General features: G+C 61.1%; 81 protein-coding genes. 31 read left to right on the plus strand and 50 right to left on the minus strand.

What is annotated here, in order from left to right; all coding sequences use genetic code 11:
- Positions 1 to 32: 32 nt before the first annotated feature.
- Both GG26_RS03715 and GG26_RS03720 read right to left on the minus strand, forming a co-directional pair.
- On the minus strand, positions 33 to 296 hold the full coding sequence (locus GG26_RS03715; RefSeq protein WP_414388940.1) for a hypothetical protein: 264 nt from the start codon (positions 294 to 296) through the stop codon (positions 33 to 35).
- A gap of 376 nt (positions 297 to 672) precedes the next feature.
- Positions 673 to 1,749: a vWA domain-containing protein gene (locus GG26_RS03720; RefSeq protein WP_414388942.1), complete on the minus strand. Its 1,077-nt coding sequence runs from the start codon at positions 1,747 to 1,749 to the stop codon at positions 673 to 675.
- A gap of 399 nt (positions 1,750 to 2,148) precedes the next feature.
- On the opposite strand from GG26_RS03720, the gene GG26_RS03725 reads away from it, so the two are divergent.
- Positions 2,149 to 2,850, plus strand: coding sequence for a hypothetical protein (locus GG26_RS03725; protein ID WP_011430909.1), 702 nt, complete (start codon positions 2,149 to 2,151; stop codon positions 2,848 to 2,850).
- Between the two features lie 67 nt (positions 2,851 to 2,917).
- Here GG26_RS03725 and tyrS read toward each other — a convergent pair whose 3' ends face one another.
- Positions 2,918 to 4,171: a tyrosine--tRNA ligase gene (gene tyrS, locus GG26_RS03730; protein WP_099812990.1), complete on the minus strand. Its 1,254-nt coding sequence runs from the start codon at positions 4,169 to 4,171 to the stop codon at positions 2,918 to 2,920.
- Positions 4,172 to 4,579: 408 nt separating this feature from the next.
- Positions 4,580 to 4,942 (minus strand): photosystem II complex extrinsic protein PsbU, encoded by a 363-nt coding sequence (psbU, locus tag GG26_RS03735; RefSeq protein WP_041438474.1) that lies wholly within the window; start codon positions 4,940 to 4,942, stop codon positions 4,580 to 4,582.
- 214 nt (positions 4,943 to 5,156) lie between these two features.
- Here psbU and gcvP point away from each other — a divergent pair, with 214 nt between their 5' ends.
- On the plus strand, positions 5,157 to 8,087 hold the full coding sequence (gcvP, locus tag GG26_RS03740) for an aminomethyl-transferring glycine dehydrogenase (RefSeq protein ID WP_414388945.1): 2,931 nt from the start codon (positions 5,157 to 5,159) through the stop codon (positions 8,085 to 8,087).
- Between the two features lie 8 nt (positions 8,088 to 8,095).
- On the opposite strand, the gene GG26_RS03745 is transcribed toward gcvP, so the two are convergent.
- From GG26_RS03745 to GG26_RS03765, 5 genes are all read right to left on the minus strand, one after another.
- A complete protein-coding gene (locus GG26_RS03745; RefSeq protein ID WP_099834815.1) occupies positions 8,096 to 8,878 on the minus strand; it encodes a hypothetical protein in 783 nt (260 codons plus the stop codon).
- A gap of 317 nt (positions 8,879 to 9,195) precedes the next feature.
- Positions 9,196 to 10,596 carry an Asp-tRNA(Asn)/Glu-tRNA(Gln) amidotransferase GatCAB subunit A gene (locus GG26_RS03750; RefSeq protein ID WP_011430914.1) on the minus strand — a complete coding sequence of 467 codons (1,401 nt, stop codon included), beginning with the start codon at positions 10,594 to 10,596 and terminating at the stop codon, positions 9,196 to 9,198.
- A complete protein-coding gene (locus tag GG26_RS03755; protein WP_011430915.1) occupies positions 10,593 to 10,781 on the minus strand; it encodes a DUF4089 domain-containing protein in 189 nt (62 codons plus the stop codon). Before GG26_RS03755 ends, GG26_RS03750 begins: the two co-directional genes overlap by 4 nt.
- A gap of 93 nt (positions 10,782 to 10,874) precedes the next feature.
- Positions 10,875 to 11,483, minus strand: a complete 609-nt coding sequence (locus GG26_RS03760) for a hemerythrin domain-containing protein (protein WP_011430916.1) — start codon at positions 11,481 to 11,483, stop codon at positions 10,875 to 10,877.
- Between the two features lie 146 nt (positions 11,484 to 11,629).
- Positions 11,630 to 12,502: a tRNA (5-methylaminomethyl-2-thiouridine)(34)-methyltransferase MnmD gene (locus GG26_RS03765; RefSeq protein WP_414388948.1), complete on the minus strand. Its 873-nt coding sequence runs from the start codon at positions 12,500 to 12,502 to the stop codon at positions 11,630 to 11,632.
- A 137-nt stretch (positions 12,503 to 12,639) separates the two neighbouring features.
- Here GG26_RS03765 and accD point away from each other — a divergent pair, with 137 nt between their 5' ends.
- The 3 genes from accD (at position 12,640) to GG26_RS03780 (ending at position 15,019) form a co-directional block, all read left to right on the plus strand.
- Positions 12,640 to 13,584 carry an acetyl-CoA carboxylase, carboxyltransferase subunit beta gene (accD, locus tag GG26_RS03770; protein WP_011430918.1) on the plus strand — a complete coding sequence of 315 codons (945 nt, stop codon included), beginning with the start codon at positions 12,640 to 12,642 and terminating at the stop codon, positions 13,582 to 13,584.
- 279 nt (positions 13,585 to 13,863) lie between these two features.
- A complete protein-coding gene (locus GG26_RS03775; protein ID WP_011430919.1) occupies positions 13,864 to 14,238 on the plus strand; it encodes an STAS domain-containing protein in 375 nt (124 codons plus the stop codon).
- Between the two features lie 82 nt (positions 14,239 to 14,320).
- Entirely contained in the window at positions 14,321 to 15,019 is a 699-nt protein-coding gene (locus GG26_RS03780; protein ID WP_099812983.1) for a class I SAM-dependent methyltransferase, read from the plus strand.
- Here the strand turns inward: GG26_RS03780 and GG26_RS03785 are convergent.
- On the minus strand, positions 15,016 to 17,208 hold the full coding sequence (locus tag GG26_RS03785) for an NAD-binding protein (protein WP_011430921.1): 2,193 nt from the start codon (positions 17,206 to 17,208) through the stop codon (positions 15,016 to 15,018). The genes GG26_RS03780 and GG26_RS03785 overlap by 4 nt on opposite strands.
- A gap of 401 nt (positions 17,209 to 17,609) precedes the next feature.
- Here GG26_RS03785 and GG26_RS03790 point away from each other — a divergent pair, with 401 nt between their 5' ends.
- From GG26_RS03790 to GG26_RS03800, 3 genes are all read left to right on the plus strand, one after another.
- Positions 17,610 to 18,662 carry a Fe(3+) ABC transporter substrate-binding protein gene (locus GG26_RS03790; RefSeq protein ID WP_369781426.1) on the plus strand — a complete coding sequence of 351 codons (1,053 nt, stop codon included), beginning with the start codon at positions 17,610 to 17,612 and terminating at the stop codon, positions 18,660 to 18,662.
- 173 nt (positions 18,663 to 18,835) lie between these two features.
- Positions 18,836 to 19,120 carry a hypothetical protein gene (locus tag GG26_RS03795; RefSeq protein WP_414388952.1) on the plus strand — a complete coding sequence of 95 codons (285 nt, stop codon included), beginning with the start codon at positions 18,836 to 18,838 and terminating at the stop codon, positions 19,118 to 19,120.
- 167 nt (positions 19,121 to 19,287) lie between these two features.
- Positions 19,288 to 21,009: an ABC transporter permease gene (locus GG26_RS03800; protein ID WP_414388954.1), complete on the plus strand. Its 1,722-nt coding sequence runs from the start codon at positions 19,288 to 19,290 to the stop codon at positions 21,007 to 21,009.
- Between the two features lie 115 nt (positions 21,010 to 21,124).
- Here GG26_RS03800 and GG26_RS03805 read toward each other — a convergent pair whose 3' ends face one another.
- From GG26_RS03805 to GG26_RS03840, 8 genes are all read right to left on the minus strand, one after another.
- On the minus strand, positions 21,125 to 22,069 hold the full coding sequence (locus GG26_RS03805) for a F0F1 ATP synthase subunit gamma (protein WP_011430926.1): 945 nt from the start codon (positions 22,067 to 22,069) through the stop codon (positions 21,125 to 21,127).
- A 45-nt stretch (positions 22,070 to 22,114) separates the two neighbouring features.
- Positions 22,115 to 23,635 carry a F0F1 ATP synthase subunit alpha gene (gene atpA, locus GG26_RS03810; RefSeq protein ID WP_011430927.1) on the minus strand — a complete coding sequence of 507 codons (1,521 nt, stop codon included), beginning with the start codon at positions 23,633 to 23,635 and terminating at the stop codon, positions 22,115 to 22,117.
- A gap of 59 nt (positions 23,636 to 23,694) precedes the next feature.
- Entirely contained in the window at positions 23,695 to 24,243 is a 549-nt protein-coding gene (gene atpH / locus GG26_RS03815) for an ATP synthase F1 subunit delta (RefSeq protein WP_011430928.1), read from the minus strand.
- 16 nt (positions 24,244 to 24,259) lie between these two features.
- Complete coding sequence (locus GG26_RS03820; RefSeq protein ID WP_049749774.1) at positions 24,260 to 24,820, minus strand: F0F1 ATP synthase subunit B; 561 nt, start codon at positions 24,818 to 24,820, stop codon at positions 24,260 to 24,262.
- Positions 24,821 to 24,855: 35 nt separating this feature from the next.
- Positions 24,856 to 25,329, minus strand: a complete 474-nt coding sequence (locus GG26_RS03825; protein ID WP_011430930.1) for a F0F1 ATP synthase subunit B' — start codon at positions 25,327 to 25,329, stop codon at positions 24,856 to 24,858.
- Positions 25,330 to 25,423: 94 nt separating this feature from the next.
- On the minus strand, positions 25,424 to 25,669 hold the full coding sequence (gene atpE, locus GG26_RS03830) for an ATP synthase F0 subunit C (RefSeq protein ID WP_011430931.1): 246 nt from the start codon (positions 25,667 to 25,669) through the stop codon (positions 25,424 to 25,426).
- 229 nt (positions 25,670 to 25,898) lie between these two features.
- On the minus strand, positions 25,899 to 26,645 hold the full coding sequence (gene atpB / locus GG26_RS03835; protein WP_011430933.1) for a F0F1 ATP synthase subunit A: 747 nt from the start codon (positions 26,643 to 26,645) through the stop codon (positions 25,899 to 25,901).
- Positions 26,646 to 26,650: 5 nt separating this feature from the next.
- Positions 26,651 to 27,202: an ATP synthase subunit I gene (locus GG26_RS03840; protein WP_414388958.1), complete on the minus strand. Its 552-nt coding sequence runs from the start codon at positions 27,200 to 27,202 to the stop codon at positions 26,651 to 26,653.
- 345 nt (positions 27,203 to 27,547) lie between these two features.
- On the opposite strand from GG26_RS03840, the gene GG26_RS03845 reads away from it, so the two are divergent.
- The gene (locus GG26_RS03845) at positions 27,548 to 28,135 is read left to right on the plus strand and encodes a DUF3177 family protein (RefSeq protein ID WP_414388960.1); all 588 of its coding nucleotides are present in this window, start codon (positions 27,548 to 27,550) and stop codon (positions 28,133 to 28,135) included.
- Positions 28,132 to 28,446, plus strand: a complete 315-nt coding sequence (locus GG26_RS03850; protein ID WP_011430936.1) for a hypothetical protein — start codon at positions 28,132 to 28,134, stop codon at positions 28,444 to 28,446. Before GG26_RS03845 ends, GG26_RS03850 begins: the two co-directional genes overlap by 4 nt.
- A gap of 13 nt (positions 28,447 to 28,459) precedes the next feature.
- Here GG26_RS03850 and gpmI read toward each other — a convergent pair whose 3' ends face one another.
- The 4 genes from gpmI to mnmE all read right to left on the minus strand — a co-directional run bounded on the left by gpmI (position 28,460) and on the right by mnmE (position 32,825).
- The gene (gene gpmI / locus GG26_RS03855; RefSeq protein WP_011430937.1) at positions 28,460 to 30,052 is read right to left on the minus strand and encodes a 2,3-bisphosphoglycerate-independent phosphoglycerate mutase; all 1,593 of its coding nucleotides are present in this window, start codon (positions 30,050 to 30,052) and stop codon (positions 28,460 to 28,462) included.
- 207 nt (positions 30,053 to 30,259) lie between these two features.
- Positions 30,260 to 30,784, minus strand: coding sequence for a tetratricopeptide repeat protein (locus tag GG26_RS03860; protein ID WP_011430938.1), 525 nt, complete (start codon positions 30,782 to 30,784; stop codon positions 30,260 to 30,262).
- 42 nt (positions 30,785 to 30,826) lie between these two features.
- Complete coding sequence (gene dps / locus GG26_RS03865) at positions 30,827 to 31,327, minus strand: DNA starvation/stationary phase protection protein Dps (protein WP_011430939.1); 501 nt, start codon at positions 31,325 to 31,327, stop codon at positions 30,827 to 30,829.
- Between the two features lie 118 nt (positions 31,328 to 31,445).
- Positions 31,446 to 32,825, minus strand: a complete 1,380-nt coding sequence (gene mnmE, locus GG26_RS03870) for a tRNA uridine-5-carboxymethylaminomethyl(34) synthesis GTPase MnmE (RefSeq protein WP_414388963.1) — start codon at positions 32,823 to 32,825, stop codon at positions 31,446 to 31,448.
- A 189-nt stretch (positions 32,826 to 33,014) separates the two neighbouring features.
- On the opposite strand from mnmE, the gene glgP reads away from it, so the two are divergent.
- The 4 genes from glgP (at position 33,015) to GG26_RS03890 (ending at position 38,167) form a co-directional block, all read left to right on the plus strand.
- Positions 33,015 to 35,615 (plus strand): alpha-glucan family phosphorylase, encoded by a 2,601-nt coding sequence (glgP, locus tag GG26_RS03875; RefSeq protein ID WP_414388965.1) that lies wholly within the window; start codon positions 33,015 to 33,017, stop codon positions 35,613 to 35,615.
- Between the two features lie 161 nt (positions 35,616 to 35,776).
- Positions 35,777 to 36,838, plus strand: coding sequence for a tetratricopeptide repeat protein (locus GG26_RS03880; RefSeq protein WP_011430942.1), 1,062 nt, complete (start codon positions 35,777 to 35,779; stop codon positions 36,836 to 36,838).
- Positions 36,839 to 36,955: 117 nt separating this feature from the next.
- Positions 36,956 to 37,480, plus strand: coding sequence for an acetolactate synthase small subunit (gene ilvN, locus GG26_RS03885; protein WP_011430944.1), 525 nt, complete (start codon positions 36,956 to 36,958; stop codon positions 37,478 to 37,480).
- Positions 37,481 to 37,525: 45 nt separating this feature from the next.
- Positions 37,526 to 38,167, plus strand: coding sequence for a hypothetical protein (locus GG26_RS03890; protein WP_414348416.1), 642 nt, complete (start codon positions 37,526 to 37,528; stop codon positions 38,165 to 38,167).
- Positions 38,168 to 38,355: 188 nt separating this feature from the next.
- Here GG26_RS03890 and GG26_RS03895 read toward each other — a convergent pair whose 3' ends face one another.
- Positions 38,356 to 39,102 carry a DUF3120 domain-containing protein gene (locus GG26_RS03895; protein ID WP_414388968.1) on the minus strand — a complete coding sequence of 249 codons (747 nt, stop codon included), beginning with the start codon at positions 39,100 to 39,102 and terminating at the stop codon, positions 38,356 to 38,358.
- 138 nt (positions 39,103 to 39,240) lie between these two features.
- On the opposite strand from GG26_RS03895, the gene GG26_RS03900 reads away from it, so the two are divergent.
- Positions 39,241 to 40,287, plus strand: a complete 1,047-nt coding sequence (locus tag GG26_RS03900) for a glucokinase (protein ID WP_011430947.1) — start codon at positions 39,241 to 39,243, stop codon at positions 40,285 to 40,287.
- Between the two features lie 85 nt (positions 40,288 to 40,372).
- On the opposite strand, the gene GG26_RS03905 is transcribed toward GG26_RS03900, so the two are convergent.
- Entirely contained in the window at positions 40,373 to 40,948 is a 576-nt protein-coding gene (locus tag GG26_RS03905; RefSeq protein WP_011430949.1) for an NUDIX hydrolase, read from the minus strand.
- A 104-nt stretch (positions 40,949 to 41,052) separates the two neighbouring features.
- Between GG26_RS03905 and trpE the strand changes: the two genes are divergently transcribed.
- The 4 genes from trpE (at position 41,053) to GG26_RS03925 (ending at position 45,122) form a co-directional block, all read left to right on the plus strand.
- Positions 41,053 to 42,549 (plus strand): anthranilate synthase component I, encoded by a 1,497-nt coding sequence (gene trpE, locus GG26_RS03910; protein WP_011430950.1) that lies wholly within the window; start codon positions 41,053 to 41,055, stop codon positions 42,547 to 42,549.
- Between the two features lie 6 nt (positions 42,550 to 42,555).
- Entirely contained in the window at positions 42,556 to 43,362 is an 807-nt protein-coding gene (locus GG26_RS03915) for a phytanoyl-CoA dioxygenase family protein (protein WP_414388971.1), read from the plus strand.
- An 83-nt stretch (positions 43,363 to 43,445) separates the two neighbouring features.
- Positions 43,446 to 44,510 (plus strand): chlorophyll synthase ChlG, encoded by a 1,065-nt coding sequence (gene chlG, locus GG26_RS03920; RefSeq protein WP_071813560.1) that lies wholly within the window; start codon positions 43,446 to 43,448, stop codon positions 44,508 to 44,510.
- Between the two features lie 156 nt (positions 44,511 to 44,666).
- The gene (locus GG26_RS03925) at positions 44,667 to 45,122 is read left to right on the plus strand and encodes a hypothetical protein (RefSeq protein WP_011430954.1); all 456 of its coding nucleotides are present in this window, start codon (positions 44,667 to 44,669) and stop codon (positions 45,120 to 45,122) included.
- Positions 45,123 to 45,144: 22 nt separating this feature from the next.
- On the opposite strand, the gene GG26_RS03930 is transcribed toward GG26_RS03925, so the two are convergent.
- The 3 genes from GG26_RS03930 to GG26_RS03940 form a co-directional block, all read right to left on the minus strand.
- Complete coding sequence (locus GG26_RS03930; protein ID WP_011430955.1) at positions 45,145 to 46,527, minus strand: MFS transporter; 1,383 nt, start codon at positions 46,525 to 46,527, stop codon at positions 45,145 to 45,147.
- An 83-nt stretch (positions 46,528 to 46,610) separates the two neighbouring features.
- Positions 46,611 to 48,023 (minus strand): aspartate ammonia-lyase, encoded by a 1,413-nt coding sequence (locus GG26_RS03935; RefSeq protein ID WP_041438484.1) that lies wholly within the window; start codon positions 48,021 to 48,023, stop codon positions 46,611 to 46,613.
- Between the two features lie 9 nt (positions 48,024 to 48,032).
- On the minus strand, positions 48,033 to 48,299 hold the full coding sequence (locus GG26_RS03940) for a hypothetical protein (RefSeq protein ID WP_011430957.1): 267 nt from the start codon (positions 48,297 to 48,299) through the stop codon (positions 48,033 to 48,035).
- Between the two features lie 296 nt (positions 48,300 to 48,595).
- On the opposite strand from GG26_RS03940, the gene infC reads away from it, so the two are divergent.
- The 3 genes from infC to GG26_RS03955 all read left to right on the plus strand — a co-directional run bounded on the left by infC (position 48,596) and on the right by GG26_RS03955 (position 51,651).
- Entirely contained in the window at positions 48,596 to 49,153 is a 558-nt protein-coding gene (infC, locus tag GG26_RS03945) for a translation initiation factor IF-3 (RefSeq protein ID WP_011430958.1), read from the plus strand.
- Between the two features lie 15 nt (positions 49,154 to 49,168).
- Positions 49,169 to 49,633: a thioredoxin-dependent thiol peroxidase gene (gene bcp, locus GG26_RS03950; protein WP_011430959.1), complete on the plus strand. Its 465-nt coding sequence runs from the start codon at positions 49,169 to 49,171 to the stop codon at positions 49,631 to 49,633.
- Positions 49,634 to 49,737: 104 nt separating this feature from the next.
- Positions 49,738 to 51,651, plus strand: a complete 1,914-nt coding sequence (locus GG26_RS03955; protein ID WP_414388975.1) for a serine/threonine-protein kinase — start codon at positions 49,738 to 49,740, stop codon at positions 51,649 to 51,651.
- A gap of 51 nt (positions 51,652 to 51,702) precedes the next feature.
- Here the strand turns inward: GG26_RS03955 and GG26_RS03960 are convergent, their stop codons facing one another.
- The 3 genes from GG26_RS03960 to GG26_RS03970 form a co-directional block, all read right to left on the minus strand.
- Positions 51,703 to 53,226, minus strand: a complete 1,524-nt coding sequence (locus GG26_RS03960; protein WP_414388977.1) for a YcjF family protein — start codon at positions 53,224 to 53,226, stop codon at positions 51,703 to 51,705.
- A gap of 272 nt (positions 53,227 to 53,498) precedes the next feature.
- On the minus strand, positions 53,499 to 53,675 hold the full coding sequence (locus GG26_RS03965) for a hypothetical protein (RefSeq protein WP_011430963.1): 177 nt from the start codon (positions 53,673 to 53,675) through the stop codon (positions 53,499 to 53,501).
- 54 nt (positions 53,676 to 53,729) lie between these two features.
- Positions 53,730 to 54,281: a fasciclin domain-containing protein gene (locus GG26_RS03970; protein ID WP_414388979.1), complete on the minus strand. Its 552-nt coding sequence runs from the start codon at positions 54,279 to 54,281 to the stop codon at positions 53,730 to 53,732.
- Positions 54,282 to 54,438: 157 nt separating this feature from the next.
- On the opposite strand from GG26_RS03970, the gene GG26_RS03975 reads away from it, so the two are divergent.
- Complete coding sequence (locus tag GG26_RS03975) at positions 54,439 to 56,202, plus strand: phospholipase D-like domain-containing protein (RefSeq protein ID WP_414346710.1); 1,764 nt, start codon at positions 54,439 to 54,441, stop codon at positions 56,200 to 56,202.
- 9 nt (positions 56,203 to 56,211) lie between these two features.
- Here the strand turns inward: GG26_RS03975 and GG26_RS03980 are convergent, their stop codons facing one another.
- Positions 56,212 to 57,195, minus strand: coding sequence for an acetyl-CoA carboxylase carboxyltransferase subunit alpha (locus GG26_RS03980; RefSeq protein WP_414389010.1), 984 nt, complete (start codon positions 57,193 to 57,195; stop codon positions 56,212 to 56,214).
- A gap of 147 nt (positions 57,196 to 57,342) precedes the next feature.
- On the opposite strand from GG26_RS03980, the gene GG26_RS03985 reads away from it, so the two are divergent.
- Entirely contained in the window at positions 57,343 to 57,879 is a 537-nt protein-coding gene (locus GG26_RS03985) for a hypothetical protein (RefSeq protein ID WP_414388981.1), read from the plus strand.
- On the opposite strand, the gene GG26_RS03990 is transcribed toward GG26_RS03985, so the two are convergent.
- From GG26_RS03990 to nrdJ, 13 genes are all read right to left on the minus strand, one after another.
- The gene (locus GG26_RS03990) at positions 57,855 to 58,337 is read right to left on the minus strand and encodes a hypothetical protein (protein ID WP_011434295.1); all 483 of its coding nucleotides are present in this window, start codon (positions 58,335 to 58,337) and stop codon (positions 57,855 to 57,857) included. The genes GG26_RS03985 and GG26_RS03990 overlap by 25 nt on opposite strands.
- Positions 58,338 to 58,340: 3 nt before the next feature.
- Positions 58,341 to 61,112, minus strand: coding sequence for a response regulator (locus GG26_RS03995; RefSeq protein ID WP_414388983.1), 2,772 nt, complete (start codon positions 61,110 to 61,112; stop codon positions 58,341 to 58,343).
- A gap of 1 nt (position 61,113) precedes the next feature.
- Positions 61,114 to 63,351: a methyl-accepting chemotaxis protein gene (locus tag GG26_RS04000; protein ID WP_414388985.1), complete on the minus strand. Its 2,238-nt coding sequence runs from the start codon at positions 63,349 to 63,351 to the stop codon at positions 61,114 to 61,116.
- Positions 63,352 to 63,399: 48 nt separating this feature from the next.
- Complete coding sequence (locus tag GG26_RS04005; RefSeq protein ID WP_240527341.1) at positions 63,400 to 63,849, minus strand: chemotaxis protein CheW; 450 nt, start codon at positions 63,847 to 63,849, stop codon at positions 63,400 to 63,402.
- Positions 63,850 to 64,055: 206 nt separating this feature from the next.
- Complete coding sequence (locus GG26_RS04010) at positions 64,056 to 64,430, minus strand: response regulator (RefSeq protein WP_011434291.1); 375 nt, start codon at positions 64,428 to 64,430, stop codon at positions 64,056 to 64,058.
- A gap of 47 nt (positions 64,431 to 64,477) precedes the next feature.
- Positions 64,478 to 65,722 (minus strand): response regulator, encoded by a 1,245-nt coding sequence (locus GG26_RS04015; RefSeq protein WP_414388988.1) that lies wholly within the window; start codon positions 65,720 to 65,722, stop codon positions 64,478 to 64,480.
- A gap of 385 nt (positions 65,723 to 66,107) precedes the next feature.
- The gene (locus GG26_RS04020; RefSeq protein WP_011430977.1) at positions 66,108 to 66,587 is read right to left on the minus strand and encodes a bis(5'-nucleosyl)-tetraphosphatase; all 480 of its coding nucleotides are present in this window, start codon (positions 66,585 to 66,587) and stop codon (positions 66,108 to 66,110) included.
- Between the two features lie 6 nt (positions 66,588 to 66,593).
- On the minus strand, positions 66,594 to 67,817 hold the full coding sequence (locus GG26_RS04025; RefSeq protein WP_414388990.1) for a hypothetical protein: 1,224 nt from the start codon (positions 67,815 to 67,817) through the stop codon (positions 66,594 to 66,596).
- A 43-nt stretch (positions 67,818 to 67,860) separates the two neighbouring features.
- Complete coding sequence (locus GG26_RS04030; RefSeq protein WP_240527340.1) at positions 67,861 to 68,052, minus strand: hypothetical protein; 192 nt, start codon at positions 68,050 to 68,052, stop codon at positions 67,861 to 67,863.
- Positions 68,053 to 68,114: 62 nt separating this feature from the next.
- A complete protein-coding gene (locus tag GG26_RS04035) occupies positions 68,115 to 70,124 on the minus strand; it encodes an argonaute PAZ domain-containing protein (RefSeq protein WP_414388992.1) in 2,010 nt (669 codons plus the stop codon).
- Positions 70,125 to 70,369: 245 nt separating this feature from the next.
- Positions 70,370 to 70,837, minus strand: coding sequence for a hypothetical protein (locus GG26_RS04040; RefSeq protein ID WP_414346720.1), 468 nt, complete (start codon positions 70,835 to 70,837; stop codon positions 70,370 to 70,372).
- A 47-nt stretch (positions 70,838 to 70,884) separates the two neighbouring features.
- Positions 70,885 to 71,985: a hypothetical protein gene (locus tag GG26_RS04045; RefSeq protein WP_414388994.1), complete on the minus strand. Its 1,101-nt coding sequence runs from the start codon at positions 71,983 to 71,985 to the stop codon at positions 70,885 to 70,887.
- 57 nt (positions 71,986 to 72,042) lie between these two features.
- Positions 72,043 to 75,462, minus strand: coding sequence for a ribonucleoside-triphosphate reductase, adenosylcobalamin-dependent (gene nrdJ / locus GG26_RS04050; protein WP_414388996.1), 3,420 nt, complete (start codon positions 75,460 to 75,462; stop codon positions 72,043 to 72,045).
- 380 nt (positions 75,463 to 75,842) lie between these two features.
- On the opposite strand from nrdJ, the gene GG26_RS04055 reads away from it, so the two are divergent.
- From GG26_RS04055 to GG26_RS04065, 3 genes are all read left to right on the plus strand, one after another.
- Positions 75,843 to 77,033: a site-2 protease family protein gene (locus GG26_RS04055; protein WP_011430984.1), complete on the plus strand. Its 1,191-nt coding sequence runs from the start codon at positions 75,843 to 75,845 to the stop codon at positions 77,031 to 77,033.
- A gap of 114 nt (positions 77,034 to 77,147) precedes the next feature.
- Positions 77,148 to 78,455, plus strand: coding sequence for a M16 family metallopeptidase (locus GG26_RS04060; protein WP_011430985.1), 1,308 nt, complete (start codon positions 77,148 to 77,150; stop codon positions 78,453 to 78,455).
- Complete coding sequence (locus tag GG26_RS04065) at positions 78,455 to 79,768, plus strand: M16 family metallopeptidase (protein ID WP_414388998.1); 1,314 nt, start codon at positions 78,455 to 78,457, stop codon at positions 79,766 to 79,768. Before GG26_RS04060 ends, GG26_RS04065 begins: the two co-directional genes overlap by 1 nt.
- 229 nt (positions 79,769 to 79,997) lie before the next feature.
- Here the strand turns inward: GG26_RS04065 and GG26_RS04070 are convergent, their stop codons facing one another.
- Positions 79,998 to 80,717 (minus strand): DUF554 domain-containing protein, encoded by a 720-nt coding sequence (locus GG26_RS04070; RefSeq protein ID WP_414389000.1) that lies wholly within the window; start codon positions 80,715 to 80,717, stop codon positions 79,998 to 80,000.
- Between the two features lie 174 nt (positions 80,718 to 80,891).
- On the opposite strand from GG26_RS04070, the gene GG26_RS04075 reads away from it, so the two are divergent.
- Both GG26_RS04075 and GG26_RS04080 read left to right on the plus strand, forming a co-directional pair.
- Positions 80,892 to 81,416, plus strand: coding sequence for a GNAT family N-acetyltransferase (locus tag GG26_RS04075; protein ID WP_099812932.1), 525 nt, complete (start codon positions 80,892 to 80,894; stop codon positions 81,414 to 81,416).
- A gap of 3 nt (positions 81,417 to 81,419) precedes the next feature.
- Positions 81,420 to 82,130: an esterase/lipase family protein gene (locus GG26_RS04080; protein ID WP_011430989.1), complete on the plus strand. Its 711-nt coding sequence runs from the start codon at positions 81,420 to 81,422 to the stop codon at positions 82,128 to 82,130.
- Positions 82,131 to 82,136: 6 nt separating this feature from the next.
- On the opposite strand, the gene psb29 is transcribed toward GG26_RS04080, so the two are convergent.
- Positions 82,137 to 82,856: a photosystem II biogenesis protein Psp29 gene (gene psb29 / locus GG26_RS04085; protein WP_011430990.1), complete on the minus strand. Its 720-nt coding sequence runs from the start codon at positions 82,854 to 82,856 to the stop codon at positions 82,137 to 82,139.
- A 152-nt stretch (positions 82,857 to 83,008) separates the two neighbouring features.
- Between psb29 and proB the strand changes: the two genes are divergently transcribed.
- Positions 83,009 to 84,124: a glutamate 5-kinase gene (gene proB / locus GG26_RS04090; RefSeq protein WP_414389003.1), complete on the plus strand. Its 1,116-nt coding sequence runs from the start codon at positions 83,009 to 83,011 to the stop codon at positions 84,122 to 84,124.
- 4 nt (positions 84,125 to 84,128) lie between these two features.
- On the opposite strand, the gene arsJ is transcribed toward proB, so the two are convergent.
- From arsJ to GG26_RS04110, 4 genes are all read right to left on the minus strand, one after another.
- Positions 84,129 to 85,415, minus strand: a complete 1,287-nt coding sequence (gene arsJ / locus GG26_RS04095) for an organoarsenical effux MFS transporter ArsJ (protein WP_011430992.1) — start codon at positions 85,413 to 85,415, stop codon at positions 84,129 to 84,131.
- Between the two features lie 37 nt (positions 85,416 to 85,452).
- On the minus strand, positions 85,453 to 86,463 hold the full coding sequence (locus GG26_RS04100; RefSeq protein ID WP_414389005.1) for an ArsJ-associated glyceraldehyde-3-phosphate dehydrogenase: 1,011 nt from the start codon (positions 86,461 to 86,463) through the stop codon (positions 85,453 to 85,455).
- Between the two features lie 245 nt (positions 86,464 to 86,708).
- On the minus strand, positions 86,709 to 87,587 hold the full coding sequence (gene murI, locus GG26_RS04105; protein ID WP_011430994.1) for a glutamate racemase: 879 nt from the start codon (positions 87,585 to 87,587) through the stop codon (positions 86,709 to 86,711).
- Between the two features lie 150 nt (positions 87,588 to 87,737).
- Positions 87,738 to 89,609 (minus strand): N-acetylmuramoyl-L-alanine amidase, encoded by a 1,872-nt coding sequence (locus GG26_RS04110; protein ID WP_011430995.1) that lies wholly within the window; start codon positions 89,607 to 89,609, stop codon positions 87,738 to 87,740.
- Positions 89,610 to 89,753: 144 nt separating this feature from the next.
- Between GG26_RS04110 and GG26_RS04115 the strand changes: the two genes are divergently transcribed.
- Complete coding sequence (locus GG26_RS04115) at positions 89,754 to 90,785, plus strand: hypothetical protein (RefSeq protein ID WP_414389008.1); 1,032 nt, start codon at positions 89,754 to 89,756, stop codon at positions 90,783 to 90,785.
- The last annotated feature ends 35 nt before the right edge of the window (positions 90,786 to 90,820 follow it).

Raw genomic sequence — 90,820 nt, forward strand, 5'->3', positions numbered from 1 at the left:
CCTTTCTCTCCTTCCTCTTGAATACCTGTACCCTATTTTAAATTAAAAGACTGTAAGTTGGAGAAAGGTACTCTATCCCGCTCCCGCAGCAAGATGCGATAAAGGGCTTCGCTCCAAGGGGAAACATCCACGGCTGCGCTGAAAACAAATCCCCGCAGGGGTGTAGGCTGGCCGGACTGACGCCCTTGGCCCAGGAGATTGGACTGAACCGATACCAATTTCCCCGGCGGTTGAATAATCGATCCGGAAAAGGGAATGGTGAACCGCAAGTTGCCCTCCAAGGCAGTGGTTGACAAGGCAGGCAACAAAATGTCCCCTCTTGAGCTTAGGTTGAACAACTCAACCTTATTGCCTCTTGAAAAGAGCGGCCCTCCCGAACAAAGGGCGGCTGTTGAGCCTGAAGGGCAAAGCTGAGCAAAGGGATCCACCACCAATCCCAAAATGGCAGAGGTAGAGCCAGAGCCGGGATCCCTTGGCGGCGACCCCACGGTCGAGGGGCTGCTGGAGGTACCACCACCACAACCTTTCAGGAAAACCGTTAGGGAACCTGTAAGCACTGCCGCCAGGACAAGCGCAGCCGGTTGCCAAAATCTTCTGGGTATACCGAGTCGTCGAAACATTTGCTTATCGCCTCGCTCTCGATTAGGGATGTTGTCAGCCTGCGGAATGACTCTAGCGGGATCCCACCGTGAGAACAGCGTCGCTGAATGGCGCCACAAAACGGCTGCCTTCTCTCTCAACTCTCAGCTCGCCACTGAGAAGATAAGAACCAGCAGATAGCGGAACATTGCTTTGCACCCTCACCTGCAGGCGGTGCTCCCCAATAGCAGCAGGGAATAAGTTGGCAAAGGGAGCTTCCAAAGCTTCGGCAAACCGCGCCGACACAAAAGTGCCTTCTGTGGCCGCCGCCAGCCGCTGGAGCTCCAAGAGGTTTAAGTCAACGCCCAGCCCGACCACATACACAGTTAGCTTCTGCCCCCGCTCTCGGGCCAGCGTTGTGAGCTCCCGAGTGGTCTGCTCAATGGAGCGGGTGCTCTCGTTATCGATGCCGTCGGTGAACACCACCAGGCGCCGGTTGAAGGGCTCATTGGGGCGAAAGTCGCTTAAGAAACGCGCGGCTTCCACCGTGGCATCATAAAGGGCGGTGTTCCCACCAGGATTTGCCCGCAGTACCCCCCGCCTCAGCAGTTGCTTGTCGCTGGTGAAGTCTTGCAGCAGTTGGGCCGTGCGCAAGGGCTGGCCGAGAGCGGTAGCGCCAAAACCAGCTCCTCGATTATCGAAGCGGAGCACCGCCCCCAGATCCAGGGGTGTGGCGCGAAATTGATCCAAAAGCCCAAAAACAGCCAAAAAGCGCCGGGACTGGGGATCCAAAACCAGCAGGCTGCCGGAGCCGTCCATGAGAATGGCCATCAGCAAAGGCTGACGGGCCAGCTCCGCTCGAGGATTCTCGATGCGAGTGGGGCTCAGGGTTACTGTGGCTGACTGCGGGATGCCCTGCAGATCGGTTACCCGGTTAACCTGTAGGCTGACCTGGGCAGGGGAAAGCTGGGTGACCGGCTGAGGCGGATCCCCGCTTTGCAAAAGGGCAATGTTGAACTCCATCTCCCCCTGGGTGCCGCTGAAATTGCGCGTCAGAGCCCCATTGAAAGTCAGGCGAGTTGGGGATCCCAAAGAAGCAGGGTCGATCCCCGTGCTACTGGAAGAGCCACAGCCGGCTATAGAGATCCCTAGCAGGATCAGGGCAATCACCCAGCTAGTTTCTCGGTTTTCTGGTCTGTTAAAAGGTCGAGAGAAAAGGCAAAATCGCGATGTAACGCTACCATAGGGAGAGCCGAAAGAGTATCGTAGAAAGAAACACTTGCAAGTAAAAAAAGATACTAAAAACTTGTCGATCCTCAGGCGATGGCTTTCAGAGGTGACAGTTTTTTTAAAATAAGCGTCCTTGTTTAACTTTGGCTTTAGAAGCATGGCCCGTGGGGTTGGGGAGCTTCAAGAGGCTTGCCGGCCAGCCTAGAAAAAGCTTGGCAGTCCAGTTTTGCCCCCATCTCCTCTCCCGAAGGCGGGCAGACGCCGCCTGAGGTGCATGGGAACCCGTCCACAGGTGTAAGCTCTAATAGGGATCCCTCTGGGTGAGGAGGACGGTCAAACATGGCGGCCAAGCAACTGAAGTTCTACTGGAGCCCTCAGTACCAGATCTTTAGCTGTGACGGGGCCAAGCTGGAGGGGCACGGCTCCATCCAAACCAATCCCTCGCATGACCTGGTTCACTTGTTCATTGCCGCCAACGGCAAGATGCCTTGGCAGCCGGTAGAAAGCCGCGAGCAAACCTGCTTTGCCGAGTACAACGCTGTGCTGCTGGAGCACCTTTTGGTCAACTGCTTCAACGCGGCAGCGCTGGGATCCATGGCCCCAGAGCAGATCGTTCCGGAGGCGCGAAAGTTTTTGCAGTGGTTTGTTTCCGAGCATTATGCGCCTTTTCCGGTTTCCGAAGAAGAAGCCTTTCGGCGCTTTGCCGAACACTTGGATATCGAGCGCATGGTGCGGCTATTCCCCTACTTCTACAGCCTGCGCGCCTGGGAGTGCTTCAGCCCCACTTACCGCAACGAGGTTTACGATTTGGAATTCACTTCCGAAGACGATCCGGTCAAAGAAGCCCCGGAATGGGCGGCGGATCCCAATATTTTGGAGACCCAAGAGCTGGTGCGGCAAAAGCTCGCCGAAGCTGTGGCGGAGGCAAGATCGATCCGGCCCCGGCCAGAGCCCGTGTTAGCTTCGCCGCTGTTTAACCCCTCAGCCAAGACCAAGCAGAAGAAAGCCGGGCTCGGCTTTAAGCCCATCCCCACCTGTTGAATAGTTGTGGAACCATCGAGCTCCCCTCATAGAGGGGTTGGGGGTGAGGGGAGAAAACCAAAGCTGACTAGTTTGTGCCGACCACCAAGCGGCAGAAGGCCTTCTTGCCCACCTGCAAAACCCGCCCGTCCAGCTCAGAGGCTTGGGCAAACTCCAGGTCGGGATCCTCCACCTTTTGCCCATCCAGCCGCACGGCGCCCCCTTGGATTTGCCGACGGGCCTCGGCAGCGCTCTTGCAGAGGCCGGATTCGCGCAGGATGTAGCTCAGTTTTACCGGGTAAGACAAGCACTGGATGGCAAAAGTGGGGATGGATCCCGTTTCAACGAGATTGCCTTGTAACACCAGCGCTTGGGCGGTGCGCTGCGCCTCTTCTGCGGCTTCAGAAGAGTGAAATTGGGCCACGAGGGTCTTGGCCAAGAGGATCTGGCGCTGGCGGGGATCCGCCGGCAGCTCCGAGGGGGGCACCGAGGTGAGCAGCTCAAAGTAGCGCTCCACCAGCTGATCCGGCACCTTCTCTAGCTTGGAGTACATGGTGAGGGGATCCTCGGTCAGGCCCACGTAGTTGTTTTTGGACTTGGACATTTTCTGGTAGCCATCTAAGCCCTCCAACAGGGGCACCGTCAGGCAAAATTGAGGGGTTTGGCCCTTCCACAGTTGCAGCTCCCGGCCAACCAGGAGGTTAAAGCGCTGGTCAGTCCCCCCTAGTTCCACGTCGGCTGCCAGGGCCACCGAATCATAGCCCTGCAGGAGGGGGTAGAGAAATTCGTGGAGATAAATTGGCGTCCCCGAGCGGTAGCGCTGGGCAAAGTCCTCTTTGGCCAACATCTGCCCCACCGTCATCTGAGCCTGCAGCTCGATTAGCTCGCTCAAGGTAAGGCGGGCCAGCCACTCGCTGTTGCGGCGCACCTCCAGCCGGCCAGGGGTGGCAAAGTCCAAAATCTTGGCAGCCTGCTCCAGATAGGTGCGGGCATTTTCCTCCACTTCTGCCGGCGTCAGACGGGGACGCGCCTCCGATTGGCCAGTGGGATCCCCGACCAGGGCTGTAAAATCCCCGATGAGGAGGATGGCCACATGGCCAGCATCCTGGAATTGGCGCAACTTGCGCAAGACCACTGCATGGCCCAGGTGCAGATCTGGCCGCGTGGGATCGATGCCCAGCTTCACCCGCAAGGGGCGATCGGTGGTGGCCAGGCGCTCCGCCAAGGCTGCCGCTCCCCCTGGGAAGACCTCGGCCACTCCCCGCTGCGTGATCTCGGCGATGCGGGGATCTCCCTGGGCTGACGAGACAGCAGTTGGAAATGTTCTCGAAGTTGGCTCCATCCACTTGGCTCGATGAGCACCATGGGCTATTTTAAGCCCATCAAAACCTTCGGGGTACTCTGGCGACGGGGGATAGAGACTGAGGAGGGCAGCTCCCCTTGGGTCTCACAACTAGCGGGGGAATTCCCAAGGCCATTGGGGAACTACTGGGCCCCCCTTTCATCCCCCCGTGTACGAGGGGACAGAGGGGGGTTCGGGAACGCTTGGGGAGATCTGGCGTAGTGACAAGTAGGTGAAGAAGTTAGTGGCCCGTCACTAATTACTAACCACTAGCCACTAGTTAGTAAGTGCTGTCGTGGAACCAAGAACAAGAATCCCCGCCCTTTAGGGATGGGGGGTATGTCGACGCAGGCTTCATAAAAGCTGCAGAGAAGCAGAAAGCTTTCTCCCCTGCAGACTCTGCCAGGATCAGCCGTAGTATCCCTGGTTGATCCGGTTTTCCAGTTGGTTGGCTCCCTCTTGGTACTCCCCAAACACGAAGTTCTCCGCGTTCGCCTTGATCAAGGCCTTCTGTTGCTCCGTCAATTCTGGGATCTGCAGCATGTCCTCCAGGCTGTTGTAGGGAGCATTTTTTACTAGGATGCGGGCCAGGGTGGGATAGAAGCCGGGCAACTGGCGGTAGTTGCGCAGGATGGTGTTGTTCACGTCGATGGGAGTGTCAAGATGTTTCACCGGCGGCAGCTCCGCCGCCACCGCCGGGATCCCCAAGGGGACCAAGCACAGACAGAGCAGCAACAGGATAGACACCAAGGCGGACAGGAGCCGACGCATAGCACCACCTCTCCAGACAGAGTTGAAAGCAGTCATGACAACGCTCAGGGGATAGGTCGCTAACATTCTCCGACCATTTAGTGTCTCATCCCCGCTCCCCCGAATCGAGACCCAGATTCAAATTTGGATCCCGACAGAAACAATTTTTAACAACTATGATCGGGGAATAGCCTTTTGGCGGCTGACCGACTTTCCATCGCTTTTGTTTTGCCCCATGTCCGACTCCACCATCCTCCATCCCCTCAGCCCCTCTGGACGGGAGACGCCTCAACCCCTCTCTGCCGTCGATGCCGAGCTGGAGCTGCTAGAGCAGCGAGAACTCTTCCTCTGGCGGCACATCGGGCCGGACGCCCAGCAAATCCGTCAGATGTTGCACGCCTTAGGGCTGAGCTCTCTACGGGAATTAGTGGATAAGGCGGTACCGGCGGCCATCCGCAGCAGCCGACCCCTGGGCCTGGGATCCCCCTGCAGCGAGCAACAAGTATTGGCGGAGCTGAGGGCGATGGCGGCCCAGAACCAGGTGTGGCGCTCCTTTTTGGGTATGGGCTATTCCAACTGCCTGACGCCGCCGGTGATTCAGCGCAACATTCTGGAGAACCCCGGCTGGTACACCCAGTACACCCCCTACCAGGCGGAGATCGCCCAGGGGCGGCTAGAGGCCCTGCTCAATTTCCAGACGATGGTGATCGATCTAACAGGCATGGAGATCGCCAATGCCTCCCTGCTGGACGAAGCCACTGCCGCCGCCGAAGCGATGAGCCTGGCCTACACCTTAGCGGGCAAGCAATCCCCAGTTTTTTGGGTGGATCGCGGCTGCCATCCCCAGACCATTGCCGTCGTGCAGACGCGGGCAGAGCCCTTGGGGATCCAGGTGCGTGTGGCCGATCCTTCGCAGTTGGAGCTGGAGAACGGCTTTGGATTGCTCTTGCAGTATCCCAACACCTATGGAGAGATCCGGGATTACCGCGAGCTGGTGGAGCGGGCCCACCAAAGGGGGATGGTGGTGGCCGTAGCTGCCGACTTGCTCAGCCTGACTCTCCTGCAGCCGCCGGGAGAATGGGGGGCGGACATCGTGGTGGGATCCACCCAGCGCTTTGGGGTGCCCCTGGGCTACGGCGGCCCCCATGCCGCCTACTTTGCCACTCGCGAGGCCCACAAACGGCTGCTGCCGGGGCGCCTGGTGGGGATCTCTCAGGATGCTCAGGGCAGGCCGGCCCTGCGCCTGGCTCTGCAAACCCGGGAGCAGCACATCCGCCGCGACAAGGCCACCAGCAACATCTGCACCGCCCAGGTGCTCTTGGCCGTGGTGGCCTCCATGTATGCCGTCTATCACGGCCCCCGAGGCCTGCGGCAAATCGCCGAACGCATCCACCGCCAGGCCCATCACCTAGCGGCCGCGATTCGCCAGCTGGGCTACAGGGTGGGGCCAGAGTATTTCTTCGACACGTTTTGGGTAAGGGCAGAGTCCCCCGCCCAGGTTGGGCAGATCCAAGAGCGGGCCGCCCAGCGGCGCATCAACCTGCGCCGGATCGACGAGATGACCCTGGGGATTAGCTTGGACGAGGCCACCACCGCTCAGGATCTGCGCGATCTCTGGCAGATCTTTGCCGGCTCTGAAGAGCCAGCCTGGGATGTCGAGGGCCTGGGTTTGGATGCCAACCAAAGCCTGCCCCCCCAGCTCTTGCGCACCACTCCCTACCTCACCCATCCGGTGTTCAACCGCCACCACTCGGAAACGGAGCTGCTGCGCTACATCCACCGCCTGCAGAGCCGGGATCTCTCCCTTGTCCACTCCATGATCCCCTTGGGCTCCTGCACCATGAAGCTGAACGCCACAGCCGAGATGCTGCCGATGACCTGGCCGGAGTTTGCCCAGCTCCATCCCTTTGTGCCCCTGGAGCAGGCGCGGGGCTATCAAACCCTCTTTGCCCAGTTGGAGCGAATGCTGGCGGAGATCACGGGCTTTGCCGGCGTCTCCCTGCAGCCCAACGCCGGCTCCCAGGGGGAATATGCCGGCCTGCTGGCCATTCGCCGCTATCACCAGGCCCGCGGGGAAAGCCAGCGCCAGGTGTGCCTGATCCCCACCTCTGCCCATGGCACCAACCCCGCCAGCGCTGTCATGGCTGGGATGCAGGTGGCGAGCGTGGCCTGCGACAGGGCCGGCAACATCGACCTCGAAGACCTGCGGGCCAAGGTGGAGCAGCACCGGGAACGCCTGGCTGCCCTGATGATTACCTACCCCTCCACCCATGGGGTGTTTGAGGAAGGGATCCGCCAGATTTGCCAGATGATCCACGAGGCCGGGGGGCAGGTGTACATGGATGGGGCCAACCTCAACGCCCAGGTGGGCCTCTGCCGCCCTGCGGAGCTGGGGGCCGATGTCTGCCACCTCAACCTGCACAAGACCTTCTGCATCCCCCACGGCGGCGGCGGGCCGGGGGTGGGGCCCATTGCCGTTGCCCGTCATCTGCTGCCGCATTTGCCCGGCCACCCCTTTTTGCCCGGCTGCAACGGCCCGGTCAGCGCCGCCCCCTGGGGCAGTGCCAGCATCCTGCCCATTGCCTGGGCCTACATCCGCCTCATGGGATCCGCCGGCCTTACCCTAGCTACCCAAGTGGCCCTCCTCAATGCCAATTACATCGCCAAGCGGCTGGATCCCTACTACCCGGTGCTCTACAAAGGGCCGGGGGGATGGGTGGCCCACGAGTGCATCCTGGACCTGCGCCCCCTCAAGAAAAGCGCCGGCATTGAGGTGGAGGATGTAGCCAAGCGGCTAATGGACTACGGCTTCCACGCCCCCACCATCTCCTGGCCGGTGCCGGGGACAATGATGGTGGAGCCCACCGAGAGCGAATCCCTAGAAGAGCTGGATCGCTTCTGTGAGGCAATGATCGCCATTCGCCAGGAGATTGCTGCCATCGAGCGGGGCGAGATGGATCCCGTGCGCAATCCCCTTAAACTTGCCCCCCACACCGCCGAGGTAGTGGCCGCCGACCACTGGGATCGCCCCTACCCTCGCTCCCTAGCCGCCTATCCCCTCCCGTGGGTCAAGGAGCGCAAGTTCTGGCCCAGCGTCAGCCGCATTGACAACGCCTACGGGGATCGTCACCTGGTGTGCAGTTGTCAGCCCTGGCTGGAAGGCTAACCCTCAGCTCAAGCCGCTTGTGGTTTCACTTGGACCAGCTCTGAGCAAGAGGAGAGGAGTTGCTCGGCCTCTTGCATAAGGCGCTCAGTCTCTGGCAGCGAGGCCAGCACCAGGGGCAGCACCTCCTCATCGGCCTTGACGGCATTCTCGGTTTCTTGCAGGAGATTGATCGAGTCCTCGGTAAGCAGGTCAGCCACCTGCGACAGTTGCGCCTTCAGCGAGGCGTTCTCTCGCTCCAATTGCGCCAGCCGCGCTTGCAGGCTATCCACTTGCCGATCTCGCTCTCCCAGGGCTGCTTCCAGCTCACGGTTGCGGGCCTCCAACGCTTGGCGGGCTGCCTCTGCTTGGTTCAGCCGTTCTGTCAAGCTGGCCAATTCCTCCTCCAAACTGGTGAGGCGACTCAACTGTTGCAAAAGTTGGGCATTCTCTGCTTCCAGTTTTTCAATCAACGCCTGAGCGCTCAACAGATCTGCTTTGGTGGACTCCAGCTCGTGACAGACTTGGTCATAGTTGGCAATCAGCTCGCCCAGCCGAGCTTCTCTCTCCCGAAGTTCTTCTCGCAGGGAACGGACCAAGCGATCCCTTTGTTCGACGCCCTGTTGTAACTGTTCGACGTCCTGCCGCAGGATAGGCAGTTCATCCAAAGCTTTCCGGGCCGTGACCAGAAGCCTCCTGAAGCTCTTCTGCAGGCGGCTGTGGGAGTGATCTAATTTGGCGAAGGCTTCGTTGAGCGAGAGATAAGCCTCGCACAGTTTCGTGTAGCGCTGGGCCAGAAAAGTAGGGTGATCCATAATGCAGAGTCCAGGTGGGGGTGCCATGTCCATTTTATGCCGCTCATTCTATCGACCCAAGCCGGAAAAGAGGTTATTCGCTACAACAACCGTGGGATTAATTTTACTTTAAGATTTTCCTCTCTCTGGGCAAACAGCTCACGTCCTGCCCCGACAAGATTCAAACTCTCTGGCAAAAACAAAGGGGCAAAAGCGGCCCTCAAGAGTGGCACATTTTTACCCCTATCGAGGAGATTATATTTAGCGTCTGGAGCAAAGGATTCAAAATTAAAACACTAGATATGGTTCAAACGCGCCTAGAGGGAGCATCTCCTGGCTCAGGCAGGCCGCGCATCCGGGATCCCTAGCTTCTCCAAATAGGCGGCTGCCCGCAGCAGTTTGGCTTCTTGATAGGGGGCGGCCACCAGTTGTACGCCAAAGGGCAGGGATCCGCTCTCGCGCAACGGCACTGAAAGCACCGGCAGGCCGATAAACGAGAGGGGCTGAGTGTAGAGGCCGAGGTTGGGCCGGGTGAGAACTTCTACCCCATCGATCACCATCTTCTCTTGGCCAAGTAAGGGGGCAGAGCAGGGGGTGGTGGGGGCAATGAACAGATCGATCTCCTGAAAAATGGTCTGCACCTGCTGGCGGTACCAGCGGCGAAAGCGCTGCGCCTGCAAGATCCAACTGGCGGGCAGCAAAGCTCCGGCCAAAAAGCGATCCCGGGTGGCCGGATCGAAGTCGTGGGGGCGAGTTCGCAGGTTGGGCAGGTGCAGGTTGGCTCCCTCGGCAGCCGTGATCAGGTAGGCGGCGGCGCGGGCGCGCTGGGCTTCCGGGATCCGCACAGTCTGGCGGGCCCCCAGGGCTTGGGCCACTTTTTCTACTCCGGCCAAGATGGGGAGCTCTGCCCCTCGGGCAAAGTAATCATCCGCCACCGCGATGCGCAAGCCTTCGATCCCCTGCCCCAACTGCCCAAAGGTGGGATCCACAGGACGCCGGGTACAGACGGGATCTTGGGGATCCGGCCCTTGCATAACATCGAAGCTGAGGGCAATATCGGCCACCGAACGGGCCAAGGGGCCCACGTGGTCGAAGCTGGGGGCAAACAGAGCCACCCCTGCCCGCGACAGACGGCCATAGGTGGGCTTGAGGCCGTAGACGCCACACAAAGAGGCCGGTACCCGAATCGAGCCGTTGGTGTCGCTGCCCAGGGCAAGGGGCACCAAACCTCCTGCCACCGCTGCTGCCGAGCCGCCAGAGGATCCCCCCGCACTGCGGTTGAGATCGTGGGGGTTGTGGGTGGGGCCGTAGTGGCTGTTTTCGGTGACGAAGCCATAGGCGTACTCGTCCATATTGAGGGTGCCCACCAAGATCGCCCCTGCCTGCTTGAGACGAGCCACCACCGTTGCATCTTGGATGGCCGGGGGATTCTCGCGGTTGATCGCCGAGCCAGCTAGGGTGGTGAGGCCGGCCACGTCAAACAAGTTCTTGACGGCAAAGGGCACCCCTGCCAGCGGGCCCACCGGGATCCCTTGAGCCACCTGTCGATCCACCTGCTCCGCCGCTTGTAAGGCCGATTCCTCCAAGACAGCTGTAAAGGCATTGAGCTGGGGATCCCGCCGGCGAATCCGCTCCAGACAGGCGGCCACCACCGCTTGGGCGCTCACGGATCCCTGGCGGACAGCCCTGGCAATAGAGACCGCGTCAGCGCTGCCGAGAAGGTAGGGATCCCCGGTCATGGCTGAGGGTCAAAGGTGGGATCTGGCTCAACTATCGGCGGCAACGGGAACTCCAGCACCTGTTGAGCAATGGGCAGAAAGCGGGCAAAATTTTCGATCACCCCTGCTCGGTGTTCAGGATGCAGGGGCAGTTGCAGCAGTTGGGCCATCTGGTCGACGTAGGTTTCCGGATCCCAGGGTTGCATGGTTCTAGGGTCAGCAGGCCGGTTGCGGCAAAGATACCACAAGCTCGCCTGCGAACACCACCAGGCAGCCTCCAACAACAAGACCGTCGTTGGCTAGGGAGCGGCCATCTGCACAGCGTTGCCCTGCAGCGACCAGAAGCGCTCGTTGGGCAAGACAGGGCGGGTTATCGCCTGCCGTTCCAGCTCATTCAAAGCAACGCGACGGCTATGTGCAGAGCGATTGGAAGCAGCGCTGGCCTGCAGGCGCTTGCGGAACAGGCGCAACTGCTGCTGCTCTGCAGCGGGGGAAACATGCTGGGCAAAGAGGGGATGCAAGAGCTTCTCTTCCTGCTCGAACTGGGCCCGCAACTGCCGATAGAAGTGAAGAGCAGAAGTGGGATCCAACTGCTGCGGGTCGCGCTCCGCCTGGTGCAAAAAGCGCGTCAGCTCCGGGATCTGATCCCGCAACTGCTGCTCCAGCCGGTCAATTTGGGCGCTGCGGTGGGGATCCGCCGCCAGAGCCGTCCTGAGCAGCGGGTAAAGGACATGGCGCTCCAGTTGAATGTGGCGGGAGAGGCGCTGCCGCAACCTTTGCACACAGAGACGCCGCTGCTCCAGATCTAACTCCGGAGCTCGAGAGAGGCGAGCCAAGAACTGCAGGGTAACACGGTGCTGTTCAGCACAAAGGACAACCAGTGTACCGGCAGAGGCCGAAGGAGACATAGCAGCTCACCGGAGAGAGGGCTTCACTTTAGCTTAACTTTGTCAAGACACGGCAGCTTGCGTAAGGGTACGGGACTGGTGCAGGTGTCTTGGATACACTCAGACAGCAATTCCGGCAAAAGCTGCCCAGATCTGCACTCCGGTCGCTAGGCTTGCACAGGCCAGCGGCGTTTCCAGGCGGAAGTGGGCTCAAGGGGTGAAGTTTGCTGTTCTCGCTGGCGTTGCAGCCGAATCTGGGCTCTATCCCCTTGCAAGGTAGGATCCCGGTAGGGCACCGCGGCGCGGGTTTTCAGGTGCTCCCACTCCATGGGCGAGAGGGGCGGCAGGTGATGCGGTTGGGGCGAGGCCACCGTGCCCGGCCAGGGGCGGCCCACCGGCGGCGTCGAGCCAATGAATAGCCCCGCCTCCAGCAAGGCCGCCCGCACCGCCGCCGCACAGGAATAGGTGGCCAGGATCCCGCTGGGGCGCATTCGCTCGGCCACTGCCCGCAAGAAGTCCACCGTCCACAGCTCCGGGCAAACCGAAGGGGAGAAGGGATCCAAAAACACCGCATCCGCCCATCCCGGCGGCACCTGGAGCAGGGTTTGCCGGGCATCTCCCCACAGCAGGGTTCCCCGCCAGCGCGGCGATTGCCAGGATCCCTGCTCGATCAAGTGTTGCCACTCCTGGCCAAAGCTCCAGGTGGATCCCACCCCCACCTGCCAGGCCTGGCGGGGCACCTCTGGGGATCGCTCCAGGCCAATGACTTCCACAGGGCAATCGGGCCGCACCTGCCAAATCGTCTCCAAGGCCAGGCCGGAGTTGTAGCCGAGGCCAAAGCAAATATCCAAGAGGCGAATGGGATCGTCCGGATCCCGCTCCAACGGCAGGCGATCCAGCCGGCAAGGGCGGACAAACTTCTCCAGCGCTTCCTGGGCAGCGCCGCTGGTGTTATGGAAAGCCTGCCCGAACTCTTGGGAGAAAAAGGTCAGGGATCCATCCCCTGTGGTCAACACCTGCCACTGGGTTTCTGCGGTCATGGGCTATTGCAAGTCTCTATTTCCAGCTTGGCGATTCTTTGATAGCTTGAGAACGTTAAGATGAGTTTCGCAGCTCACCGGCAGGGCTTACAGATTCAGCTCTGGCCATCCCTAGCTAGGGGGGTACCTCAGCGGCTATGTCTTTACTGGATTGGTTTGCCGAGCGGCGCAAGCAGACTTCCCTTAACTTGACCGGCAGCAGCCCCTTCGACAAAGAGCGGCAAGTGCGGGAGATCGCCGACGGCCTGTGGCAGAAGTGTCCGGCTTGCGACGCCCTCACCTACACCAAGGATCTGCAGCAGAACTGGCAGGTTTGCCCGAGCTGCGGCTATCACCATCGCATCACGGCCCCGCAGCGGCTGCAGCAGCTTTTGGATCCCGGCTCCTGGCAGCCCCTTGACGAGCACCTGGCCCCCACCGATCCGCTGCACTTTTTCGACCAAAAGCCCTACGCCGAGCGACTGGCCTCTTATCAGGAGCGCACCCAACTTAAAGATGCCGTCTTGACCGGGCTGGGCAGCTTGGAAGGGATCCCAGTGGCGATGGGCGTGATGGACTTCCGCTTTATGGGCGGCAGCATGGGCTCGGTGGTGGGCGAGAAGATCACCCGTCTTACCGAACGAGCTACCCGCGATCACCTGCCCCTAGTCATCTTCTCCGCCTCGGGGGGAGCCCGCATGCAGGAAGGGATCCTCAGCTTGATGCAAATGGCCAAAACGGCAGCCGCTCTGCAAAGGCACCGCGAGGCCGGGCAATTGTTCATCTCTGTGCTCACCCATCCCACCTATGGGGGGGTGACTGCCAGCTTTGCCATGTTGGGGGATTTGATCCTGGCCGAACCCGGCGCCCAGGTGGGGTTTGCCGGGCCCAATGTTATTGAGCAAACCATCGGCAAGGGCAAGCTGCCGGAGGGCTTCCAGACGGCCGAATATCTGCTGGCCCACGGGCTCATCGACGCAATTGTGCCGCGAACCGAGCTGCGCAGGCGCCTGGCCCAGTTGCTGGCCATGCACCGTCCTCGCCTGCGTATGTCCCTTCCCGCCCTCGAGCCGACTTATGCGCTCGATCCGGCCAGGATCTGAGATGGGGAGCCAAGGTTGGATCCCTCTGCCTGCAGGCGGAGCGGCTAGCTCCCCTCTCCCAAAGGGAGAGGGGTAGGGGGTGAGGGATTGCTCCCCGTCTGAAGAGGAAGTGAGGGTAGCTGCCTCAACGCTGGGCCCCGCAGACAATCTCAACCAGTTGGAAATTGCCATGGCAAAGAGGGATACCCTCTCTTTCTGCATAAGAGGGATTTCCTGCCGAGGGGGTAATAGCAGCAACCGATGGTGCTAAGGTGGGGCATGAGGTCTTGACTGGAAACGATGGATTTTAAGCTGCGCATCCGTACTGCCGAAACCCCCCAGGGGCAAAAGCTGGCAATCGTGCCCTTAGAGGGTCGCTTTGACGCCAAAGCCGCTTCTGAAGTCCGGCAGTTGCTGCAGCAGGTTTTGGATTTTGGCTACCACAACCTGTTGATCGACATGTCGGCGGTTACCTTTATGGATAGCTCCGGCCTGGGAGTGCTGATCTCGGCCTTGCGCAAGTGCCGGGCTGCCGGCGGCAACCTCAGCCTCTGTTGCGTTCCCGAAAGTGTCTCCCTTGTCCTCAGCCTCACCTCCATGGAAAAGGTCTTGACCTGTTTTGACGACCTAGAGACGGGCATCGCCAACTTCTCCACCGCTTCTTCCGCTCGCTAGGCCGACATTCCTTTTTGATTTGCTTCGATGCCCTTCCTGCGCTGCTGACCTGGTTCCCCGGATTCGTTGAGAATGCTCAGCCATGCCCCAAACCGGCCTCGATACCTTTCAGCTTCTTTACCAGCACCACCGTGGCCCCAGCTTTTGCGAGCGCATGCTGGCCACGGCTCCTGGGCGCTTCAACGAGGCCTTTTGGCGGTTTTGGCAGCAGCACGTTGAGCCTTGCTTGCCTGCTGCGCCCTGCCTGCTGGATCTGGGAACGGGGCCGGGGTATGTCCTCCGGCAGTGGGCCCAGCGCTACCCCGGCGGACAGTTGATCGGCGTAGATCTGATGCCCTACATGTTGGAGCGGGCTAAAGCCGACCTCAAAGACATCCCCGGCATCCAACTGCTGCAAGCGGACCTCCACGATCCCCATTTGCCCCTGCCCGATAGCAGCGTTGACGCGGCCCAGGCGGTGGTGGTGATCCACGAGATGGTGCAGCCGGTGCGCCTGTTGCAAGCGGTGCGGCGTCTACTCAAGCCAGGGGGACGATTTTTGCTAGTGGACTGGGTGCGCGCCCCCCTCAGCCTCTACTTCGATGCCGCCACCGAGGCCCAACTGTTTCAGCCGGACACCCCCCTAGATACCTTGGTGGATCAATTTACCCACTTCTACGAGCACAACCGCTTCAGCGCCGAGGACTTGGCCTGGCTGTTGGAGAAGGTTGGTTTAAGAGTCGTGGCCCAGGAGCTCTACGGGCAAAATCGCTTTGTGCGTCTTGTGGCCGAAAAGCCCTAGAGGACTTCAAGGATCCGCCGCTCGCCGGACTGCACCTGGGCAAACACCTGCACCTCGGTGCTCATTTTGCGCAGTTGGCGGGCCAACTTAATCGCCTTGTCGCGGGGGAGAGGGGGGCTCACCACCGCCGGCAGACAGCGCAACAGCGGCTTCAGGGCCGTCTTGGGCAGCCGCGCATAAAACGCCAAGGTGGAGAGGATCTCGTCTTCAAAGTAGGGGTTGCGACATTCCAAAAGGCGCACTTGATACAGCTCCGGCGGCAGAGGGCGTCCCTGGGCCAGGCGAATCAGGGATCCCACCGTCCCCATCACATACAGGCGATCCCCCCGCTTCAACACCGTCTCGCCCTCTTTCTGCCAGATCTTGGGGAAAACACAGGGCCGGCCCGGTCGGGAGTGATGCAGCAAAATTGCCAGGTCGTAATCCTGGGCCAGTTGCCGCAGGGACAGCCCCAGGTAAGGGCTGGAAGGCGAGACCTCCAGCAGCGTCACCAGCAGCGTTTCCCCCTCCCAAGTTAAGGTGCCGTAAACGGATCCCACCAGCGCTGCCGTGGCAAAAGCGCGCGCCCCCAGGGCGGTGGTGCTGTAGCTGGTTCCCAGCGTCTGCAGATGCCGCTGCATCCGCGCCGCCACCTGGGGATCGGTAACCCGCAAGATGGTGCGGATCCCCGGTTGCAGGCTGTGGGCGGTCAGGGCGGTCTCGAGGTTGGTGAGATCGTCAGGCGTCGTGCAGATCAGGCAGCGGCTGCTTTGGATGCGAGCCTGTTGCAGCGTGCTGGCCAGAGCGTAGTTGCCCCGAATCACCACCGCCCCCTCCCGTTCCGCCGCTTCCACCAGAGGGTTGTCGCTGTCGGGCTCCACCACCACCACCTCATAGCCCATCTGCCGCAACAACTGCAGCACCAAGTAGCTTAGCCGCCCCAAACCGGCAATCACCACATGATCCGCTTTGGGCATACGGGCGGCTCGGCCCAAGCCAAAGCGGCTGCTCACCAACTTGTCGGTCACCAACCCGTAGATCAACCCCACCAGGGCAGCTCCCACCAAGGTCATGACCACCGCCACCACCTTCACCCCCAGCGGCGTCTCCGCCTGCTGAAAAGCCTCGATGTCGCCATACCCCCCTGTCAACACCACGATGGTCAGCAGCAGCCCGTCAACCACAGATTTGCCGATAATTCTGAAATTAATGACCCCCAGCACCAACATCGCCCCCAAGGTGAAGGTGAGGGTATGCACGATGGGCTTGACCTGCAGCAGTCCCTGCAGGCTTCTGCGCAGCCAAGATAGGAGGCCCCGCCCGAACGACTTGCCTCGCCGTTGTTGTCGCCTGTCTTGCGCCTGTCCGCTGGCCCAGCGTTGGGCCCGCGAAGAGCCGCGCCGCCCGTTGCGCTCCAACAGTTGCAGATAGGATCTGGGGTCGCAGATCACCAAAATGCGATCCCCCTCCAGCAGCTCTGCCTCGTGGTCGAAATCGTCGAAAACCCGAGACTCGGAAAAGTCGGACAGCCCGTCCACCGGGTAGTGGAACAGCACCCGCGCCCCAAAGGTTTCCTCCAGTTCCGCGAGGGGCATGTGCAGCAGACGGGAGTTGTAGCCGATGGTCAGCTCCACCACGTTCCAGAGGGTGGTCTCTTGGGGGGCGCCCAAATAAAGCGGATCGGCCAGCTCCGGCGGCAGCGTGGCCGGCTGAGCCTCCAACTGGGGCAGCTCGAAGTAGCCGACAAATTCGTCCGAGACAGCCTTGAGGGCAAAGGCCGGAGCCGCTAAGCCGGCAACCGATAGGGAAAAATGCTGCGGCAAAATCGAGTCCAGGTAGCGGGCAAGGCCGGTGTTAAACAGACGAGAGACAATGCGCGCCTGCGGGTTGAGATCTCGAATCAAGAGGGCCAGCTCGAAGTTGGCCTGGTCGTTGTCCTCCAGCAGCAGCGCCACCTTGATCCGCTCGATCCCAGCCCGGCGCAGCACCTCCGGCTGATGGGGATCCCCCTCTACGTATTGCCACGGTTCCTTTAACAAAGAAGGCCGCGGGCCAGGAGCCACCACCACCGCGCGCTGTCCAAAGTCTTCCAGAATCTGCAGCGTCAACGCTGCCAAGTCGTTGTAGCCACAGACTAGGAGGAAAGCACCTGGATCCCGGCCATTGTCTTGCAGTTGCTCATCCGGCCCTTGAGAAGGGGAGCCCACCATACTCCACCATCCACCCTGCTCCCTTTATACCCAAGGCAGCTCTAAAACCCCGACCTACCCAAAATATTCCAGTAAGGGATCCCCTTGCCCGGCCAGCCGCATGAGGAGCGACCTTGGCTCTTGTTTCCAGCGAGAGTTGGCGGATCTGAGGCCAAACGGTTCAAAGATGAGAACAACTCCCAACAGCTTGACTCGGTACTTAGGATCCTCTATCATTGCCCCAGAGCAAAGTTCTTGAATAAAAATCTCAATAAGCTTGGCCTAGACAAAGATCAAAAGGCCGGCATTTGGGAAAACTCCCCTGCTTTCAGGGGAGGGACTTTCAAGTGCTTTCTCGGGTAAAGGCATTGCTGACTGGGTCAATGCAGCAGCCTTTCTTGAAATGTTTTTGAGTTTAGGAGTTGGGTATGCGCTTATCGCGACGGCAATTTGTCAGCTGGGCCGCTCTGGGCTCTGTAGCCTTGGCGGCAGGCTCGTTGGGGCGTCCGGCCCGCGGCGCCAACCGGGAGGTGAACCTCTACACCTCTCGGCACTACGGCACAGACGAAAAATTGTACGACCTCTTCAAGCAGAAAACGGGCATTACCGTGAATTGGGTGCAGGGCAACGCCGACGAGATCGTCCAGCGCATCCGCAGCGAGGGCTCCAACAGCCCCGCCGACATCTTCATGACGGTGGATGTTGCCCGGTTGTGGCGCGCTCAGAACGAGGGCTTGTTTCAACCCATCCAGTCGGAGACGCTCTCCAAAAATATTCCCGAGTCTCTGCGGGATCCAGAGGGGTACTGGTTTGGCCTCACCAAGCGGGCGCGGGTGATCATGTACAACAAAGACAAGGTGGATCCCAAGGAGCTCTCCACCTACGAAGATCTGGCCAACCCCAAGTGGCGGGGCAAGGTGCTCACCCGCTCCTCCAGCAACGTTTACAGCCAATCCTTGACGGCTTCGATCATCTTGGCCCACGGGATCCCGGAAACCGAAAAGTGGGCCCGCGGCCTAGTGGCCAACTTTGCCCGCCCGCCGGAAGGGGGAGACATCGATCAAATCAAAGCCGTAGCTGCTGGCGTGGGGGATGTAGCCTTAGCCAACACCTACTACCTGGCGCGCTTGATCAAATCCGACAATCCTGAAGATCGGGCCGTAGCGGAAAAGGTGGGCGTCTTCTTCCCCAACCAAGAAGATCGCGGCACGCACGTCAACATCAGCGGCGCCGGAATTTTGAAAACTGCTCCCAACAAAGAGGCGGCCATCCAGTTTCTGGAGTTCCTCTCCGGCCCAGAAGCGCAGGCTATCTTTGCCCAAAGCAACAACGAGTACCCGGTGCTGCCGGGGGCTGAGATCGACTCGGTGGTGGCCAGCTTTGGCACCTTTAAGGAAGATACGATCAACGCCGCCAGCATTGGCCGCGTCACCCCTGATGCCCTAAAGGTAATGGATCGGGCCGGTTGGAAGTAGATCAGGCCTCCAGGACAGGCCCTGAGTGCAGCCTTTCATTGCTTGACGCCGTGAACGTTAAGCAGCTTGACGGTTCTTGGCCAAGCGTCGATACTCTAGGACGGCGTTGCTTCCGTTCGAGGCCGCTCAGGCGTCCTGTCTTTCTTTATCAAAAGCTTCTGGAGGTTTGCCAAATGAAACAACTGCGAAAAGCAGGCTTGTTCTTGCTCCTGCTTTCTTTAACTTCTTTCTACACCAATAGCCCGGCAAAGGCAATTGAAAACCTTCCCGAAAAGGCTCCTGTTCCAAAGCGGGATCTGCTTTTGACCACAGAAAACAAAGAAGAAGTATTTGACATTATGTCGATCCCCAATTATCCCCACGACAAGCCCGAGGGGTTGGCCATTCTCAACTCAACTACCCTAGCGATAGTTAACGACGACGACTTTGGCATCGTCTCGGAAAAGGGCGCGGTTTAAGAAAAAACTATGCTTGTAACAAGCAAGACGAGAACATCGTTTATTTCGTTAAGCTGCCCAAGAGCTTGTTTTGAGAGAAAACTTGGTTGGGGATCCCTGGAGGATCCCCTTTTCTTCCCCAGGAGTTGCTCAAGAGGTAGCTCCCGCCTGTTGAGATGGACAAAGAGATGAGGTTGAAGTTGTTGAGCAAATCTCTGCCAGGAAGTGGCTTCTTTCCTCTGAACGGCTGGGCGCTTCTGACTCTGACCCTCAGCGGTCTCATTCTCGTTCCTGTCCTTACGGTGTTGCTCAGCCTTTTTGCGGACGAGCGGCAGGTTTGGCAGCACCTGGCCGACACGGTCTTGGGGCTATATGTGCGCAATACCCTGGTGATGATGGTGGGTGTGGCAGTAGGCGTTATCCTGGTCGGCAGCGGCACCGCCTGGCTGGTGACGATGTGCGAGTTTTGGGGGCGGGCCTGGCTGGAGTGGATGCTGGTGTTGCCCCTGGCAGCTCCTACTTATGTGTTGGCCTACGCCTACACGGACTTTTTGCAAGTGACCGGCGGCTTCCAGATCTGGCTGCGGCGGGTCACCGGCTGGGGCATCGGCGACTACTGGTTCCCTAACATTCGCTCCTTGTGGGGGGCGATCCTGCTGCTCGTCCTCACTCTTTACCCCTATGTGTATCTCTCGGCGCGGCTGGCCTTCCAGGAACAGTCGGTGGCCTGTTTGGAGGTGAGCCGCTCCTTGGGCTATGGGCCGTGGGCCAGCTTTTTCCGAGTGGCCTTGCCGCTGGCGCGGCCGGGGATCGTGGCCGGCTGTCTGCTGGCTTTGATGGAGACCTTGAACGACTTTGGGACGGTCAGCTACTTTGGGGTCGATACCTTTACCACCGGCATCTACCGCACCTGGACGGCCTTGGGCAATCCGGTGGCTGCCGCCCAGCTCTCGGCGCTGCTGCTGCTGTTGGTGCTGCTGCTGATGGCCCTGGAGCAATTTTCCCGCCGGCGGGCGCGCTACTATCGCCAAGGGTTCAAGCCGTCCCTCACCCGCTACCGTCTGCAGGGGATGCGGGCGGTGGGGGCGTGGCTGGCCTGTGGGATCCCGATTGGGCTGGGCTTTGTCGTGCCGGCCCTGATCTTGCTCAACATGACTCTGCGCCAGGGAGAGTTGGGCCGCCGCTTTTGGAGCTACGCCCAGAACAGTTTTCTCCTCTCGACGATCACGGCGGTGATTGCCGTCTTGGTGGCGGTGGTGGTGCTGTACGGTTTGCGGCTGCAAGGGTTCGAGCAGGCGAGATCTGTCCGGGGCCTGCGGCTGGCGGTGCGGCTGTCTTCTCTGGGCTACGCGCTGCCCGGGGTGGTGATCGCGGTGGGGGTTCTGATTCCCCTAGGGCGGCTGGATCAACTGCTGAGCGACTTGCGGCAGGTGGTACTGCAACAGCCGCCCGGCTTGGTGATCAGCGGCACCATTGTGGCGTTGGTGTTTGGCTACCTGGTGCGCTTTTTGGCCGTTGCCCTGGCCACGGTCGAGGCGACGCTAGCGCGCATTCCTCCCAGCCTGGATGAAGCAGCCCGCAGCTTGGGGCAGGGATCCCTGGGCACCTTGCTACGGGTGCACCTGCCCCTGATGGGAGTCGGGATCCTGGCGGCGATGCTGCTGGTGTTTGTGGATGTAATGAAGGAGCTGCCGGCAACGATGGTGCTACGCCCCTTCAACTTCGATACCTTGGCCGTCCACACCTACCGCATGGCTGCCGACGAACGGCTGGCCGAGGCCGGCGCTCCTGCCTTGGCGATTGTCCTGGTGGGGATTTTGCCGGTGATCCTGCTCAACGCCCAGATAGCCCAGCGACGCAATCTAGGCTCCTCAAATGAAATGAAACGTCTCCCTACTCCCCTCTCCTAGAGGGAGAGGGGTTGGGGGTGAGGGTCGCGGCGCGAGGCGCTTGGCTTTTCTGGGCTAGAGAAGGCTGCCCTCTATGCGTCAGCTTGAGTGCAGGAGTGGGTCACTGGAGGGAAGTTTACAGGGCCTCAGCCCCGGCAACTACCTCCAGGATCTCCTGAGTGATGGCCGCCTGCCGAGCTTTGTTGTAGGCAAGGCCCAGTGTGCGGATAAGCTCGGTGGCGTTGTCGCTGGCGTTGCTCATGGCCGTCATGCGGGCCGCCAACTCGCTGGCCGCTGCTTCCTGCAAAGCCCGCAACAACTGGTTATTCAAGTACAGCGGCAGCAGCGCGTCCAAAATCTGCACCGGATCCTGCTCGAAGATCATGTCCGGCGGCGGAGCGGAAACAGCAGCCACGATCTTGCTGCGCTCGACGGTGAACTCTCCCCCGCGCACCAGAAGGTTAAAAATCTCGTCGTCGCGGGCAGCCAGGCGCGTGGGATCCAGAGGAAGCAGCGACTGCACCACTGGCCGCGAGCTAATCAGCGAGACAAAGCGAGTGTAGATGAGCTCCACCTTATCCACCTTCTCGGAGAGGAAAGCGGAGAGCAGCTCATCCCCAATTTGAGCAGCTTCAGCGGCAGTGGGGATCTGGGACAGATTCACGTAGGTCTTGGCGATGGGGGCAGAGCGGCGCTGAAAATACTGCACCGCCTTGCGGCCCACCAGGTAAAGCCGCACCTGCTGCCCCGTCTCCTGCAGCTCGCGCACCCGCTCCTCGGTGCGCTTGATAACGTTGGCATTGTAAGCGCCGCACAGGCCCCGATCCCCGGCCACCACCAATAGGCCCACGGTCTCAATGGGCCGCTGCTTCAGCAGGGGCAGGTCGACATCCTCCAGCCGCAACCGCGTCTGCAGGCGGTAGAAAACCTGGGCCAGGCGATCGGCAAAGGGACGGGTGGCCATCACCTGCTCCTGAGCCCGTCGCACCCGCGCCGCGGCCACCAGGCGCATGGCCTCTGTAATCTTGCGGGTGTTCTTCACCGCCTTGATGCGGTCGCGAATCCGCTTTAGGTTTGCCATAACCGATCCTCTCTGCTGTGGTCACTGGATGGGGATCCCCGGCAACTAGGCCGCCTTGGCCAGGAAGCTTTGCTTGAACTCCGCGATGGCGGTTTTCAAGATCTCTTCCGCCTCGTCGGTAAGCTGCTTGGTGGAGAGGACGATCTCGCCATACTTGGGATGGGCGGTGCCCAAGTAGGACAGCAGGCCCTGCTTAAAGCTGGAGACTTTCTCCACCGGAATGTCGTCCAAATACCCCCGCGTCCCGGCGTAGATGATGGCCACCTGCTGATCCAAAGACAGGGGCGAGTACTGCGGCTGCTTGAGGATCTCCTGCAGCCGTTGGCCGCGGGCCAGTTGCTTCTGGGTAGCTTCGTCCAGGTCGGAGGCAAATTGGGCAAAGGCTTCCAGGTCGCGATATTGCGCCAGTTCCACCTTGATCGAGCCGGCCACTTTCTTCATCGCCTTGGTCTGGGCTGCCGAGCCGACGCGGCTGACAGAGATGCCGACGTTGATGGCCGGGCGAATGCCGGCGTTGAACAGATCCGACTCCAGGAAGATCTGCCCATCGGTAATGGAGATAACGTTGGTGGGAATATAGGCCGACACGTCGTTGGCCTGGGTTTCCACAATCGGCAGCGCCGTCATGGATCCCTCGCCCAGCCGGCTGTTCAGCTTGGCGGCCCGCTCCAGCAGGCGCGAGTGCAGATAGAACACATCTCCTGGGTAGGCTTCCCGTCCAGGTGGGCGCCGCAACAGCAGCGACATCTGCCGGTAGGCCACCGCCTGCTTGGACAGATCGTCGTAGACCACCAGGGTATGCTTGCCCTGGTACATGAAGTACTCGGCGATGGTGGCGCCGCAATAGGGGGCCAGCCACTGCAGCGGGGCCGGGCTGTCGGCGCCGGCAGCCACCACAATGCTGTAGTCCATCGCCCCTCGCTCGCTCAGGATGTTCACCACCTGGGCGATATTGCTCTGCTTCTGGCCGATGGCCACATAGATGCAAATGACATCCTGTCCTTTTTGGTTGAGGATGGTGTCGACAGCAAGGGTGGTCTTGCCGGTTTGGCGGTCGCCGATGATCAGCTCCCGCTGGCCCCGCCCGATGGGGATCAGGGCATCGATGGCGGTGATGCCAGTCTGCAGGGGCTCGTAGACGGAGCGGCGATCGACGATGCCAGGGGCCGGCGACTCAATGAGGCGCGTCTCGGTGCAGTGAATCGGCCCTTTGCCATCGATGGGATTGCAGAGGGGATCCACCACGCGGCCCAGCAGGGCTTCTCCCACCGGGATGCTGGCAATTCTGCCCGTGGCTTTGACGATAGATCCTTCTTGGATGTTGCGCCCGGAGCCGATCAGCACCGCGCCGACGTTGTCTTCCTCCAGGTTGAGGGCAATGCCCACCGTGCCATCCTCGAACTCCAGTAGCTCGCTGGCCATCACCTTCTCCAAGCCGTAGATGCGGGCAATGCCGTCCCCCACCTGCAGGACGGTGCCGACATTGGAGATCTGCATCTCCTGGTTGTACTGTTCGATCTGTTGCTTGATGATGGTGCTGATCTCGTCTGGGCGAATTGTAGGCATGGCAGTCCTCTCGAGGGAATGGGAAGGGATCCAAAATTAAGGAAAAACGCTCGGCCAATCTAGGCTAACTGCAGCGCCAGCCGGCGCAACTGGCCGCGCAGGCTAAGGTCGATCACCTGGGATCCAATCTTAATGATCACTCCACCCAGCAACGTGGGATCTTGGCTGGTCTGGAGCTCCACGCCGCTGGCTTGTGTGAAGTCCCTCACCCGCTCGCGGATCGACTGCTGTTGCGCCTCGGTCAAAGGTACCGCTGTGGTCACCTCGGCCAGGACGATATTTTTGAGCTTCCGCTGCAGCTCCAAGAACCGCTGGCAGACGGCCCCGAGGAACATAATACGGCGACGGTCGCTCAACAGCTTGAGCGCGTTCAGCAGCAGCGGGTGGATCTGGTCGGCAAACACCTGCTGCAACAGGTTTTTCTTGGCTTCCGCCTTGACCAGGGGACTGGCGAGGAATTGGCCCAGCTCCGGCGTGGCCTGCACAACCGCGGCAATGAAACGGATGTCGGCCTCAAAGGTATCCAATAATCCCTGCGCAGAGGCCAGCGAAACAAGGGCTTCGGCGTAGGGATCCACCACTCTGGCGGCCATGGTGCTGCTGATCATAACTTCCCCTTTCCTCCTAGCGGGCAATCATCTGGATCCCCCGTTCAATCAGGCGCTGGTGCACCTGCTCGTTGAGGTGTTGCGGCAGCTCCTGCTCCACCTTGCTCAGGGCTTGGCGCACGATCTGGCGGCGCAGCTCCTGGAGAATTTGCTCTTGTTCGGCAGAGAGATCCCTTTCGGCGTTGGCGCGCAGCCGCTCGATCTCCCGCTCCGCCTGCTGCAACAGCTCCTGCCGGCGGGCTTCCGCATTGGCCTCCGCCTGTTTGCGAATGCGCTCCGCCTCCTGCTGAGCCTGCGCCAGCTTTTGCTGCTCCTCCGCCAGCCTCTCGATCGCCTCCTGCTTGCGCTGCTCCGCCTGGCGCAGCTCCTCGAGGATGCCTTCTCGCCGTTTGGCCAGAGCTTCCCCCACCACCCGGCGGCCCAAAATGTACAGCAGGCTGAGGATGATGGCGATGTTGATTAAGTTGCTTTCCAGAATCGCATCCAGGATCCCCTTTTCTGCAGAACCCTCAGTGGCTTCCGTCACCGGCTCGGCAACGGCCAAAAGCCAAGCGGGCACAAGGCTCCACACCAGCATCACGCGCTACTCCAAAGGAATGTTCAACTGGCCACTTAACGGGCGCTGCCCAACAGCTTCTCGGTGATCTGGGCGGCAATGGCATCCACTTGCTGCTGCAGTTGTTCGAGCGCCGTCTGCTTTTCCTGCTCGATTTGCCGCCGCGCCGCCTCCAGCTTAGCTTGGATCTCCGCCTGGGCCGCCGCCAGCTTCTCCGAACGGATACGGGCCGCAGCCGCTTCCGCCTCGGCGATCACCTGCTGCGCCTGGAGGCGGGCCTGGCCGATCTCAGCCTCGTACTGGCGGGTCAGGGCCATCGCCTTGTCCAGCCGCTCCTGGGCCTCCGCCTGGGTGGTGCGGATGTAGTCGTTGCGGCTGTCGATAACCCGAGTAACCGGCTCGTAGAAGAGGGAGTTGAGCACGGCCACCAGCAACAGAAATTGGACGGCAATGATGGGCAAGGTGGCGTCGAGATCGAAGAGGCCATTTTTCTCGGCAGCTTCAACGGCCAACAGGGTTGAACAGATCATGGGGCCGCACCAACAGAAACGGGATCCAACATCGAACAAGGCAGGGGGCGAACCGGCGCAACAGAGCTATTGATCCGGGCCGCCCCCAGAGACATCAGGCGAAGGGGTTGGCGAACAAGAGCACCAGCGCCACCACCAGGCCATAGATGGTCAGGGCTTCCATGAAGGCCAGGCTAACCAACAGGTTGCCGCGGATTTTGTCTTCTGCTTCCGGCTGACGGGCCAGCCCCTCCATGGCAGCGGCAGCAGCATTCCCCTGGCCCAGACCCGGGCCCAGGGATCCCAGGCCAATTGCCAGAGCGGCAGACAACACAGAAGCAGCAGAGGTTAACGGATCCATAGCAAGATGCTCCTTGTCGTTACAAAACAGATGTTGACACGAACGCAACAGCGTCTTGAGCTTGAGGTGATCTGACCGGAGTAGTCGAGCCGATCGCCTCTTTGTCGGCGGCCTCCAGGCTCAAGCCCTCGGCCCCAACAAACCTTACCAGAGAAGGGATCCCTTGCGACGACCTTTGAAGGAGAGGGGGCGTTGAACTGGGTAGAAGTCCCCACCTTCCCTCCGCAGGTCAATCGTGGTGATCCCCACCCCCATGACCTTCCAGCGCCTCTCCAATGTAAGCGGCCGAGAGGGTGGAGAAGATCAAAGCCTGAATGGCCCCCGTAAACAGAAATAGGATCATCACCGGCACCGGGATCAACAACGGCACCAGCAACACCAACACCGCAATCACCAGCTCTTCTGCCAAGATGTTGCCGAACAGACGGAAACTCAGGGAGAGGGGCTTGGTGAAGTCTTCCAGGACGTTGATGGGCAACAGAACTGGCGTGGGCTCGATGTACTTCTTAAAGTAAGACAGCCCTCGCTTGCTGATACCGGCCACGAAATACATGACGCTGGTGAGCAGCGCCAAGCCGGCGGTGGTGTTGATGTCGTTGGTGGGAGAGGCCAGCTCTCCTTCCGGCAGGGGAATCAACTTCCAGGGGAAGAGATTGCCCATCCAGTTGGAGACAAAAATAAACAGGAACAAGGTGCCAACGTAGGGCACCCAGGGCCGGAAGTTTTTCTCACCAATCTGGGCACGGGCAATGCTTTGGACAAACTCCAGGGTGTACTCGATAAAGTTTTGCAGACCAGCGGGCTCCCGCTGCAGTTGACGAGTCCCCAACAGCACCACGGTCAAGATCAGGGCGATGGCAATCCAACTGGCAATCAAAACTTGCCCGTGAACCGTAAATTTGCCCAGGTGCCAGTAAAGGTGATGACCAACCTCAAGTTCTGCTACCAGAGGAGGAGCGGAGAAGAACAGGTTCATGAGCATCACGCAGAAGAAGATAAACGGGTCAAGGTCTGAACAAGATAAATCAGCAGGGTGACCTTGTAGGTCATGAACCCCAAGAAAATGGGCAAAATCTGCAAAGACTTCACCTGGGTGGCCAGGACGATTAGCCCGACAAACAAAGCCAAACGCGTTACCCCCAGTCGGCTGCGACTTTTGCCCAGTTCCGCGACGCCGCGGCCCAGCATGCGCAGATAGACTACGCCGACGATTGCCCCCAGCAAATAATTGGCAGCCACCGCCGGCGAGTAAACCAAAGCCACCCCCACCGCAATGGCCAGGCTCACCCCCAAGGTGACCAGCACCAACCATAGCTGCAGTGCTTCATAGCTCCTGCCAGCCGTTGTCGCCTTCTCCCGCAAATCCGCTTTGCCCGGGGCAAGCGACGGCTGCAACGCACTCTGGCAGCCCAGACCCGCCTCCTGCTGTGGCGGAGGCGCCGCCTCATCCAGGGGCGGCAAAGGCTTAGGCTTCCACGGGGTCGCCTTCCAACGGGCAGGACTGTGGGAGAGGAGTCGGGAAGAACGTGCCATGGGAATGAGGTCACCACCTCTGAGGATCTGGCCTTAACCCAAAATAACACGACTAAGTAACAATACTTAACGAGTTGGGCGAGGCCAGGGCGGGATGGAACCTTGCAACTATCGCCTCGAAAGACGACTAGCCCTTCGACAGACGGAGATGTTCCTCTAAGAATTTACCACCTTCGTGGATCGGCAACGGCAAAAATGGAAAACTTTCTGAAAGACCGCGGATGTAAAGTTTTGCCTGGGGTGGCTGAGAAGCTGCAATCTTCTGTTACCTCCTGTTGTTTTGAGGTGGATCCCGCCGATTCTGTTGCTCTATATACTATGGGGCAGTGAGAAGAAAGGGCGAGGATGATCCCAGTGAGTTGGCTGGTCAAGGCGATCTGGGTGGACTACAGCTTGGCTGTAGCGCTGACGGTGGTGCTGCCGTTGGCTCTCCTAATTTGGGCCTTTGCGGTGGGGTTGCGTCCTCTGATTCAGCTCTTGATCGTCTACTGGCGGGTATCCAGCCTATTGGCGGTGACGGTGTATTTGATGATCGGCGGTCTGCCCATCAGTTTCTTGAGCGGGGCGATGGCGCGGCTGTTGATCCCAATGGGTCTGTGGTTCTGGCAGGATTGGAGCACTGCCCTTGAGCAGTCGAGAAGCGGGGCGGCGCGAGCTTTTTTGCTCTGGCGGTGGATCCTGACTGGCTATATGGGGGTCGGGTTCTTCTTTTCAGGAGCCTTTGTGCCCTGCGCCTTCCAGGCTTCTTTGTCGCTGCAGTGTCGAGCCTGGTTTGAGCCGCCGCTGGGCTTTCGGGAGATCTTCCATCCCAATGTACCCCCCGAGCTGCTCGGGAGCCTAGGGGCCTGGGGCTTGGTAGTTTACCTACTCTACAGCGTCTATTTCGTTTGGCGGCTGCGGCCCCCTACCGAGAAAAGGGAGTTGGCAGCATGAGCGCCCTGCCCTGGCCGCTGGCTCTAGAGCGCTACAGCCAAGCCCACCCCCAGGAGGTGCTGCGGGTAGAGGTGGAAAGCGAGGGGGAAACGGATTTGGTGCTCATCTACCGCGGCTATAGCAGCTCCCTGCGCCGGCCCACTCCCCCCGATCCAGAGGTGCCGGTGATCCCTCCTCAGGCTCGCTTCTTACAGTTAGAGCGCCTTAGTGCCCCTTATCACCCTGAGCACTCCCAGGTTTTAGCTCTCTACCGCAGCTGGGAGGAGGTGAGGGCTTGGCTAATCCAAGAAGGGATCCCAGTAGCCGAGTAAGGGAGGGCGGGTTTTAGCGCCCCACAGGCGCCGGCTGCCGCTGCAGGATGGTGTATTCTGCCGGCTGCAGAAGAGATTGCCCTGTCATCTCGGGGGGCTGAGGCAGGCCTAGGATCTCGAGCAGGGTGGGGCCGACATCGGCCAGGGTGCCGCCAGAGCGCAGCTTGACATCGCCACCGCGACCAGGGATCTTGCGCCTTTCCCCCTCCACCAGGATGCAGGGCACGGGGTTGTTGGTGTGGGCCGTCCAAGGGTTGCCCTGCTCGTCCCACATCAGCTCCGCATTGCCGTGATCCGCCACGATTAAGGTGGTTCCCCCCACGTCCACCACCGCCGCCAGCAGACGGCCCAGGCAGCGATCCACCGTCTCCAGCGCCCGCACCGTGGCCTTGAAGTTGCCGGTGTGGCCCACCATGTCGGGGTTGGCGTAGTTGAGCACCACCAGGCTGTATTCGCGGCGGGCGATAGCTTCGATGGCTTTGTCGGTCACCTCCACCGCTGACATCTCCGGCATTTGGTCGTAGGTGGCCACCAGCGGGCTTTGCACCAAGATGCGATCTTCGCCGGGAAAGGGCTGCTCAATGCCGCCGTTAAAAAAGTAGGTGACGTGGGCGTACTTTTCCGTCTCGGCAATGCGCAATTGCTTGAGGCCGGCCTCGCTCACCACTTGGCCCAGCAGGTGATCCAGGTTCTGCGGCTTAAAAAGCACCTGCACCGGCAAGGTCGGATCGTACTGGGTCATGGTGATGAAGGTGAGATCCGGAATCAGACGGCGCTGAAAACCGGAAAAGTCGGGACAGACAAAAGCTTGGGTAAGCTGGCGGGCGCGATCCGGGCGGAAATTGAAGAAGATGACCGCATCTCCCGACTGCACCGCCCCCGGAGCCAAGCGAGTGGGGGGAATAAACTCGTCGGTAATATCCTGGGCGTAAAAGTCTTCCATCACCTCGGCGGCGCTGCGGCCACAGCCAGGGCCGTCTTCCGTCAGGATCTCGTAGGCCTTCTGGGTGCGCTCCCAACGGCGATCCCGATCCATGGCGTAGTAGCGGCCGCTCAGGGTGGCGATGACGCCGCTGCCCAGCCATTGCAGCTCTTTTTCCAGAGCGGCCAGAACCCTGGCTCCATCGCGGGGCAAGGTATCGCGGCCATCGGTGATGGCGTGGACATAGGCAGGGATCCCCGCCTGGGCTGCCAGCTTCAGCAAGCCGTAGAGATGGTCGATGTGGGAGTGAACCCCCCCCTCAGAGCAGAGGCCAATGAAATGAAAACGGCCCCCCTGCTCCTTGAGACGATGACAAACCTCCACCAAGAGGGGCTCGTGAAAAAGGGATCCCGTCTCGATGGCGTCGCTGATACGCACCAACTCCTGCGGCACCACCCGCCCCGCCCCCAGGGTCAGGTGGCCCACTTCTGAGTTGCCCATTTGCCCTGACGGCAGGCCCACGGCTCGCCCCGAAGCTTGCAGCAGGGTATGGGGGTAGGTAGCCCATAGGCTGTCCACGACAGGGGTTCGGGCGGCCAGCACCGCATTGCCCTCAGGGGCTTCGCGATAACCCCAGCCATCCAGGATTACCAGAACCACAGGTGCCACCGATTGTGCATCCATGAAATGGCCTCTCGTTTTTTAAGACATAATACCAGCCCAGGCAATACGATACCGAATCCTCCATTCCCTCTCAAGATTTCACCTTTCTTGTGAGGGGAAAAGAAGCAACTCCAATAGTCGGGATTGAGCAGCTACCGCCAATCGATAGGCGAGCTGCCATAAGTATTTATACATATCTGCGCAGACATCTACCCAGATAAAACACGGTCAGCCGCGGGGGCTGGGCCGCAAACGTTTGCGCAGGGACTCGGCGCGGCGCTTGGCAATGGCATTCTTCGGATCCAGTTGCAGCACCGTCTCGTAGGCCTCGAGGCCAGGGCCGTAGAGATTTTTCTTCTCGTAGGCATGGGCCAGATTGTTCCAAGCGGTTACATAGCCGGGATCCGCTGCCACCGCGTCTTTGTAGTAGCGGATGGCCAAGTCGTATTGCCCCTGGCTGAAGTAGGCAAAGCCGAGGGCGTTGCAGACGGGGGGAATGTTCTCCCCAGCCACCTCTAGAGCTTTTTTAAGCTGGACGATAGCCTGGTCGTAGAGGCGCTTTTGCAGATAGACGCTGCCCAACTCGTAGTGCTCCTGCGGGGATCCCTTGCCTTTGCTCAGGCGGGGCTGGAGCTGCCGGATGACTCTTTCCTGGGCCCGTATCCGCAGCACCTCGCGCAGGACGAAGTAGCCCACCACGCTGAGGATACCGGCCAAAGCCACCAGGTACAGGAGGGGAGCGTTGACGCCCATTTTGCCTATCCCGCTTGCCTCTTCAGATTTGCCTTGCCAGCGTTACGCCTGCAGGTGAGCCTCGATCAACCAAAGATCTTTGTCGATCTGGCGCGAGATCTCGGTAAACAGGTCGGCGGTATCGGCGTCCCCCAGTTCGGTACTGCGGTCGATGTTGCGGCGCACCGAAGCGGCATACTGGCCGTAGCGGGCCGCCAAAGCCTGCAGGTGAGCCCGGCCGTCTTCAGCCGTCAGGTCGTACTCCGGCAAGGCTGAGGTTTGGGCGACGATGCGGGCCGTGCCGCGGGCAATGCCCCCCAAAGCTGTAACCCGCTCCGCCAGCATGTCCACGTAGTTCTCCAGAGTGCCGGCAAAGGTGTCGAACATCTCGTGCAGGGCGATGAAGTTCATGCCTTTGACGTTCCAGTGGGCCTGCTTCACCTGAGTTTTCAAATCCAGCGTGTCCGCCAAGGACTGGTTGAGCAGCTCCACCAGTTGCGCGCGGGCCTCCGCCGGCAAGTCGATCTGGGTGGGGTAGAGACGGGTTTTTGCGGCGGTAACCATAGCCAACCTCCTAAGTTGTGTTTCCATTATCTGGGATCCGCCTCGGCTCTGGGGCCTGCTGATTCCCGACTGAGTCCATACTAACACAAACTCGGAATGAGTATGAGTTAGTAAGCGCTTACTTGCCGATGCAGAAGCGGCTGAAGATCTGATCCAGCACCGCTTCGGAGATCTCCTCGCCGGTGATTTGGCCAAGGGCGTGCAGGGCGCCGCGCAGGTCGATGGTCCAAAAATCGAGGGGGAGCTGCGCCTGCATAGCCTGAACGACTTGTTCCAGGCTGGCTTGGGCCTGGCGGAGGGCGGCGGCCTGGCGTTGGTTGAGGCTCACCTCCAGGTTGGGCTGGGGCCGCCCCTGAGTCACAAGCTGCTCCAAGGCCTCTTCCAGCTCCGGGATCCCTTGGCCTTGGGCGGCGACGGCGGGGACGCGGTAGGCGATCTCGGGCGGGAGGCGGATCTTGTCGGCGGGGGCGAGGTCGGTTTTGTTGATCACCAGGATGAGGGGGCGGTGGCGGATGGACGCGTAGATGGCGGCGTCGGCATCCGTCCAGCCGGCCTGGGCGTCGATGACCAGCACCAGCACATCGGCAGCTTGAGCCAGCCGTTGGGAGCGCTCCACCCCTAGCCGTTCCACCGGATCGTCGGTGGCGCGAATGCCGGCGGTATCCAAAAGCTGGACAGGCATCCCTCTGACCACCAACTGGGATTCCACCACGTCGCGGGTGGTGCCGGGCAGGTCGGTGACGATGGCGCGATCCTGGCCTGACCAGGCGTTGAGCAGGCTGGACTTGCCCACATTGGGCCGCCCGACGATGGCCACCTTGACCCCGGTGCGCAGCAATTGCCCCCGCTCGGCGGTGGCCAGCAGGGCCTGCATCTGGGCCTGGATGGCTTGCAGCCGGGCCTGCCAAGCGGGGACGTCCAGGGGGGGCAGATCCTCTTCAAAGTCGAGGCGGGCTTCGATCTCGGCCAATAAACCCAGCAGCTCCTGGCGCAGGGCGCGGATGGACTGCCCCAACTTGCCCTGCAGCCCCGCCAGGGCCATTTGGGCCGCCTGCGGGGAGCGGGCCGCCACCAGATCGGCCACGCTTTCGGCCTGGGTGAGGTCGATGCGGCCGTTCAAGAAAGCGCGCAGGCTGAACTCCCCCGGCTGCGCCAGCCGTGCCCCCTGGCGCAGGCACTGCTGCAGCGTGGCCTGAACCACCATGATGCCGCCGTGGCAGTGCAGCTCCACTACGTCCTCGCGGGTGTAGGAGCGGGGAGCCTGCATCCAGACGGCCAGGGCCTCGTCCAACCGCCGGCCCTTCTCGTCGTGGATCCAGCCGTAGAGGAGGCGATGGCTTTCCCAGACTGCGTTGCGGCGGGCGGGAGTAAAGATAGCCTGGGCAATGGCCAAAGCCCGCGAACCGGAGAGGCGTACAATGCCAATGCTGCCCTGTTCGGGCACCACTGCCGTGGCAATGGCAGCAATGGTATCGGCCAGGGGCGCAGTCAGATCCATCCTCGACAAAGCCCGGCTTGAATTGTCGCAACTGTTGGATTCCCCATCGGCTTTCCCCGATCCCCTGCAGAGGTCTCTTGCGCCTATTGGCGCGCCTCCCCGAAGTCGGAAAAAGCTATAAAAAGCCGTGCGACCCGGTGAAGGCCGGGGTAGCCTGACAGTGGCAACTCACGCTCGTCCCGGATACTTATGAAGCCGTTACGCACGTTCAAGGTCACTCCCTACCTGCCGGCTGCTCTGGAAAGTCTGCGCTTGTTGGCCTATAACCTGCATTTTAGTTGGAACGTGGAAACCCGCAGCCTGTTTCGGCGCATGGATCCAGATCTGTGGGATGCCTGTGGCCACAATCCGGTGGCTTTGTTGGGGCAGATTCGGCAGGAGCGGCTGGACGAGCTGGCGGAGGATCCTGGTTTTTTGGCCCACCTGGAGCGGGCCAGCCAACAGCTCCAGAGCTACCTGCAGGAAGACACCTGGTATCGCAAGTATCGCTCGGCCCAAGCGGTGGAAGGGGAGTGCTACGCCTATTTTTCAGCCGAGTTTGGTCTGGCAGATTGTTTGCCCCTCTACTCAGGAGGCCTGGGGGTCTTGGCCGGGGATCACCTCAAGGCGGCCAGCGACCTGGGCCTGCCGCTGGTGGGGGTGGGCCTGCTCTACCAGAAGGGGTATTTTCGCCAGTACCTCAACCCCGACGGCTGGCAGCAGGAGCGCTATCCCGTTAACGATTTTTTCAATATGCCCCTGGAGCTGCAAAGAGATGCGGAGGGCCGCGAGATTCGCATCGAGGTGGACTACCCCAAACGCAAGGTGTTTGCCCGCATTTGGAAGGCGATGGTGGGGCGGGTGCCCCTCTACCTGCTGGACACCAACATCGAGCCCAACAGCCAGTACGACCAGGACATCACCGATGAGCTGTACGGCGGCGACCAGGATGTGCGCATCCACCAGGAGATCATGTTGGGGATCGGCGGCGTGCGGGCTTTGCGCGCCCTCGGCATCCATCCCACCGTCTACCACATGAACGAGGGGCACTCGGCTTTTTTGGCGGTGGAGCGGATTCGCCTGTTGATGGTGGAGCAGGGGCTGAGCTTTGAAGAAGCCTGGCAGGTGGCCAAGTCCAGCCAGATGTTTACCACCCACACGCCGGTACCTGCCGGGATCGACCTGTTCCCGCCCGACAAAATCGACTACTACCTCGGCTTCTACTACAGCCAGATGGGCCTGAGCCGGGAGCGCTTTTTGGCCCTGGGCCGCGAAAACACCGGCGACTTTCAATCCCCCTTCAGCATGGCAGTGCTGGCCATCAACATGGCCTCGTTTGTCAACGGCGTCAGCAAGCTGCACGGGTCGGTCTCGCGCAAGATGTTCAGCCGCCTCTGGCCCGAGATCCCGCTGGAGGAAGTGCCGATTACCTCCATCACCAACGGGGTGCATGCCCGCACCTGGGTGGGGGAAGAGAACCAGGCCCTCTACGATCGCTACCTGGGGCCGGATTGGGCGGAGGCTCCCCCCTCGGATCCCCTGTGGCAGAAAGTGGATCGGATCCCGGATGGGGAGCTGTGGCGGGCCCACGAGCGCAGCCGCTCGCGCCTGATCAACTTCGTTCGCGAGCGCCTGGTGGAGCAACTGCAAAAGCGGGCGGCCTCAGCGGTGGAAATTCAGTGGGCCTCTGAAGCCCTCAACCCGGAAGTGCTCACCATTGGCTTTGCCCGCCGCTTTGCCACCTACAAGCGGGCCACCCTCTTGTTTCACAACCTGGAACGGCTCAAAGCCTTGCTCAACCATCCCCGCTACCCGATGCAGTTTATCTTTGCCGGCAAAGCCCACCCCCGCGACAACCCCGGCAAGGAGCTGATCCGGCAAATTGTGCAAGTGTCGCGCCAGCCGGAGTTTCGCCAGCGCTTGGTTTTCATTGAGGACTACGACATGTATGTCACCAGCTTGATGGTGGCCGGGGTGGATGTGTGGCTGAACAACCCCTTGCGCCCCCGGGAGGCCAGCGGCACCAGTGGCATGAAGGCGGCGGCCAACGGCGGACAGAACCTGAGCATTTTGGATGGCTGGTGGGATGAGGCCGATTACTACCAGACCGGCTGGCCCATTGGCCGCGGCGAGGAATACGAGGATCGCGCCTACCAAGACGAGGTGGAGTCCAACGCCCTCTACGACCTGCTGGAACAGGAGGTTGCCCCTCTGTTTTACCAGCGCGGTAGCGATGGCCTGCCCCACGCCTGGATTCGGCGCATGAAGCAGGCCATTCAGCTCAACTGCCCCCGCTTTAGCACCCAGCGCATGGTACTGGAGTATGCCGAGCGGGCCTACATTCCCCTCAGCAACTACTTCGACCGCATGCGCCGCGATAACTTCGAGTCGGCTCGCCAGTTTACCCGCTGGCGCAGCCATCTGCAGGAGAACTGGTACAACATTCGGGTTGTCAATGTCCAGGTCGAACCCCCCAAGAAAGCTTCCGCCGCCGGCCTCCCCTCGGCGCAAAACGACCAAGTGGTGATGGCCCGCGATCCCCTCACGGTGACCGTTGAGGTGCGGCTGGGATCCCTGCAACCCCAGGATGTCATCGTCCAGGCCTACCAGGGGCCGGTGGACGACAACGGCCAGATCCGGAACGGCCAAGCAACCCCCCTGCGCTACGTGGAGACGGTGGAGGATCGGGCCATCTTCTCCGGCCAGATTCGCTACGAGGCCAGCGGCTTGCAGGGGCTGGCCATCCGCCTGCTGCCCTTTCATCCTGACATGCACGATCCCTATGAGCTGCGGCTGATGCTCTGGGCCTAGAATGTCCGTTCCACCCAAAAGGGAGAAGGAAGGGGAACAGCAGGGATCCCCTTCCTATGCGGATCCAGCCTGAACAAGAGAGACTCCCCAAATTCGTGCGGATGGGTGTTTCTCGCTGCCCAATCAGGCAGAATCAGAGAAACCAGCTCCGGGTTGATGCCATGCTCAAAGCCCACGACTCGGCCGGTTTGCGCCTGTTGCTCGCGGCTGCCCTGCTGTTGGGGGGCTTGGCCAGTTGGCGGCAGGATCGCCTCTCGGCAGTGATGGGTCTGGCCAGTGCGGCAGCCATTTCAGCCTTCACCCGCCCCGCCATCTTGGCTTACAACCGGGGTCGCGAACGGTGGCTGAACCGGGATCTGATAGGGGCTGTCGAGCAGCTCAACCTGGCGCTGCAGCAGGATCCCTGTCTGACCAACGCCCACCTTCTGCGCGGCCAGGTTTACCTCGAACTCGGCCAACTTCCCCAGGCGCTGGCGGACTTCGACCAAGCCACCCGGTTGGCCCCGCGCCGGCCAGAGTCCTATCTCTACCGCGGCCTCCTTCTTCAGTTGCAGGGGGATTTGCAGGGGGCAATAGCCGAGCTTGCCGAGGTAGTACGCCGGCATCCCAGCGCCCCCCACCACCTCCGCTTGGCCAACCTGCTCAGGCAACAGGGATCCCTGCCTTCAGCTCTAGCTCACCTGGACGAGGCCATTTGTCGGGATCCCACCTCGGCGCCTGCCTATGCCTGCCGCGCTACGGTGTACGGCTACCTGGGAGAATGGGAGGCGGCTGTGGCCGATTGGTCCCAGGCCATCCGCTGGGATCCCTGTCCGGCCCACCACTATGGGCGGGGCGTTGCCTATGCTTGGGCCGATTGCTATGACGAGGCCATTGCCGACCTCAGCCGCAGCCTCGAGGCAGAACCCTGCCAACCCCACGTTCTCTACATCAGGGGCAATCTTCTCTACGAGCTGGGGGAGATCAAAGCTGCCCTCGACGATTACGACCAGGCCTTTCGCTTGGAAGCCGACGGCAACCTCGGGGATCCCACCGACGAGTACGGCTTGTACGGTCGGGGGCTGGCTTACGGAAATATGGGAGATAGGGCAACGGCTATTTCCAGTTGGCAAGCCGCTTTGCAGGTCAGCCGCCAACACCACAACCTAGTTTTGCAGGAACAGGCGCATCGATCTTTGCGGCAGCTCCAGGATTTGGACGGAGATCCCGGAGCCTTTGGCTAGCGAGGTCGAAGGGATCCCCTCAGAACATTGCCGCGAAACTGGCGTAAAATTTGCTTATCGCCATCTCAATTCCCCTGATCTGCAGTTGGATTTTTCCCACCTCCTTCTGTGGCTGCCGTGAAACACACCCTCAGCGCTCTTGTGCAGGATCAGCCCGGGGTCTTAACCCGCATCGCCGGCATGTTTGCCCGCCGGGGCTTCAACATCGACAGCCTCACCGTTGGCCCCACCGAGCGGCCTGGCATCTCCCGCATCACCATGGTGGTGCAGGGGGATGAGCACGATGTGGAGCAGATGACCAAGCAGCTCTACAAGCTGATCGACGTGCTGAAAGTAACCGACATTACCCATGTCCCCTGTGTAGAACGGGAGCTGATGCTCGTCAAGGTCAACGCCAGCATCGAAACTCGCTCGGCCATCATGGACGTGGCGCAGATGTTCCGTGCCCGGATTGTGGATGTGGCGGAAGAGTCTTTAACTTTGGAAGTGACAGGGGATCCGGGCAAAATGGTGGCCATCATCAAGATGTTAACCAGCTTCGGCATTCGGGAGATTGCCCGCACCGGCCTGGTAGCTCTCACCCGCGAGTCGGGAGTCAATACCGAGTACTTGAAGCAGCACCCCACCGTGGCAGTCGTCTGAGGGGCTTGGCCACGATGCCAACAGAGATTGCTTAGGGAGGAGGCCATGGCAAAACCGGAGAGAAGCCGGCGCCATAGGGGGCAGGCCCTGCGCAATAGCCTGCGTTGCCTGATGAGCCTCCTGGCCATTGGGCTGTTGGGGTTACTGGGGGGCTGTGGCCCCCGACCTCCCAAGTCGGTTGTGCAGCAGGCTCTGGCCTACCAGATCTCCCACCCGGCTGAGCCGGTTGCCTCGCTGGTGGGCAGCGACCGCTTAGCAGGCCGTTTGGAAGTGCAGGATGTCCAAATTCGTCAGGATCGCCGTGAACCCCTGCTGTTGGCCTCAGGAGAGAAACTGGAAGGCCACCACCTCAGCGGCACCTATACCGTAATTGTCAAGCCACCGGGATCCCGCCGCCCCTACCGCCGCAAGGGGGATCCCTTCCAGCTCACCCTGGCCCACCAGAAGGCGCAAAGTTCCCCTTCCCCTGGGGGAGCGCAGCCCAAAACCCTGCCCGAACGGTGGCTACTGGCCCATCCCTCTCCCGATGCCAAGAGCTGGGAGGTCATCGACTTTTTCCCCCAGCCGGCACCGCTGCCGGAGCTGCCTCCTGCCGAACAGGCGTACCGACACCCGACTGACCTTGACGCTCTCCCCGCCCCTATAGCTGGCTTTCGCCCAGGGGTAAGCCAGAGAACTCTTTCCTAGGCTGGAGGACTGCTCCCACCGGAGAAGTCAGCTACCTTCCCTGGGGAGGAAGAGATCCTTCGCGGCTACCTGGCCACAACAAAGCGCTACGTAGAAACTCCAAACAACGGTAGGCAGGCTCCTCTGCAGGCCTCAATGTTGTCCCTTGCGCCGCCATTTTCTGGGTCAGCACCGCAGAGGTGGTTGGCTCAGCGAAGCAAGGCCGCCCCCCACAGAAAGAGCCCATCCACCAACAGGGTATTCAGCACTGCTCCAGCAAAGGCCCAGTGGTGCAAGCGACGGGATCCCTGAATGACCCACAGGCCAACCCCAAGGAGCAGAAGGCTTAAGCCGATGCCCCAAGCTACCCCCCAAGGGGCGGCCATTTTGTCGAGCGCAGCCATAAACGGGACGGTTGCCTGATCCAGCCGTTCAAACCGCATCGCCTGCCGCCACTCCGGCAACAGCCCCACCGAGTAAATGTAAAGATCTGTAACCGCTGTGCCCCACAAGGAGCCGAGATAGAACCAGGTGCCGATGCGGGCAAAGCGTTGCCGTGCCCCCCACCAGACCATCGGGATCCCCAGAGCTTCCACCGGCATGTGCCAGAGGGGCTCCCAGCGCAGCCAGCCCCAGTAGAAGGATCCTGCCAGCCAAGTCAGCGTGAAGCCGTAGAGCAGATCCCCCCAGATGCGGGTGCGGGGCCGCGAGTAGAGCCGCCAGCTAAGGCCCAGCCAGCCTAGAGTCATCGCCAAGCTCAGCCAAGGGCTATAGCGCACCAGGGGCGCTGCCACAAAAACGGGTAGGCACACCAGCACAGCCGCCGCTCCCCCGATGGCGTGGTGAGAGGGAAACCGCCTTCGCAGAGAAGAACGGGGAATCTCCCGTCCGACTGGGCCCTGGGAGGCCAGGGAAGGCTCTTCTTGGAGAGGCGGCGAACAAGAGGTAGGAAACAAAACGCAATCTTAGAAACTTTTACATCAGTTAACATAGCATCTTCCCTGCCCTTTCCCGCCCCGGCCGAGAGGGGCCGGCGTTGCCAGGGTACTGCCGAAAATGTCAGGGTGAGAATAACGCGCTGCCCGGAAAACACTATGGAGTTGCTGTTGGCGGGAGATATCGGGGGCACCAAGACCAGCCTCAGCCTCTTCAATGCCCAAGATCCCGATCACAGCCTCTACCACTGCCGCTACGCCAGCCAGAGCTATCCCAACCTCACCCCGGTGGTGCTGGAGTTTCTGGCCCAGGCACGGCAGGAGCTGGGGCGAGATCCCCAACCGGTTGCCGCCTGCTTTGCTGTGGCCGGCCCCGTAGTGGAAGAAAAAAGCAGTCCAGGAGCCGGGGGACAGAGGGCCAAAATCACCAACCTGCCCTGGAGCCTGCACTCAAGCCAGTTGGCGGCGGAGCTGGGGATCCCCCGCCTAGCGTTGATCAACGACTTCAGCGCCGTAGGCTATGGGGTGCTGGCCCTGCGAGATCAGGATCTGGAAACGCTGCAGACAGGAGAGCGGCAGCCCCAGGCGCCCATCGGCGTCATCGGGGCGGGCACAGGGCTGGGGCAGGCCTACCTCACCTGGGGAGAAGGCGGCTACCAGGTTCATGCCAGCGAGGGGGGGCATGTGGATTTTTCTCCACGGACCCCTTTGGAATGGGAGCTGCTGCGGTATCTGCAACAACGACATGGGCGCGTCTCCACCGAGCGGGTGGTCTCGGGGCAGGGGATCGTGGCCATCTATCAATTTCTGCGGGATAGCCGCTGGGGCCAGGGAGAGGAGCAGTTGCTGGCCCAAATTGCCGCCTGGGAAAGGGGAGCCAGCCCCGTCGACCCAGCCGCCCAAATTGCCAATGCCGCCCTGGAGGGACGGGATCCCTTGGCGGTGGAGTGTTTGCGGCTGTTTACCAGCTTGTATGGGGCCGCTGTCGGCAATTTTGCCCTGCACCTGCTGCCCCGTGGGGGCCTGTTCATCGCCGGCGGGATCGCGCCCAAGCTCCTGCGCCTGTTGCGGGAGGGAGAGTTTTTGCCCTCCTTTTTGGATAAGGGACGGATGCGCACTCTGCTGGAGCAACTGTCAGTGCAGGTGGTGGTGAACGCCCAGGTGGGCTTGATAGGGGCTGCCCACTATGCCGCCACTTTGCTGTAGAGGTTAAGCCTGTTGGCGGCAGGGATCCCCCGCTCCCTTCTCCCAGGGGGAGAGGGGGGCTGGGCAAGGCGCAGGATGGCCATGCCTAGGGCTTGTTCCTGCTCGCAAAGGCCGCATTTTCCGCTGCCAAAAACAACTGGGCCCGCCAAAAGCAGGTGATGGATTTGCTGTCGAAATCCAGGCCAAAACGGGCCATTTCTGTCAGTTCGGCAGGCGAAAGCTCCACCACCGCAATGTCTTCATCTTCATCCTTGGCCGGTGGAGCATCCAGCACTTCCAGATCCCGCGCCAGGTAGGCGTACATGATCTCGCTGGAATAGCCGGGGCACAGATAAAATTGGCCGAGGGGATCCCAGCGGTGGGCGCGCAGGCCGGTTTCTTCTTCCAGCTCGCGGCGAATGGTTTCATCAGGATGTTCCCCTGGCTCGACGGTACCGGCGGGAAACTCGTAGAGGTAGGCGGCGACGGCAAAGCGATATTGGCGAATGCAGACGAACTTGCCTTCGGCAGTGACCGGCACGGCCACCACGCCGCCGGGGTGGAGGAGGTACTCCCGCTCCCCTTCGGTGCCGTTGGGAAAGCGCAAGCGCTGGCTGACAAAGGTGTACTTGTGGCCTTGAAAGCGCAGGCGCTCGCGAAGGATCTGCGATGGGGTGTGCATGGCAAGGTTGCTCAGAGAAAGGCCCCCCTCAGCTTAATCGGTGGCGGTGCTGTTGGAGCTCCCCCCTTAAGGTAAAGTCAGAGGGGCAAGCGAAGGTGCAGGCCATGATCTCCCCTTCTCTGAAGGAGTTCCTCGCCCTCAGCCAACAGGGCAATTTCATCCCGGTCTACCAAGAATGGGTGGCGGACTTGGAAACGCCTGTCTCTGCCTGGTACCGGGTCTGTGCCGGGCGGCCCTACAACTTTCTGCTGGAATCGGTGGAGGGAGGGGAACAGGTGGCCCGCTACAGCTTCCTCGGCTGCGACCCTTTGTGGGTTTTGCAGGTGCGCGGGGATCAGGCCTTGCAGATCCACCGCGATGGGCATCGAGAGCAGCACCAAGGGGATCCCTTTGCCGTTTTGGCCCGCTGCCTGCAGCCCTATGAGCCGGTGCACCTGCCGGAGTTGCCCAGCAGCATCGGCGGGCTCTTTGGCTACTGGGGCTATGAGCTGATTCGCTGGATCGAGCCCAAGGTGCCCATTCACCCCCTGCAGCCGGGGGATCCCCCCGACGCTATCCTCATGCAGGTGGACAGCATCCTGATCTTCGACCAGGTCAAGCGCAAGATCTGGGTGGTGGCCTTTGCCGACACACGCCAGCAGCCGGCGGAGCAGGCCTACGCCCAAGCCTGCCGGCGGGTGGAACAGTTGGTGCAACAGCTCAGCGCCCCCCTTTCTCTTGCCCACCTCAGCCTCGACTGGAAGCCGCAACTGCCCGATGCCATTCCCCCCAGCACCCTCAGCCGCGCCGCCTACTGCCAGGCGGTGGAGCAGGCCAAAGCCTACATCCGGGCTGGCGAGATCTTTCAGGTGGTGCTCTCGCAGCGCTTCACCACCCCTTTTGCTGGAGATCCTTTCCGGCTCTACCGCTCCCTGCGGCTGATTAACCCCTCCCCCTACATGGCGTTTTTCCAGTTTGGCGATCTCTGCCTTGTCGGCTCCAGCCCAGAAGTGATGGTCAAGCTCACTCGGATAGGGGAAGAGCGCATCGCCACCGTGCGTCCCATCGCCGGCACCCGCCCCCGCGGCGCCACCCCCGCCCAAGACCGCCAGTTGGAGCAGGAGCTGTTGGCGGATCCCAAGGAGCGGGCAGAGCATGTGATGCTGGTGGACTTGGCCCGCAACGACCTGGGGCGGGTCTGCCGCCTGGGATCCGTGCAGGTGGACGACCTGATGCAGATCGAGCGCTACAGCCACGTGATGCACATCGTCAGCAATGTGGTGGGGCAGTTGGATCCCCGCTACAGCGCCTGGGATCTGCTGCGGGCCACCTTTCCTGCCGGCACGGTTACTGGCGCTCCCAAGATCCGCGCCATGCAGATTATCCACGAGCTGGAAGGGTGTCGCCGCGGCCCCTACGCCGGCGCCTATGGCTACTACGACTTTGCCGGCCAACTGAACACCGCCATCACCATCCGCACCCTGCTGGTTCAGGGGGACCAGGTGAGCATCCAAGCCGGGGCGGGCATCGTGGCCGACTCGGATCCGGAGCGGGAGTACCAAGAATGCCTGAACAAAGCGCGGGGCATGCTCATGGCAGTGGCCAGCTTGCAGAAGGAGTAAAGGCTCGTGTTAGCCCAGGTGCACTTTAGCCATGCCGAGCGGGAGCGCCAGCAGCCGGATCCAGAGACCGTAGAGCAGGCGTTTCACCTGTTTTCCACCGAGGGCTACCTGGTGCTGCCGGAGATCTTCCCCACGGCGCTCATCGACAAGCTACACAGTAGCTTTCTGACCACCTACAGCCGCTACTGCACCCACGAAAACCACCCCGACGCCCTGTTGGTGGGCAATCGACGAGTGATGGTGACGGTGCGCCTGGAGGGGCCCTTTAACGATCCCCTGCTCTATGCCCATCCCTTAATCCTGCCTATCTTGCAGCGAATCTTGGGATCAAGCCTGATCCTGAGCGGGCTGGGGGTGGTAGTTTCTCTGCCGGGATCCGCCGACCAACAGGTTCACCGGGATCTCTCCCACCTCTTCGGCGACGCAATTCTAGATGCCATCGTCCCCTGCTATGCCCTGAATTTGCTTATCCCGCTGGTGGAGGTCAACGAAGAGAACGGCATGACCCGCCTCTGGCCTGGCAGCCACGCTGTTTTCGAGGCCCACTACACCGAGCTGGTCCGGCAGATGCCCTTTGTCGATCCGCCGCTGGCCAAGGGATCCTGCCTGCTGTTCGACTACCGCTTGATTCACCTGGGCCGGGCCAATCGTTCTGCTGCTCCCCGGCCCCTCCTCTACAACACTTACAGCCGACCTTGGTTCCGGGATCCCGTCAACTATACCCGACAGCCCCCCCTGGTGATCCCGGCAGCCGAGAAAGAGCGGATCCCGGCCCAGCACCACTCCCTATTCGTGGCAGCGCAGATTGTGTAGAGGAAAGTTTTGAGGAATGTGGGAAGATGCCTCAGAATGGGGGTGGGTATCCCCGTTGTTGAAGTTTGATTGCGCACCCCACCATGAGCGAAAGCACCTCTCAAGAGCCATCTTGGGCGCCGACGGCAGACGAAATGGCCCCTGCTGTGGGTCCTGGCGCAGAAACCGCCCCGGCTCCTGAAGCCGACAAGGGATCCGCCGCCCGGCGTGTCCGCCAACTCTTGGGCATGAAAGGGGCAGAGGTGGAGTCTCGCTCCGTTTGGCAAGTCCACCTGCAACTGATGAAGCCCGTGACCTGGATCCCGCTGGTGTGGGGCCTGATTCCGGGAGCGGCCTCCTCCGGCCACTTCACCTGGACTTGGGAAAACGTGGCCCTCATCTTGGTGGGCATGATCCTGGCCGGCCCCTTGATGACGGGCTACACCCAGACCCTGAACGAATACTACGACCGCGACATCGACGCCATCAACGAGCCCTATCGCCCCATCCCTTCCGGGGCCATCTCCCTGCGGCGGGTGGTCATCCAAATCTGGGTGCTGCTGATCCTGGGGCTGGCGTTGGCCTATGCCCTGGATTGGTACACCGGCCACGACTTTCCGGTGATCACCTGCATTGCCCTGGCGGGAGCCCTAATTGCCTACATCTACTCGGCGCCGCCCCTGAAACTAAAGCGCAACGGCTGGCTGGGGAACTACGCCCTGGGGGCCAGCTACATCGCCCTGCCCTGGTGGACGGGACATGCCCTCTTTGGCGAGCTGAACTGGACAATCTGCATTCTGACCCTGATCTACAGCTTGGCCGGCCTGGGGATCGCCGTGGTCAACGATTTCAAAAGCATGGAGGGGGATAGACAATTTGGCCTCGCCTCCTTGCCGGTGATGTTTGGGGCGATGGGGGCGGCCTGGATCGCGGCGCTGATGATCGACCTGTTTCAGTTCGGCATGGCCTCGTTTTTGCTGGGAGCTGGCCTAAAGCTCTACGCCGCAATTTTGGTGCTGCTGATTATCCCGCAGATCACCTTCCAAGACATGTACCTGCTGCGGGATCCCCTCAACAACGACGTCAAATACCAGGCCAGCGCTCAGCCTTTTCTGGTGTTGGGCATGCTGGTGGTGGGGCTGGCGCTGGGCCGCTTGGGGCTGGGGTAGTCGAGCCGAGGCCAAAGTGCCCATCCTGGCAACCGAGGTGACGGCTTCCGCCCTGGGGTGCTCCCTCTGCCTGGGCCAAGATCAAGTCAGGATCCCATCGGGGATGGCCGATGGATCCCAAAAAGTGGGATGGCCCTGGGCCAAAGGAGATATCCGATGAAGCTGTCTATTCCCCTCCAACTCAGCCTGAGCCTGGCTCTGCTCTTGGGGGCGGTCGTCCCTGCACAAGCCCAGCGGATCGTCATCGACGGGCGCGGGATCCTGGTCGAACCCAGCACCGGTGGCTCGGTCATCCTCAACCCCGACCAGCCGCTCTTGGCTCCGATCCCGCCTGGGGGAGTTCCTTTTTCCCTCGATGCAGAGGGCCAAGTGGTCTCTGCCCCTGGCTACCGCTGCAGCGCCGCCACCGCTGCCGACAACTCTCCCATCATCTGCCGCTCCCAGTTCAACCCCAACGACGTGGTGGTCTACGAGCGGGATGGCCGCTCCAACACCTTCTTCGTCAATACTGACAACCCTGTGATCCAGCCTTCCGGCAGCGGCCTGCGGATTCTGCCCAACTCCGAGCCGGTGCAGCCCTCCGGCAGTGGCTTGCGCATCATCCTCAACTGACAGACGGGAAGCGGCCCCCTGTCTAAGGGGATCCCTCAGGAGCAGCTCCCGCTCGTCTTGCCTCCAATTCCCTTAGGATCTGCCGGTGGCGCTGCCGGGTGATGGGGTACAGCCACACCAGCAGGATCCCACCGATTAAAGCCACTGCCGGCAGGGGGCCGATGGCGAGGCGGATGGCCAGCAAGGCCAATTCTGGCTGGAGGGGTGGGGCCTCTCCGGCCACCGAAGGGATAAAGCCGGCCCAATCCAGAGCTTGTCCCACGAAAAACAGCCCTAGCGCCAGGCCCACCTTTTGCAAGAACACCATGAAGGCATAGAAGATCCCTTCCCGCCGCTCCCCAGTGTGCAGCTCGTCCAGGTCGATGACATCCGGCAGCATTGACCAAGGGCCAAGATACACTGTGGCGGAAACCCCGATCCCTGCCAACAGGGCTAGTGCAATCATGAGCCGCTCCTGGCCGGCCTGCAGGAAAAATAGGCCCGCCTGCGAGATGAGCCAAAACCCCGCCCCGATCAGGTACATGGCGCGCTTGCCCAGCCGAGCGCTCAGGCATGTCCAGGCAAACAGGGTCAGCACGGCAACACTCTGAACCGCCAACACCACCAGAGAAATCCACACCTCGGGCAGGCCCATCCAGAAGACGATGAAATAGGGGATGATCGTGGCTGTGAACTGAAAGGCCAGCCAAGAACACAGGTAGATGCCGCTGACAAACAGGTAGGGGCGATTGCTGAAGGCCACCCGCAGTTGCTGCAGCAGAGGCAGCGGATCCCGTTGGGATTGAAAACGTTCTCGTACTCCCCAAAAGCAGAGCAGCAGGGGCACAGCCGAGATGGCCCCAAAACAAGCCCCCGCCAGCAGATGGCCGGCAGCCCGATCCGGCAGCAGGTTAAACAGCAGCGGAAAGGTAACCACGGCAACCATGCTGCCCCCCACCGAGAAGGCAAAGCGAAATTGGTTGAGCCGGGTGCGCTCGTCGTAATCCTGGGTTAGCTCCGCCGTCAGGGAGGCGTAGGGGATGTTGGCGGCAGAATAAAAGGTGTTGAACAGCAGGGACACCGCCAGGTAGTAGGCGAAAAGGGGGCCCATCTGACCGGGAAAAGGGATCCACCACTGAGCTGCAAAAGTCAGGCCAAAGGGGATGGCCGAAAACAGCAGCCAGGGGCGGCGACGGCCCCAACGGCTGCGGGTGCGGTCGCTGAGGATGCCGATGATGGGATCGTTGACGGCATCCCAAAAGCGGGTGATGGCGTAGATGCTGCCGGCCAAGCCTGCCGCCATGCCGACGGTATTGGTGAGAAAGGGCAGCAGGAAAAAGATGAGGATATTGGCCGTCATGCCCGTGCCCAGATCCCCCACCCCATAGGCCAGCTTCGTCCGCAAGCTCAGTCGTTCTCCGGTCATGGCCTGCCTTGGCAAAGGAGAGTCTTACTTAGTCTAGGGGGAAGGGGCAGGCGAGAGGGCTAATTGCCCTTTTCGCGGAGGGGCTAAGAGCGCATCTGGCTCATCGCCTCCAGATTCAACGCCTTGGCCACCTGTTCCGGGCTCATCAAGTTGCGCTCCAACACGATCTGGCGGATGGGCTTGCCGGTTTCCAGGGAGATCTTAGCCACCTCTGCCGCCTGCAGGTAGCCAATGTAGGGATTGAGGGCAGTCACCAAAGCCAGCGTCCCCTCAGCATAGCTGCGGCAGCGATCCGCCTGGGCGGTGATGCCGCGGACGCAGCGCTCGGTAAAGACGCGCAGGCTGTTGTTGAGGATCTGCAAGCTATGCAGGAGGTTATAGGCAATCAGCGGCATCATCGCGTTGAGCTCAAATTGGCCTGCCTGGGCGGCGAGGAGAATGGCGGTGTCCAGGCCGATCACCTGAAAGCAGACCATGTTCAGCATCTCGGCCATCACCGGGTTGTACTTGCCGGGCATGATGGAGGAGCCGGGCTGTACCGGCGGCAGTTGGATCTCTTTGAGGCCAGTCTTGGGGCCGGAATCCATCAGGCGTAGGTCGTTGGCCATTTTGATGGCATCTTGGGCCAGGTTGCGCAGGGATCCCGACAGGTGCACAAAGGGGGCCATGCTCTGCATCGCCGCCATGGGATGGGGGGCCGGGGTAAGGGGCAACTGGGTGTACTCTGCCAGCCGTTGCACCACCTTTTGCCGGTACTGGGGATGGGTATTGAGGCCGGTGCCGACGGCGCTGCCCCCCAGCCCCAAGCTGCCCAGAGCCTGGCTGGCCTCCTCGATCCAGCGGCGGTGCTGGGCAAAGATGGCCGCATAGGCGCCGAAGCTATCTCCCAGCCTTATGGGGACAGCATCCTGCAAATGGGTGCGGCCCGCCTTGAGAATGCCGTGGAACTCCTGTGCTTTCTGCTCCAGCGCCGCCACCAGGTTGTCCAGCGTGCCCAAAAGATCCCGCCGCACCCGCAGCAGGGCCGCCAGGCGAATGGCGGTGGGGATGACGTCGTTGGTGGATTGGCCGTAGTTGACATGGTCGTTGGGGCTGACCCGCTCGTAGCGCCCCTTGGGCTCTCCCAGGATCTCCAGGGCGCGGTTGGCCAACACCTCATTGACGTTCATGTGGTGGGAGGTGCCCGCCCCGGCCTGGTACACATCCACCACAAACTGATCCCGCAGGGATCCCTGGAGGATCTCGTCTGCCGCTTGGACAATGGCCTTGGCCACGTCGGGGGGAATGCAGCCCAGCTCGCCGTTGACCTCCGCCGCCGCTTTTTTGATGAGCACGCAGGCCTCCACGTACTCCGGCAGCGGCTTGAGGCCGCTGATGGGAAAATTCTCCAGGGCGCGGGCGGTTTGGATGCCGTAGTACACCGACTGCGGCAGTTGCCGCTCCCCCATCGCGTCCCGCTCGCTGCGCACTTGCAGTGGGTCTGTCTCTGGAACCATGGCACAGCTCTAGCTGGCAGGTTTTTGGGAAGGTTCCTGTAGAGGTAGGGATCCCTTTTCCTGGAGAGCAGCCAACTGCTGGCTAATCCGCTCGTTGTTTTCCGCCAAGACGAGCACCATGGCCGCGCAGGCCAGATGAACTCCTGCCCGGAATTCGGCCGAGGCTTTGTACTGAGCCAGCGCCTCGCTATCTCCTTCTCGCGGGCTCAGGATCAGTTGCACCGACTTTTGGGCCAACTCTTTCAGTTCCCGTTCCGTTAAACCGAGCTGCACCACTTTTGCCCTCCCTGCTAACCGGAAAACAAGCCCCCCCCTGCCCTCTCACCGGCAGGAGCGCCACTTTGGTTATCCTACCGCGGTTGCTGCCCCAATCCAGCATCCTTCTTCCTTCCAGTGGGTCGGCGAACCCCTAGAAGAAAACAAAAAATGCCGGCTAGTATAGGTGCAGCATGCCTTGCCCTCCTGGCCGATAGACCACTTGGGGGTGCAAGTCCGTCGGCCAGCAACGGCGCAAAAGAGGCTGCTATTCTCTGAGTACTACCATCTAGGTTGTTGTTCACAGAGAGGAAAACTTGTCCGTAGAACGTCCACTTGACCGCTTGCCCCGCAAGCAGCGCGCAGAGCTGCCGGCCATCAACGAGCGCATCCGCTTCCCCAAAATTCGCCTCATCGACACCGATGGCACCCAGTTGGGGATCATGAGCCCGCGCGAAGCCCTGCGCCTGGCCGAAGAAAAAGATCTGGACTTGGTCTTGGTCAGCGACAAGGCGGATCCTCCCGTCTGCCGCATCATGGACTACGGCAAGTTCAAGTTTGAGAAGGAGAAAAAAGAACGGGAGGCCCGCAAAAAACAACACACCGCCGAGATCAAGGAAGTGAAGTTTCGCTACAACATCGGCGAGCACGACTACCACGTCCGCCTGCGCAGCGCTCAGCAGTTTTTGGGGGATGGAGACAAGGTAAAAGCCACGGTGATGTTTCGCGGTCGCGAGGCCCAGCACGCCGAGTTGGGGGAAGAGTTGCTGCAGCGCTTGTTCAAAGACCTAGAAGGCGTGGCGGAAATGCAGCAGCCCCCCCAAAAGGAAGGGCGAAACATCACGATGATCCTCTCCCCCAAAAAATCCACCTGAGGAGGGATCCCGTCTATGGCTCTTGCTGTTGGGGATCCGGCGCCGGAGTTTACCCTGCCCGATGCCGAGGGCAATTTGGTCAGCCTGAGCCAGCTGCGGGGCCGGCGGGTGGTGCTCTACTTCTACCCGCGGGACAACACTCCCGGCTGCACCCGAGAAGCCTGTGGCTTTCGCGATGCCTACGCCGAGTATCAGGCGCACGGGATCCACGTCTTGGGGGTGAGCGCCGACGACGCCCGTTCCCACCAAAAGTTTGCCCAAAAACTGCAGCTTCCCTTTCCGCTGCTGGTGGACGAGGGGGCCAAGGTGGCCAGCGCCTACGGCGTCTATGGCCCGAAAAAGTTCATGGGCAAAGTCTATAACGGCATTCACCGCACCACCTTTGTCATCGATCCGGAGGGGAAGATCGAGGCCATCATCACCAAGGTCAAGGTGGAGGCTCACGCGGCGGAGCTGCTCAAGCAATTGACTGGTTCATAGCTTCCCGGCTGGGAAGAAACTGGCCATTCGCCAAAAGCGGCGATTCTGGGAGGAGATTTCCATGCTAGGGATAAAGGTGCTGAGATTTCCCTTGGGCTAGGGCCGTGTCCCGACGCAGCCGTACCCTCAAGTCGATTCACGACAGCTACCAAATGTTGGGTTTGGCCGGCCAAGGGCAGTACGGGCGTGTATTCTGTGCCCGTCCCCGTCAAGGAGGAGACCTGGTGGCCCTGAAGGAGCTGCCGGCGGAGCGCTTTCCCACCCAAAATCTGCTGCGGGAGCTGCGCCATCTGCTCACCCTCAACCACCCCAACATTACCCGCTGCTACGCCCTCGAACATGCCCGTGAGGGGCGCTATTTGGTGTTGGAGTACTGCGAAGGGGGCACGCTGCGGGAGCTGATCGACCAGGTGGAGCGGGGGCTGTGGCTGCCGGTCAAGCAGGTTTTGGGCTTTGTGGATCAGATTTTGGCCGGGTTAGATCATGCCCACCGGCAGGGGGTGATCCACTGCGATGTCAAGCCCGAGAACATCCTGCTCAAGCCCACGCCCCAGGGTTGGCAACTGAAGCTGACGGACTTTGGCATCGCTCGTCACCCCCAGCCTGCTCCCGGCGAGATCTCTGCCACCGGCTCCCCCGCCTACATGGCGCCAGAGCGGTTCTACGGCCAGTTCAGCCCCGCTTCTGACCTCTACGCGGTGGGGATCATCCTCCTGGAGCTGTTGACGGGCCGGCGACCCTTTTCCGGCTCCCCCAGCCAGTTGATGCACGCCCACCTCAACCAGCCGTTTGTCTGTCCGGAAGGGATCCCGGCCCCGCTGCAGGAACTGCTGGAGATCACGTTGCGCAAGTTGCCCCTGCGGCGGTTTCGCACCGCGGCCCAGATGCGTTCGGCCCTGGCAACCTTTGCCCGGGAGTGGCAGGAGCCAGCCGGTTGTTGGGTCGGCCCTCGCCTGTCCAGGCGGTCACCTCCCGGCCTGCAGGTCTGGGATCTGCCGGATCCGGGTTTTGTTGGCGAGGGCGGGATGGAGTCCCTGCCTGAGCAAAAGTTCTGCATCTGTGAAGATCCGAGCGGCTCCCGATCCCCGCTGCTGCTGCGGGTAACCCCTCAGCGGCTGGAGTGGCTGGATCTGCAGACCCTTGCCTCAGGAGCGCCGCCTCTGGCCTGTTTCTCCTTGGCCGAACCGTTGCAGCAAGTGCTGCCCTTGCCGAGCTTCCCGGAGGCTTTGGCTTTTTCCAAAAGCAACCTTTTGCACCTGAGTCCCGCGCGCGTCCGTACCTTGCTGAGTTTTGCGGAGGATTGGCGAGCCACCTGGCTGGCGGAGCGGCAGGAGTTGGTCTGGGCCACTGCCAAAGAAATTGGGGCAGTGCAATGGCTGCCGGCTGGGCCAACCGTAGCTCAACCTTTTCCGGAGTTCCACTGCTACTTTCGCTGGCCTTGGCAGGTGCCAACGGGATCCCTGCTCCGCTTGCTGGCTCTCTCGGAGCATCTGGTGCTGTTGGCGGGATTGGGGCGGCAGTGGGTGGAAATGACTGTGTTGCCCTATCCGGCGGCCTGGCCTCCGCAGACGGGCTCCCAGCCGCTGCGCTATCGCCTACCCCTGGATCCCAGGGGGAGAGTGCTCAGCTTGGGGGAGCGGCTGCTTTTTGCCGGCGGGGATGGAGGAGGCCAGGGATGCTGCCCCCACCTTTGCTCGGTGCAGGTCAACCCGCTGCGGCTGCGCCGCTGGTTTTTGAAGGGGTGGCCCCTGCAAATGGCCAAGGCCCCTTGGGGCGTGCTGCTCCTGTGTCGCGAGGGGGAGGAGTTCTCTTCCCTCTGGCTGTATAGCGAGGGGGGGTATCCCTTGGCCCAGGTGGCCGTGCCCGTCGGATCCGAGGTGTTGCAGGTGGGGCAAAGGGGACTGGTCTGGCTGCAAGTGCCCAAGGCCGGGAAGCCGCAGCAATTTCAGCTTTGGCAGTTGGATCTCAACCAGTTGCCGGCGAATGGCCATGCCGCCGAGGGGGTTGCTTTGGGCTAGCGACGGGTTTTTTGCTTTTGAAATGGCCCTAGCTGAGCTTGGGCTGTTCGGCTAGCTGCTGGAGTGGGCTTGGCGAGCCAATTGCTTGAGAAAGGCCAGCGGATAACGGCTGTGAAGCTGCTGCTTGAGCCGCTCTTGCAGGAGCTCCTCTTGCCAGGGATCCCCCGATTGCAGCCACTCCAGGTAGCTCAGCCCCGCCACCCGCGTCAGATAGGCTCCGCTGGCCGCCTGCAGCGGGATCCCCATGAGCATCCAGGGACTGGCTTTGAGGGCAGAGCCCAGGGCCTGGGTGGCCAGCTCCAGTCCCCCAAGCTGCACGATCATTTGCGCCAGGCTGTGGGCCATTTGTTGAGCCTGCTGCAGGGTGATGCGGCGATCGAACACCTGATGCAGCTCCCCGATCATGCGCGCCTGGATGACCACCCCCGCCAGCATATCCAAAGCCGGAAGGGGGGTCACGGCCAGGGCAGCAGCGGTGGCCCACTGCATCCGCTCCACGATCTGGCGACCCTGGTGGTAGCGCTCTTCCCGCAGGGCCTGTTGGACGGCCTCGCTCAAGGTTTGGGTTTGCAACAGGGCGTTGGCCAGGCGCAGATGGGATCCCTTTTGCTGCAGCAGGCGGGCCATCTGCTGGACCAGGGCGTCTGTATCGGGGGGCTGCGGCTCCCAGGTTTCTTGTCTGGAGCCATCGGGGAAGCAGTAGCGAACCTTCAAGGGCTCCGGGTCGGCGGCAATGGCCACCACCTGCTCAGGGGGAATGACGCCGGCGGTGCGCTGGCGCAGGTGGGCCAAGATGATCTCCACCTCCTCCGGCAACATCTGATCCGTCTTGTTAAGGGCCAGGATGGTGGATTTCCCCAGCCGGGCCAGCTCGAGCAGCTCGGCATATTCTGAGGCCAGCAGATCCCCGGCCACCACCAAAATCAACAGATCCGCCTTCTGGGCCAGGGCGCGGGCCTCCGCCTCGCCGGCGCCGCCGATGGTCAGCAGGCCAGGGGTATCGGTGAGGGAGATGGGGCCACTCCAGCCCTCCAGTTGATAGGTGTGAATGGATCCCTGCTGGGTGGTGCCCAGGGTGGGAGCGGTTTCCCCCACAGGCTGCCCCAGCAGAGCGTTGATGAGAGAGGTTTTGCCGGCAGAAGCGGTGCCGAACACCACCAGGTGCAATTCTTCCTGGGCCAGCCGTCGATCGATCTCCCGCGCCTTGGCCTGCAAGGCGCGACGGCTAATGTCGTCCTGCAGCTTCTGGATAAGGCGATCGACATCCTGCAGATCTGCTTGCACCTGATCCCGCGTCAACTTAACCCGCCGCCGCGGCTTGGCCGCTGGGGTGGGATCCTGTTGCGGTCGGCGAACCTGTTGCCACCAATGGCGTGCCACCAGCCCTGCCGCCACTGTTCCGCCCAGGATGCCGGCCACCGCCAGATCCGCCAGCGGCACCGAATAGGGAGCCACAAAGCTGTAGATGCCCTCAACCCATTGCAGGTATTGGCTGAGAGCCGCCAAGCCCAGCCCCGTCAACAACCACAGCCAAGTGGAGCGCGACAACACCATGCCAACCCACAGCTTGCCCAAATGCTCAATCGGGAACAGATCCTGATCCCCAGGCAAACCCTGAAGATCTATCTAGTCTAGAGATCTGCAAAGGCGAGAGAAGCGTTCGCAAATTTAGGACGGCTGAACCCTCTCCGCTGGCAACCCCGGCGCAAGCGGGCTCCGCAGCCGCTTCTCTAGCATAGGGCTAGCTGTAGCTGGGCATACAGTTTTTGCAAGAAGCTTTGTTTAGGAACAGCTACCCACCGGCAAAACCAGAAGCTGAAGACAGAAAACGCCAATCGAGATCGCCCTCAGCCCAAGTGGCCAAAAAGGCCAGGGATCCCTGGCAAAACCGCCGGCGGCTCCAGCGGCGCTGGCAAAAACTCGCCCCCCCGGTAGTCCAATAGCTGCACCAACAACAAATAGCCCACCCCCAGGGCAATGGCCAAAGCTCCCGTCATAATGGCTACCCACTTGGGCCGTTCCACGCTGGGCCTCCCAATCACTGCCGGACTTGATCTTCCTTAATAATGCCTGAAGCCTTAGCGAGGTGGGATCAAGACGGTGTCGATGACGTGGATGATGCCGTTGGCAGCTTGAATATCCGCGGTGATCACGTTGGCGTTGTTGATGCGAATCCGTCCGCCCTCAAGAAGGGTGACAGTGACAGGGGATCCCTGCAAAGTCGTCACCTGCTGGCCGGATCTGAGGGCGCTGGAGGGGGCCAAGCCGGGAACCACGTGGTAGGTGAGAATGCGCACCAGCTCTGCCCGGTTCTCAGGCCGCAGCAAGGCTTCCACCGTGCCAGGGGGCAAAGCGGCAAAGGCAGCATTGGTGGGAGCAAAGACCGTGAAGGGGCCTTCTTGCTGCAAAGCCCCCACCAAGCCCGCTGCCTGCAGGGCCGTCACCAAGGTACTGAAGTTAGGGTTAGCAGCGGCAACGGCGACGATATTGGGCAGCGGCGTAGGGCTGGGAGAGAGAGTCGGAGTGGGCGTCGGCAGGGCAATGGCTGTATCGTTGCTGGAACTGTCACAACCGACCAAGGCCAAGCAGGTGGCCGCCGTCAGTCCAAGGGTGAGGGCTTTGCGATTCATAACAAAAGTTAATAACTCAAAACATTCGTCTCCATCTTAGGGTCAAAAGCCGTTCTCGCACGGGTGGCCCTAGAGCAGAGCAGGGGTCACTTTTGCGTAGAAGTGGCTACGGTAAAGTTCGGTATTCTGGGTGTGGTTGCTGGAGGGGAGAAAGGGGATGAACGGGATCGGGATCCCATCTTGGCGGCGGCAACTGCGTCGTTGGCTGCCCTGGGCTGCCCTGCTGCTGCTCCTGGTGGCCATTGGCTACTGGGTGGGCCCCCGACCTCGGCCTTATCCCCAAGAGCCAGAGCTGCCCACCCTGGCCCCTCTGCCGCAGCACCCCCGCATCCGGGTGGCGTTCAACCAAAGCCGCGAGAGCACCTATCGGGATCCCTATCGCCAGGTCTATCGCTACGGCTACAACCTGGAGGAGCTGATCCTCTCCCAGATCCGCTCCGCCCAGCAGTCGCTGGATGTGGCGGTGCAAGAGTTGAACCTGCCCCTGATTGCCCAGGCCCTGGCCGAGCGGCGCCAGGCCGGGATCCCGGTGCGGGTGATTACCGAAAATACCTATGTGCGGGCCTGGCACCAGCTCACCCCTGCCGAAGTGCGGGCGTTGGACGAGCGCAGCCGCCGCAAGTACGAGGAGTACCGCAACTTGGTGGATGTGAACCGGGATGGGCGCCTCTCCCCAGAAGAGATCGCCACGCGGGATGTCTATGCCCTGCTCGATGGGGGGCAGGTGCCCTGGCTGGACGACACCGCCGACGGCTCCAAGGGCAGCGGCCTGATGCACCACAAGTTTGTGATTATCGACGGGCAGCGGGTGCTGACCGGATCGGCCAATTTTACCCTCTCCGATATCCACGGGGATTTCGATGCCCCCGGCAGTGTGGGCAACGCCAACCACCTGCTGCTGCTGGATAGCCCCGAGCTGGCTCGCCTCTACACCGAGGAGTTCAACCTCATGTGGGGAGATGGGCCGGGAGGGTTGCCCGACAGCCGCTTCGGGGTGCAAAAGCTCAAGCGTCCCCTAGAGACGGTTTACCTTGGCGATGCCATCGTGGGGGTACATTTTTCTCCCAGCAGCCGCTCCCTGCCCTACGAGGCCACTTCCAACGGCATCATCGCGGCCACCCTGGCCCAAGCGCAGCAGCAGGTGGATCTGGCCCTGTTCGTCTTTACGGACTCAGGCATTGCCAACCAGCTCAGGCAACTGCGCCAGGAGCGCAACGTGCTGATCCGCGGCGTGTTCGATCCCGGCTTTGCCTTTCGCGACTACAGCCGCACCCTGGAGATGTGGGGGCTGCTGCTCCCGGACGAAAACTGCCGGGTGGACGCGGCCCGCCTGCCTTGGACAGTGCCCGCTTCATCCGTGGGCGTGCCCAACCTCGCCCCGGGAGACAAGCTGCACCACAAGTTCGCCATCGTCGATCCCGGCACTCCTCAGGCCACGGTGATCACCGGATCCCACAACTGGTCAATGGCGGCCAACCACATCAACGACGAAAACCTTTTGATCATCCGTAATGAGCGGGTGGTGGATCACTTTGTGCGCGAGTTCGAGCGGCTCATTGCCGAGGCCCGCTTTGGCCCCAGCCGCCGCCTGCAGCAACAGGCGGAAGAGAGAGCCCGCCTCTGCCCCAGCCCTGTCCCCGTCGCCCTCTCCTCATCTGAAGCAGAGCCGGAGCTGCTGGAAGTCGAGGTGATCTCCGTTCCTGACAGGGGATCCCCTTCCCAGCCGGCTACCCCGCAAGCTTCCCGCGTGAACTTAAACACCGCCACCGCAGCAGAGCTGCAGCAGTTGCCCGGCATTGGCCCGGCCCTGGCGCAGCGCATCATCGAGGCCCGTCCCTTTTCCTCCTTGGAAGATCTACAGCGGGTCAAGGGCATCGGGCCGGCCCGGATTGAGCAACTGCGGGATCGGGTCACCTGGTAGGGATCCGGTCTAGCTCTCTTGAGCCAGCTCCAGAAAGGCCCCCATGCGGCGAAACTTCTGGTAGCGCTCCTCCCGCAGCTCCCGCCCGCTCAGAGCAGATAGCTCCTTGAGATGCCGCAGGAGAGCTTCTTTCAGCGTCTGGGCAGCTTCCAGGGGGGCGCGGTGGGCGCCGCCAACCGGCTCCGGCAAGATCTCGTCAATGACCTCTAGCTGCAGCAGGTCTTGGGCGGTAATGCGCAGGGCTGCCGCTGCTTGCGGCGCTTTCTTGGCATCTTTCCAAAGGATGGCCGCACAGCCTTCCGGCGAGATCACCGAATAGACGGCGTGCTCAAACATCAAGATGCGATCCCCAATGCCAATGGCCAAAGCCCCCCCGGATCCCCCTTCGCCGATGACGGTGCAGATGATGGGGATCTCCAGCCGAAACAGGGTCTGCAGGTTGGTGGCGATCGCTTCCCCCTGGCCCTCGGCTTCTGCCTTAACCCCTGGGTAGGCCCCCGGCGTGTCGATAAAGGTCAATAGGGGCAGGCCGAAGCGGTGGGCATGTTCCATCAGCCGCAGGGCTTTGCGGTAGCCGGCGGGGTTGGGCATGCCGAAGTTGCGGTGGATGTTGTCTTTGGTGTCGCGGCCTTTTTGGTGGCCGAGGATCATCACCGGCTGCTCCCCCAGTTTGGCCAGGCCGCCGACGATGGCCGGATCGTCTTGGCCGTGGCGATCCCCGTGCAGCTCAAACCAGTCGTCGCAGATGGTCTGGACGTAGTCCAAGGTGGTGGGGCGGCGGGGATGGCGGGCCACCTGCAGCCGTTCTACGGGGGTGAGCTGGCTGAAGATCTCGCGGCGCAGCTCTTCGGCTTTGGCCTCTAGTTGGCGAATCTGCTCAGAGGCGTCGATGTCGTTTTCTTCGGCCAAGGCGCGAATTTCCTGGATGCGCTGTTCGAGGGCGGCAACAGGCTGCTCAAACTCCAGCAGCAGGCGATCGGTGGGCTTGGTCATACCGGTCGGCATTCGCGTTGGGATCTGGCGGCTGCGACAGCTTGCCCCAGCTTCTGGGGTGGCAGCCCGCTTAGGGCTGGAAGTTGATCTTCTCACATCCAGATTCTTTAAGCTAGAGAAGGCCCTTTTCTGGCTCTGCTTAAACCCGTGTCTTCCTCCTCCCACTCCTCCTCTGCCCCCCTTCCCCCCTGGCTGCGCTGGGGGCTAGTGGGATCCGTCGTCCTGGGCATCGCAGGGGGCGCCTTTTGGCACTACGCTCAGCCGGAGCGGCAAATCCGAGCCCACACCGAGAGGTTGCTGCAAGCCGTAGAACGGCGAGATTGGGCCCAAGTAGAAACCTTAGTGGCCGACACTTATCGCGACGGCTGGGGCCTGGACAAAGAGCAGGCGCTGGCCTACAGCCGCGAGATCTTCGGCCAGTTCTTGCCCCTGCGCATCCGGCCGCAGGAGATGCAGGTGCAGCTCGGCTCTGGGGATCAAGGCCAAGCCACCCTCTGGTTTATTATCGAGGGATCCGGCGGCCCTCTGGCCAACCTGACGCGGGATCAGGTAAACGCCCTGGAGCAGCCTTTCCGGCTGACTTGGCAGCGGCGGAAGCGTTATCGCTGGGAGCTGACCCGCCTGGAGAACCCGGCCCTGGAGTTGCCCCTTCTCCCTTCTCAAGAACAGGCAGGCCAGAGATGAGGGTCGAACACCAACAGGGGGAGCTGACCTTCAACTGGCGGGATCCACTGCACAATACCCCTTTGGCGGGCCTGAGCTGCATAGCGGCTGGGGAGAGGCTGCAACTGGGAAGAGGGCAGACGGCGCAGGAGGGGCTGAGTGGGAATGGGCAGAGCCCCTGTTTCTGGGTTGTCGATCTGGTCGGACAATCCGTCCTCAGAACTGCCTGGCTGCAACAGAATAACCCCTTCCGGTTGAAAAGGGATCCCTCGGCCTAGCAACAAACGACCGGTATCCAAAAGCTGGGGGCCGCCCTCCTGAGCAAGCTGAAACTCTGCCCAGCTAAAAACTCGCCGCGCCCGATCAACAGGGAGGCCGAAGCAGTAGGAGCCCAGTTGGAAAGTAATCAAGGTCTGCCGGTTTCTCAGTTGTTCTTGCCGAGCCAGACGACGCAGGCGCAGAGGGGAAAGCAGGGGCATGGACTACCTCGCCATCAAAACGCCGGTGGAAGGTGCCGAAGAGGCTGGTTGCAGCAGTTGCCGCAGCTTTTGGATCAGCTCCTGTTCCTGGAAGGGCTTGGAGAGGTAGGCGCTGGCTCCCAGCCGCTGGGCCAGTTGGCGGTGTTTCTCGCCACTGCGGGAGGTGAGCATGACCACGGGAAGCTGGTCATACAGGGGGTGGGCACGAATCTGGGCCAGCAAGCCAAAGCCATCCAGCCGCGGCATTTCAATGTCGGTAATCACCGCTCGGATGGGAATTCCTCTCTGCAAGTGCTCGAGGGCCTCTTGTCCGTCGCGAGCCTGTTCAACCCGGAACCCTGCTCTTTCTAGGGTCATGGCCAAGAAGCGGCGCACGTTGACCGAATCTTCCACCACCAGCAGGGTGGGCTGGGCGGCAAACCTGGGCTGGGGAAGGGGATCCCTTGCCGACTGACAGGGCTGATCCCGCTGGGCGAGCAGCCAGCTCAAGAGGGCAGGCGGATCCACGAAAAGAGCGATTCGCCCATCGGCCAAAACTGTACAGCCGGAGAATCCCGACGGCAGAGGCAGACCTCCCTCCACCGGGCGCAGAGTTACCTCTTGCTCCCGCCAAAAGCGATCCACCAACAGGCCATAGGGCCGGTTGTCTTCTACCACCAGCAGCACCACAGGTCGGTCGAGAAGGGGGGTCTCGTCAATTTCCCGGCGAGGCTGCCAGCGCGCGAAGCGAAACCAGTGGCCCACAGGAATTAAAGGGATCTGCTCCCCTTCCCAGAGAAAGGAATCGGCAGGCAACTGCGGGGGGATAAGCAATTCTTCCACTGCGTTGGCCGGAAAAGCCAACATCAACCCCTGGCATTCTGTCAGCAGCACGCGGGTGACGCTCAAAGAAACGGGCAGAGTGAGGGTAAACAGCGTGCCCCGTCCCGGCCAAGATTCCACCTGCACCTGGCCGCCAATTCGTTGCAGGTTGGTGCGTACCACGTCTAGACCCACTCCCCGTCCAGATAGCTCGCTGACTCGCTCGGCGGTGCTGAAGCCCGGCTGGAAGATCAACTCCAGCAGCTCCTGGGAGCTGGCCTCAGCCAGGTCGGCAGCGGAAAACCCTATCTGCAAGGCGCGGGCCCGGATTTTATCCAGACAGATCCCTGCCCCATCGTCTCGCACCGTGATCAGAGTGCGGTTGCCCCGTTGGCTGGCGGCAATTTCGATGAGGCCCTTGGCCGGCTTGCCCTGGGCCAGGCGGGTGTCTGGAGCCTCGATGCCGTGGTCAAAGGCGTTGCGCACCAAGTGCAACAAGGGATCCGCCAAGGCCTCCAAAATCGAGCGCTCGATTAGGGTGGATCCCCCCAAGACCCGCAGCTCCACGGGCTTGCCATGGGCTAAGCTCAGCTCCCGCAGCGCTCTGGGGAAGCGATCCGTCAAATCCGATAGAGGCTGCATGCGCACCTGGTCGAGACGGGTTTGCATTTGCCTGGAGAGGCGGCTGAGCTGGCGGGCGCTGCCTTCGGTCTCCTGCAGGGTGGTGTCGATATCGTGGGTTACCTCATCAATTTGCACAACGGTTTCCATCACCTCTTGGGTCAGCAGGTGCATCTCTCCATAGCGATCCATCTCCAAGAGGTCAAAGGTATCGGCCAAGGTCAGGCCGGGATCCCCTTCTTTTTTCAAGAGCACAGAAGCAGGCACGGTGGCAGCGACGCGGTCGTAGCTGCTGCGCAGGCGGCTGTTGGTTTCTTCTAGAGTGCGAACCCGCCGTTTGAACAAGCTGACCAGCTCCCGCAGCCGTTGCAGGCGACTGTTTAAGCGGTTGCGCTCCCCTATGAGCTCTCCCAACAGCTCCCCCAACTGTTCCAGAGGGCGAGCCGGCACCCGTAGCATCTCGGCAGCGCTTTTGGCCCCGGCTGGAATCGAATCCGGCAGCTCGGTGGCTCCTGCCATTGCAGGGGGAGGGGCTTCTGGCGGGGAGGAAACTGGAGGCTCTGCCGGATCCCAGGAGCTGGGGAGAAGAGCGACCTGACCGACCAGCACCAGGGCCTGCGAGCGTCGCCAAGCTTGTAAAGCCGCCTGAGCAACGGGCAACACCTGCTCCTTGGCATTTGGCGGCAGCGTCTCCAGAGCTTGGACTACTGAGCCGCACAGGGTGGCAAAGGCAGGCAGATCCAACATTTCCCCCAGCGCCCCCAGCTCTTGGGCAGCAATGAGAAACTCCTCCCGCAAACAGGGCTGCTCGGGGTGGGCCAGCACACCTTCCAACCGCTGCAGACAGGCCTCCACCTCGGTTGCAAACAGCAGCACCCGCATATCGCCCCCGGCCTCTGCTGCCAGGACTTGGACGTTGTCCTCAGGCTGCAACTCTCCCAACTGCTCTCGCAATTGATCGAAAAGAGGCTGCACCCGCTCTGCCAGCCAAGATTCGTCCAAAAGCCGCTGCTGGCGGTGCTGCTGGGCTATTTGGCGCATGCAATCCAACGCCGCCAAGAGGTTGCGCTCCACTGCGGGGTCGGCTTTTTGGGGATCCACCTGCAAGATCTTGAAACCATCTTCCAGGCGATGGGCCAAGTCGCTAAGCACCGGAAAGCCCATCATGGCCGCCCCGCCCTTGATGGAATGAGCAGCCCGCAGCAAGCGATCCAAACGGGGGCGATCCAAACTCTGGGATCCCAGGCCCAACACCCCTGCCTCCAGGGTGTCGAGGTAAGCCTGGGCTTCGTCCAAAAACTGCAGCCTAACCTGCCACTCGCGTGGGTCGAGGGAAGTGGGATTCGGCCCCATGCTAAACCGCCTCCCCCACCTTGAAGGTGGACACAGAAGTCTGCAACTGACGGGCAACCGCCACCGTAGCCTGGAGAGAGTTGGCCACCTGCTGCGAGGCTGCCGCCGTCTGGGCGGCAATGTTGGCGATTTGCTGCATCAACTGGCGCACCGTTTGAGATGCATCTGCCTGGGCATCGGTGGAGCGGGCAATGGCCTGAAAGAGCTGGTTCACCTGCCGCGAGACTTCCACAATTTGTCCCAGGCTCTGCTTGGCTGCTTCCACCAAGCGGGTTCCCTCCACCACCTGGCCGGTGCTGGTTTCTATCGCCTGTACCACCTCGCCGGTTTCCCGTTGGATCCCTTCCACAATGCGCTCGATCTCGCGGGTGGCTTCTGCCGACTGGGCCGCCAGTGCCCCGACTTCCTCGGCGACCACCGCAAAACCTCGCCCTTCTTCGCCGGCACGGGCTGCCTCGATACTGGCGTTCACCGCCAAGAGGTTGGTTTTCAGCGCAATCTGGTTGATCAAGGACACCACCTTGGAAATCTGCTGGGAAGATTCCCCCAGCCGCTTCACCTTCTTGGCCGTTTCGGCCACCGTTTCCCGCAGTTGCAGGATGTTTTGCACTGTGCGATCCATAGTCAAGCTGCTGTTGATGGCCGTGGCGGCGGCAGATTCGGCAACGGTGGCGGCCTGTTGGGCTTTATCGGCTACCTCCTCGATTGAGAGCGTCATTTGCTCGACAGAGCGCAAGGTCTCTTCGATTTGGGTGGCCTGTCGGAGAGCGGCTTCGGCCAACTCGCGAATGGCTGCCTCGTCACGACTAATGGATTGGTTGACTTGACCGGCGGCCTGCTGCACTTGAATCACGATGTCGCGCAAGCTCTCGATAATGACGTTGAAAAAGTCCGCCATGATGCCAACTTGTCCGGCTGTTAGCTGCGCCCGCACCGTGAGATCCCCCCGCGAGGCTTCTGTGACCTCGCTGATAAGCTGCAGCAGCTCTCTTTGCAGCGCTTCCGACCGCTCCCGTTCCTGGGCGGCCACGGCTTTTTGCTCCAGCGCCCCCAGGTTACCCAAAGCTTGACCCAGGCGGTTGGCCAGCTCTGCCAAGGTTTTCTGTTCTTCGTCAGACCAGCTCTGGCTTTGGGCGCGGCCTATTGCCAAAAAACCGTAAAGCTCATCGCCACGCACCACCGGCGCTATCATCTCGGCTTTCAGTTGGGCTGTGGCCAGCCTCTGCAGGTAGTCGGCGCCCAGATCTGGCCTAGGCACCGGGCCAAAAGCGTAAACTTGCCCGCCGTGGAGAGCCTGCTGGATCGGAGCCGGGATCCTGCGGAGGAGGGTGCCCAAGGTGTCGGGCAGGCGGCTGTCGTGAGATTCAGCGATAACCTGCGCCTCTTCGGGAGCGGTCAAGCGATAGAAGGCCACTCGTTCGGCACCGAAGCGCTGGCGCATCTCGCCCAACAAGTCAGTTAGGGGATCGATCAGCTCTTGCTCTTGGCGAATCCGGGCAATATCGGCAAACCGCTGGGCCAGTCGGGTGTCGGAAACTTGTCGCTCGTAGGTGGCGTTGCGTTCCCGCACAAAGTTGCGCACCAGGATCAAAATGATCCCCCAGCTCAGCAGCAGAATCGGGAAGCTGATGCCGGAAAAGATCAAAGCCTGCAGCAGATTTTGCTCGTAAAGCTGGACGCTGGCCTGAATGTTGCTGCGAATGGCCTCCAGGGTTTGGTTGATCCCTTCGGCGTAGATGCGCTTTTGCTCTTCGTACTCAGGGCTGTGCAGCAAGTTGAAAGCCCGTTCCTGCTCGCCGGCCCGAATCAGATCAAAAGCCTGCACTTCCCACTCCACCAGCTTGATGTTGGCTGCTGTGGTTTTGGCTGCATAGGCTTCGTAAGAGGCGGGATCCAATTGCTGAATCTCCGCCAGCACCTCATCCAACTGAGGGACATGGATGTTGTAGCGCTCTTCCCAGGACAGATCCCCGCTGGCAGCGGCCATGCGGGCAGACATGGTCAAGACTTCATCCAAATAGATCACCTGATCGCTCAGGTTTTGCAGGGTGAACTGCCGCGAGATCGCCGGCTCGAACTCGAAATAGGTGCGGGCTACGCTGCCGGCAGAGACGGCAAACAGCAGGGAGCTGATGCCCAGAGGAAAACTGATTGCCAGGGCCAGGCGGGATCCCGCGACTTTGCGTTGGGGCCGGGAAGATGGAGCAGGCCTGAGAAAGAGGGGACGGAAGGAAACCATAGAATTTTGCCTTTAAGTGAGGGTAAGTCGGGGAAAAGGTCGCCAAGATCAAGGGTTTGCCGAGGAATCAACTGAGTTGAGCTTTTGGACAATGGCAAGAGGGTCGAGCACCCAGAGAGGCTCATCCCCTTCCAACACCAGCCCTTTGCAAGAGTCGTAGAAGTTCTCCAGTCGAAAGTTGTTTTGTGCTGCCTGGGCTTTTGTTAAGGGTTGGATCTCCTCGGCGGGCACTCGAGCTACTCCTTTCACGTGTTGGGTTGCCAGGCCCAAGCCTGTTCGCACTGGCGATGCAGAGCCCCCAAATTCTGGGCGCATCACCACCAAGTGGTGTTCGGGCTGCCCAAAGTCCAAGGGCTCTAGGCCGAGAAATTGCGGCAGATCCAGTCCCCAGAGAATGCGATTGCGATAGTTGAACAAGCCCAGCACCCATGCGGGCTGGTTGGGGAGAAGGGTAAAGTGGTGCGGGCCAACAATTAGAGCTTCCTGGGCAAATGCCATGGGCAAAAGGGCCCGACAGTCTACCCCCAACTGTAGATGTAAGTACAGCTCGCCGGTACGGGTAGAAGTAGGGCTGTGTGGGGAGAAAGCTACCGCCATTGCCGTTCTCGCTCTGCCAATTCTAAGACATCTCCTAAGAACAATTCGTGATAATCACAGGGATCCTAACTGGAGGCGCAGCTCAGCAAGGACAGGAGTGGCAAAAATCATGAGCTCGGGCTGAGCACTACTGATTTCACGGCCCGCAAAATGTCTTCGCGGGTAAAAGGCTTGGTCAGATAAAGATCGATCCCTTGCTTCATGCCCCAGAGTTTGTCCAGCTCTTGATTTTTAGAAGTACAGGCCACAACGGGCAACTTTTGGGTTTCCGGGTTTTTCTTGATTTGGCGGCACAATTCCAGCCCGCTCATGCCTTCCATGACCAAGTCCGTCAGCACCACATCGGGTTTGTCGTTGCGGATCTGCTGCAATGCCTCTTGGGCGTTGGCCACCGCTACCACCTGATAGCCTTCTGAGCGGAGGTAATCGCTGATGAGCTGTCGCTCCGAGGCCACATCTTCCACCACAAGAACTTTCACCATGATCGACATCTCCTTATCTCTTTTTCGACGAACCTTTAGAGGGATCCCTAGCTGAGATAGCGAAACACCATCTGCAGCAATTCTTCCTGCCGAAAGGGCTTGGTCAGGTAATCGGTGGCACCGGCCAGGCGCGCCTTCACCCGATCGATCAGACCTTTGTGGCCTGTGACCATCACCACCGGCACATCCTTTAACACGGAGGATTTGCGGATGAGGCTGCACAATTGGTAGCCATCCACGTTGGGCATACCCACGTCCAGCAGGATCAAATCTGGCTTGAGGGTGGTCAGCTTCATCAGGGCTTTCAAAGAGTCGCTGATGGTGTGAATGACCAGGTTGTGCCCTTCCAACAACCGCTGCAACCCGCTGAGCATGGCTTCGCTGTCGTCAATACAGGCCACAATCCAGGTTTTCGAGGCTTGGGGAGATGGGCCTAGATCTGCAAGCTCGTTGGCCAGGTGAAGAGGGACGGTGGGAGTTTCTGAGGGCTGTGATTCTGTCTCAAGCTTGGCCGAGTAGGTTTTGGGCAGCCGATCAAAGGGGGGCTGGGGATCCCGCAGGACAAGGATACCGGCTTTGACCAGAGGATGTAGGCGGCGAGCGATCTGGAGGTCGTCTTGATCGAGAAGGGCGCTCAACTGGCGGAAGCTAAACCCCTTCAGTAACCGGCCTAGCCGTTCCTGTTGCTCGGCGGGAAGGCGTTCTGCCTGGGCCCGGCTGGCAAAGTAGGGCCGTTGGTAGGGGGAGGTGATCTCAGGCCCCAAAGATTGCCATGCCCGTAGCCGCTTTTGGATCAGGTCGAGCAGGGATCCCCCATCCCACTGGCCCAGGGTGGGCACGTTGTCCAGTGGGATGATCTCCTGCTGAAAGCCCCCTGGAACCAGCAACAGATTTTGCAGCACCTCCTCGCTGATCCAAGCATTCAACCTGCGCGCAGCTTCCCAAGGCAGCAGTTGCTCCGTTACCATCCAACTCAGCCCCAGAAGGTCTGCAGGTAGAGGCCCAGTCTCCTGAGCCAATAGCGCCTCCACCTGCCGATGGATGCGTAGGCAATTTTGGCGAGTCAGAGAAAAGACTTGATGGCTGAGCCGACGCAGGTGGCGATCCAAGCGCTCCAAGGGCTCCAAGCTGTGGTGAGCAAACCCCAGGCGACCTTGGTGAAACACCAATGACCAAGTGCCCAGCCCCTCCCCTTTGTCCAAGGCACTGAAATACCGAACAACTCCTGTGAAGCTGACCTCTGCGTTCAGCAGATGGGCCGAGACTTCTGTACAGACGGGGGGACGGTTCATGGGTCGAGAGGACGTGCTCGGACAATTTCCTGCGCTGAGGTTGATGACACGACTGAAGTCTTAGCTACCCCACAAGCCGGTGAAAAAATGCTTTCCAGAATACAGTTCAAGCCCAGCCCTGACCCAGACGAGATCTTTAGATGAGCCAAGCCCAACAAGACGGCCAAGGCTGCACGAACTCAAAGGCAGTTTCAGCGTTCAATCCGTATTCAGAAAAACTCTCCTCCTGGGGAGATCGATGACTATTGCTCATCAGCCAATCTCTAAAGGTGAAGGCTAGCCCTCAGATTGTCTGCTGGCTTTCTTACTCGGGAACTTCCCACGGAAAGCCCGCAGGACAGTATAAAGGTAACCCCGATAAACCTCTTCCGTAAAAATACGGAACTTAGGTCTTCTCCAATTTCCAAAGCTGCTCCAGGTGGGCTTGGCAGCGGCGCAGGAGCTGGCGACTTTCTTCAAAGCTGATCTGCTCCAACGCCTCGGGGTAGGAGCACCAGCGGTAGGCGGCCACCTCTTCTGGCTGCACCTGCAGCTCAGGGGGAGGAAACTGGGGTGGCAGCAGAGCCACGTAGTAGGTGACGGTCTTGGCCACCGCGTTTCCCTCGGGATCTATAAAAGTGTAGGCCTCTTGCAGCGTCAAAGGGCCAGGCTGGCCGGGCAGGGTCAGGAGCTGGTAGTCGGTTAGGCCGGTTTCTTCCCGCAACTCCCGCTGGGCTGCCGCCAAGTCGCTTTCCCCCTCATCTTTGTGGCCTTTGGGAAAGGCCCAGTGCCCCTTCTGATGCTGGATGAGCAGGTAGAGATGGGATCCCTGGGCGGGCGGGAGGGGCAGGATCGGGATTACGCCGTAGGCGGCATCGGTCAGCATGGGGAGCTAGTCTCCAAAGAGTTTGATGGCGGGCGGCCTGGGATCGAAAACCCCGTTGGGATCCACCCGCGGGCGCTCCACCCCTTGCAGGGGATAGAGAGGGCGACCCGTGTCGAATTGAAAGAGGTAGATAGGCAACTGGCTGCTCCCCAAAGGCAAGAAGGCTAGGGTATCGATCTGGGTAAGGGCGTTGCGGCTGGCCGGTCGGGTGAGGTTAAAGGCGGCGATGCGGTCTTCCAAGGGGGTCTTGGCCTCGCTGCGTCGGCCTAGGCCAATGCTAAATTGCTGGTTTCCCTGCTCATCCACCCCCAAAACCTGCACATCTCCTAGCTCCACTGGGGGCGTGCTCTCCGGCAGGCCGGCCACCACCGGCGGCGCATCCACCGGCGGCTGCGAGGGCAAAAAGCGCAGCTGCACCCCCTCCGGCAGGATGCGGTAGTCCTGGTAGTCGTGCCGGATGGAAAGGGATCCCCTGAACAGGCGGCGGGTCAGGCCCTCCAGCGTCCAAAACCCGTAGGCCAAATTGATGCGGGTGCTCTCCGGCAGCCAGTAGCTAACCCCTGCCTGGGGATCCGGCACTGCCGCAAACCCTATCAGGGCATAGGCCTGTCCCCACACCCCCGACAAAAACAAGAGCACCTGCCGCGGCAGCCCCGACTCCGGATCCAGCCACAGCTCCCGCACCTGGCCCTCTTGGAGAGGCTCTAAACGCAGATGCTGGACAGGGGATCCCGCCAGAGTTACCCGTTCTGAGGAGAGGACGCGGTAGCGGCTGGGATCAGCCTCTAGATGAAAGCTCACCGAGGGCAGGAGCGCTTCGGGCCGGCTCACGTACACGGAATACAGCTTGAGCAAGTCCGATTGGTTCACCGCTTCCAGTTGCCGCGAATCCAACAGGCGAACACGATCCCCCTCGGCTACCCAAGCCTGCCAACTGCCGTCGCGGCGGTAGAGCACATCCAACGTGGCTGTGAAGGTTTGGGATCCCTCCACCCGCACCTGCTGGCGGTACTGCAGGTTGGGCGGAGGTGGCAGTTGGCGCAGAGCAGCGTTGTAGCGCTGCAGCCAAGCTTGGGGATCTTGCTCAGAGCTTGGGAGAGAAGCGGGATCCGACTGGGCCAAGGCCAGATCCGCCGCCTGGAGGGCAACCAGCCCTGCTAGCAGGAGTACCGCCCCGCCGAGGGATCCCTGCCGTTGCCACCTTCTCGGGTCGGACTGTTTGGGGGACATCAGCTTACCTTACTCTTCAAAGGGATCCCTCCTGTCTGTCCGCCTACTCGATGGAAATAGACTGAGGGCCTTGGGTGGGGGCGGGCGGATCCTCTACCCTCAAGCCCTGGGACTCCAGCCAGCTCCGCAGCGGATCTTGCCTGATGTCCAAGCGCAGCAGGCCGCTTAGGAAGCCCCCGCAGAAGACAACGGGGTTACTCAAAAAGGTCTTCCAGACCTCGTTGTTGGTGAACATAGTCGGCATCCCAAACCCTTCCCCATCCTAGCAGGGCCCTCAGGGGAGAGCCTCCTTCCTTGCTAGACGGCAATTAACTTCTGGCGATCTATGTTTTGCAGGATACTGAAGATGTTATCGCCAAGGCGCTGGAACTCCTTGCCGCTTTTGTCGGCAAAATGGAGCACCCAGGGCAGCCTACAGGCTTGGAAGCCACTGGCAGGATGAAGTTGAGAGAGGTGATAGGTTTGTAAAGCCAGAACTTCCAAGGGAGTCTTGCCGTGCTCGTGGATCGCTCGCAGAGGTCTTGCACTGCCGAGGGAGTTCCCACCTTTTCTAATGGGCTGGCTTGTTATTAGAGTAAACGACTTTCGCGAGTAGTCGAAAACAACAGTGCCTATTTTGGCATCTTTGTACTTACCTTTTCCTTCTTCTATCCCCATTCTTCCTGTACCGCTTTTGCGTATTCCGACAACATCCACAGCAATCTTTTCTTTTTCTAACTCCTCAATTGTCTTTCCAAATTCACCTTCCTGCACTAAACCATCTCTCATTAAGAGAACCTTGGTGGGATATCGACTGAGCTTTTTATGAAACTTATTGACAAGATTGGACACAGTCTGATAAATTGCATCACCAGAGAAGGTTTCTCCTCTCTGCACAGCAGGTAGCTCCCAACCTAAGCTCTGCCCATCAGCCAGAACAGCGAAAGCAGAGGCTCCGTAGTATAGCCGCCGATTGGTTCCCACATCGAAGCCGATGATCAGCTCAGGGCCTACAGGATCGTCGAGGGGTTCCAGGAGTACCGGCTGCCACGCTGCCTTGCACAGAAGCCCGAGGACGACGTTTAGAGCCTTGTAGGGATCAGCCCCAGGGATCATAAACTGAGTCGCTATCCCTGCTTCAAGGGCCTCCATGCGGATCCTTTGCTTGCGCTCATTGGGTGACCAAGGCATAACGACCAAAACCGTTTTGATCCCTTGCTCAGCCCAGGTTTGCCAGAACCTTTTTCGGGCGAGATCGCCCTTAGGCAAGTCTTGCTGAGTGGCATAGAAGTCTACTTCAATTTCCGCGCCGCTTTTTTGGGCTACCTCAAGCAAGCAGTTGAGCACTTCGCTAGGGTACTCTCGCTTGTCGTCATAGAGGTTTAGACATGCAAACTTGGTCTCGCCTACCTTCGCACATCCCCGGTATCTAACCCGAGCAGGATTTTCAACTGGTCTGCGACCCGATCCCAATAGCTTTGGCTTGGGCAGGATGTAGCCTTGGGTCTTTAGCGGCTTAATTTCCTCAGGGGAAAGTTTGTAGACTTCCTTTATAATGGTCCTCGCAGTCTCTTCGGACTTTTCGAATCGTTCTTTCAAACTTTTTCTGATGCACTCGATAACAGCGGCGCTAACTTTTCCGCCAGGGCTTCTGTTGTCTTCTAGACTGGCTAGCATCTCCAAGGTTAAAGCAGGCGATAACCTTCGGGAGAGATGGGGATAACGTCTTTCCTTTGATGCTACTTCGACTACCCAAGAGCTCTCAACTTCTTCTACAAGTGCATTGTACTTCTGCAAATGATACTCCGCCAGACTGATGTTCTGCTCTGGTAACCGAATCTCCCGTGGGGATTGGTTAGAAAGAATACCCAGATATTTCCAAGTCAAACGTTTGCCGTTCGCATCAAAGTATGTATTTCGCACAATCTCGATTGGAACGTCCGGATAGCTTTCCAACCATTCATGCAAAGTCCACGGCGTGTAGAAGCGGTAATGAATATCGACTTCTAAGTAAAGCTTTCCGTCTGGTTCGACGGCAACATCTATCATTCTCCCTCTGTGGATTTCCCAGCCTTCTCCGGAAAGTTCTACCCCTTTCTGAGCAGTCATCCACCAGAGCAGGCCGCCTCCTATCCATTCGACTTCAGTTTTCTTGTACTGAGATTTAAGGCGCAACCCTATCCTCTTGCGCTCAAAGCTTTCGAGGGCGCTTCTTTCTTGAGCATTGGCACAGGTTAGAACCCTAAGCCCACGCTCTTCCAACTCCCACTCTGGTGTTTTGAGCTGGCTGGGCGAAACTCTTTCCTGCGTGATAATGTGACTTCCCAAACGAGCAGCTATTACATCTAGCCGATTGCAAACCCTAGCGATAGCTCTCTGCTCTTCTCCTAGCTCCGGGGGTGGGTTTGGCCTACAGTCGTACTCATAAAAGGTGAGGTCTTCCTGAGCTAGCTCCTTAACAAGAAAGCGATTGAGGATAACTGGAACTTCTTGCTGAAGCAGTCTCATTAGCAAACTTTGCGTTTAAGCTCCTCTCTAGGATAAGCCCTAATTGTCTCAATCGTGCCCCTAGGTCAGGGCTGAAACAACTCGGGCGGGGCCAGGTCATAGCTAAACGCCTCAGCTTCAAAGTGGCCGCTCATGCCCACCACTTGCCATTCGGCGCTGCGATTTCCCTGCTGGAAGCGCAACCGCTGCGCCCGCAGCGGTACTACCTGGAGGACCTCGGCTGGAAACGCCTGGTACTCTCCCAGGTACTGCCGGGGATCCGGCGGCAGGTCGGCACTGCTTTCGATTTGGATCCAAAACACTCGTCCCGCCTGGTTGCCGTAGGCCCGGATCTGCTCTTGGCCTTGGTAGTGCTCCACGCCGCGCAGCCGCTGCCGCCCCACTTGCATAGACTTAGCCCACTCCGGCAAGGGATCCCCCAAGCTAATCGGCCAGGCTGGTGCACCCAACCCCAGCCAACACAACAGCAGCAGAACCCAGACCCAGGGCCAGCGGCGTGTCCTTCGATGGGCAGGGATCCCTTGGGCAACCATCACTTTCCTCTGCAGTTAACTCGAGGCTTCAGAAGAGGGGATCGGCCTCAGCGCAGGCGAAAGCCGATCCGCCCCCTTTCAATATCAAAGGCAACATCGGCGTTGAAAAACAGGGGCATGCCCAACAGTTGCACTCTCTGGTTGCCGTTAACAAAAATCCGATCCCGGCTGGGCGTTACCGGAAAGCCAACCCGAATGCGGTAGTCAAAGGCTCCCTCCAAGAGAGCCCGCCATTCCGAGCCTGGGGGTAGGGTTGAGGTGGGAAAGGGAGCTGCTCCCAACAGGCGAACGTTGAGGAAGATGTCGGAAGCGCCGCTGTCAAATACGGTGGGGCTGAGGGCATTTTGGATAGAAGTGTTGCCAATGCTGTAGGCCACCTGCAGGGCCTCATCCCGCCAGATGGGTGTGCCATCGGGAAAGCTACCCACCTGGGGCAGTTGCCGGAAACTGAAGCCGGCGGTGTTGGCCTCCGTCAGGCCGACTGTGAAAAGGCCTTGAACAGAGTCGAACCCCCCTGTCTGAACAATGTACCCAGAGCGGAAATTGCCCGGCAGGCGGGTGAGGGGACTAAACAAGTTGCGATCGGGGCTGCGCTCGTCCAAAGAGGTGCCGAGGATCCCGGCAAAGGGGCGCCCTGGCCCAAACAGGTTGTCGGAGCAGGTAGCCACCAGGGGCTCCACACAGGTGATTTGGTCAATCAACTGAATCGTGACCGGCTCCCGGCTCTGGATCCCGCCCAAGCTGAAGGGAGCGCGAGCCAGCACTCCGAGAAATTGCGTGCCATCGGCGAAGGTTACCGTGGAAGGGATCCCTGTCCGCTCCAGGCCAAAGCGCCCCGCCGCCGAGGACAGAATGCGCAGACCTGCCGAGCCGCTATCTAGCAAAACTTCAACCTCGCTCCCGGCCACCCCCACCCTCAAACCCAGCAACCTAAAGCGGCTGTTGCCCAGAGTGCGCACCGGCATGGGGAGCGACTGGCTGCCCGGCTCGGGCGGAGGGGGGATCAGTCCGGGAGGGGAGGTCACAGAGCCCTCGGGGCTAGAGCAGGCGATCCCCAGCAGCACCACCAGCGCCAGCACCAGCCCCCTCAGCCGCCGCCAGATCTCCCGCCCTTGAGCTTTCTCCAGGGGCCGCAACTGTATCCGCATCCAGCCCACCTATTCAAATCAAATCAAATGCGCAGCAGCGCTCACTCCCAGCCCAGCTCAACGGGCCTGGTTTTCTGGCATCAGACAGCCCAGGGCATCACACCCGGCCGGCCCCACCGCTTCCGTACCACTCGGGCGAGCCGCGGCGGCAGCCCGGTCGTAGCGCGCCAGCGCCTCGTAGAAGTTATCGACCTTTCGCCTTTGCTTGACCTCGGCCATCAGCCGTTCATAGGTGGCTTTGTCAATTTTCTCAAAGGGCAAGCGGGGGAAGGGGGCGTCGAAGCGCGCCAACAGCGCTGCGCTAATGTACCCCTCGTCGTCGCGGATGGCCTCGTAAATGCGGGATCCCAGCGCCTCGATCTCGTCCTCCCGCAGCTCGAGGGTGGCCGAGGTGTTGTGGGTGGTGTAGTACTTTTGCACCTGCATGTAGAAGTCGAACTGGGCCAGGGCAGAAAAGCGCTCAATCTCAATCTCCTCAGCGCCGGGCAAGTTGGCCCACTCCACCTCCACCGGCAGCTCTACCAACCACTCGGTGCAGCGGGGATCAAAGGGGTCGTTGAGCAGGTTGCCGTGCTCATCCTTATCAGACTGGGCGGGCACCACCGAGTAGCCGTAGTCCAGGCAGGCCAGGGCCACGGGGTCGTTTTTGGCAAAGGTGATGCGGCGAATGTAGCGCTGAGCCTTGGGCGGGTGCCAGCCGGGAGAGGCGTTAGTCAGGAGCGACTTGGTGCCGGCAGGTTGAACGGTGGTGCAGCGGTTGGGGCGGCGCAACCCGTGGCGGTCGCAGTAGTCCCAAACCACGCGGTGAACGACCTCCTTCCAGAAGCTGAGGTATTCCCGCTCCTGCTGCTTAAACTCCCGCCCCAGAGGCGTATCGGGCCTCCCTTCCTGCCACCAGCGCAGCCAGTCCACCCCAAAGGCTTTGACGCAAAAGTCAAATAGACCAGTAAACGAGACGCCGACAATGGGATCCCATTCCCTTGAGCGCTGGAAGCGGGGCTCAACAAAGCGGTGGTGCAATAGCGCCGCAGCCGACAGGGCCCCTGCCGTAAAGGCCTCCTCTTGCTCCTGGCGGTTGTGGGGATCTAGCCGGTTGAGGTGGATCTCGGCCAGATTGCAGTGGAAGTCGCATCCGATGATCTCACCGCAGTTGTGGACAACCAACCCATTGGCATCAAAGCAGCTTGGGCCGGGCACGGTGCAGTCATAGACCGGTTCCACGCCGTCAGGCTCCAGGGCTGCAACTGTAACCGTAAACCGCTCCCGGTTGAGCCGGCGCTGGTAGCTGCCGAGCAGTTCACCTAGCTTCTGAGCTTTGCGCGGTTCTCGAAAGCCCACCACTGCCTGAAACTGGTGCAGGTTGTCCCCGCTAATGACCAGCTCGTGCTGCACCTGGCAGGCGTAGGGGGCTGGCTGGCGCTTGCTATCAGGCAGCAGACGATACCCAGCGGGACGGCGATTCTCGTAGATGACCGAGACAATCCCTAGACGCGCCAGCATGCGCTGCACAGCTTTGAGGGTGTCCAGGTTGCTTTGGGAAAGCCGCACACTAACTCCCTTCTCTTGACCGCCCTGCACACTGCCGTCTGCGTCAAACAGGCCGCACAAAAAGCCGCGGTGGAAATCAAAGCTTGTGGCTTCCAGTGCCGCAGTCATTTTCTTCTGTCCTGGAGCCATGCCGAACTTAGCCGCCAGTTTCGCCAAGCCGGTGGAATGGATAACCCGGCACTTCAGCTTGGGGTGATAACAGGTCTCTGGCCGGCGAGGTTCGTACCCTACCGCAGCCTGCAGCAACCGAGCCGCGTGTAGGCTCATCTCCTGCTGCGTATCCTGCCAATAGCGCAGTACAGCCGTGTCATTCCACTGGGTTGTGGCAAGGCTGCCGTCGCCCAGCAAATTCCCCAAGAGCCAGCCTTCCTCCCAGGTCCCCTCACCATCCCAGGGGGTTAGGTCGCGATGGTTGTGCAGCAGAATGCGGTCGCCCGGGCGGAGCTCTTCTGCCGGCACCCATTCCGTGTATTGCGCCTTTGGAGTCTGGGCAATGACTTTGAGAACACGATGGTTGCCCGTCAGCCGAAGAGAAAATCCCTCCTGGGTCACCAGCTTGAGCACGGGCTTGGTGCCGGAGTAGAAAAACCCCTCTGGGGTCGTGCTGAATAGCTCGCCGTTGACGTAGGTGCTGTGCTGCTTGCCAATAAGGTCTTTCACCTGGCGCGGGCCGTCGCCCGTGTGGATCCAAGTGTCTGCGGTAACGCAGGGGTTCAGCCCATACCGTTGCACCCTATGCCACGTTGGCGGTTGGACAGACGGAGAGCTACTAGCTGCCTGCCGCTCCTCTATCCAGCGCCTAGCTCCCTCGGGTCCCTCCGAGGCATAGACGTTGAGGAACTCCCGCTTCAGCTCGGGGGTGTTGATTAGGTCGGCGTTGGCCCGCGCTACGGCTTCCCCAGCCCACTGGATAGCCCCCTCGCCGGAGTAAAACTGCTTGCGCACGGCAGCAATGCACTCTTGCCGCGTTGGCTTGCGGTGAAATACCCGGGTGTGGTTGGCCATGCGCAGGGCATCTCGCTCAGGGTCAATTCTCCAGTTGCCCTGCTCGTCCTGCTGCCAGAGATTGTCTTTGGCGCTAGATCCCAGCTCGTCGTCGGCGGCAAACTGGCGCATACCTGCACTACGGCGGATATTCCCCGCCACCACCGTTGCGGCCGCCTCATCAATGAGCAGGCAGCACTCCACCGAGTTCAGTTGCCTGCCCACGGCTTTGTTGAGGATGGCGGCACAGCGCTGGTACAAGCCGGGCAGCTTGATGGGGTTGGCCACGCCCCCAAACCCTTTTAGCCGCTCCCCAGCGGGGCGCACATGGCTGAGATCCACCGTCACCTCCACCTGACCCCCAAAACCGGGATCCGCCGCCAGCTCCAAGAGAGCTTGGTAAGACTCCACCCAGCCGCGGCGGCTATCGCCCACCTGGATGTGCACCCGGGATCCCTGCCGCTGGATGGGGGTGTGTTCCTGCCGCGCTTCGGGGGGGGTGGCACCAATGGATCCTACTACCTGCACCTCTAGGCGGTTGAGGATGGGGGGCAACTGGCTGATGAACTGGGGCTCCAGCACCGCCCCCGTGCCGCAGCCCATCATGGCCAAATCCATCATCAGGCCAAAAGAGCGCCAGTCCACCACGGTGAGGCTGGTGCAGTTGTAGGCACCGGAGTAGTTTTCCGGCTTCTGGATCCAGTCGGTGCCCATCACCCACAGGGCCCGACCGGAGATCAAGGCCTTCAACTGCCGCTGCAGACGTTCCACCAGCTCCCGCTCTTGGGGAGTAAAACGCCCTAAGCGGGCAATGTCAGCCAGGGTGCGATCGCAGACGTCGCTCCAGGTCTCGCGGCTGCTATCTGGGCGACGCCGACTGTAGGTACGGTAGAACACGGGGGCAGCCGCCGGGGCCGTGGCTGGAAATTCGCCCAGGGAGCCCATACCAAGTCCCTGGATTGCCGGAGAATGTGCTTCCTTGCTCTGAACCATAGTTACACCCCTTCTGCAAAGCTGCCTTTGGGAAAGCTCCTTTGAGCGCCGGTTTACAACCCTGCCGAGCCAATGCCCAACCACGTTATCACAATCTTCAGAAGCCTGGTGTTGTAGGTGGTGGTGTTCTCTAGGCAACTCCTCAGGATCCCCTAGGGATAGGGCAAGCTCGGTTACCTCCCCCCGCTGTTCCCCTGGGCTGGCGGCGGCGGGTGGGGAAGGAAGACCAGGCAAAAGGGCTACAGTGGAAAAGAGGGATCCCACGTCAAGTCTGCAATGGCACCTTCCTGGGCCTTCTCCCAAGTAAGAGCTTTGTAAGGAGTTGCATCGCCATGACCAGTCGCCTGCGCATCGGTAGCCTGTGGGGGATCCCCCTCTTCCTTGACTACACCTGGTTTCCGGCGGCCCTGTTGCTGGTGCTCTCCTATGGCGTGGTGACGGCCCTGGGGCTGTTTCTCTCTTTGCTGGCTCACGAGCTGGCCCACAGCCTGGTGGCCCGCGCCTATGGGGTACGGGTGAGTTCCATCACCCTGTTCATCTTTGGCGGCATGGCGGCCATTGAGCGGGAAGTCCCCCGTCCCCTGGGCGCTTTTTGGGTGGCCCTGGCAGGGCCCCTTCTCAGTTTGGGCTTGTTTGTCCTCTTTAGCGTGGCCGGAGCTTGGGCTGGGCCGGGGTCGCCCCTGACCTCAACCCTCGCCAGCCTGGCTGCCATCAACCTAATGATTGCCCTGTTTAATCTGCTGCCGGGACTGCCCCTGGATGGGGGGCAGATGCTCAAAGCGGCGATCTGGGGTTGGACAGGGGATCGGCAAAAGGGCATGCTGTGGGCGGCTCGCGCTGGGCAAGGGGTAGGCTGGGGGTTGGTGGCCCTGGGGTTGTGGGTGGTGTTCTTAGGGAGCCTCAACGGCCTGTGGATAGGCCTGATTGGCCTATTTATCGTCAACAGCGCCCGCCGCTATGAGCAGTATGCGCAACTGCAGCAGGTGCTGGCCCGCCTAAAAGCTGCGGATGTGATGACCCGCCGGTTTCGGGTGGTGGATGCGGGCATGAGCCTGCGGGAGTTTGTCGATCGCTACCTGGTGCCTTCTTCCCTCAGGCCGGAAGCCCCAGCTCAGCCAGCGGACGTTTATTTTGCCGAAGAAGATGGCCGCTACCGCGGCCTGGTCAGGCCGGAACTGCTCAACGACATCGAGCGTAGCCAGTGGGATCACCTCACCCTCAAAGCCATTCTCAAGCCGATGGAGCAACTGCAGGGGGTGCAAGAGGAAACCCCCATCCCCCAGGTGATTCAGATGATGCGCCAGGCAGAGCCGCGCCGCATTCTGGTCTTCACCCCCAGCGGCGCCATTGCCGGCTTGATCGACCGCGGCGATGTGGTAGCGGTGGCGGCGCGGGAGTTGGGGGTGGTACTGCCCCAGGAGGTGGTGCAGAGGCTGCGCGACAGCGAAGAATGGCCCCCTGGCTTCCAGGTAGAAGAAAACCTCGCCGGCGAGGGATCCCCTAATCCACAGCAGCAAGCGTGACGAGAGAGGGGCTGTGGCAGGTTTTTGATGAAAGGTGACCTCACATACTGTCTTGAGCGGCTTTCGTCGTTAAGATTTAATAAGATTAAGGATGATCTCTATCGATTAAGAATTTTGAATCGCACACACCGTCTTTTGCCTGCCCATACCTATTGCCTGAGCAACGGGCTGGGCGTCATTCTTCACCCTATCCCAATTGCCGATTCTGCAACTGTCGATGTCTGGGTTCGGACAGGCGGGCGCAACGAGCCACCAGAGTGGCTAGGCATCTCCCATTTTCTGGAGCACATGGTCTTCAAGGGCAGCGAGCGACTGGCCCCCGGCGAGCTGGATCGGGCCATAGAGGGCCGGGGGGGAATTGCCAACGCTGCTACTGGCCAGGATTACACCCACTACTACATGACAGTAGCTGCCGCCGATCTGCCGGAGACTTTGCCCTATCTGGCGGAGGCAGTGTTGCGGGCCGGGATCCCCGATCAGGAGTTTGAGCAAGAGCAGCAGGTGATTTTGGAGGAGATTCGCCGCGCTGCTGACAACCTGGGCTACACCGCCTATCAGCTCCTCATGGAAACTGCCTTTGGGGTGGAGCACCCCTATGGGCGACCTGTGCTGGGCACGCCGGCAAGCCTGATGGGGTTGACCCCAGAGCTACTACGCGCCTACCACCGCGGCTGGTACCGACCCGAATTCATGACGGTGGTGGTGACGGGAGGCATTGATCCTGAGCGAGCTCTGGCCTTGGTGGAAAAGGAGTTTGGCGGCTCCGCCGGTGGCCCTGGTTGGATTGCCCCTCCGATCTCTCCTCAGCCCCGCCCGCAGGGGGTTCTGCGCCGCGAAAGCGCCCACGCCCGCGCAGAAGAGGCCCGCCTGAAATTAGCCTGGCCCACTGTCAGCCTCGACGCCTGGGAGCAGGTGTGCGGCCTAGAGCTGTTGGCCGTAGTGCTGGGGGAGGGCCGTAGTTCGCGGCTGGTGCATCTGTTGCGCGAGCAGCGGGGCTGGGTGAGGGCTATCGGCTGCTCTTCGCTGGTGCTGAAGGAGGGGGGGCTCTTTTGCATCAGCGCTCAACTGGAGGTAGAGGATTTGGCACAGGTGGAGTCAACCATCCTGCACGAGATCGAGAAGTTACAGCAGGACGGCATTGGCCAAGCGGAGCTGGATCGCGCCCGGCGCATGCTCACCCACGAGCTGCTCTTCTCCGCCGAGTCCCCCAGTCAACTGGCCAGCCTCTACGGCTACTACGAGACCCTGGTTGGGGTACAGCGCCTGCAGGAGTACCTGGAGCTGTTGCAAGCGTTTACTCCGGCGCAAATCCGCGAGCTGGCGCAGCAGTATCTCTCCCCTCAGGCTTACGTGGTCGCTCTGCTCAAGCCGGCTGCCTCTGACGCTGCCGCGGCTTCGGAGCTGCAACTGGCCTGCCGTTGATGGCCTTTCAGTCTTGGATCCCTTGCCCAATGCACCCCACCCTGTCCACCACCCAACGCGGCCATCTGCAGCGCCTCTGCTTGACCAACGGCATCACGCTGCTGGTGGGCCAGAACGCGGCGGTGGAGATCCTGGCTGCCCACTGTTTTTTTCGCGGCGGCAGCCGGGTAGAGCAACCGCAGCAGGCGGGCTTGAGCCAGTTGCTGGCCGCTGTCCTCACCAAGGGCACCCGGCAGCGCGACTCCCAGGCTATTGCCGCTTGGGTGGAATCGTTGGGAGCTTCCCTTTCGGTAGACAGCGCCGCCGATCATTTCGAGGTCGCCCTGCGCTGTGTAGCGGAGGATTTTCCGGAGCTGTTGCAGTTGCTGGCGGAGATCCTCCGCGATCCCAGCTTTCCCGAGGCAGAGGTGGCGCGGGAGCGGGACTTGATGCTGCAAGCCATTCGCGCCCGACAGGAACGGCCTTTCAGCTTGGCTTTTGATCAGGTGCGGCGGGCCCTCTATGGGGATCACCCCTACGCCCTGCCAGAGCTGGGAGGAGTGGAAACAGTGGGATCCCTGACCCGCGAGGATTTGCTGGCCTACCACGCCACCTACTGCCGCCCAGAGGGCATGGTGATGGCGGTGATCGGCCCAGAGCCGCCCGAGAAAGTGGCGGCCCAAGTGGAAGCGGCTCTGGGAGATTGGGTGAGCGCCGGCCCGCCCGCCCCCGACCCAGCCCTGCCGCTGTCTCCCTTGGAGAGGCCGCAACTGCTGAAGCTGCCCCAGCCCACCCAGCAGACGACGATCTTGATGGGCTTCCGCGGCTCCCCTGCCGCTTCCGCCGACTATCCGGCCCTGAAGCTATTGGCCACCTACCTGGGCAGCGGCCTGTCCAGCCGCCTGTTTGTGGAGCTGCGCGAGCGCAGCGGCCTGGCCTATGAGGTCTCGGCCTTTTTTGCCACCCGCCGGGATCCCGCCCCTTTTGGGGCCTACCTGGGCACGGCACCGGAGAACACTTTGGTGGCCCTGGAGCGCCTGCAAGCGGAGATCCGTCGCCTCCACGACACCCTCCTGAGCGGCGAGGAAGTGGAGATGGCCCAGCGCAAGCTCTTGGGCCAATATGCCCTCAGCAAACAAACCAACGCCCAAGTGGCCCAACTGGCCGGTTGGTACGAGATTTTGGGCCTGGGCCTGGAGTTCGACCAGCAGTATTTGCAGCGAGTAAGGCAGCTCACCCCTGCCCATCTCCATCAGGCCGCAACAACCTACCTGGTCAACCCGGCCATTGCCCTGGTGGGGCCGGAAGAAGCTTTGGCAAAAGTTGAACTGTAGGTGGGTGCCACGAGGCAGGCTGCCGACTTCTGCGCAGCGGCACGACGGGGCTTGCCGCGTACCGGGTCAGTTTCCGGATCAGGCTTTTTCAAGACGCGACCCTTACTGCTGCTGGCCCCCAGCAGCTAGGACGGCGGTCAGGGTAGGGCTTAGAGGATAGAGAGGGAGGTTCCAGACGCTCTTGTGCTGGGTTCCCTTCTCCCCCAGGGCGAGAGCCCCCTCCAGTTCCCTAGAAGTCGAGATCCCAGAGGGGGAAAAATCCCACCAGCAGCTCCACAATCACCAAAGCGGGCAGCAGGTTGGCCACCCGCAGGCGGGCCAGGCCGAGCAGGTTAATGCCAATACCCAGGATGAGGATCCCGCCAGTGGCTTCCAAGGCGGCGAGCAGGTCTGGGCGCAACAGCGGCTGCAGTTGCCGCGCCAGCAGGGCCACGCCTCCCTGAACCAAGAGCACCGGCAGGGCGGAAAACAGCGTGCCCCAGCCGAGGCTGGCCGTAAAGGCAAGGGTGGCAATGCCATCCAAGGCGGCCTTGACCAAGAGCAGCGAGGGATCCCCCAGGCCATCCTGGATAGCTCCCAGCAGAGTCATGGGGCCGACCACAAACAGGATGGTGGGGGTCACGAAGGCGCGGGCGATAGGGCTGGGGCCCAGCCAGGGGCTCACCCGCTTTTCCAGGCCCTGTCCCAGCCGCTCAAAGGCGGCCTCGAGGTCGATCCCTTCCCCCAGCAAAGCCCCCCCGATCAGGGCCAGCAAAACCGTTACCGCCTGGGCAGCGCTGCTGAGGGTGAGAGCCATCTGGATCCCCAAGACCAACACCAGGGATCCCAGGGCTTGCAACAGGGTTTGGCTTATGCGTTCGGGCAGGCGACGGCCCGCCGCCCAACCGAGGCCGCTGCCCACTAGGATCGCGAGGGCATTGACAAGGGTGCCGGTGCCGGGAGGAGCCATACAACGTGCCCAGAGCTAAGCTTTCTCGATTATTTCTCAGTCTCGGATATAAGGTTCGTCCCAAGCCTGCGCGGAAACACCTGGGCAGATGCACCATTTCTGCTGCCAATCCTGGCTATACTGAGGACACGCCCGCCCAGGCTAGAGGTGGGCTTTTACTCGGCAAAAATTCAGATGAGCTTTTGGAAAGGCCTGTTTGGGGCAGCAGGGGCCGCTACAACCAAAGAGCCGGCGCAAACAGCCAAAGCCGACCGTCGCCAGGAAACGTTGGCGGTGGGGGGGGAGACTATTGTCTTTAGCCTGGATCCCAACTTGGATCTGTATGAGCTGGAGGAACTTTGCGATGCAGTAGGGTGGTCGCGTCGCCCCATCCACAAGGTTAGGAAAGCCCTGCAACACAGTTTTCTGGTGGTGTCGATGTGGCAGCAGCGGGGCAGCTACCGTCGCCTCATCGGCTTTGCCCGCGCCACCTCTGACCACGCCTTCAATGCCACCATCTGGGATGTGGTGGTGCATCCTGAGTTTCAGGGCCGGGGGCTGGGCAGGCGGCTGATGGAAAAGGTGATCCACGAGCTGCGCGCCCAAGACATCAGCAACATCACCCTCTTTGCCGACCGCGATGTGGTTAGCTTCTACGAGCGGCTGGGCTTTACGCCCGACCCGGAGGGGATCAAGGGCATGTTCTGGTACCCCCGCTAGCCCATGGCTGCTCTGCCCACGGTGATCTTGCCCGGTTATCTGGCGGGCGCCTCTGAGTATGAGCCTTTGCGTCGGGAGCTGGAGGCCCGCGGTTACCCGGCTCGGGTGGTGCCGCTGCAGGTGCGCAGTTGGCTGCCTACCCTGGGAGGAAGGCCCGTCACGCCCATCTTGCAGGCGCTGCAGGCCACGATTCGGCGTACCCAAGCCGAGTTTGAAGTGGACCGGGTTAACCTGGTGGCCCACTCCGCGGGCGGCTGGATTGCCCGCATCTACCTGGGATCCGTGCCCTACGGGGGGCAGGTCTGGCAGGGGCGGGAGCACGTTTCCACCCTAATTAGCCTGGGATCCCCGCACACCAGCCGGGAGCGCTGGACAAGGCGCAACCTGGACTTCGTTAACACCCACTACCCGGGAGCCTTCTGGCCACAGGTCAAATACGTCTGTGTGGCGGGCAAGGCCATCCAAGGGCGGCGCGTGGGCCTGGGATCGCTATGGCGGCAGGAGCATTATCTGGCTTGGCTGGCCTACAACAGCTACCGGCTTACCGCCGGCCAAGGGGAGCTGTGGGGAGATGGCATCACCCCCATCGAGGCCGCCCATCTGCCAGGGGCCATCAACCTCACCCTTCCCGACTGTCACCATTCTGGTCGAGGCGGGCGGCGCTGGTACGGCTCGCCTGAGGTGGTGGACAGGTGGGCCCCCTATTTGGTCTAGGGGGTTTTAGCCGCTGGACTCCCTGCGATCGGCGGCGGGAGTCTCGGGCAGCGAGGCGGTGGATTGGCGGCGCTCCTGTTGGCGCCGGGCCGCTTTCACCATCTCCTCGACGATGGCCCGCGCCTGCTTCAGGCGATCCAAGTTGCTGCGGTAAAGCTCCAGATCTTTTTTGACTCGCTCCGGCGAAAAGGGTAGGTTGCCGATCACGTCCTCCAGAAAGTGGCGGGTGCGCTCTTCCGGCTCCTTGTAGAGCGAGGTGGCCACCGCTTCGTAGGCCGTGTAGAGGCCAACCGCCAAAACTCGGCTGTAGGCGTAGGGGGGCTGGGTCATGCGCTGCAAAATCGCCTTCAGCCCGCCCACATCTTCTGCCTCCGGCTTGAGACAGAGCAGGTTGTATCGCTGGACGGGATCCCCGCTGCGCATCAGCTCCAGCAGGTCGCGGGCGTTCTTGCGCAACACCTCCGGCTTCAGGTGCAGCGCCTTGCAGAGGGCGTTGAAGATGGCCTCACGCTGCTCTGGGGGATGGTAGGCTTCCATCAGGCTGTCGTAGAGAGTAACCAGACCCAGGGCAAAAAAAGGATCGTAGACGAAGGCGCTGTTGACGGTGGTCAGGTGCAGCTCCACCAGCAACTCCTCCACCACTCGCCGGTAGGCGGCGTTGATCGGACGAGGGTAGGCGCTGAAAAAGGCCGCTTTGGTGGCGGAGAGGGTACGAACAGGGTTCACAGGCAGAGAAAGAGAGACCTTGAGGCAGATTTATTGCTTTCCTCTATTGTCCCCTGCAGCGACTCTGAGGGCAAGCAAGGGCCCCGGTTCCGCTATGGTGGGATACGGATGGGGAACCCTGGCTGGATCGAACAAGTGGATCGAATGAGAAGATGGCAGCAACAGAGGGAACAGTGGTGGTGAAGATCGGCACCTCCAGCTTGACAGACATGCAGACGGGCTCGCTGCGCCTTTCCGTGCTGGGGCCGCTGGTGGAGGTGCTGACTCGGCTGCGCAGCCAGGGCTATGCGGTAATCCTTGTCTCCTCCGGAGCGGTAGGGGTAGGCTGTGCCCGCCTGGGCCTGCGCCAACGACCCACGGCAATTGCAGAAAAACAGGCGGTGGCAGCAGTGGGGCAGGGACGGCTAATTCGCCTATACGATGATCTCTTCTCTGCTCTCAACCAACCCATTGCTCAGGTGCTGCTTACCCGCGGCGACTTTGTGGAGCGCAGCCGCTATGTCAATGCCAATCGCACCTTTGCCCAGCTGTTGCAGATGGGGGTTATCCCTATCGTCAACGAGAACGATACGGTGGCAGTGGAGGAGCTGAAGTTTGGTGACAATGATTCCCTCTCTGCCCTCGTGGCCAGCATGGTACAGGCCAAGTGGCTGATCCTGCTCACCGACGTGGACAGGCTCTATTCGGCGGATCCCCATCGGGACCCCTCCGCCGAGCCGATCGAACGGGTGTGGCACGGGATGCCGCTGCAGATAAAGGCGGAAGCCCAAGGCAACAGTGGCTGGGGCACGGGCGGCATGGCCACCAAGCTCACGGCGGCTCAAATCGCCACAGCCGCCGGCGTGACGGTGGTGATCACCAACGGCAAACGGCCCGATCAGATCCCAGCCATCTTAGCCGGCGAGCCCATCGGCACCCGCTTTGAGCCAGCTCCCCAGCCCGTTAGTGCTCGCAAGCGGTGGATTGCCTACGGCCTCATCCCCGAGGGATCCCTGACTCTGGATGAAGGAGCTGTAAGGGCAGTCTGTGAGCAGGGGCGCTCGCTGCTGCCGGCAGGGATCACCGACGTTTCTGGCGACTTTGAGGCAGGGGCAGCCGTGCGCCTGTGCGATCCCGGCGGACGGGAGGTGGGGCGGGGCCTGGTCAACTACAGCGCCGAGGAACTGCGGCGGATCAAAGGCAAGAAAACCGCCGAGATCCCCTACATCTTGGGCTACGAGGGAGTCGATACAGCGGTTCACCGGGATAACCTGGCCCTGCTTGACTAACACCTCAATCCCCCGGCTTAACCACCCACTCCACGGGGGTTTTGCTGGGATCGGGCAATTTCAGCGAAAACAGCCCTGCCATCAAAATCAACAGGGTGGAAAACCAGAGGCAGCCCTCCAGACCGTAAAGCTGGAAGAGGATCCCCGAAGTCACCGTCCCCAGCAGGCGCCCACCGGAGTTGGCCATGTAGTAAAAGCCCACGTTGAGGGCGACATCGTCATCCTCTGTGTAGGCCAGTACCAGATAGGAGTGCACCGCCGAGTTGAAGGCAAAGACGATCCCGAAGAGGATGAGGCCGCCGGTAACCACCCATTGCGGCGGCAGGCCGGCCATAAAAGCGGTAGCAATGAGTGCCGGCACCGCCGTCAAGGTGAACGTCCAGATCTGGATGGTGCGGGCCTTGGGGGCGCGACCCGGGCGACCTCCTCCCAGGAGCTGGGGCGCTAGGAACTGGATGATCCCATAGCCAATGACCCAGAGGGCCATGTAGCTGCCCACCTGCATAAAGCTCCAGCCTAGGCTGTCGTAGAGGAACACCGGCAGGGCCACCACAAACCACACATCGCGCGACCCAAAGAGAAAAAAGCGGGCGGCTGAGAGGAGGTTGATCTCGCGGCTTTTGGAAAACAGCCGCTTGAAGGGGATCTTGGCCTTGACCTTGCCCATGTCCGCCGGCAGCAGGATCCCGGAACAGAAGATCAAAGCCAGCGCCCCCGCCTGGACGAAATTGGCCATGCGGAAGCCCATGGGATCCCCGTAGATCTCAGTGAAGATCTGCAGCAGGGCCGCCCCGACGAAAAACCCTACCCCCTTGAGGGCGTTTTTGGATCCCGTCAGCATGGCCACCCAGCGGAAGAGGCGGGACTCGGCCTCCTTGGGCACCACCAGGCGGATGGCGCTTTTGGAGCTCATCTTGGTGAGATCTTTGGCGATCCCGGCCAGGGCTTGGGCCGTCATCACATAGGCCACCTGGCCCCAGACCGGCCATTGCAGGTTGATCACCCCCAGCATCACCAAGCCGAAGATCTGGATGGCGATGCCCCCGTACAGCGTCAGCCGCAGGCCAAACAGGGATCCAATCCAGCCGCCCAGAAAGTTGGTGATCACCCCAAAGATCTCGTAGAAGAGAAACAGCATGGCAATCTGAATCGGGGTGAAGCCCAACTTGTGGAAGTGGAGCAGCACCAACATGCGGATGGCGCCGTCGGTGAGGGTAAAGCCCCAGTAGGCAGCCGTTACCAGGGCATAGTTGCGCACGGCGGCAGCTTGGGCGCTCGAGACAGCAGTCATGGGCAGGCCTCCAAGGGGGATGCTTCAAAAAACGCTTCTATAAACTGAGGGCCACCTTGCGGGCCAATTCCGCCATGCGGTTGGCGTAGCCCCATTCGTTGTCGTACCAGGCCAGGATCTTCACCTGCGTGCCATCTACCACCATGGTGGAAGGGGCATCCACAATGCTGGAGCGGGGATCCCCCTTGAAATCCACCGAGACCAGCGGCAGCTCCTCATAGCCAAGGATGTCCTTGAGTTCCCCCTCGGCTGCCGTTTTTAAGAGATGATTCACCTCTTCCACCGTGGTGGGCCGCTTTACCTCGAACACCGCGTCGGTCAAAGAGGCATTGAGCAGGGGCACGCGCACGGCAAGGCCGTTGAGCTTTCCCTTCAGCTCAGGGTAGATGAGGCCGATGGCCTTGGCCGAGCCGGTGGTGGTGGGCACCAAAGACAGCAGAGCCGAGCGGGCCCGCCGCAGGTCTTTGTGGGGGGCATCCACCATACTTTGGGTATTGGTGACGTCGTGGACGGTGGTGATCACCCCGTGCAGGATGCCGATCCCCTCGTGGATGACCTTTACCAAGGGGGCCAGGCAGTTGGTGGTGCAGGAGGCGGCTGTGAGCAAATGGTGGCGAGCGGGGTCGTAGAGGTGGTCGTTGACGCCCATGACGATGTTGAGGGCCTCTTCATCCTGGACGGGGGCAGCCACAATGACTTTGCGCACCCCTGCTTTGAAGTAGGCATCCAGCTCTGCCGCCTTGACGAATTTGCCCGAGCACTCCAGCACCAGGTCGATCCCCAGATCCGCCCAAGGGACTTCGCCGGGAGATTTGAACTCGCTGAAGGTAAGGGTTTTGTCTTGGATGCGCAGCCGTTGCTCAGATGCCTCGATGTCGGTGTTCCAGCGGCCCTGCACTGAGTCGAACTTGAGCAGGTGAGCCGCAGTAGCAGGCCCACCTTTGATCTCGTTGATGTGGGCAAACTCCAGCTCCGGCCAACCCCAAGCCGCCCGCAGCACCAAACGCCCAATGCGGCCAAAACCGTTGATACCCACCCGTGCCGCCATAGATCCCCTCCCCCCAGCCGAATCTCGCCTAAAGCCTACCAGAGCTAACTCGGGGTTATCAAGTTAAGGAGAATCGGCCAGGCCCTGGGCAACCTTGCACTCTTCCAATTCCAAAGCCACCCAAAGGGCCTTTCCCTGTCCCTTGCTCCGTGTCGACCTGGCTGCAGGCAGGGAACCTGTGGGATCGCTGCAGCAACAGGGGGGCAAGTAGGGCCAATTTGCCTGGGCTGGCCTGCTGCTCTTGCCTAGGGCCGGCGGGAGTTGTTGACGTCCAAGGCCGGCCATTCCACCCGTTCCACCTGGGGTCGAAAGCCCAGCCAAGGAGTGGCCAACTGGGCAAACCGCTCCGGATCCCCACTCACATAGAAGCGGTGAGGTTCTGCCTGGCTAGCAGTTGAGGGTCGGCGCAGGCCCCAGAGGCTGAGTTCCCGGGCCAGGGATCCCACCAGCGCCACGCCGGGATCCACCCGTCTGACCGAAGAGGGCAGCAAGGACTTCAGGAGAGGATCCAGCAGCGGGTAGTGGGTGCAGCCGTAGACGAGGGTGTCGATCCCCTGTTGCAGGAGCGGCTGCAAATAGCGTTCAGCCGCTTGGCGCAGCTCGGGGCCGTCCAACTGGCCGGCTTCGATGAGGGGGACGAACTCCGGGCAGGCCTGCTCCCAGCACTGGACAGGTTGGGGAAAGCGCCGGGGATCCAGGGCGCTGTACTCTTGAATGGCCTTGGAGTAGGCGCGGCTTTTGACCGTGGCTGCCGTGGCAATGACCCCAATGCGGGATCCCTGGGCCAGGGCCGCCTGGGCGCCGGGCAGGATCAGCCCCAGAATGGGCAGGGCAAACTCCTGCTGCACCTGCTCCAGGGCCAGCGCCGAGCTGGTGTTACAGGCCATCACCACCACCTTCACCGGCTGCGCCTGCATCCAGCGGAGGATCTGCCGCACAAAAGTCAAGATCTCCTCGGCGGAGCGATCCCCATAGGGCAGCCGCGCCGTGTCGGCAAAGTAGACAAGGCGCTCCTGGGGCAAGCGACGGCGCAGGGCCCGCCAGACGGTGAGCCCGCCCAAGCCACTGTCAAACACCCCAATTGGCCAACTGGGATCCGGATCTGATCCCCACTCCCAACGCATGCTCCGTTCTCCTCAACACCTTGGCTGAAGCTGCTGTATCCTACCCTGCTTCCGAGAGTCTCGGCGACAGCTTCCCTACCCTGGGACTTCGTCCCTTCACGGAGTGGGCCGTAGGGGCGAACAGCTCAAACCAAAGATCCGACCGAGTCCCTATCTTTGGCGGCTACGCAGAAAGGCCTCGATGCCCTCGGCAATGGCCCGCGCCAAAATGGCCTGGTATTCGGGGGTAGCCAACTTTCGCCCTTCGGTTGGGTTGGTTACATACCCCAGCTCCAGCAGCACCGAAGGCATGCCCACCGGCGTTTCCCGCACCATGAAGAAGCGGGCCCGTCGCACCCCCCGGTCGGCGGCGCCGCTGGCCCTCACCAAGCTGCGGTGCAAGACCACAGCCAGCTCGGCGCTGTCGGGCCGCAGGTAGTAGGTCTCAATGCCGTGGATGCTGGAGCGCTCTAGAGCATTGGCGTGGATGCTCACCAGCAGAGTGGCGTTGGCCTGCACGGCCATATCCACCCGCGGCTGCAGCAGCACTTCCCGGTCGTCGGTGCGGGTCATCACCACCTCATACCCCCGCTCTTGCAACAGGTGTCGTACCTGGTGGGAAACGGAGAGCACGATGTCCTTTTCCTGGATCCCACCCACCCCAATGGCACCGGGATCCCGTCCGCCGTGGCCTGGATCGATGGCGATGACCGTCCGGCCCCGGCGGGAAGGAAGGGAAGCTTGGGCAGGCGGTTGCGGCTGGGGTGCGGACGGCGGAGCGTGGAGGGGGCGCAGCTCCAGGGTGATGCGGCGGGATCCCTGGCCGGGATTGGGCTCAAAGACGTTGAACTCTTCGGCAGGTTGCACCAGAATGCTGACCGTGCGGGCATCTTCCTGCACAAAGCGGATCCGCTGCACCGGCCCTCCAATTGGCAAGCCGGGATCCGGCAAGGACTCGGGTAGGCGGGCCGGTGCCACGTTGATGCGGTAGCCGCCGCTTTCCGGATCCCAGCCGGCCCGGTAGAACATGAACCCATCGGCGCTGATGATGAGCTGATTCCCCCGCAGCTCCACAGAGCGCAAGGTAGCCAGGGGCCCTTGGGAGTCGGCAGAGCTGAGATCGGGCAGAAGGCTGGCCTGGGCAGCACCCCCGGCGGGCTGGATCCAGATTCCTCCCTGCTGCGGGTCGTAGCGGGCCTCCCAGTCGCCACTGGAAGGATCCACATCCAAGACCACGCGGGCGATGGTGGGCTCGAATTGCCCCACCCGCAGCCGCGAAACCCCCAGGCGGTTGACGGTATAGACCCGCTGGGTGAGGGCGGGGCTGAGGGTGGTGTTGAGAAAATCCACCACCACTCGATCCGGATCGAGGATGCGCCGCACCGTGGTGGAAGGGCTACCCTGAGTGCGGATGAAAAAGCCCTCCGCTTGCGGAGAAATGGCCAAGATCCGATGGCTGGAAGGGGAGGTTGCAGGAGGAGAGAGTGGGCTGGCTTCGGGGCGGCGGGGCAGCGGCGGGGACGGTGAGATGGGATCCCTGGGGCCGGCTGCCGAGGGAAATAGCGGTGCTGCTGCGGGCAAGGGCTGCTCGGGTTGGAGGAACTGGACAGCCCAGCGGGAGGGACCAGCCGTGAGCAGTTGCAGTTGGTCGAGGCTGAGAGGCTGATCCGGCTGCAGGTGCAGCACAAAGCGAGTGATCGTTGGGGTGAACTGTTTGATCTCCAACGAGGTAACCCGCCCCGGAAAGGTCTGGGTTTGGGGCTCCCGCCCAAAGAGAGTGTTGGGAAAATCCAGCACTACCCTAGGAGGGTTTTGCAGCACAAACAGAAAAGGACGCACCTCTCCCTGGGTGTTGACCTCTAGCCATCCCCGCTGCGGGTCGTAGTGCCAACTCTCGATGCGAGACAAGCCAGGAACGGCGGTCAGCTCTGCTTGAGCGGGCAAGGGGGAAAATAAACCTGCTCCGGCCAAGCCCAGCAGCAGCGTTGCCCCCCACAGAGAGCTCTGCCTAGACAGTTTGGGCTCCCGTTCCAATCCAGGCATGAATTGCACCCACTCCGGCACACCTGCTGCCCTCAACTATACCAAGCTCCCCCCAGAGCGGCCTGAGAGGGAGCGCAATTTCGCCGTTGCCAGTCGGCCCAGGCCACAATGGGTAGGGATCCTCGTCCTGCCTCTGGAGTGTGGATGTCCCCCCTACCTGATCCCCTCCCCCTGGCCCGCGCTGGGGACAGCCAAGCGATCCTGCGGGTGGTTCGGGCAGAGCTCCTGAAGTGGCGCTGGCCCGCGCAAGTGTATCTTGCCGACAACACCTTGCGCATCGACCTGCTGGGATCCCCGTCCCAAAGCCCCTCTCCGCCGGTTGTTGTGGCCCGGCTGTTTTTGATGGTGAAGCAACTGCGGATTCCACGCCTAGAGCAATTGGAAATCCGCGCTTTCTGTGGCTCTCAGTTGCTTTGGCAGCGCAGCCTGCGTTTGAGATCCCAAAAGCGATGGGATCGGTTTTCTTTTGATAGCTGGGCGATAAATATCTGGGCTTACCCAGTTGCATTTGTGGTAGCCCTGCTGGTAAACAGCATTGCCCTATTGGAGTTGTTACATTTGCCTTGGCACATTTGGATTCACGAGCTGGGCCATGCCAGCATTGCCTGGTGGAGCGGGCATCGAGCTTTGCCCTTACCTTTTGGCTGGACCAGCATCAGTCCGGAAAAGGATCCCTTTGTGTACTTTGGGATCCTCTTTTTGCTGAGCTTGCTATTCTGGTCGACCCGCAAGGAGCGGATTCGATGGCTACAGGCATTGGTTGTTGTTCTTGCGCTGCTGCAGTTTTATATGACCTGGCTAATGCCCAATCGCACCAAAGAAATGCTAATTACCTTTGGCGGCGTGGGCGGCGAGTTTTACATCAGCACCTTCTTGATGGCCTGCTTTTATCTTCGCTTGCCAGATCGCTGGCGGTGGGACTTTTGGCGATTCGTCGTTCTGGGAGTTGCAGCCAGCAGCCTCTGGAGAAGCTTTTGGCAATGGCACAGAATCCAAAAAGGGCTAGCTCCGATCCCGTGGGGAACTCTGCTGTGTGGCCAGGGGGATGCTGGTGGGGATATGAACCGCTTGGTTGATGATTTTGGCTGGAGTGCCGACCAAATTATCCAGACCTACAAATGGTTAGGGAACTTGTGCATTTTGTTTATATTGGGCTTGTACAGTCTTTTAATTTAAAATAGGGTACAGGTATTCAAGAGGAAGGAGAGAAA

Origin of the sequence: Synechococcus sp. 'PEA 65AY6A-5F PE A', assembly GCF_047462575.1 — a bacterium.
Lineage (GTDB): Bacteria > Cyanobacteriota > Cyanobacteriia > Thermostichales > Thermostichaceae > Thermostichus.

What these genes read in the sequence shown, in the direction of transcription:
- GG26_RS03800 (WP_414388954.1), top strand. Translation starts at nt 19,288, where the DNA reads ATGAGGTTGAAGTTGTTGAGCAAATCTCTGCCAGGAAGTGGCTTCTTT.
- GG26_RS03725 (WP_011430909.1), top strand. Translation starts at nt 2,149, where the DNA reads ATGGCGGCCAAGCAACTGAAGTTCTACTGGAGCCCTCAGTACCAGATC.
- chlG (WP_071813560.1), top strand. Translation starts at nt 43,446, where the DNA reads ATGAGCGAAAGCACCTCTCAAGAGCCATCTTGGGCGCCGACGGCAGAC.
- GG26_RS03775 (WP_011430919.1), top strand. Translation starts at nt 13,864, where the DNA reads ATGGATTTTAAGCTGCGCATCCGTACTGCCGAAACCCCCCAGGGGCAA.
- GG26_RS03840 (WP_414388958.1), bottom strand. Translation starts at nt 27,202, where the DNA reads ATGGCACGTTCTTCCCGACTCCTCTCCCACAGTCCTGCCCGTTGGAAG.
- GG26_RS03905 (WP_011430949.1), bottom strand. Translation starts at nt 40,948, where the DNA reads ATGCACACCCCATCGCAGATCCTTCGCGAGCGCCTGCGCTTTCAAGGC.
- GG26_RS03995 (WP_414388983.1), bottom strand. Translation starts at nt 61,112, where the DNA reads ATGGGGCCGAATCCCACTTCCCTCGACCCACGCGAGTGGCAGGTTAGG.
- atpH (WP_011430928.1), bottom strand. Translation starts at nt 24,243, where the DNA reads ATGATCAGCAGCACCATGGCCGCCAGAGTGGTGGATCCCTACGCCGAA.
- gpmI (WP_011430937.1), bottom strand. Translation starts at nt 30,052, where the DNA reads ATGGATGCACAATCGGTGGCACCTGTGGTTCTGGTAATCCTGGATGGC.
- GG26_RS03880 (WP_011430942.1), top strand. Translation starts at nt 35,777, where the DNA reads ATGCTCAAAGCCCACGACTCGGCCGGTTTGCGCCTGTTGCTCGCGGCT.
- GG26_RS03860 (WP_011430938.1), bottom strand. Translation starts at nt 30,784, where the DNA reads ATGGGCGTCAACGCTCCCCTCCTGTACCTGGTGGCTTTGGCCGGTATC.
- GG26_RS03755 (WP_011430915.1), bottom strand. Translation starts at nt 10,781, where the DNA reads ATGCAACCCTGGGATCCGGAAACCTACGTCGACCAGATGGCCCAACTG.
- dps (WP_011430939.1), bottom strand. Translation starts at nt 31,327, where the DNA reads ATGGTTACCGCCGCAAAAACCCGTCTCTACCCCACCCAGATCGACTTG.
- bcp (WP_011430959.1), top strand. Translation starts at nt 49,169, where the DNA reads ATGGCTCTTGCTGTTGGGGATCCGGCGCCGGAGTTTACCCTGCCCGAT.
- GG26_RS03760 (WP_011430916.1), bottom strand. Translation starts at nt 11,483, where the DNA reads ATGTCTCCTTCGGCCTCTGCCGGTACACTGGTTGTCCTTTGTGCTGAA.
- GG26_RS04010 (WP_011434291.1), bottom strand. Translation starts at nt 64,430, where the DNA reads ATGGTGAAAGTTCTTGTGGTGGAAGATGTGGCCTCGGAGCGACAGCTC.
- GG26_RS03900 (WP_011430947.1), top strand. Translation starts at nt 39,241, where the DNA reads ATGGAGTTGCTGTTGGCGGGAGATATCGGGGGCACCAAGACCAGCCTC.
- GG26_RS04000 (WP_414388985.1), bottom strand. Translation starts at nt 63,351, where the DNA reads ATGGTTTCCTTCCGTCCCCTCTTTCTCAGGCCTGCTCCATCTTCCCGG.
- atpA (WP_011430927.1), bottom strand. Translation starts at nt 23,635, where the DNA reads ATGCCTACAATTCGCCCAGACGAGATCAGCACCATCATCAAGCAACAG.
- GG26_RS03980 (WP_414389010.1), bottom strand. Translation starts at nt 57,195, where the DNA reads ATGACCAAGCCCACCGATCGCCTGCTGCTGGAGTTTGAGCAGCCTGTT.
- arsJ (WP_011430992.1), bottom strand. Translation starts at nt 85,415, where the DNA reads ATGACTGCTGTCTCGAGCGCCCAAGCTGCCGCCGTGCGCAACTATGCC.
- GG26_RS03935 (WP_041438484.1), bottom strand. Translation starts at nt 48,023, where the DNA reads ATGGTTCCAGAGACAGACCCACTGCAAGTGCGCAGCGAGCGGGACGCG.
- GG26_RS03925 (WP_011430954.1), top strand. Translation starts at nt 44,667, where the DNA reads ATGAAGCTGTCTATTCCCCTCCAACTCAGCCTGAGCCTGGCTCTGCTC.
- GG26_RS03765 (WP_414388948.1), bottom strand. Translation starts at nt 12,502, where the DNA reads ATGACCGCAGAAACCCAGTGGCAGGTGTTGACCACAGGGGATGGATCC.
- GG26_RS04080 (WP_011430989.1), top strand. Translation starts at nt 81,420, where the DNA reads ATGGCTGCTCTGCCCACGGTGATCTTGCCCGGTTATCTGGCGGGCGCC.
- GG26_RS03975 (WP_414346710.1), top strand. Translation starts at nt 54,439, where the DNA reads ATGAACGGGATCGGGATCCCATCTTGGCGGCGGCAACTGCGTCGTTGG.
- GG26_RS04025 (WP_414388990.1), bottom strand. Translation starts at nt 67,817, where the DNA reads ATGTCCCCCAAACAGTCCGACCCGAGAAGGTGGCAACGGCAGGGATCC.
- GG26_RS04030 (WP_240527340.1), bottom strand. Translation starts at nt 68,052, where the DNA reads ATGTTCACCAACAACGAGGTCTGGAAGACCTTTTTGAGTAACCCCGTT.
- mnmE (WP_414388963.1), bottom strand. Translation starts at nt 32,825, where the DNA reads ATGGATCTGACTGCGCCCCTGGCCGATACCATTGCTGCCATTGCCACG.
- nrdJ (WP_414388996.1), bottom strand. Translation starts at nt 75,462, where the DNA reads ATGGGCTCCCTGGGCGAATTTCCAGCCACGGCCCCGGCGGCTGCCCCC.
- GG26_RS04020 (WP_011430977.1), bottom strand. Translation starts at nt 66,587, where the DNA reads ATGCTGACCGATGCCGCCTACGGCGTAATCCCGATCCTGCCCCTCCCG.
- GG26_RS04115 (WP_414389008.1), top strand. Translation starts at nt 89,754, where the DNA reads ATGTCCCCCCTACCTGATCCCCTCCCCCTGGCCCGCGCTGGGGACAGC.
- GG26_RS03890 (WP_414348416.1), top strand. Translation starts at nt 37,526, where the DNA reads ATGGCAAAACCGGAGAGAAGCCGGCGCCATAGGGGGCAGGCCCTGCGC.
- GG26_RS04055 (WP_011430984.1), top strand. Translation starts at nt 75,843, where the DNA reads ATGACCAGTCGCCTGCGCATCGGTAGCCTGTGGGGGATCCCCCTCTTC.
- GG26_RS03795 (WP_414388952.1), top strand. Translation starts at nt 18,836, where the DNA reads ATGAAACAACTGCGAAAAGCAGGCTTGTTCTTGCTCCTGCTTTCTTTA.
- GG26_RS03850 (WP_011430936.1), top strand. Translation starts at nt 28,132, where the DNA reads ATGAGCGCCCTGCCCTGGCCGCTGGCTCTAGAGCGCTACAGCCAAGCC.
- GG26_RS03845 (WP_414388960.1), top strand. Translation starts at nt 27,548, where the DNA reads ATGATCCCAGTGAGTTGGCTGGTCAAGGCGATCTGGGTGGACTACAGC.
- GG26_RS04070 (WP_414389000.1), bottom strand. Translation starts at nt 80,717, where the DNA reads ATGGCTCCTCCCGGCACCGGCACCCTTGTCAATGCCCTCGCGATCCTA.
- atpE (WP_011430931.1), bottom strand. Translation starts at nt 25,669, where the DNA reads ATGGATCCGTTAACCTCTGCTGCTTCTGTGTTGTCTGCCGCTCTGGCA.
- accD (WP_011430918.1), top strand. Translation starts at nt 12,640, where the DNA reads ATGTCTTTACTGGATTGGTTTGCCGAGCGGCGCAAGCAGACTTCCCTT.
- GG26_RS04005 (WP_240527341.1), bottom strand. Translation starts at nt 63,849, where the DNA reads ATGGCATTTGCCCAGGAAGCTCTAATTGTTGGCCCGCACCACTTTACC.
- GG26_RS04100 (WP_414389005.1), bottom strand. Translation starts at nt 86,463, where the DNA reads ATGGCGGCACGGGTGGGTATCAACGGTTTTGGCCGCATTGGGCGTTTG.
- GG26_RS03970 (WP_414388979.1), bottom strand. Translation starts at nt 54,281, where the DNA reads ATGAATCGCAAAGCCCTCACCCTTGGACTGACGGCGGCCACCTGCTTG.
- GG26_RS04040 (WP_414346720.1), bottom strand. Translation starts at nt 70,837, where the DNA reads ATGGTTGCCCAAGGGATCCCTGCCCATCGAAGGACACGCCGCTGGCCC.
- trpE (WP_011430950.1), top strand. Translation starts at nt 41,053, where the DNA reads ATGATCTCCCCTTCTCTGAAGGAGTTCCTCGCCCTCAGCCAACAGGGC.
- GG26_RS03745 (WP_099834815.1), bottom strand. Translation starts at nt 8,878, where the DNA reads ATGGATCACCCTACTTTTCTGGCCCAGCGCTACACGAAACTGTGCGAG.
- GG26_RS03825 (WP_011430930.1), bottom strand. Translation starts at nt 25,329, where the DNA reads ATGATCTGTTCAACCCTGTTGGCCGTTGAAGCTGCCGAGAAAAATGGC.
- GG26_RS03820 (WP_049749774.1), bottom strand. Translation starts at nt 24,820, where the DNA reads ATGCTGGTGTGGAGCCTTGTGCCCGCTTGGCTTTTGGCCGTTGCCGAG.
- GG26_RS03750 (WP_011430914.1), bottom strand. Translation starts at nt 10,596, where the DNA reads ATGACCGGGGATCCCTACCTTCTCGGCAGCGCTGACGCGGTCTCTATT.
- GG26_RS04075 (WP_099812932.1), top strand. Translation starts at nt 80,892, where the DNA reads ATGAGCTTTTGGAAAGGCCTGTTTGGGGCAGCAGGGGCCGCTACAACC.
- GG26_RS04015 (WP_414388988.1), bottom strand. Translation starts at nt 65,722, where the DNA reads ATGAACCGTCCCCCCGTCTGTACAGAAGTCTCGGCCCATCTGCTGAAC.
- atpB (WP_011430933.1), bottom strand. Translation starts at nt 26,645, where the DNA reads ATGAACCTGTTCTTCTCCGCTCCTCCTCTGGTAGCAGAACTTGAGGTT.
- tyrS (WP_099812990.1), bottom strand. Translation starts at nt 4,171, where the DNA reads ATGGAGCCAACTTCGAGAACATTTCCAACTGCTGTCTCGTCAGCCCAG.
- glgP (WP_414388965.1), top strand. Translation starts at nt 33,015, where the DNA reads ATGAAGCCGTTACGCACGTTCAAGGTCACTCCCTACCTGCCGGCTGCT.
- GG26_RS03930 (WP_011430955.1), bottom strand. Translation starts at nt 46,527, where the DNA reads ATGACCGGAGAACGACTGAGCTTGCGGACGAAGCTGGCCTATGGGGTG.
- murI (WP_011430994.1), bottom strand. Translation starts at nt 87,587, where the DNA reads ATGCGTTGGGAGTGGGGATCAGATCCGGATCCCAGTTGGCCAATTGGG.
- GG26_RS04045 (WP_414388994.1), bottom strand. Translation starts at nt 71,985, where the DNA reads ATGCGGATACAGTTGCGGCCCCTGGAGAAAGCTCAAGGGCGGGAGATC.
- psbU (WP_041438474.1), bottom strand. Translation starts at nt 4,942, where the DNA reads ATGCGTCGGCTCCTGTCCGCCTTGGTGTCTATCCTGTTGCTGCTCTGT.
- proB (WP_414389003.1), top strand. Translation starts at nt 83,009, where the DNA reads ATGGCAGCAACAGAGGGAACAGTGGTGGTGAAGATCGGCACCTCCAGC.
- GG26_RS04110 (WP_011430995.1), bottom strand. Translation starts at nt 89,609, where the DNA reads ATGCCTGGATTGGAACGGGAGCCCAAACTGTCTAGGCAGAGCTCTCTG.
- GG26_RS03990 (WP_011434295.1), bottom strand. Translation starts at nt 58,337, where the DNA reads ATGCCCCTGCTTTCCCCTCTGCGCCTGCGTCGTCTGGCTCGGCAAGAA.
- GG26_RS03780 (WP_099812983.1), top strand. Translation starts at nt 14,321, where the DNA reads ATGCCCCAAACCGGCCTCGATACCTTTCAGCTTCTTTACCAGCACCAC.
- gcvP (WP_414388945.1), top strand. Translation starts at nt 5,157, where the DNA reads ATGTCCGACTCCACCATCCTCCATCCCCTCAGCCCCTCTGGACGGGAG.
- GG26_RS04065 (WP_414388998.1), top strand. Translation starts at nt 78,455, where the DNA reads ATGGCCTTTCAGTCTTGGATCCCTTGCCCAATGCACCCCACCCTGTCC.
- GG26_RS03805 (WP_011430926.1), bottom strand. Translation starts at nt 22,069, where the DNA reads ATGGCAAACCTAAAGCGGATTCGCGACCGCATCAAGGCGGTGAAGAAC.
- GG26_RS03785 (WP_011430921.1), bottom strand. Translation starts at nt 17,208, where the DNA reads ATGGTGGGCTCCCCTTCTCAAGGGCCGGATGAGCAACTGCAAGACAAT.